The sequence below is a fragment of the Rhodoferax sp. XS2R6 genome (assembly GCF_056521365.1).
The window spans coordinates 1,070,093-1,181,562 of sequence record NZ_JBWMAY010000001.1; the positions used below are offsets into that span (position 1 = coordinate 1,070,093).

General features: G+C 62.7%; 111 protein-coding genes and 1 riboswitch (2 of these 112 running past the window's edge). Of the genes, 47 read left to right on the forward strand and 64 right to left on the reverse strand.

Annotated features, from left to right (window positions below):
• Window positions 1-659: the final stretch of a chaperonin GroEL gene (gene groL / locus AC097A_RS05130; protein ID WP_479620007.1), read on the forward strand. 988 nt of this gene lie to the left of the window's left edge; only the last 659 of its 1,647 coding nucleotides appear in the window; the start codon falls outside the window, past its left edge; its stop codon occupies window positions 657-659.
• 225 nt (window positions 660-884) lie between these two features.
• Here groL and AC097A_RS05135 read toward each other — a convergent pair whose 3' ends face one another.
• From AC097A_RS05135 to tal, 4 genes are all read right to left on the reverse strand, one after another.
• Window positions 885-1,535 carry an HAD family hydrolase gene (locus AC097A_RS05135; RefSeq protein ID WP_479620008.1) on the reverse strand — a complete coding sequence of 217 codons (651 nt, stop codon included), beginning with the start codon at window positions 1,533-1,535 and terminating at the stop codon, window positions 885-887.
• Window positions 1,532-2,782: a winged helix-turn-helix domain-containing protein gene (locus tag AC097A_RS05140; RefSeq protein ID WP_479620009.1), complete on the reverse strand. Its 1,251-nt coding sequence runs from the start codon at window positions 2,780-2,782 to the stop codon at window positions 1,532-1,534. The genes AC097A_RS05135 and AC097A_RS05140 overlap by 4 nt, the downstream gene beginning before the upstream one ends.
• A gap of 141 nt (window positions 2,783-2,923) precedes the next feature.
• Entirely contained in the window at window positions 2,924-4,492 is a 1,569-nt protein-coding gene (pgi, locus tag AC097A_RS05145) for a glucose-6-phosphate isomerase (protein ID WP_479620010.1), read from the reverse strand.
• Window positions 4,493-4,540: 48 nt separating this feature from the next.
• The gene (tal, locus tag AC097A_RS05150; RefSeq protein ID WP_479620011.1) at window positions 4,541-5,488 is read right to left on the reverse strand and encodes a transaldolase; all 948 of its coding nucleotides are present in this window, start codon (window positions 5,486-5,488) and stop codon (window positions 4,541-4,543) included.
• Window positions 5,489-5,630: 142 nt separating this feature from the next.
• On the opposite strand from tal, the gene zwf reads away from it, so the two are divergent.
• Window positions 5,631-7,097: a glucose-6-phosphate dehydrogenase gene (gene zwf / locus AC097A_RS05155; protein ID WP_479620012.1), complete on the forward strand. Its 1,467-nt coding sequence runs from the start codon at window positions 5,631-5,633 to the stop codon at window positions 7,095-7,097.
• Window positions 7,098-7,165: 68 nt separating this feature from the next.
• Window positions 7,166-8,014: a MurR/RpiR family transcriptional regulator gene (locus AC097A_RS05160; protein ID WP_105261266.1), complete on the forward strand. Its 849-nt coding sequence runs from the start codon at window positions 7,166-7,168 to the stop codon at window positions 8,012-8,014.
• A 114-nt stretch (window positions 8,015-8,128) separates the two neighbouring features.
• Here the strand turns inward: AC097A_RS05160 and AC097A_RS05165 are convergent, their stop codons facing one another.
• Entirely contained in the window at window positions 8,129-9,217 is a 1,089-nt protein-coding gene (locus AC097A_RS05165; RefSeq protein WP_479620013.1) for a porin, read from the reverse strand.
• 302 nt (window positions 9,218-9,519) lie between these two features.
• Window positions 9,520-10,461 (reverse strand): porin, encoded by a 942-nt coding sequence (locus AC097A_RS05170; RefSeq protein ID WP_479620014.1) that lies wholly within the window; start codon window positions 10,459-10,461, stop codon window positions 9,520-9,522.
• 241 nt (window positions 10,462-10,702) lie between these two features.
• Here AC097A_RS05170 and coq7 point away from each other — a divergent pair, with 241 nt between their 5' ends.
• Complete coding sequence (coq7, locus tag AC097A_RS05175) at window positions 10,703-11,320, forward strand: 2-polyprenyl-3-methyl-6-methoxy-1,4-benzoquinone monooxygenase (protein WP_479620015.1); 618 nt, start codon at window positions 10,703-10,705, stop codon at window positions 11,318-11,320.
• Between the two features lie 6 nt (window positions 11,321-11,326).
• Here coq7 and AC097A_RS05180 read toward each other — a convergent pair whose 3' ends face one another.
• Entirely contained in the window at window positions 11,327-11,776 is a 450-nt protein-coding gene (locus tag AC097A_RS05180; RefSeq protein WP_105261515.1) for an OsmC family protein, read from the reverse strand.
• Window positions 11,777-11,900: 124 nt separating this feature from the next.
• Between AC097A_RS05180 and ilvA the strand changes: the two genes are divergently transcribed.
• Complete coding sequence (ilvA, locus tag AC097A_RS05185; RefSeq protein ID WP_315493730.1) at window positions 11,901-13,523, forward strand: threonine ammonia-lyase, biosynthetic; 1,623 nt, start codon at window positions 11,901-11,903, stop codon at window positions 13,521-13,523.
• A gap of 39 nt (window positions 13,524-13,562) precedes the next feature.
• Here the strand turns inward: ilvA and AC097A_RS05190 are convergent, their stop codons facing one another.
• A complete protein-coding gene (locus AC097A_RS05190) occupies window positions 13,563-14,024 on the reverse strand; it encodes a type II secretion system protein N (RefSeq protein WP_479620016.1) in 462 nt (153 codons plus the stop codon).
• 73 nt (window positions 14,025-14,097) lie between these two features.
• Here AC097A_RS05190 and gspG point away from each other — a divergent pair, with 73 nt between their 5' ends.
• From gspG to AC097A_RS05240, 10 genes are all read left to right on the forward strand, one after another.
• The gene (gene gspG, locus AC097A_RS05195; RefSeq protein ID WP_479620202.1) at window positions 14,098-14,529 is read left to right on the forward strand and encodes a type II secretion system major pseudopilin GspG; all 432 of its coding nucleotides are present in this window, start codon (window positions 14,098-14,100) and stop codon (window positions 14,527-14,529) included.
• A 19-nt stretch (window positions 14,530-14,548) separates the two neighbouring features.
• Window positions 14,549-14,983: a prepilin-type N-terminal cleavage/methylation domain-containing protein gene (locus AC097A_RS05200; RefSeq protein ID WP_479620017.1), complete on the forward strand. Its 435-nt coding sequence runs from the start codon at window positions 14,549-14,551 to the stop codon at window positions 14,981-14,983.
• Window positions 14,980-15,348, forward strand: coding sequence for a type II secretion system minor pseudopilin GspI (gene gspI / locus AC097A_RS05205; RefSeq protein WP_105261274.1), 369 nt, complete (start codon window positions 14,980-14,982; stop codon window positions 15,346-15,348). The genes AC097A_RS05200 and gspI overlap by 4 nt, the downstream gene beginning before the upstream one ends.
• A 1-nt stretch (window position 15,349) precedes the next feature.
• A complete protein-coding gene (locus AC097A_RS05210) occupies window positions 15,350-16,024 on the forward strand; it encodes a prepilin-type N-terminal cleavage/methylation domain-containing protein (RefSeq protein ID WP_479620018.1) in 675 nt (224 codons plus the stop codon).
• Window positions 16,021-16,974: a type II secretion system minor pseudopilin GspK gene (gspK, locus tag AC097A_RS05215; protein ID WP_479620019.1), complete on the forward strand. Its 954-nt coding sequence runs from the start codon at window positions 16,021-16,023 to the stop codon at window positions 16,972-16,974. Before AC097A_RS05210 ends, gspK begins: the two co-directional genes overlap by 4 nt.
• 46 nt (window positions 16,975-17,020) lie before the next feature.
• Complete coding sequence (gene gspL, locus AC097A_RS05220) at window positions 17,021-18,280, forward strand: type II secretion system protein GspL (protein ID WP_479620020.1); 1,260 nt, start codon at window positions 17,021-17,023, stop codon at window positions 18,278-18,280.
• Window positions 18,281-18,285: 5 nt separating this feature from the next.
• Window positions 18,286-18,774, forward strand: a complete 489-nt coding sequence (gene gspM, locus AC097A_RS05225; protein WP_479620021.1) for a type II secretion system protein GspM — start codon at window positions 18,286-18,288, stop codon at window positions 18,772-18,774.
• Window positions 18,771-19,595, forward strand: a complete 825-nt coding sequence (gspN, locus tag AC097A_RS05230) for a type II secretion system protein N (protein ID WP_479620022.1) — start codon at window positions 18,771-18,773, stop codon at window positions 19,593-19,595. Before gspM ends, gspN begins: the two co-directional genes overlap by 4 nt.
• 81 nt (window positions 19,596-19,676) lie before the next feature.
• On the forward strand, window positions 19,677-21,725 hold the full coding sequence (gspD, locus tag AC097A_RS05235) for a type II secretion system secretin GspD (RefSeq protein ID WP_479620023.1): 2,049 nt from the start codon (window positions 19,677-19,679) through the stop codon (window positions 21,723-21,725).
• A gap of 3 nt (window positions 21,726-21,728) precedes the next feature.
• The gene (locus AC097A_RS05240; protein WP_479620024.1) at window positions 21,729-23,117 is read left to right on the forward strand and encodes a GspE/PulE family protein; all 1,389 of its coding nucleotides are present in this window, start codon (window positions 21,729-21,731) and stop codon (window positions 23,115-23,117) included.
• 12 nt (window positions 23,118-23,129) lie between these two features.
• Here AC097A_RS05240 and AC097A_RS05245 read toward each other — a convergent pair whose 3' ends face one another.
• Window positions 23,130-24,062: a LysR family transcriptional regulator gene (locus AC097A_RS05245; RefSeq protein WP_105261282.1), complete on the reverse strand. Its 933-nt coding sequence runs from the start codon at window positions 24,060-24,062 to the stop codon at window positions 23,130-23,132.
• Between the two features lie 201 nt (window positions 24,063-24,263).
• Here AC097A_RS05245 and AC097A_RS05250 point away from each other — a divergent pair, with 201 nt between their 5' ends.
• A complete protein-coding gene (locus tag AC097A_RS05250) occupies window positions 24,264-24,824 on the forward strand; it encodes a DUF4148 domain-containing protein (RefSeq protein ID WP_315496033.1) in 561 nt (186 codons plus the stop codon).
• 57 nt (window positions 24,825-24,881) lie between these two features.
• Here the strand turns inward: AC097A_RS05250 and AC097A_RS05255 are convergent, their stop codons facing one another.
• The gene (locus AC097A_RS05255) at window positions 24,882-25,850 is read right to left on the reverse strand and encodes a lipase secretion chaperone (protein WP_479620025.1); all 969 of its coding nucleotides are present in this window, start codon (window positions 25,848-25,850) and stop codon (window positions 24,882-24,884) included.
• A gap of 15 nt (window positions 25,851-25,865) precedes the next feature.
• A complete protein-coding gene (locus tag AC097A_RS05260) occupies window positions 25,866-26,798 on the reverse strand; it encodes a lipase family alpha/beta hydrolase (protein WP_479620026.1) in 933 nt (310 codons plus the stop codon).
• A 231-nt stretch (window positions 26,799-27,029) separates the two neighbouring features.
• Between AC097A_RS05260 and gspF the strand changes: the two genes are divergently transcribed.
• The 4 genes from gspF (at window position 27,030) to AC097A_RS05280 (ending at window position 31,298) form a co-directional block, all read left to right on the forward strand.
• Complete coding sequence (gene gspF, locus AC097A_RS05265) at window positions 27,030-28,244, forward strand: type II secretion system inner membrane protein GspF (protein WP_479620027.1); 1,215 nt, start codon at window positions 27,030-27,032, stop codon at window positions 28,242-28,244.
• A gap of 6 nt (window positions 28,245-28,250) precedes the next feature.
• Window positions 28,251-29,144: a 5'-nucleotidase gene (locus AC097A_RS05270; RefSeq protein WP_479620028.1), complete on the forward strand. Its 894-nt coding sequence runs from the start codon at window positions 28,251-28,253 to the stop codon at window positions 29,142-29,144.
• Between the two features lie 77 nt (window positions 29,145-29,221).
• Window positions 29,222-29,437 (forward strand): hypothetical protein, encoded by a 216-nt coding sequence (locus AC097A_RS05275; protein WP_479620029.1) that lies wholly within the window; start codon window positions 29,222-29,224, stop codon window positions 29,435-29,437.
• Between the two features lie 70 nt (window positions 29,438-29,507).
• Entirely contained in the window at window positions 29,508-31,298 is a 1,791-nt protein-coding gene (locus AC097A_RS05280; protein WP_479620030.1) for an ABC transporter ATP-binding protein/permease, read from the forward strand.
• Here the strand turns inward: AC097A_RS05280 and queC are convergent.
• The 4 genes from queC to glmS form a co-directional block, all read right to left on the reverse strand.
• Window positions 31,253-31,993: a 7-cyano-7-deazaguanine synthase QueC gene (gene queC / locus AC097A_RS05285; RefSeq protein WP_479620031.1), complete on the reverse strand. Its 741-nt coding sequence runs from the start codon at window positions 31,991-31,993 to the stop codon at window positions 31,253-31,255. The two genes, AC097A_RS05280 and queC, sit on opposite strands and share 46 nt — an antisense overlap.
• Window positions 31,994-32,049: 56 nt before the next feature.
• Window positions 32,050-32,394, reverse strand: a complete 345-nt coding sequence (locus AC097A_RS05290) for a hypothetical protein (protein WP_105261290.1) — start codon at window positions 32,392-32,394, stop codon at window positions 32,050-32,052.
• Between the two features lie 370 nt (window positions 32,395-32,764).
• Complete coding sequence (locus tag AC097A_RS05295) at window positions 32,765-34,207, reverse strand: DUF4139 domain-containing protein (protein WP_479620032.1); 1,443 nt, start codon at window positions 34,205-34,207, stop codon at window positions 32,765-32,767.
• Window positions 34,208-34,441: 234 nt separating this feature from the next.
• On the reverse strand, window positions 34,442-36,337 hold the full coding sequence (glmS, locus tag AC097A_RS05300) for a glutamine--fructose-6-phosphate transaminase (isomerizing) (RefSeq protein ID WP_479620033.1): 1,896 nt from the start codon (window positions 36,335-36,337) through the stop codon (window positions 34,442-34,444).
• A gap of 136 nt (window positions 36,338-36,473) precedes the next feature.
• On the opposite strand from glmS, the gene AC097A_RS05305 reads away from it, so the two are divergent.
• Complete coding sequence (locus AC097A_RS05305) at window positions 36,474-36,956, forward strand: Lrp/AsnC family transcriptional regulator (RefSeq protein ID WP_479620034.1); 483 nt, start codon at window positions 36,474-36,476, stop codon at window positions 36,954-36,956.
• Here the strand turns inward: AC097A_RS05305 and AC097A_RS05310 are convergent.
• Window positions 36,942-37,898, reverse strand: coding sequence for a LysR family transcriptional regulator (locus AC097A_RS05310; RefSeq protein WP_479620035.1), 957 nt, complete (start codon window positions 37,896-37,898; stop codon window positions 36,942-36,944). The genes AC097A_RS05305 and AC097A_RS05310 overlap by 15 nt on opposite strands.
• Before the next feature lie 205 nt (window positions 37,899-38,103).
• Here AC097A_RS05310 and AC097A_RS05315 point away from each other — a divergent pair, with 205 nt between their 5' ends.
• Window positions 38,104-38,316, forward strand: coding sequence for a hypothetical protein (locus AC097A_RS05315; RefSeq protein WP_105261295.1), 213 nt, complete (start codon window positions 38,104-38,106; stop codon window positions 38,314-38,316).
• A gap of 89 nt (window positions 38,317-38,405) precedes the next feature.
• Here AC097A_RS05315 and AC097A_RS05320 read toward each other — a convergent pair whose 3' ends face one another.
• Window positions 38,406-39,146: a sensor histidine kinase gene (locus AC097A_RS05320; protein ID WP_479620036.1), complete on the reverse strand. Its 741-nt coding sequence runs from the start codon at window positions 39,144-39,146 to the stop codon at window positions 38,406-38,408.
• An 11-nt stretch (window positions 39,147-39,157) separates the two neighbouring features.
• Window positions 39,158-40,606: a bifunctional UDP-N-acetylglucosamine diphosphorylase/glucosamine-1-phosphate N-acetyltransferase GlmU gene (gene glmU / locus AC097A_RS05325; protein ID WP_479620037.1), complete on the reverse strand. Its 1,449-nt coding sequence runs from the start codon at window positions 40,604-40,606 to the stop codon at window positions 39,158-39,160.
• Window positions 40,607-40,693: 87 nt separating this feature from the next.
• Here glmU and AC097A_RS05330 point away from each other — a divergent pair, with 87 nt between their 5' ends.
• Entirely contained in the window at window positions 40,694-41,521 is an 828-nt protein-coding gene (locus AC097A_RS05330; RefSeq protein WP_479620038.1) for a DUF6279 family lipoprotein, read from the forward strand.
• A 14-nt stretch (window positions 41,522-41,535) separates the two neighbouring features.
• Window positions 41,536-41,937, forward strand: coding sequence for a TfoX/Sxy family protein (locus tag AC097A_RS05335; RefSeq protein WP_315493749.1), 402 nt, complete (start codon window positions 41,536-41,538; stop codon window positions 41,935-41,937).
• Between the two features lie 49 nt (window positions 41,938-41,986).
• On the opposite strand, the gene AC097A_RS05340 is transcribed toward AC097A_RS05335, so the two are convergent.
• Entirely contained in the window at window positions 41,987-42,586 is a 600-nt protein-coding gene (locus AC097A_RS05340; protein ID WP_315493750.1) for a 5-formyltetrahydrofolate cyclo-ligase, read from the reverse strand.
• Between the two features lie 9 nt (window positions 42,587-42,595).
• Here AC097A_RS05340 and AC097A_RS05345 point away from each other — a divergent pair, with 9 nt between their 5' ends.
• The 6 genes from AC097A_RS05345 to AC097A_RS05370 all read left to right on the forward strand — a co-directional run bounded on the left by AC097A_RS05345 (window position 42,596) and on the right by AC097A_RS05370 (window position 49,950).
• Window positions 42,596-44,608, forward strand: coding sequence for a lytic transglycosylase domain-containing protein (locus tag AC097A_RS05345; protein WP_479620039.1), 2,013 nt, complete (start codon window positions 42,596-42,598; stop codon window positions 44,606-44,608).
• A gap of 112 nt (window positions 44,609-44,720) precedes the next feature.
• Window positions 44,721-45,404, forward strand: a complete 684-nt coding sequence (locus AC097A_RS05350; RefSeq protein ID WP_105261301.1) for a glutathione S-transferase family protein — start codon at window positions 44,721-44,723, stop codon at window positions 45,402-45,404.
• Window positions 45,405-45,424: 20 nt separating this feature from the next.
• Window positions 45,425-46,726: a multifunctional CCA addition/repair protein gene (locus tag AC097A_RS05355; RefSeq protein WP_479620040.1), complete on the forward strand. Its 1,302-nt coding sequence runs from the start codon at window positions 45,425-45,427 to the stop codon at window positions 46,724-46,726.
• A 48-nt stretch (window positions 46,727-46,774) separates the two neighbouring features.
• On the forward strand, window positions 46,775-47,476 hold the full coding sequence (locus AC097A_RS05360) for a response regulator transcription factor (RefSeq protein ID WP_315478886.1): 702 nt from the start codon (window positions 46,775-46,777) through the stop codon (window positions 47,474-47,476).
• Window positions 47,473-48,849 carry a sensor histidine kinase gene (locus AC097A_RS05365; RefSeq protein ID WP_479620041.1) on the forward strand — a complete coding sequence of 459 codons (1,377 nt, stop codon included), beginning with the start codon at window positions 47,473-47,475 and terminating at the stop codon, window positions 48,847-48,849. Before AC097A_RS05360 ends, AC097A_RS05365 begins: the two co-directional genes overlap by 4 nt.
• Window positions 48,850-49,080: 231 nt before the next feature.
• Window positions 49,081-49,950: a homing endonuclease associated repeat-containing protein gene (locus tag AC097A_RS05370; protein WP_479620042.1), complete on the forward strand. Its 870-nt coding sequence runs from the start codon at window positions 49,081-49,083 to the stop codon at window positions 49,948-49,950.
• Window positions 49,951-50,109: 159 nt separating this feature from the next.
• Here the strand turns inward: AC097A_RS05370 and AC097A_RS05375 are convergent, their stop codons facing one another.
• The 8 genes from AC097A_RS05375 to AC097A_RS05410 form a co-directional block, all read right to left on the reverse strand.
• Window positions 50,110-51,183, reverse strand: a complete 1,074-nt coding sequence (locus AC097A_RS05375) for an ABC transporter ATP-binding protein (RefSeq protein ID WP_479620043.1) — start codon at window positions 51,181-51,183, stop codon at window positions 50,110-50,112.
• Window positions 51,184-51,186: 3 nt separating this feature from the next.
• Window positions 51,187-52,041, reverse strand: coding sequence for a carbohydrate ABC transporter permease (locus tag AC097A_RS05380; protein WP_105261308.1), 855 nt, complete (start codon window positions 52,039-52,041; stop codon window positions 51,187-51,189).
• 31 nt (window positions 52,042-52,072) lie between these two features.
• Window positions 52,073-52,951 (reverse strand): carbohydrate ABC transporter permease, encoded by an 879-nt coding sequence (locus AC097A_RS05385; RefSeq protein ID WP_094477795.1) that lies wholly within the window; start codon window positions 52,949-52,951, stop codon window positions 52,073-52,075.
• Window positions 52,952-52,956: 5 nt separating this feature from the next.
• A complete protein-coding gene (locus AC097A_RS05390; protein ID WP_105261309.1) occupies window positions 52,957-54,219 on the reverse strand; it encodes an ABC transporter substrate-binding protein in 1,263 nt (420 codons plus the stop codon).
• 105 nt (window positions 54,220-54,324) lie between these two features.
• The gene (locus tag AC097A_RS05395; protein ID WP_105261310.1) at window positions 54,325-55,575 is read right to left on the reverse strand and encodes an ABC transporter substrate-binding protein; all 1,251 of its coding nucleotides are present in this window, start codon (window positions 55,573-55,575) and stop codon (window positions 54,325-54,327) included.
• Between the two features lie 168 nt (window positions 55,576-55,743).
• Window positions 55,744-56,727: an ROK family protein gene (locus tag AC097A_RS05400; RefSeq protein WP_479620044.1), complete on the reverse strand. Its 984-nt coding sequence runs from the start codon at window positions 56,725-56,727 to the stop codon at window positions 55,744-55,746.
• Between the two features lie 18 nt (window positions 56,728-56,745).
• Window positions 56,746-57,114, reverse strand: a complete 369-nt coding sequence (locus tag AC097A_RS05405) for a phosphomannose isomerase type II C-terminal cupin domain (protein WP_094477259.1) — start codon at window positions 57,112-57,114, stop codon at window positions 56,746-56,748.
• Window positions 57,115-57,209: 95 nt separating this feature from the next.
• On the reverse strand, window positions 57,210-58,331 hold the full coding sequence (locus tag AC097A_RS05410; protein ID WP_479620045.1) for a class I SAM-dependent methyltransferase: 1,122 nt from the start codon (window positions 58,329-58,331) through the stop codon (window positions 57,210-57,212).
• Window positions 58,332-58,406: 75 nt separating this feature from the next.
• Here AC097A_RS05410 and AC097A_RS05415 point away from each other — a divergent pair, with 75 nt between their 5' ends.
• From AC097A_RS05415 to AC097A_RS05450, 8 genes are all read left to right on the forward strand, one after another.
• A complete protein-coding gene (locus tag AC097A_RS05415) occupies window positions 58,407-59,189 on the forward strand; it encodes an SDR family NAD(P)-dependent oxidoreductase (RefSeq protein WP_479620046.1) in 783 nt (260 codons plus the stop codon).
• Complete coding sequence (locus tag AC097A_RS05420) at window positions 59,186-59,587, forward strand: dihydroneopterin aldolase (protein ID WP_105261315.1); 402 nt, start codon at window positions 59,186-59,188, stop codon at window positions 59,585-59,587. The genes AC097A_RS05415 and AC097A_RS05420 overlap by 4 nt, the downstream gene beginning before the upstream one ends.
• A gap of 7 nt (window positions 59,588-59,594) precedes the next feature.
• Window positions 59,595-59,966, forward strand: a complete 372-nt coding sequence (locus AC097A_RS05425) for a dihydroneopterin aldolase (protein WP_479620047.1) — start codon at window positions 59,595-59,597, stop codon at window positions 59,964-59,966.
• A gap of 26 nt (window positions 59,967-59,992) precedes the next feature.
• Window positions 59,993-60,949: a tRNA 2-thiocytidine(32) synthetase TtcA gene (gene ttcA, locus AC097A_RS05430; RefSeq protein ID WP_479620048.1), complete on the forward strand. Its 957-nt coding sequence runs from the start codon at window positions 59,993-59,995 to the stop codon at window positions 60,947-60,949.
• 10 nt (window positions 60,950-60,959) lie between these two features.
• The gene (locus AC097A_RS05435; protein ID WP_105261316.1) at window positions 60,960-61,556 is read left to right on the forward strand and encodes a DUF4136 domain-containing protein; all 597 of its coding nucleotides are present in this window, start codon (window positions 60,960-60,962) and stop codon (window positions 61,554-61,556) included.
• Window positions 61,557-62,207 (forward strand): histidine phosphatase family protein, encoded by a 651-nt coding sequence (locus AC097A_RS05440; protein WP_479620049.1) that lies wholly within the window; start codon window positions 61,557-61,559, stop codon window positions 62,205-62,207.
• A 14-nt stretch (window positions 62,208-62,221) separates the two neighbouring features.
• On the forward strand, window positions 62,222-62,680 hold the full coding sequence (locus AC097A_RS05445; protein WP_315493768.1) for a hypothetical protein: 459 nt from the start codon (window positions 62,222-62,224) through the stop codon (window positions 62,678-62,680).
• A gap of 70 nt (window positions 62,681-62,750) precedes the next feature.
• On the forward strand, window positions 62,751-64,505 hold the full coding sequence (locus AC097A_RS05450) for a lysoplasmalogenase family protein (protein WP_479620050.1): 1,755 nt from the start codon (window positions 62,751-62,753) through the stop codon (window positions 64,503-64,505).
• Window positions 64,506-64,510: 5 nt separating this feature from the next.
• Here AC097A_RS05450 and ruvB read toward each other — a convergent pair whose 3' ends face one another.
• On the reverse strand, window positions 64,511-65,584 hold the full coding sequence (gene ruvB, locus AC097A_RS05455; protein WP_315493770.1) for a Holliday junction branch migration DNA helicase RuvB: 1,074 nt from the start codon (window positions 65,582-65,584) through the stop codon (window positions 64,511-64,513).
• A gap of 153 nt (window positions 65,585-65,737) precedes the next feature.
• Here ruvB and AC097A_RS05460 point away from each other — a divergent pair, with 153 nt between their 5' ends.
• Window positions 65,738-66,832: a carbonic anhydrase gene (locus tag AC097A_RS05460; RefSeq protein WP_479620051.1), complete on the forward strand. Its 1,095-nt coding sequence runs from the start codon at window positions 65,738-65,740 to the stop codon at window positions 66,830-66,832.
• Between the two features lie 51 nt (window positions 66,833-66,883).
• Here AC097A_RS05460 and ruvA read toward each other — a convergent pair whose 3' ends face one another.
• On the reverse strand, window positions 66,884-67,456 hold the full coding sequence (ruvA, locus tag AC097A_RS05465) for a Holliday junction branch migration protein RuvA (protein ID WP_315848928.1): 573 nt from the start codon (window positions 67,454-67,456) through the stop codon (window positions 66,884-66,886).
• Between the two features lie 109 nt (window positions 67,457-67,565).
• Between ruvA and AC097A_RS05470 the strand changes: the two genes are divergently transcribed.
• On the forward strand, window positions 67,566-68,591 hold the full coding sequence (locus AC097A_RS05470) for a PhoH family protein (protein WP_315478901.1): 1,026 nt from the start codon (window positions 67,566-67,568) through the stop codon (window positions 68,589-68,591).
• Window positions 68,591-69,037: an rRNA maturation RNase YbeY gene (ybeY, locus tag AC097A_RS05475; protein ID WP_479620052.1), complete on the forward strand. Its 447-nt coding sequence runs from the start codon at window positions 68,591-68,593 to the stop codon at window positions 69,035-69,037. Before AC097A_RS05470 ends, ybeY begins: the two co-directional genes overlap by 1 nt.
• A 344-nt stretch (window positions 69,038-69,381) precedes the next feature.
• Here the strand turns inward: ybeY and dtd are convergent, their stop codons facing one another.
• Together dtd and tyrS are read right to left on the reverse strand one after the other, a co-directional pair.
• Window positions 69,382-69,846 carry a D-aminoacyl-tRNA deacylase gene (gene dtd, locus AC097A_RS05480; protein WP_479620053.1) on the reverse strand — a complete coding sequence of 155 codons (465 nt, stop codon included), beginning with the start codon at window positions 69,844-69,846 and terminating at the stop codon, window positions 69,382-69,384.
• An 8-nt stretch (window positions 69,847-69,854) separates the two neighbouring features.
• Window positions 69,855-71,099, reverse strand: a complete 1,245-nt coding sequence (gene tyrS, locus AC097A_RS05485; RefSeq protein ID WP_479620054.1) for a tyrosine--tRNA ligase — start codon at window positions 71,097-71,099, stop codon at window positions 69,855-69,857.
• Window positions 71,100-71,221: 122 nt separating this feature from the next.
• Here tyrS and AC097A_RS05490 point away from each other — a divergent pair, with 122 nt between their 5' ends.
• Together AC097A_RS05490 and AC097A_RS05495 are read left to right on the forward strand one after the other, a co-directional pair.
• On the forward strand, window positions 71,222-72,589 hold the full coding sequence (locus AC097A_RS05490) for a peptidoglycan DD-metalloendopeptidase family protein (protein WP_479620055.1): 1,368 nt from the start codon (window positions 71,222-71,224) through the stop codon (window positions 72,587-72,589).
• A 9-nt stretch (window positions 72,590-72,598) separates the two neighbouring features.
• Window positions 72,599-73,714, forward strand: a complete 1,116-nt coding sequence (locus AC097A_RS05495) for an anhydro-N-acetylmuramic acid kinase (protein ID WP_479620056.1) — start codon at window positions 72,599-72,601, stop codon at window positions 73,712-73,714.
• Between the two features lie 15 nt (window positions 73,715-73,729).
• On the opposite strand, the gene erpA is transcribed toward AC097A_RS05495, so the two are convergent.
• From erpA to AC097A_RS05525, 6 genes are all read right to left on the reverse strand, one after another.
• Window positions 73,730-74,095 carry an iron-sulfur cluster insertion protein ErpA gene (erpA, locus tag AC097A_RS05500; protein WP_087495111.1) on the reverse strand — a complete coding sequence of 122 codons (366 nt, stop codon included), beginning with the start codon at window positions 74,093-74,095 and terminating at the stop codon, window positions 73,730-73,732.
• 61 nt (window positions 74,096-74,156) lie between these two features.
• On the reverse strand, window positions 74,157-74,552 hold the full coding sequence (locus AC097A_RS05505) for a bactofilin family protein (RefSeq protein ID WP_105261328.1): 396 nt from the start codon (window positions 74,550-74,552) through the stop codon (window positions 74,157-74,159).
• An 18-nt stretch (window positions 74,553-74,570) separates the two neighbouring features.
• Window positions 74,571-75,299 carry a DUF6776 family protein gene (locus AC097A_RS05510; protein WP_105261329.1) on the reverse strand — a complete coding sequence of 243 codons (729 nt, stop codon included), beginning with the start codon at window positions 75,297-75,299 and terminating at the stop codon, window positions 74,571-74,573.
• A 90-nt stretch (window positions 75,300-75,389) separates the two neighbouring features.
• Window positions 75,390-75,782 (reverse strand): 30S ribosomal protein S9, encoded by a 393-nt coding sequence (rpsI, locus tag AC097A_RS05515; protein ID WP_105261330.1) that lies wholly within the window; start codon window positions 75,780-75,782, stop codon window positions 75,390-75,392.
• Complete coding sequence (gene rplM, locus AC097A_RS05520; RefSeq protein ID WP_105261331.1) at window positions 75,779-76,249, reverse strand: 50S ribosomal protein L13; 471 nt, start codon at window positions 76,247-76,249, stop codon at window positions 75,779-75,781. Before rplM ends, rpsI begins: the two co-directional genes overlap by 4 nt.
• Window positions 76,250-76,435: 186 nt before the next feature.
• Window positions 76,436-78,097: a serine/threonine protein kinase gene (locus AC097A_RS05525; protein WP_479620057.1), complete on the reverse strand. Its 1,662-nt coding sequence runs from the start codon at window positions 78,095-78,097 to the stop codon at window positions 76,436-76,438.
• 107 nt (window positions 78,098-78,204) lie between these two features.
• Here AC097A_RS05525 and AC097A_RS05530 point away from each other — a divergent pair, with 107 nt between their 5' ends.
• Complete coding sequence (locus tag AC097A_RS05530; RefSeq protein ID WP_315493780.1) at window positions 78,205-79,095, forward strand: 23S rRNA (adenine(2030)-N(6))-methyltransferase RlmJ; 891 nt, start codon at window positions 78,205-78,207, stop codon at window positions 79,093-79,095.
• Between the two features lie 121 nt (window positions 79,096-79,216).
• Here the strand turns inward: AC097A_RS05530 and metF are convergent, their stop codons facing one another.
• The 5 genes from metF to AC097A_RS05555 all read right to left on the reverse strand — a co-directional run bounded on the left by metF (window position 79,217) and on the right by AC097A_RS05555 (window position 84,126).
• On the reverse strand, window positions 79,217-80,065 hold the full coding sequence (gene metF / locus AC097A_RS05535; protein ID WP_479620058.1) for a methylenetetrahydrofolate reductase [NAD(P)H]: 849 nt from the start codon (window positions 80,063-80,065) through the stop codon (window positions 79,217-79,219).
• Between the two features lie 40 nt (window positions 80,066-80,105).
• Window positions 80,106-80,993 carry a TlyA family RNA methyltransferase gene (locus AC097A_RS05540; RefSeq protein WP_479620059.1) on the reverse strand — a complete coding sequence of 296 codons (888 nt, stop codon included), beginning with the start codon at window positions 80,991-80,993 and terminating at the stop codon, window positions 80,106-80,108.
• Between the two features lie 12 nt (window positions 80,994-81,005).
• Window positions 81,006-82,529, reverse strand: a complete 1,524-nt coding sequence (ahcY, locus tag AC097A_RS05545; RefSeq protein ID WP_479620060.1) for an adenosylhomocysteinase — start codon at window positions 82,527-82,529, stop codon at window positions 81,006-81,008.
• Between the two features lie 76 nt (window positions 82,530-82,605).
• Window positions 82,606-82,713: riboswitch (S-adenosyl-L-homocysteine riboswitch) on the reverse strand.
• A 63-nt stretch (window positions 82,714-82,776) separates the two neighbouring features.
• The gene (locus AC097A_RS05550) at window positions 82,777-83,817 is read right to left on the reverse strand and encodes a substrate-binding domain-containing protein (RefSeq protein WP_479620061.1); all 1,041 of its coding nucleotides are present in this window, start codon (window positions 83,815-83,817) and stop codon (window positions 82,777-82,779) included.
• Window positions 83,818-83,847: 30 nt separating this feature from the next.
• A complete protein-coding gene (locus AC097A_RS05555; protein ID WP_105261337.1) occupies window positions 83,848-84,126 on the reverse strand; it encodes a hypothetical protein in 279 nt (92 codons plus the stop codon).
• Window positions 84,127-84,272: 146 nt separating this feature from the next.
• Here AC097A_RS05555 and AC097A_RS05560 point away from each other — a divergent pair, with 146 nt between their 5' ends.
• Complete coding sequence (locus AC097A_RS05560) at window positions 84,273-85,904, forward strand: peptide chain release factor 3 (RefSeq protein ID WP_315478914.1); 1,632 nt, start codon at window positions 84,273-84,275, stop codon at window positions 85,902-85,904.
• 24 nt (window positions 85,905-85,928) lie between these two features.
• On the opposite strand, the gene AC097A_RS05565 is transcribed toward AC097A_RS05560, so the two are convergent.
• Window positions 85,929-86,291 carry a hypothetical protein gene (locus AC097A_RS05565; RefSeq protein ID WP_479620062.1) on the reverse strand — a complete coding sequence of 121 codons (363 nt, stop codon included), beginning with the start codon at window positions 86,289-86,291 and terminating at the stop codon, window positions 85,929-85,931.
• 60 nt (window positions 86,292-86,351) lie between these two features.
• Between AC097A_RS05565 and AC097A_RS05570 the strand changes: the two genes are divergently transcribed.
• Both AC097A_RS05570 and AC097A_RS05575 read left to right on the forward strand, forming a co-directional pair.
• On the forward strand, window positions 86,352-87,185 hold the full coding sequence (locus AC097A_RS05570) for an HAD-IIB family hydrolase (protein ID WP_479620063.1): 834 nt from the start codon (window positions 86,352-86,354) through the stop codon (window positions 87,183-87,185).
• On the forward strand, window positions 87,182-88,375 hold the full coding sequence (locus tag AC097A_RS05575; RefSeq protein ID WP_479620064.1) for an MFS transporter: 1,194 nt from the start codon (window positions 87,182-87,184) through the stop codon (window positions 88,373-88,375). The genes AC097A_RS05570 and AC097A_RS05575 overlap by 4 nt, the downstream gene beginning before the upstream one ends.
• A gap of 21 nt (window positions 88,376-88,396) precedes the next feature.
• Here AC097A_RS05575 and AC097A_RS05580 read toward each other — a convergent pair whose 3' ends face one another.
• The 21 genes from AC097A_RS05580 to AC097A_RS05680 all read right to left on the reverse strand — a co-directional run.
• Window positions 88,397-89,047 (reverse strand): hypothetical protein, encoded by a 651-nt coding sequence (locus AC097A_RS05580; protein WP_479620065.1) that lies wholly within the window; start codon window positions 89,045-89,047, stop codon window positions 88,397-88,399.
• Window positions 89,048-89,095: 48 nt separating this feature from the next.
• Entirely contained in the window at window positions 89,096-90,136 is a 1,041-nt protein-coding gene (locus AC097A_RS05585; RefSeq protein WP_479620066.1) for a histone deacetylase family protein, read from the reverse strand.
• A gap of 71 nt (window positions 90,137-90,207) precedes the next feature.
• Complete coding sequence (gene murA / locus AC097A_RS05590; RefSeq protein WP_479620067.1) at window positions 90,208-91,485, reverse strand: UDP-N-acetylglucosamine 1-carboxyvinyltransferase; 1,278 nt, start codon at window positions 91,483-91,485, stop codon at window positions 90,208-90,210.
• 49 nt (window positions 91,486-91,534) lie between these two features.
• Window positions 91,535-92,224, reverse strand: a complete 690-nt coding sequence (locus tag AC097A_RS05595) for a hypothetical protein (protein WP_479620068.1) — start codon at window positions 92,222-92,224, stop codon at window positions 91,535-91,537.
• Window positions 92,217-92,885, reverse strand: a complete 669-nt coding sequence (locus AC097A_RS05600) for a hypothetical protein (RefSeq protein WP_479620069.1) — start codon at window positions 92,883-92,885, stop codon at window positions 92,217-92,219. The genes AC097A_RS05595 and AC097A_RS05600 overlap by 8 nt, the downstream gene beginning before the upstream one ends.
• Window positions 92,886-93,013: 128 nt before the next feature.
• Window positions 93,014-93,424, reverse strand: a complete 411-nt coding sequence (locus tag AC097A_RS05605) for a PCC domain-containing protein (protein WP_315478923.1) — start codon at window positions 93,422-93,424, stop codon at window positions 93,014-93,016.
• A 69-nt stretch (window positions 93,425-93,493) separates the two neighbouring features.
• Window positions 93,494-94,864, reverse strand: coding sequence for a sensor histidine kinase (locus AC097A_RS05610; RefSeq protein WP_479620070.1), 1,371 nt, complete (start codon window positions 94,862-94,864; stop codon window positions 93,494-93,496).
• Window positions 94,861-95,556 carry a response regulator transcription factor gene (locus AC097A_RS05615; protein ID WP_479620071.1) on the reverse strand — a complete coding sequence of 232 codons (696 nt, stop codon included), beginning with the start codon at window positions 95,554-95,556 and terminating at the stop codon, window positions 94,861-94,863. Before AC097A_RS05615 ends, AC097A_RS05610 begins: the two co-directional genes overlap by 4 nt.
• Window positions 95,557-95,564: 8 nt before the next feature.
• Complete coding sequence (locus AC097A_RS05620; protein WP_105261349.1) at window positions 95,565-95,864, reverse strand: hypothetical protein; 300 nt, start codon at window positions 95,862-95,864, stop codon at window positions 95,565-95,567.
• A 5-nt stretch (window positions 95,865-95,869) separates the two neighbouring features.
• On the reverse strand, window positions 95,870-96,352 hold the full coding sequence (locus AC097A_RS05625; RefSeq protein ID WP_479620072.1) for a Spy/CpxP family protein refolding chaperone: 483 nt from the start codon (window positions 96,350-96,352) through the stop codon (window positions 95,870-95,872).
• A 108-nt stretch (window positions 96,353-96,460) separates the two neighbouring features.
• Window positions 96,461-97,234, reverse strand: coding sequence for a MipA/OmpV family protein (locus AC097A_RS05630; RefSeq protein ID WP_105261351.1), 774 nt, complete (start codon window positions 97,232-97,234; stop codon window positions 96,461-96,463).
• Window positions 97,235-97,335: 101 nt separating this feature from the next.
• Window positions 97,336-98,025: a hypothetical protein gene (locus AC097A_RS05635; protein ID WP_479620073.1), complete on the reverse strand. Its 690-nt coding sequence runs from the start codon at window positions 98,023-98,025 to the stop codon at window positions 97,336-97,338.
• An 82-nt stretch (window positions 98,026-98,107) separates the two neighbouring features.
• Window positions 98,108-104,437, reverse strand: coding sequence for an excinuclease ABC subunit UvrA (gene uvrA / locus AC097A_RS05640; protein WP_479620074.1), 6,330 nt, complete (start codon window positions 104,435-104,437; stop codon window positions 98,108-98,110).
• Window positions 104,438-104,537: 100 nt separating this feature from the next.
• Window positions 104,538-105,020, reverse strand: coding sequence for a hypothetical protein (locus tag AC097A_RS05645; RefSeq protein WP_315478930.1), 483 nt, complete (start codon window positions 105,018-105,020; stop codon window positions 104,538-104,540).
• Between the two features lie 71 nt (window positions 105,021-105,091).
• Window positions 105,092-105,283: a hypothetical protein gene (locus AC097A_RS05650; protein ID WP_105261355.1), complete on the reverse strand. Its 192-nt coding sequence runs from the start codon at window positions 105,281-105,283 to the stop codon at window positions 105,092-105,094.
• A 95-nt stretch (window positions 105,284-105,378) separates the two neighbouring features.
• Complete coding sequence (locus AC097A_RS05655; protein ID WP_479620075.1) at window positions 105,379-107,034, reverse strand: MFS transporter; 1,656 nt, start codon at window positions 107,032-107,034, stop codon at window positions 105,379-105,381.
• 168 nt (window positions 107,035-107,202) lie between these two features.
• Complete coding sequence (locus AC097A_RS05660; RefSeq protein WP_479620076.1) at window positions 107,203-107,859, reverse strand: 2-hydroxychromene-2-carboxylate isomerase; 657 nt, start codon at window positions 107,857-107,859, stop codon at window positions 107,203-107,205.
• A 24-nt stretch (window positions 107,860-107,883) separates the two neighbouring features.
• Window positions 107,884-108,636, reverse strand: coding sequence for a YbaK/EbsC family protein (locus tag AC097A_RS05665; protein WP_479620077.1), 753 nt, complete (start codon window positions 108,634-108,636; stop codon window positions 107,884-107,886).
• Window positions 108,637-108,659: 23 nt separating this feature from the next.
• Window positions 108,660-109,568 (reverse strand): hydroxymethylglutaryl-CoA lyase, encoded by a 909-nt coding sequence (locus tag AC097A_RS05670; RefSeq protein WP_315496057.1) that lies wholly within the window; start codon window positions 109,566-109,568, stop codon window positions 108,660-108,662.
• A gap of 35 nt (window positions 109,569-109,603) precedes the next feature.
• Window positions 109,604-110,533 (reverse strand): 2-hydroxyacid dehydrogenase, encoded by a 930-nt coding sequence (locus AC097A_RS05675; RefSeq protein ID WP_479620078.1) that lies wholly within the window; start codon window positions 110,531-110,533, stop codon window positions 109,604-109,606.
• Window positions 110,534-110,577: 44 nt separating this feature from the next.
• A protein-coding gene (locus AC097A_RS05680) for an acetyl/propionyl/methylcrotonyl-CoA carboxylase subunit alpha (RefSeq protein WP_479620079.1) crosses the window boundary here: on the reverse strand, window positions 110,578-111,470 show its final stretch. Its footprint extends 1,132 nt past the window's final position; 893 of the gene's 2,025 nt are visible here — the last part of the coding sequence; the start codon falls outside the window, past its right edge; it ends in the stop codon at window positions 110,578-110,580.

Below are 111,470 nucleotides of genomic sequence, written 5' to 3' on the forward strand. Positions count from 1 at the left end.
CCATCATCATCGACGGTGCAGGCGCTGCTGCTGACATCGAAGCCCGCGTCAAGCAAGTGCGCGTGCAAATCGAAGAAGCGACGTCTGACTACGACCGTGAAAAGCTGCAAGAGCGCGTGGCCAAGTTGGCTGGCGGTGTTGCCGTGATCAAGGTGGGCGCTGCTACCGAAGTCGAAATGAAAGAAAAGAAAGCCCGTGTTGAAGACGCACTGCACGCGACCCGTGCGGCTGTGGAAGAAGGCATTGTGGCTGGTGGTGGTGTGGCTCTGCTGCGCGCCAAGCAAGCTGCTGGCGCCATCAAGGGTGACAACGCTGACCAAGACGCCGGTATCAAGCTGGTGTTGAAGGCCATCGAAGCCCCCCTGCGCGAGATCGTGTACAACGCCGGTGGCGAAGCGTCTGTGGTGGTGAACGCGGTGTTGGCCGGCAAGGGCAACTACGGCTTCAACGCTGCCAACGACACCTACGGCGACATGATCGAAATGGGTATCCTGGACCCCACCAAGGTGACACGTACTGCATTGCAAAACGCGGCATCCGTGGCATCCCTGATGCTGACCACCGAGTGCATGGTGTCTGAAGCGCCGAAGGAAGAAGCTGCTGGCGGCGGTATGCCTGATATGGGTGGTATGGGCGGCATGGGCGGCATGGGCATGTAATTGCTCCTTGCCTGAGGGCGCATGGCGGCGTTGCAAACGCTTGCCGTACCAGAGGTACTGTCAGCGCGTTTGCGCCTTGCCCTGCACCCTCATGCTGCGTCGATGTGGCGTTATTGCTCTCGACTGCAACCCAACAAAAAAACCCCGCAAGGTTTTGCCTTGCGGGGTTTTTTTACGTCTGGATTACTATGCTTTTAATAGCTGCTTGCGCAATATCTACGGGGGCTAGAGGCCTATCTTGCTTAAACCTGCGGCTTGCAGCGCCTGCGTAACTTGCTGTGCATTTTTGAAGTGAATGCCGTGCCAGCCTTGGGCTTGCGCGGCCTCGATGTTGCCCAGCAGGTCGTCGATGAACACGGTCTTGGCCGGCCCCAGCGCGTAGCGGGTTTGCAGCAGCTGGTAGATGGCGGGCTCGGGTTTGATGAGCAGCACATCGCCAGAGAAGATACCGCCGTCAAAGTCCTGGAGAAAGGCGTGCAGGCGCTCCAACGTGCGCGCGTAAGGCACGGGCATGTTGGACAGGAAATACAAGTTCAGCGGCTCGCCGCCGTTGGCCTGCTGCTGGGCGCGCAGGGCGTGCAGGCGGGTCAGCAGCGCAATGGAATCGGGCATGGGCACCAGGCGCTCACCAATGCCTTCCACCAGCGTGGTCAGCGCCGCGCGGTCCAGCCCCAAGCGGGCCGCGGTGCGGTCAATCACCTCGGGCATGGTCACTGCGCCGCGGTCAAACCCCTGCCAGTCGGCATGGCCAAACACCTCGTGCGCCAGATGGCCCGCCAGTGCGGGCGTGGGCGCGCGGTCGGGAAAACATTCGGTCACCAGATCCACCGGGCGCCAGGTGAACAGCACCGCGCCAAAGTCAAACACCACGTTCATGCGTCAGGTCTTTCGAGTTTCAGATTTTTGAGGGCGCGCCGCAGCGCGGCCGCCAGCTTGGCCGGTTGGGTCTGCGTGATGCGCACCTGCGGCGTGCCGTGCCAGTCCGCACTGCGCTGGATGGCCTGGGCCACATCGGTCAGGTGAGCGTCGGTCCACACCAGGCCGGGCTGGGCATAGAGCGCACGTACTTCAAACACGCCTTCGGCCCGATGCGCCTTGGCGTCCAGCCGGCCAATCAGTGCGCCGCGGCAGAGGATGGGCAGCACAAAGTAGCCGTACACGCGCTTCTCTTCGGGCGTGTAGCACTCCAGCCGGTAGTCAAAGTCAAACAGCACCGAGGCGCGCTCGCGGTCCCACACCACGGGGTCAAACGGCGAGAGCAGCGCGGTGTGCGTGGCCTGCAGCTTGCCGGCGCTGGCCTTTTTCAACAGTGCGGCATGGCTGGCGTGCACATAGCCGGGTGCGTCCCAACCTTCCACGGCCACGCGCTGCACGCTGCCAGCATCCACCAGCGCGTCCAGGTCCACATCCTTGAAGCGCGGCTTGGTGCGGAAGTAGTCGTTCACCCACCGCGCCTGGGTGATGCCCAGCGCGGCGATGGCTCTTTCGATCAGATGGGCGTACAGCGTGGCCTCGCTGGCGTGGGCCACGGCTTGCAGCAACTGCGGCGCCACGCGTTCGCTGAGGTCGTAGACGCGGTGGAAGTTCTCACGCCGCGCAATCATCAGCTCGCCCAGCGCAAACAGGGCTTCCAGCCAACGCTTCTCGTCCTTCCAGCCCCACCAGGGACCGCCCTTGCCCTCGGGCCGCTCAAAGTCGGACGACTTCACAGGGCCGTTGGCACGGACGTGCTCCAGCAGCTTGTCCAGGTGCGGGCGCTGCGCCGCGGCCTGTTTGCGTGCATTGGCAACACCCCAATGCTGGCGGGAATGCCGGTTGTAGGCGCGGTGAACATGCAAGTCATCCATATGCGCAAAGCAGGCCTCGTGCGCCCAGGTTTCAAACACCTTGGCCGCAGCCAGTGTTTCTTCCAGCCATTCACGCGGGTAGTCACCCAGACGCGAATGCAATACGAGGTAGGGGCTGCGCGACACCACATGGATGGTGTCGATCTGCAGCAGCGCCATGCGCTGGATGCAGGCTGCCACATCGGCGCACTTGGCAGCCCGCGTGGGCGGCTGCAGCAGGCCCTGCGCTGCGAGGTGCAGGTTGCGGGCTTGCGCAAGCGAGAGAGAAATGCTCATGGATGCATGGAGCCTAGGCCACTCAACGCCCCGCAGCATGCAGGGGCGCGGTGGCGGGCGATTTCTGCGCGTTTGGCAGTATGAGCCCGCCGCCGTGCGCCTGCGTGCTGTGCGAGTGCCAGACAACGCACAGGCAAAAGGTCAGCTCCGCAGGCGCGCTAGCAAACCGGCGGTGGAACCATCCAACCCAGTGACATCACCGGAAGCCAGGCGCGGCTCAATCTCCTTGGCCAGCACCTTGCCCAGCTCCACACCCCACTGGTCAAAGCTGTTGATGCCCCACAGGCTGCCGCTGACAAACACGCGGTGCTCCTGCAACGCAATCAGCGCGCCCAGCGCGGCCGGGGTCAGGTCGTCCAGCAACAAGAAAGTGCTGGGGCGGTTGCCCGTGAAATGCTTGTGGCCGCCGGCATCGCTCTTGCCCTGCAGCAGGGCCTGGGCTTGCGCCAGCACATTGGCCAGCAACAGCGGCTGGTGGCCCTTGAGGTCATGGCGCGCCTTTTTCACGGCGATGAACTCCATCGGCACCACATCGGTCCCCTGGTGCAGCATCTGGAAGTAGGCGTGCTGGCCGTTGGTGCCGGGCTCGCCCCACAACACGGGCGAGGTGCCAAACGGCAACGCTTCGCCCGAGGCGTCCACACGCTTGCCATTGCTTTCCATCTCCAGCTGCTGCAAATACGCCGGCACACGACGCAGGGCGCTGTGGTACGGCGCAATGCTGCGGCTGGTGAAACCGTGGAAGTTGCGGTACCAGACGTCCAGCAAGCCCAGGCGCACCGGCAGATTGCTCTCCAGCGGCGCAGTGCGGAAGTGCTCGTCCATCGCGTGGGCACCGGCCAAAAATTCGCGGAAGCCCGCTGCGCCAATGGCGATGGCCAAGGGCAGGCCAATGGCCGACCACATGGAGTAACGGCCGCCCACCCAGTCCCAGAAGCCAAAGGTGGTGGTGATCCCAAACGCATTGGCCGCGGGCACATTGGTGGTCAGCGCGGCAAAGTGGCGCGCAATGTCGGTGCCACCCTGCGACTCAAACCAGGCCTTGGCCGAGGAGGCATTGGTCATGGTCTCGATGGTGGTGAAGGTCTTGCTGGCGATCAGGAAGACCGTGCTTTCCACTTTGAGGTGGGGCAACTTGGCGGCCAACTCGTGGCCGTCCACATTGCTCACAAAGTGCAGGCGCTTGCCGGTGGTGGCAAACGCGTCCAACGCCAGCACCGCCATTTGCGGGCCCAGGTCGGAGCCGCCGATGCCTATGTTCACCACATCGGTGATGGCCGCATCAGCACGCACCTTCTCGGCGTAGGCCAGCATGGCGTCCAGCGTGGTGTGCACCTTAGCCTGCTCGCCCGCTACGAAATCCGTAGCTGCTCCCGCATATTTGACGGGGGCTCCGGGTGGATTTCGCAACAGAACGTGCCACACCTCGCGCTGCTCGGTGTTGTTGATCTTCTGGCCGGCGAACATGGCGTCGCGGTGCTCCAGCACGCCGCTTTGGCGCGCTAGGTCGAACAACAGGGCTTCGGTTGCCGCGTCGATGCGGTTCTTCGACAGGTCGGCAAACACATAGGGCGCCTCCTGGCTGAAGCGGCCAAAACGCTGGGCGTCAGCCTTGAAGGCCTCGCGCACATCCAGCGCCTTGCCGGTGGCGTCATAAGCAGCTTGCAGAGCGCCCCAGGCGGGCGTGCGGTCACAACGGGTACGTGTCATAGTCTTTAGTCAGTTGAGGACAGAACTGAAGGTCTGTCCCGCAAAGTATCAAGCCGCCAGCAACAGCTGCTCCAGCTTCACAGCGTCCACGCAGAACGCGCGGATGCCTTCGGCCAGTTTCTCGGTGGCCATGGCGTCGTTGTTCAGCGCCAGGCGGAAGCTGGCTTCGTCGTAGCTGATGGGTTCCAGCGCCAAGTCTTTAGCCGTGTCGGCGTTCAGGGCCTGGGTCAGCGGCGCGTCGGTCGCGGCCAGGATGGCCAGCAGGTCGGGGCTGATGGTCAGCAAGTCGCAACCCGCTAGGGCCGTGATCTGGCCCACGTTGCGGAAGCTGGCACCCATCACCTCGGTTTTGATGCCGAACTTCTTGTAGTAGTTGTAGATCTGCGCCACGGACTTCACGCCGGGGTCGTTGGACAGCGTGTTGTCGGCTTCCACCCAGGCAACACCGGCGTTCTTTTTGTACCAGTCGTAGATACGACCGACAAATGGGGAAATCAGCTGCACCTTGGCCTGGCCGCAGGCCACGGCCTGGCAGAACGCGAACAGCAGGGTCAGGTTGGTGCGGATGCCCTTGCGCTCCAATTGCTCGGCGGCCTTGATGCCTTCCCACGTGGAAGCGACCTTGATCAGCACGCGGTCCGAATGAATGCCTTGCGCCTGGTACAGCTCGATCAAACGCTCGCCACGCGCCACGGTGGCGTTGGTGTCAAAGCTCAGGCGGGCGTCCACTTCGGTAGACACGCGGCCGGGGATGATAGAGAGGATTTCGCAACCAAAACGCACCAGCAGGCGGTCCACGATCTCGTCCATGGGACGGTCGCGGAACTGGTTCACCGTGTCTTTCACCAAGGGGGCGTAATCGGCCTTTTGCACCGCCTTCAGGATCAGCGACGGGTTGGTGGTCGCGTCTTGGGGTTTGAAGGCGTCCAGCTGCTTGAAGTCGCCGGTGTCAGCCACCACGGTGGTGAATTGTTTGAGTGCGTCGAGTTGGTTCATGGAGGGCGCGGGCCAAAGGCCAAGGTTGAAGACTAGGGGTAAACCAGCAACGTGTTGTGGCTTGTCCCCTTGAATTATCAATGAAACAAAGTTACATTACAACGTCATCTTTCATGTAACTCTTAAACGTACCACCTGTCTTATGAGCTTTGATCTAGTCATGTTTGGCGGCACCGGCGATTTGGCCTGGCGCAAGTTGATGCCCGCGTTGTTTCAGGCGTTTCGCCATGGCTCCCTGCCGGAAGGTGGACGCATTATCGGCGTAGGCCGTGACAACCTCAGCCACGAGCAATACCGCGATTTGATCCAGTCCCGCTTCGAAAAAGTGGAGCTGGCCAAGCGCCCCAGTGCCGAAGAGTTTGCCCGCTTTGCGGCCATCCTTGAGTTCCAGCGCATGGACCTGTCCAAGCCCGACGACTACGCGGCCTTGGCCGAAACACTGAACGCACGCAACGCCGACAGCGTGGTGATCTACGTGGCCACCGCGCCCAGCCTGTTCACCAATGTGTGCGAGCAGCTGGCCGCCGCGGGTCTGAACACGCCCAAAACCCGCGTGGTGCTGGAAAAACCACTGGGTCATGACCTGGCCTCGAACCGCGCGATCAACCAAACCGTGCGCCAGTTCTTTGAAGAAAAGCAGATCTTCCGCATCGACCACTACCTGGGCAAGCCCTCGGTACAAAACCTGTTTGCCATGCGCTTCGGCAACGCCTTGTTTGAACCCCTGTGGCGCCGTGAGCATATCGCCAACATCCAGATCACCATCGCGGAAGACCTGGGCGTGGAAAGCCGTGGCGCGTTCTACGAGACCACCGGTGCCTTGCGCGACATGGTGCAAAACCATGCGCTGCAACTGCTGTGCGCAATCGCCATGGAGCCGCCTATCAACTCCCACGCAGATGCCATCCGTGATGAGAAGCTCAAGGTGCTGCGCTCGCTCAAGCCCTGGACATCAGAGACCTTGAAACAGGATGTCGTACGTGGCCAATATTCGGCGGGCACCAGCGGTGGCAACAAGGTACCGGGCTACCGCGAAGAGACCGGCGTGAATCCACAGAGCAATACCGAGACCTTTGTCGCCCTGCGTACCGAGATCGCCAACTGGCGCTGGGCCGGCGTGCCCTTCTACATCCGCACCGGCAAGCGCCTCGCGGGTCGCGATGCGCGCATCGTCATCAACTTCCGTCCGACACCGCACGCGATCTACGACTCCAACGAAGGCGCCGCCAACCGCTTGATCATCAACTTGCAACCCAAAGACGGCCTGGAGCTGCACTTGCTGGCCCAGGGCCAGGACAACCGCCAGTCGCGGACTGCGGCCTCGCAAACACTGGCGCCCGTGCAACTGGACCTGGACTTTGACAAACGATTCGGTTCTGAGCGCGTGGGTGCCTATGAGCGCCTGCTGCTGGATGTGATTGACGGCCGACTGAACCTGTTTGTGCGCAGTGATGAACAAGAAGAGGCCTGGCGCTGGGTTGAACCCATGCTGGAGCATTGGGCTGCAGACACACAGGGCCCGCGTCTCTATGCGGCAGGCACTTGGGGGCCCAGCGCTTCCAGCGCCATGATTGCGCGCGACGGCTTCTGCTGGAGCGAAGAGTCTTGAACTGATGAATTGTGAACAGCAGTGCTGTGGCTTTCCGCCACAGGCTGCTTGCCTGAGGAACTGTGACTATGTTGGACCGAATCAAAGCCTCATTGCCATCGCTAGCCCCCGCCGAACAACGGGTGGGCAAGTTGTGCCTGGCCGACCCCCGGGCGTTTGCCAAGCTGCCTGTCAGTGAACTGGCCGACCGCGCCCATGTGAGCAAACCTACCGTGGTGCGGTTTTGCCGTAGCGTGGGTTACGACGGCCTCTCGGATTTCAAACTGAAGCTGGCAGGCACTGTGAACGAAGGTGTGCCTTTCATCCACCGCAGTGTGGACACGGACGACAAGACGGGCGATGTCATGGTCAAAGTCATCGACAACACGGTGGCCGCCTTCCTCAAATATCGCAACGATGCATCCACGATGGCGATTGAAAAAGCCGTGTTGGCACTGGTAGACGCCTACGGTGCGGGCCGGCAAATCCAGTTCTTTGGTGTCGGTAATTCCGGCATCGTGGCGCAAGACGCGCAACACAAGTTCTTCCGTCTGGGTATCAACACCACCGCATACAGCGACGGCCATATGCAGGTGATGAGTGCCTCCATCCTGGGCCCTGGCGACTGTGTGGTCGTCATCAGCAATTCCGGCCGCACCCGAGACCTCATGGACGCCTGCGACATTGCCCGTAAAAACGGCGCAACCACCATCGTCATCACCGCCAGCGGCTCCCCCCTGGCCAGCGCCGGCCACATCCACCTGAGCGCCGACCACCCCGAAGGCTTCGACCGCTACAGCCCCATGGTCTCACGCCTGCTGCACCTGATGATCATCGACATCCTCGCCACCTGCGTCGCCCTGCGCATTGGCAGCAACAAGCTGCAGCCTTTGCTGCGCGAGATGAAGCATAACTTACGAAATAAACGCTACGCTTGATCCGGAAGCGCTTGTCGTAAGGTAAACGCAGAGTAACCAATAAAAAGCCCCGCTGCATTGCTGCAGCGGGGCTTTTTTCATCACATCAAGCCACTGGCTTACGCCAGCGCTAGATTAGAAGGAATGGGAAATCAACAAGTTGGTTTCGTTGTTGCGATCCTTGCCTACGGCAGATAGCCAATTGGCATAGCTGGCAATCAAGCTGGTACGCTTGCTCAAAGCGTAAGTGGCGGACAAGCCATAACCGTTACGTGTCTGATCCAACTGTCCAGCCGTGAGTGGCAGAGGTCCAGAGAAGGTTTGTGCAATAGTGCCAGCAGAGGTTTCTTGGGCAAAGTTTGCACCCAAAGTCAAGGCTCCCAACGGCACAGACACAGCGATCATAGAATCAGTCAGTGTAGAGCCACCTGTTGTTGTCAACACAGACACGCCACCGCCCAATTTGGCAACGCCAAAATCATAAGAAGCAGCGGTGCGAATCACATCTTTGTAAGAAGTGTTCACATTGTCTGTACGGCCGTCGTACACCAAGTAGTTCACGTTCGCGATCAATGCACCACCTACGTATGTAGCGGAGAGGCTGTTAAGGCGCTGGCCTGTGGTACTTGCGGCACCAGCAGCACCAACACCCAAACCAATACCGACACCAGGTGTAGTGCTGGAGCTTACAGAAGCTTGTTCCAAATGTGCAAAACCGACAAACACTGGACCAAGTTTGGTGTCAAAGCCGACACCTTCTTTCAAACCACGAGAGGGAAACACCTTGTTATCCATGCCCACACCGCCCACGCCAGAGATACCACCCGACAGATAGTCAACAGGCTTGTAAGTTTGCAATGTCAGACGACCTACGGAGGTTGTCAATTTCAAAGAAGAATCGCCGCCCGAGGCAGCGCCACGGGTGAAACCATCAAGGCTCATTTCTGCCGCAACACTCATGCCGCCGCCAAGATCTTCTTTGGCGGTAAATGTCACCAGCGATGTGTCAACGCCAAAGCCAGAGGCTTCACCAACGGCATTGCCACCGCTACCACCAGCCAAGGCCTGCGTAACAGTTTGAATACCTTGTTGCAAAGCAGTACCAGAGTTTGGCGCTGTGTAGCTGGACTTGAAACCATAGGTGTAGTTACCAGTGATAGTCACTTGCGCGAAGGAAGCGCCAGAAGCAGCCAGAACGGCTAAAGCGATGAGTGATTTTTTCATGAAATGTCTCTTCAGTTTGAGTTAGATGGTAAGCAAGCCAAGGTTACGGAAACCCAACCTGCAACTCCTACTTCTTGATTCAGAAGTAGCTTGTATTGAAACAAAAATTCACATTCGCGTCATGTAATTGAGGCGACAAAAAATAGACGACCGTGCTAAAAAGTGCATTTTGTTGTATTAGCACCAACATCACATATCTTTCCACATTGTGGTTTTAAAAACAAAAGACATTAAAAAACCCGCCGTATTGCTACGGCGGGTTTTACTTTAAGAATCTCAAACTGGCTTACGCCAGCGTCAGATTAGAAAGTGTGGGAAACCAACAGTTCTGTCAGGTTTGCACGCTGTGTACCGCCCTCATCCCAGTTGGTGTAAGCACCAACCAAAGATGTACGCTTGCTCAGGGAGTAGACAGCCTTCAAGCCGTAACCAGACTTAGTCACGTCGGTAGCAGCTGCACCAGTGCCATCACGCTTGGAGTTAGCAACGTCGAAGCCCAGTGTCAAAGCACCCAAAGGTGCAGTCACAGCCAAGATGGACTCAGTAGTAGTGCCCTTATTGCGTTGAACTTGCACAACACCAGCGCCCAACTTGAATGCGCCGAAGTCGTAAGAGCCCTTAGCGCGTGCACGGGTCTTTGCATTGTCTGGCTTGACCAAATCTGTATCTTGGTTATCCCAAGAAGTCAAAGCACCAGTCACAGCCAAAGGGCCGGCTGCATAAGAAGCGGTGAAGCTGTTGCTACGCTGATCGTTGTTGCTGGCGGAACCAACACCCAAACCAGCACCAGAAGCGTTTTCAGTGTGCGACAGACCGAAAGTCAAGCCACCGAAGGAGGGCGATGTGTAAGCAACGGAGTCGTTGATGGTGCGAGCACCAAAAACCTTGCCATCGAAGCCAGCAATGCCACCGATCACGGACGACAGGTAGTCAGCGCCCTTGTCGTTAGCCATCTTGATTTTGCCGAAGCCACCTTCCAAGGTCAGGGAGTTGTCGCCGCCGTTAGCAGCACCACGCGTGAAACCGTCCAAAGACATTTCAGCAGAAGCCTTCAGGCCACCGCCCAAATCTTCGGAAGCAGCGAACTTGACGAAGGATGTGTCCACGCCCAAGCCGGACTTTTCAACACCAGTGCTGGAGTTGGATGTGTTCCAACCGTAAGCGTATTCGCCAGTGATCGAAACTTGAGCGAAAGAAGCGCCGGAAGCAGCCAGAACGGCCAAAGCGATGAGGGTCTTTTTCATGTAGAAATACTCCAAGGTTAAACATAGAGCTCCGGACCGATTGTTCGGAACTCCGGGCCAACCTCCTATTCAGGAAGTTGGATGTATTGCACCAGACGGGGGGGCGTTTGGCAAAGGAAAAGCCTGAAATATTAGGGTTCCTACGAGTTACCGTTGTTGGGTTGCAACAAATTGTTTGACTGTCATCCAGCTCACCTTAACGTCATCCCCGGTAGACTCTCCCCATACTGGAAAGCACCCAATGGACGCACTCTTCACCGCTGCAGATACAGCCCTGCGCACCCTGTTTGCACAGCCACATGCCGCCACCCCCTGCCCCACCGTAGCTGAGCATGCAACGCAGCTGACGGACACCGAGAAACGCAAAGCAGCGGGACTGATGCGCGTGAACCACGTGGGTGAAGTCTGCGCACAGGCACTCTATACAGCGCAGGCCCTGGCAACGCCTAACAAGGCGTTGCGCGAGCACTTCACCCAAGCCTGCACAGAAGAAACCGACCATCTGGCCTGGACCGCGCAGCGGCTCAAGGAACTAGGCTCTCGCCCCTCCTTGTTGAACCCCCTGTGGTACGCGGGCGCTTTTGGCCTGGGGCTGCTGGCAGGCCGCATGGGTGACGCTATCAGCCTGGGCTTTGTGGTGGAAACCGAGAAACAGGTGGGCGCCCACCTGCAAAGTCACCTGGAGTTGCTGCCCGAAGGTGACCACGCCTCACGCGCCATCGTGGCGCAAATGCACGATGACGAGTTGCGCCACGCGCATGAAGCAGAAGAAGCCGGTGCCGCAGATTTGCCGCAACCCGTCAAAGACATGATGCGCGCCGCCGCCAAGGTAATGACCACAGTGGCGGAGCGGATCTAGGACTGTTTACGCCTCGACCAGGTCAAACCCGGTCGTAATTTCGGCGGTTTTGCCCAGCATGATGCTGGCAGAACAGTATTTTTCGTGGCTCATGGCAATGGCGCGCTCCACGGCGCTGGCGGGAATGCCTTTGCCAGTCACGGTGAACTGCATGTGGATTTTGGTGAACACTTTGGGATCCACCTCAGCGCGTTCGGCCGTGAGCTTGACGGTGCAGCCCTGCACATCGTGGCGGCCACGCTTCAAAATCAGCACCACGTCATAGGCGGTGCAGCCACCGGTGCCGGCCAGCACGGTTTCCAGCGGGCGGGGCGCCAAGTTTTGGCCGCCGTTTTCGGGCTTGGCCGCATCCGGCGCGCCATCCATCATCAAGGTGTGGCCGCTGCCCGTCTCAGCCACAAAACCCATGCCAGAGCGGGTATTCAAGCCGCCGGTCCAGCTCACTGTGCATTCCATGGTGTTCATCCTTCATTAAATTGCCCCGCGCGGGGCCAAAAATAGTTCGCTACAATGCAATTAAACAGCCCCGCGCGGAGCTGGTTAATTGCGTTTTCGCATATTCATACCGGAGTGTAGCCCCGTGAGTTCTCCCAAACCGACCCCAACCCCCCACCTCACCCCGGCGGACTACCTCAAGAAGATTCTGACCGCCCGCGTGTACGACGTGGCCAGCGAGACAGCCCTGGAACCAGCACGCGCCCTGAGCCGCCGCCTGCACAACACCGTGCTGTTTAAGCGTGAAGACCAGCAACCCGTGCGCAGCTTCAAGCTGCGCGGCGCCTACAACAAGATGGCGCAGATGCCGCCAGAGCAGATTGCGAAAGGTGTGATTTGTGCGTCTGCCGGCAACCATGCCCAGGGCGTGGCCCTGTCGGCCAGCCGCATGGGCGTGCGCGCAGTCATCGTGATGCCAACCACCACACCCCAGCTCAAGGTGGACGCGGTGCGTGGTTTTGGTGGCGAGGTGGTGCTGTTTGGCGAAAGCTACTCCGACGCGTATGGCCACGCCGTGACCTTGCAGGCCAAAGAGGGCCTAACCTTTGTACACCCGTTTGACGACCCGGACGTGATTGCCGGCCAGGGCACAGTGGCCATGGAAATCATGCGCCAAGTGCAGACCCTGGGCGCCGACAAGGCGGCCAAGTCCGGCCACAAAACCGGCAGCAAAACCGGCCCTGGCATTGACGCCGTGTTTGTGGCGATTGGCGGCGGCGGCCTGATCTCGGGAGTGGCCAACTACATCAAGGCCGTGGCGCCAGGCGTCAAGGTCATCGGCGTACAGATGAACGACTCCAACGCCATGATCCAGTCGGTGGGCGCCAAGCAACGCGTGACCTTGCCGGACGTAGGCCTGTTCTCCGACGGCACCGCTGTGAAGCTGGTGGGCGAAGAAACCTTCCGCATTGCCAGCGACCTGGTGGACGATTACGTCACCGTGGACACTGACGCGGTGTGCGCGGCCATCAAGGACATCTTTATCGACACCCGCTCTATCGTGGAGCCCGCGGGCGCCTTGGCGGTGGCGGCCATCAAGCAGTACGTGGCTACCCACAAGACCAAGGGTGAGACCTACGCCGCCATCTTGTGCGGTGCGAATATGAACTTCGACCGGCTGCGTTTTGTGGCCGAGCGGGCCGAAGTGGGTGAAGAACGTGAAGCACTGTTTGCCGTGACCATCCCTGAGGAGCGCGGCAGCTTCAAGCGCTTTTGCGAGTTGATTGGCGAGTTGCCCGGCGGCACGCGCAATGTGACCGAGTTCAACTACCGCATCAGCGATGCGGCCAAGGCCCATGTGTTTGTGGGCCTGAGCACGCAGGGCAAGGGCGAGTCGGCCAAGGTGGCCAAGAACTTCGAGAAACACGGGTTCAAAACCCTGGACCTCACGCACGACGAGCTGGCCAAAGAACACATCCGCCACATGGTGGGCGGCATCTCCAGCCTGGCGCAGGACGAACGCCTGCTGCGTTTTGTGTTCCCAGAGCGACCTGGCGCCCTGATGAAGTTTTTGAGCCTGATGCGCCCGGGCTGGAACATCAGCCTGTTCCACTACCGCAACCAGGGCGCGGACTACGGTCGCATTCTGGTGGGCCTGCAAGTCCCCAAGGCGGACGACCGGGCCTTCGCGCAGTTTCTGGAGACGCTGGGTTACCCCTATGTGGAAGAAACCGACAACCCGGTGTACCGGATGTTTTTACAAAAATGATAGCTGCTCGCGCATATTCCATGCGGGTTAGGGCCTGATTTAACCCTTAACGCGCGGCGGCAGCTCCAATAGCAGCTGGGCACCGCTGCGTTCCAGCGTGGCGCTGCGGCCCTGCACCGCGCGCAGCGTCCAGCCGTCGGCCACGGCAGCGCCCACCGCCACCGGTTTGGCCGCCTTGCCGTCCACCCCAATCAGGGCAGCGCCGCCCGCCTGCTGGCCCACCACCCCCACCAGGACGAAGCGTGCCGACTCGGCCACGGCCAGCGGCGCACCCGCAGCAGCCACACCAAGCCCAGCGCCAGAACCACCCAGCGCACGCGCCACCAGACCGGTGTCCAGCGCCGCCTCGGGCGCTTGCACCGCCACCACGGCCGGGCCGGGGGCCGGGCCAGTGAGCTTGAGCCCCCAATACGCCGCACTGGCCGCCGCAGCGGCCGACAGCAGCAGCGCCGCCAAGCGGGCTGGCCACAGCGATGTACCAAGGGTTACAGACAATGCCATGCGGCGCATTATCATGGAAGCCAAGCCCTCGCACCCTGTGTGCCCCGCCTCCACCCTTTCACCACCACCAGCCATGCGCAACTTGTCACCTTCACGCATCCCCACGCGGGGCTTCACCCTCATCGAGCTGATGGTGGTGCTGGTCATCATCGGCGTGTTGGCTGCGCTCATCGTGCCCAATGTGCTGGACCGTGCCGACGACGCCCGCGTGACCGCCGCTAAAACCGACATTGCCAACCTGGGCCAGGCGCTCAAGCTCTACAAGCTGGACAACCAACGCTACCCCAGCAGCGAACAAGGCCTGCAAGCCCTGGCGACAAAGCCCACGGCAGGGGTGGTGCCACCCAACTGGCGCCCCTATGTGGACAAGCTGCCCAACGACCCCTGGGGACGCCCCTACCTGTACATGAACCCCGGTCTCAAGGGCGAGATTGATGTATTGAGCCTGGGCGCCGATGGCCAGCCCAGTGGCGAAGACAAAAACGCTGACATCGGCAACTGGTAGGGCCACCGCCGCGCACCCTATGCCCCGGCGCGCCACAGGCTTCACCCTGCTCGAACTGCTCGTCGTGGTGGCCATCGTCGCCATCGCCTCGGCCGGTGTCGCGTTCAGCCTGCAGGATGCCTCGCGTACCCGCCTGGACCGCGAGGCCCAGCGCCTGGCCGCCCTGCTGGAGTCTGGCCGCGCCCAGTCCCGCGCCAGCGGTGTGCCCCTGCGCTGGCGCGTGACACCCCAAGGGTTTGTGTTCGATGGATCGGCAGCTGGCGCAGCCGCACTGCCCACCACCTGGCAGCACCCCGAAACCCAGGCCCACAGCAGCGCTCCCGTAGTGCTGGGCCCAGAACCCCTCATTGGCGCCCAACAGGTGCGGCTGTGGTTGCAGGACACGCCCACACGCAGCCTGTGGGTGGCCACCGATGGTCTGCGGCCGTTTGCCGTGCAGAACACCGCGCCATGACCACCCGCCACCGGCCCATGGCGGGCTTCACGCTGGTGGAAGTCCTGGTGGCGCTGGCCATCGTGGCGGTCACCCTGCTGGCCGGCTTGCAAGCCACCTCGTCCCTCACGCGCAACGCCGAGCGCCAGGCCGACCGGCTGCTGGCCCAGCTGTGCGCCGAAAACGCGCTGGCCCAGGTACGCCTATCCCAGCAACTGCCCGATGTGAGTGACAGCACCCGCCCCTGCGAGCAGGCCGGCCGCGTGCTGGAGCTGCGCCTGCTGGTGCAGACCACGCCCAACCCCAACTTCCGCCGCGTGGAGGCACGCTTGGCGCGCGATGGCACGCCGCTGCTGCAACTCAGCACCGTGGTGGGGCGCTTCTGACATGCACGGAATCACACGCGAACGCCATGGACGACAAGCCGGCTTCACCCTGGTGGAGCTGCTGGTGGCGCTGGCGCTGATGGCGCTGATGGCGGGCATGGCCTGGCGCGTGCTGGCCGGCATGCAAACCGCGATGGAGGTGAACCGCCAGCATGCCGATGCCGTGCTCACCCTGGAGGCCGGGCTGGGCCAATGGAGCGCCGACCTGGACGCCCTGGTCGCCCTGCCCCAGACCCGCACGCTGGAATGGGACGGCCGCGCCCTGCGCCTGACGCGCCGCCTGCCCGGCGACGAGGGCGCTGTGGTGGTGTGCTGGACACGCGCCGAGCGCGATGGCGTAGCCCAGTGGCTGCGCTGGCAGTCGGCCCCCGTGGCCACGCGCGAGGCCTGGCTCACCGCCTGGGCCGCGGCCAACGCCTGGGTGCAAGGGGCCGACACCAGCACCCGCACGCGCGAAGTCCGCATCACCGCGCTGCCGCAGTGGCAGCTGTTTTACTACCGCACCGGCGCCTGGAGCAACCCGCTCTCCAGCGCCGGCAGCAGCCCAGGCGGTGAGGCCAACGCCAGCCTGCCCGAAGGCATACGCCTGTTGCTGACGCTGCCCGCCGCCCACGCCCTGCCCGGCACGCTGGTGCGGGACTGGGCCCGCAAACACAGCGCGGGGGCCATGCCATGAAAGCGCAGCGTGGTGCCGCCATCCTCACCGCCATGCTGCTGGTCACGCTGGTGGCCACCCTGAGTGCGGCGGCCCTGTGGCAGCAGTGGCGTGCCATCGAGGTCGAGACGGCCGAACGCGCCAGCGCCCAGTCGCGCTGGCTGTTGCAGGGGGCTGCCGACTGGGCCCGCCTGATCCTGCGCGAAGACGCCCGCAATGCAGCGGTGGACCACCTGGGAGAACCTTGGGCCGTGACCCTGCAAGAGGCACAACTCTCCAGCTTTCTGGGCAACAGCACCGAGGCCCTGGGCGAGAACCTGCAAGGCGCCTACCTCTCGGGGCAAATCACCGACCTGCAGTCCCGCCTCAACGTGCTCAACCTGGTGCAGGACGGCCGCGTACACGCGCCCACCCTGCAGGCCTTTGGGCGCCTGTTTGAAGCCCTGCAACTTCCCCCTGCCGAACTGATGGTGCTGGTGGCGCAGCTGCAGGCGGCACTGGCCGCGCCAGACACCACCAACACCTCTGCGGGCAACCTGCCGCACCCCTTACTACCACGCAGCCCCGAGCAGTTGGCCTGGCTGGGCCTCTCGACCGGCACTGTGGCGCGCCTGCAAACCCATGTGGTGGTTCTGCCCGAGCGCACCCCGGTCAACCTCAATACGGCCTCGGCCCTGGTGCTGCACGCCAGCATCCCGGCGTTGGACCTGGCACTCGCGCAACGCCTGGTGCAAAGCCGGGCACAAAACCACTTTCGATCACTGGCTGATGTGGTGCAGGCATCAGGCATTGCCGAACTGGCCCTGAACGACGGCATGCACAGCGTGGGCTCGCGTTATTTCGATGTGCGCGTGCGCCTGCGGCTGGGCAGCGTGCTGAGCCAGGAACACACCCGCATGCAACGCGAAGGCCTGCTGGTGAGAGCCCTATGGACCACACGGGAGACGCCACAGGGGGCGTCCGTACAATGAAGCGCAACCCAGCCCTCACTGCCTACCCCAGGATGTTTGTATCCCCATGACCCGCCACGCCGTGTTGCTCCCCCTGCTGCAGGACGTGCCTGCAGGCACCAGCGTGCAAGCCGATGGCTTGTGGGAAAGTGTGCGCAGTGCTGACGGCCTGCATGCCAGCGAACACCTGACCCTGCCCGAATTGCCCGTCTTGGCCCACCGGACCAGCACCACAGAAACCATTGCCATCGTGCCGGCAGCAGCCCTGTCATGGCACCGCGTGCAACTGCCCGCCGGCACCTTGCGAGGTGGCTGGCGCAGCAGTGGCGCTGGCCGGCTGCGCAACATCCTCGAAGGTTTGCTAGAAGACCAGCTGCTGGACGAGCCCGCCCAGTTGCATTTCGCCCTGCCGCCCAACGCCAGAGACACCGCGCCAATGTGGGTGGCCGTGTGCCGGCAGCAGTGGCTGCGCAACCATCTGGCAGCACTGGCCCACGCAGGCCACCGCATCCAGGCCATCGTGCCCGAGTGGGCGCCTAGCGACGATGCCAGTGCCCTGTGGTGCACAGGAAATGACCACGATGCCCAATGGGTATGGACCAACAACCAAGGCGTACACCGCCGCCCCTGGAACGGTCACAGCCCGCCCGCCCTGCCCGACGAGGCAACCCAGGGCCCGGTGTGGGCCGAGGCCCCCCTGGCCGCCAACGCAGAACGCAGCCTGCAACGCGAAGTGCAGGTGCAGCCCCGCGCCCAGCGCCTGCTGGACTGTAGCCACAGCCCCTGGAACCTGGCGCAGGGCGAACTGACGCCCAGCCACCCGGGCTGGGGCAGCCTGCGGCAAAGCCTGGTCAACCTGCGGCAGGCCCCGGCCTGGCGCCCGGCGCGCTGGGCGGCCCTGGCCCTGGTGCTGGTGCAACTCTTGGGTGTGCAGGGCTACGCCTGGTGGGCGCAGCAACAGCTGGCCCAGCGCCGCGCGGCACTGCACAGCGTGCTGCAAACCACCTTTCCGGCCACCACCGTGGTGATTGACGCCCCGCTGCAAATGGAGCGTGCAGTGGCCAGCCTGCGCCAGTCGGGCGGCAATGCCGCCCGCGGCGACCTGGAAAGCCTGCTCGCAGCACTCGGCGGATCAGAGAACTTTGAGCCCCTGATGCACACCGGGCCTGCGCAAGCAGCTATGGAATTTGTAGCAGGTGAGCTGCGTATAGATGCGTTACCCCTGAGCCCCGAACCGGTGGAGGCACTGCGCCGCCAACTCGCCGATGTGGGCTACACCCTGCAGGCCGAAGGCAACCGCCTGCGCCTGCGCGCCACCACACCCTGACCACCATGGCCCGCTCTTCATCCCCCCCTGCCGCCGCCACGTGGTGGGCCCAGCGCCCACCGCGCGAACAGCGCCTGCTGCTGGCCGCAGCCCTGTTGTTGGGGGCTGCGCTGCTCTGGACCCAACTGCTGGCACCGGCCTGGCGCATGGTGCGCAACTTTGAAGCCCAGCGCAGCGCGCTGGACACCCAGCTGCAGCGCATGCTGCAGCTGCAGGCCCAAGCGCAACGCCTGCAAGCCCTGCCCGCACTAGACGCCCAGGGCAGCCAGCAAGCGCTGCAACGGGCGGTGACCGAGGTTTTGGGGGCCCAAGGCAGCTTGCAGGTGCAAGGCAATGTGGCCACCGTGACCCTGCGCCAGGCCAGCCCCGAGGCGCTGGCCCAGTGGCTGGCACGCACCCGCACCAGCGCCCGCCTAGTGCCGCACGAAGCCCAGTTGCAACGCAGCCCACAAGGCTGGAGTGGCACCGTGCGCCTATTGTTGGGGCCCACATGACCCGCCGTGCACCCAGGCCAACAGCCACAGCCGCTGCACATGCCCGCGCACCCTGGGTCTGGGCCGCAGTGGGCTCGGTGCTGGGCCTGGCTCTGGTGCTGTGCCTGGCCGCACCCGCGCACTGGCTGGCCTGGGGCCTGGCACAGGCCAGCCAACAACGCGTGCAGCTGCACGATGCCCAGGGCACAGTCTGGCACGGCAGCGCCCAGTTCACCCTGGGCACGGCCGACCCCCAAGCCCCACGCAGCGCCCTGCCTGGCCGCGTGGCCTGGCAGTTGCAGCCAAACTGGCGCGGCCTGCGCCTGGAACTGCAAATGCCCTGTTGCCTGGACGGCAGCTGGGCCTGGACCCTGCAACCCCAGGGTGGCGGCCTGCAGTTCAAAGCCCAGGACCGCAGCCCGCAGCAGGCACTGCGCCTGCCCGCCAACCTGTTGGCAAGCCTGGGCACCCCGTGGAACACCCTGCAGTTGCAGGGCATGCTGGCCCTGTCCACCCAGGCGCTGGTCGTGTCCCTGACCCCCGGGCAGCTGCAACTGCAGGGCCAGCTGCAGCTGCAGGCCCTGGGCCTGTCCACCAGCCTCTCCACCCTGCAGCCCATCGGCAGCTACCAGCTGCGCGTGCAGGGCGGGGCCGAGCCCACGCTGGAATTGCAGACGCTGGAAGGTGCTTTGCAGCTGCAGGGCAGCGGCCGCCTGCAGGCCGGGCGCCTGAAATTTACGGGCTTTGCCAGCGCCGCCGCAGGCCGCGAAGAGGCACTGGCCAATTTGCTCAATATCATTGGACAGCGCGACGGCGCGCGCTCCGTCATCCAAGTGGGTTAACGCATGCCAACCATTCCTGTCACCCGGCCCCCAGGGCGCCCGTCAAATGCTATGCATTTGATAGCTGTTTGCGCACTATTCATGGGCACTACAGGCCTATTTGGCAATAAAACCTGGGCCCAAACCAATACCCCCAAGCGTGCCGAGCCCGTCACCCTGAACTTCAACAACGCCGAAATTGAGGCCGTGGCCCGCACCATGGCCACGGTGACCGGGCGCAATGTGGTGGTGGACCCGCGCGTCAAGGGCACCATGACGCTGGTGACCGACAGCCCGGCCTCGCCGGCACGCGCCTACTACCTGTTCCTAACGACGCTGCGCATGCAGGGCTTTACCGTGGTGCAGGTGGATGGCCTGGACAAAGTAGTGCCCGAGGCCGATGCCAAGCTGCAAGGCACCGCGGTGTCGGTGGACGACAGCAACAAGGGACCGGTGACCACCGGCCAGATCCAGACCCAGATTTTCAAAATCGCGCACGAGAACGCCAGCAACCTGGTGCCCGTGTTGCGTCCGTTGATCACGCCCAACAACGTCATCAACGTGAACCCCGGCAACAACTCGCTGGTGATCACCGACTACGCCGACAACCTGCGCCGCATTGCGCGCATCGTGCAGGCGCTGGATGTGCCCAACGCAACCGACTTGGAGATCATTCCGCTGCAGCACGCCATTGCCTCGGACTTAGCCCAGCTGGCCACACGGTTGCTGGAGACCTCGGGCGGCAGCGCCCCTGGCGGCCAGGCCGATGCCAGTTACAAGACCACCATCCTGGTGGAGCCGCGCTCCAACGCCCTCATCGTGCGGGCGGCCAACCAGGCACGCCTGGCGTTGGCCCGCTCGCTCATCCAGCGGTTGGACCAGCCCAGCGCCAACACCAGCAACGGGGCGGCCGGCAACATCTATGTGGTCTACCTGAAAAACGCCAACGCCACGCAGCTGGCCACCACCCTTCGGGCTGCCATTAGCGCCGACACCCGTGGCAGCAGCACTGCTGCGGCCACACCAGCCGCCGGAGCAACGGCCAACACAGCGGCGGCGGCCCAGCCCAGCACGGGCGGCCAAATTCAGGCTGATCCGACCACCAACTCCCTCATCATCACCGCCAGCGAACCGCAGTACCGCCAACTGCGCGCCGTCATCGACAAGCTCGACGCCCGCCGCGCCCAAGTGTTTGTGGAGAGCCTGATTGCCGAGGTGAGCGCCGACAAGGCGGCCGAGTTTGGTATCCAGTGGCAGGGTGCGCTGGGCAACGCGGGCGACGGAGTGATTGGCCTCCTGGGCACCAACTTTGGCAGCGCAGGCAAAAACATCATCAACCTGGCCACGCAGGGCGCGGCCGGCACCGTATCACCCTCGCGGGGATTTAACCTGGGTGCCGCCACCAAGACCAATGGCGTCTACGTGCTGGGCTTTCTGGCACGTTTTCTGGAAGAGTCGGGCAGTGGCAATGTGCTCTCCACGCCCAACCTGCTCACGCTGGACAACGAGGAGGCCAAGATCGTGATCGGCCAGAACGTGCCCTTTGTGACCGGGCAGTTCACCAACACCGGTGCCAGCACAGGCACGGTCAACCCCTTCCAGACCATTGAGCGCAAGGATGTGGGCCTGACGCTCAAGGTTAAGCCGCAGATCAGCGAGAACGGCACCGTCAAGCTGACCATCTTCCAGGAAGTGTCCAGCGTACTGGCGTCCACCGCCAACGCCACCAATGGGCCCACCACCAACAAGCGCACCATCGAGTCGAATGTGCTGGTGGAAGACGGTGCCGTGGTGGTGCTGGGCGGCCTGCTGCAAGACGAATTTGCGGGCAACCAGGAGAAGGTGCCCGGCCTGGGCGACGTGCCGTTTTTTGGCAACCTATTCAAGAGCGAGGCCCGCAGCCGCAAGAAGACCAACCTGATGGTGTTTCTGCGGCCCGTGGTGGTGCGTGACGCGGCCGCCACCCAGTCGCTGTCCAACGACCGCTACGAACAAATGCGCAGTGGCCAACAGGCTGGCCAGCCAGCCCCCAGCAGCCTGGTGCCCATCAACGAGGCGCCCGTATTGCCTGCCTTGCCGCCAGCCCCTGCGCGCCCGGCCAGCCCGCCCGCTGCGGCCCCTGCTGCAGCCACGGTACCGGCCGCGCAGTAAGCCATGCGTTACCCCCTGCCCTACGCCTTTGCGCGCAGCCAGCAGCTCTTGCTGGAAGACAACGGCCAGGCCCTGACACTGTGGGTGCATGCCTCCACGCCGCCCTCCGCCGTTGGTGAAGTGATGCGCAAACACAGCGTGCAGAGCGTGCAAACGCAGGAGGCCACCACCCTCACGCAGCGCATCAGCGTGGCCTACGCCCAGGGCGAGTCGAGCGCTGCCACGGTGATGAACGAGGTGCAGGGCGAGGCCGACTTCAGCCGCATGATGCAAGAGCTGCCTGCGGTGGAAGACCTGCTGGAAACCGCGGACGACGCGCCCATCATCCGCATGCTCAATGCGTTGCTGACGCAGGCGGCGCGCGATGGCGCCAGCGACATCCACATCGAACCCTATGAGCGCCACAGCAGTGTGCGTTTTCGGGTGGATGGCACGCTGCGTGAAGTGGTGCAGGCGCACCGCGCACTGCATGCAGCGCTGATCTCGCGCCTCAAGATCATGGCCGACCTGGACATTTCGGAGAAGCGCCTGCCGCAAGACGGGCGCATCAGCCTGCGCATTGGCACACGTGCCGTAGACGTGCGTGTGAGCACCCTGCCCAGTGCACATGGCGAACGTGCGGTGCTGCGTCTCCTGGACAAGAGCCAAGACCAGCGCAGCCTGGAGTCGGTGGGCATGCAGGGCACGGTGCTGCAGCGTTTTGAAGACCTCATCGCGCAGCCACACGGCATCATCCTGGTGACCGGGCCCACAGGCTCGGGCAAGACCACCACGCTCTACGCATCGCTCTCCAAGCTGGACGCGGCGCGCCAGAACATCATGACGGTGGAAGACCCGATCGAATACGAGCTGCCCGGCGTGGGCCAGACCCAGGTCAACCCCAAGATCGACCTCAGCTTTGCCAAAGCCCTGCGCGCCATCCTGCGCCAGGACCCGGACGTGATCATGATTGGCGAGATCCGCGACTTCGAGACCGCGCAAATCGCCATCCAGGCCTCGCTGACCGGCCACCTGGTGCTGGCCACACTGCACACCAACGATGCGGCCAGCGCGGTCACACGCCTGATCGACATGGGCGTGGAGCCATTTCTGCTGAGCTCGTCGCTACGCGGTGTGCTGGCCCAGCGCCTAGTGCGCAAGCTGTGCACACGCTGCAGCGGCAAGGGCTGCGAAGCCTGCGCCCACACCGGCTACACCGGGCGCACGGGGGTGTTCGAACTGTTGCGCGTGACCGATGCGATTGCCGAGCTGGTGCACCACAACGCATCCGAGGCGGAGATCCGCACGGCCGGCCTGGCGGATGGCATGGTGGCGCTGCGTGACGACGGTGAACGCCTGGTGCACAGCGGCTTGACCAGCCGTGAAGAGCTGGTGCGGGTGGTGCGGGACTAGGGCCCACCCGCCCTAGCAGTGCGTGCAGGCGCGCATGGCTGCGTCGGACTGCATGCGGGTTTGCTCGGTCAGGTACTCCAGAAAGACGCGCGTGCGCTCCGGGATGAACTTGCGGCTGGGCAAGGCCGCATACAGCGTGAGGCGTCCCGCAATCCAGGGCGACAAAACACGCACCAGAGCACCCCGGTTCAGCAAGGGCGCCACCAGGTCCACCGCCGCAGAGGTAATGCCAGCCCCATCAATCGCAGCTTTGAGCAGGGTGTCTGTGTGGTTGGCCCAGAGTTTGGGTTTGACCTCGAAGTCGCTCGGCGCGTCGTTCTGCTCTGCGTTCAACAAACGCCATTGGCCAAACACCGCGCTCGGTGTTTTGAGCCGCAAGGTGTCGTGCTGCAGCAGCTCGGTGGGGTCTTTGGGGGCGCCCTTGCGTTTCAAATAGTCTGGCGACGCCACCAGCACCGCCTGCGTGGTGGACACCTTGCGGGCAATCACGTCACCATCAAAAAAACCTTCGGTAGGCAGCAGCGTGACGTCGTAGTCCTCAATCTGTGGTTCGCGGAACGACTCCACATCGATGTTCAGTGTGATGTGCGGGTATTCGGTGCCAAAACCTGCCAGCAGCGGCGCCAGCACATGTGTGGCCAACACCGGCGGCGCCAACACGCGCAGTTCACCGCTCAGGCCATGCGTCTGGGAGCTGGCCACTTCGTGTGCCTCGTCAATGTCTTGCAGGATGGCGCGCACCCTGCCCAGGTAGGTCTCGCCAGCCGGACTCAGGGACACGCGGCGTGTCGTGCGGTGCAAGAGACGCGTGCCCAGGTAGTCCTCCAGATCCGCAATTTGCCGTGTCACACCGGCCGAGGACATGTCAAGCGCGCGTGCCGCTGCCGCAAATCCCCCTTCGTCAATCACCTTCTGGAATACCCGCATTGACGTCAATCGATCCATGGAGTTCTTTCTTCGCAAATCAAGGTCTGGATTATTTCAAACCACGTAATGCACCACTGCTTGACGAGGTATTTTTTAAATGCACAGCTTTCTCTAAAGTCCAGCCCATCGATGAGACGAACCTGAAACGCCCCCTCGATACCGTTTACAGGACGCTGTGTCCTGCGAACGGAATCAATCATCTAGAGAAGGATTTGAATCATGAAATACGCAACCGCATCTATCGCTTTGGCCGTCGCCGCTTTGGTCACTGGCCACGCCCAAGCCGCCGACACTGGCAAGACCCGTGAACAAGTGCGCGCCGAGTTGGCCGAAGCACAACGCACTGGCGACATCGTGGCCAGCAAGGACATGGGCACCGACGAATTCGCATCCGGCGCAGGCCGCAAGCTCAACGAGCTGAACCCCGCCGCTTACCCTGCAAAACCCGCAGTAGCAGGCAAGACCCGTGAACAAGTCCGCGCCGAATTGGCCGAAGCCCAGCGCACCGGCGACATCGCTGCCAGCAAGGACATGGGCACCGACGAATTCGCCTCCGGTGTGGGCCGCAAGCTCAATGAGTTGAACCCTGCTGCCTACCCTGCAAAACCCGCAGTAGCAGGCAAGACCCGTGAACAAGTCCGCGCCGAATTGGCCGAAGCCCAACGCACCGGCGACATCGTGGCTGGCAAAGATGTGGGTACAGACGAGTACGCGTCCGGTGCAGGCCGCAAGCTCAACGAACTGTTCCCCAACCTCTACCCCGCCACACGTACCAACTAAGCGCCAAGCGCTTCCTCTCAGCCTCCACAGCCTTGCCGCTGTGGAGGCTTTTTTATGTCAGGGTTCGTAGGCCACCAGCCGTTTGCGCTCCAGCTCCGAGAACTGGTCTTGCTGGAGGCGTGCCAAAGCCGCCGTGCGCTCTGACTCCGGGGCATCCGCCAGCGTCTTGAGTACCTGTGTGCGTTCAGCCACATACCGGTCAATACGTCCCTTCCAGGCCAACTCCTCGCGGTCCACCTCGGCCAAGCGCGCAGCCGCAGAAGCGTCCAGCGCCTGAGCCCGCAGGCGATACACATCGTCCTCGCTGCCGCCTTGTGCACGCAAGGTACGTGTTTTATCTTCCAGATGAATCAGGGCACGTGGCGCCTCGCGGTCTGCGCGCAAGGCGGGTGGCATGGCGGCATCCACCGCGGCCAGTTGCGCTTTTTTCTGTGTCGCATCCAACGCCGGGTTGTTGGCAATCTCCAGGCGTGCCAGTGCATCCACGTCGGCAGCATCTTCCAAGCCAAACATGGCGTGTTCTTCCTCGGCATTAAAAAAGCGGGAGCGCAGGGCCTGCATGCCTTCAAAACGTTGACGCAGGCTGTGTGGTCCCGCAGCTTGCTTGGCAAACTGCTGCTCCAGCGCAAACAACTCGCGTTTGAAATCCATATACCGAAACAACAAACGCTTGGCCGCTTCGGCCTGCTCGGGCGCCAGGGTTCTGTCCAGCTCGCTGCGGATCTGCTGCGCAATCGCCTCCACCGGCAACTCGCCCACCGTGCTCAGGTAATAGTCAAACAAACGGCGCAAGGCGCCATAGGCCAGGCCACCACTGCCCGCATCGGGCAGGGCGTTGAGGCCGCGCAGACTGGCAGCACCATCCGGCACCGTGCCCTGCAGGGACGCAGCAGCAAGGGCAGAGGCATGTTCACCTGGCGCAGGCAACAGAACCACCGCCTCGGGCGTGGATGACCAGGTCCACCAGCCCAAGGCTGCCGCTACCACCACACCGCCCAGCAGGCTCACACCCGCCGGGCTTCGCATCGATGGCAGCAAGGCTTAGAGACCCGCGTTCTTCAGGCGGTTGGCCTGCTGGCGAAACAGCGTGACCGGGCTGGTCTCAAACAGGTTGGTCAAGCCCACGGTCTGGTTCACTTCGTCCAGGTGGTTGATCGCATAGTCATCACGAATCACCTTGCCCAGACGCGAAGAACAGCTGCTCACCAGACCATCGTTTTTAGCCCCCAAGAAGGCCAGCGAGGTCAGTGCCAGCGCGGGGTCGGCAATGTCCAGCAGGTTGGTGTAGGGCTTGGCGCCACTCCAGGAGTAATAGGCCACACCGTTGACGCTGTAGGCGCCCTCGCCGCACGCACTGGTGGGCACACCCTGTGGATGGGCGGTATTGAACTTTTTGCTGCCTGCAGTGCTGAGCGACTGCGCCGCGGCCAACGAGTTCTGGGTGAGACCACCACCACCCGACAGGAAGTTGATGATGGTGCCCAGGCCGTTGGTGATGGACACCAGCACCGTGTTGCTGAACGTTCCTGCGGGTGCCACGCCCAGCAGCACATCGGCCACCGTGGAGCCTTTGTTGACCCCGCCGATGGAGGTGACCGAGGCCACCAGATCGGGCCGTACGGATGCCACATACCGTGTGGTCGGCCCGCCATGGCTGTGGCCCATCAGGTTCACTTTGCTGGCACCCGTGGCTGCCAAGATCTGCTTCACCTGGGTTAGCAGCTGTTCGCCGCGTACCTCGGTGCTGTTGGCGGCGGCCACTTGCACCACATAGACCTTGGCGCCGTCTGCGCGCAGGGCCGATGGGATGCCATAGAAGTATTCCACGGGGCCAATGTTGTCAAAGCCAAACAGGCCGTGCACCAGCACGATGGGGTACTTGGTCTGGGTGTAGCCGGCAGCAGACGCTGCGGCGGGGAAAAGGCCGATGGCCAGCGCGCACGCCGCCAGCCAGCCCGTCACGATTCTCTTCATGCTTGTCTCCTCGGGACCTCTCAGGGTCGATGGTGTTGAAGGGATGTCAAGGTGGATAACCGGTGCGACCTCTGGGGTGGGGGCGCTGTCGCGGGCGAGCTGCGGCCCACGGTTTGTGTCGGTGGGTGAAACTCAAAATAGCACGGTCGTGCTTTTAATGAAGCTTAAAGCCCCCCGTGTTTCTTGTCATGGTGGAAAACCCGCGCACCCTGCTGCCGCTACCATTGCGCCATGCCTGCCTACACGTACTCAGCCCTGGATGCCGACGGTAAAACCCGCAGCGGCGTGCTGGAAGCCGATGCGCCGCGCGCCGCGCGCAGCCAGCTGCGCCAGCAGCAACTGGTGCCCCTGAGCGTGCAGGAACTCAGCACCGCTCCCACTCCCGGCGGCCCGGTGCGCCGCGGTGGCCGGGCCTTCAGCAACACCCAGCGCGCCGTGTGGACACGCCAGCTCGCCGGGCTGGTGTCGGCCGGGCTGCCGCTGGAGCGCGCACTGAGCTCGCTAACCGAAGAGGCCGAGACCCCCGCCCAGCGTGATGTGGTGGCCACCATCCGCGCGGAGGTCAATGGCGGCACCACCCTGGGTGCGGCGCTGGCGCAGCACCCACGTGAGTTCTCCGAAATTTATGTGGGCGTGATCAGCGCAGGCGAACACAGCGGCCAGCTAGGCCTGGTGCTGGAGCGCCTGGCCGATGAGCTGGAAGAGCAACACGCCCTGCAGTCCAAATTGCTGGGTGCCGCCCTCTACCCGGCGGTGGTGAGCGTGGTGGCACTGGCCATCGTGCTGTTTTTGCTGGCCTATGTGGTGCCGCAGGTGGCCGGGGTGTTTGCCGGCTCCAAACAGGCGCTGCCCCTGATCACACGCATCATGCTGGGCATCAGCGCGGCAGTACGTTCGTATGGATGGGCGGCCCTTATTGCTATTGTTTTAGTAGCTGCTGGCGCACGTCTGGCATGGTCTGGAGCCTCATTTCGCTTAAAAGTGGACGCGGCCTGGCTGCGCCTGCCGATTCTGGGCCGCTTGGCCCGGGGCTACAACGCTGCGCGTTTTGCCAGCACGCTGGCCATGTTGGCAGCCGCGGGGGTGCCCATCCTCAAGGCACTGCAGGCGGCGGCAGAAACCCTGTCCAACCGCGCCATGCGTGCCGATGCCTTGCAGGCACTAACCCTGGTGCGTGAGGGCGCGCCGCTAGCAAGCGCATTGGCGCACGAGAAACGTTTTCCACCGCTCTTGGCCATGTTCGCCCGCTTGGGCGAACAAACCGGGCGCCTGCCCCACATGCTGGACCGCGCCGCCCTGCAGTTGCGCAACGACGTGCAACGCCGTGCCCTGCAACTGGCCACGCTGCTGGAGCCGCTGCTGATCGTGGCCATGGGCGTGGTGGTCATGCTGATCGTGCTGGCGGTGCTCATGCCGATCATCCAATTGAATCAATTAGTGAAGTAACAACCCATGGCACTCACCCTCGACGGCAAACTGGTCGTCGCCATCTCCAGCCGCGCACTCTTTGATTTTGAAGAAGAGAACCAGATCTTCGAGCAGGGCGACGACCGCGCCTACATGCAGCTGCAGCGCGACCGGCTGGACATTCCGGCCAAGCCCGGTGTGGCGTTTTCCCTGGTGCAAAAGCTGCTGTCCTTCAACGATGCGCACACCCAGCGGGTGGAGGTGGTCATCCTCTCGCGCAACGACCCGGTCAGCGGCCTGCGCGTGATGCGCAGCGCAGCGCACTACGCGTTGCCCATCATCCGCTGCTCGTTCACCCGCGGCGAGGCGCCCTGGCGCTACCTCAGGCCGCTGCACGCCAACCTGTTTTTGAGCACCCACCTGAGTGATGTGCGCGCGGCCCTGGCGGCTGGTGTGCCTGCGGCGCAGGTGTACCCACACAGCGCACACGCCAGCAACGCCCACCCCGCGGAGGTGCGCATTGCCTTCGACGGCGACGCGGTGTTGTTCAGCGACGAAGCCGAGCAGGTGTACCAAAGTGGTGGCCTCTCAGCGTTTCAAAAACACGAGACGGACAAGGTGGCCCTGCCCCTGCCCGATGGCCCCTTCAAGCCCCTGCTGGTGGCGCTGCACCGCATGCAGCAGGCGGCCATTCCGCACATGCGCATACGCACCTCACTCGTCACCGCGCGCAGCGCGCCGGCTCACGAGCGGGCCATCCGCACGCTGATGGACTGGAACATCGAGGTGGACGAGGCCATGTTCCTGGGCGGGCTGGACAAAGGTGAATTCCTGCGCGAGTTCGAGCCCGACTTCTTCTTTGACGACCAGACCGGCCACATCGAATCGGCCGCACGCCATGTACCTGCTGGCCACGTGGCCAGCGGCGTGCGCAACTGAGCTAACGGCGCGAAAAGCTTTGGTAAACCAATGTAAAACTGGCTGACAAGGCCAGGGCGCGTGCCTAAGCTAGGCGCATGATGTCTTGGTTCAAGTCTGCCCGTGTTCCCTCAGCCGCTGTCGCAGAAGGTATTCGCACGGTCGAACAGTTGCAGCACAGTCCTCCCCTCTCCGCCAACGCGCAGATGTGGCGCCGCCTGGCCCGTGATGGATACGACCGCACCGCAGAGCAGGTGCGTGCCTCGCAACCCGCACCCCTGCAGAGCGACATCGACACCCCCTCCCACCGCTAGGCTTGCAGCCGCTACCATGGCCCCTTCGCAGGGCGCTTGGCCGCTGCCATTTCAAACAAGGATGACGGACATGGCTTTTGTGGCAACGGCGGGCGACAAGCTCCGCGCGTTTGGGCAGTTTGCACGCCGCGTGTGGGCGCTGACCCAACCCTACTTTCACTCCGAGGACAAATGGAAGGCACGCGGCATGCTGGCCGCCATCGTGGCGCTGAACCTGGGCATGGTCTACATGGCCGTCTTGTTCAACGAATGGTACAAACTGTTCTACGACGCGTTGCAGGAGAAAAATGCTGGCGTGTTCTGGACTCAACTGGGCCGCTTTGTCTATCTGGCTTTTGGCTCCATCATCATTGCGGTCTACAAGTTTTACCTGACCCAGCTGCTGGAGATGCGCTGGCGCGCCTGGATGACTGCGCACTACCTGCAGCGCTGGCTCAGCGGCCAGGCCTTCTATCGGCTGGAGCTGGCCCGCTTTACCCATACGGCCCACAGCGATGCCAACCCCGACAACCCGGACCAGCGCATCCAGGAAGACATCAACCAGTTCACCAGCTACACCATTTCGCTCACCATGGGCCTGCTCAACGCCGTGGTCACGCTGGCCAGTTTTATTGGCATCTTGTGGAGCCTGTCGGGTGGTTTTGCCTTCAACGTGGCAGGCAACGATTACAACATTCCCGGTTTCATGGTCTGGATGGCGGTGCTGTACTGCGCCGCGGGCAGCATCATCACCCACTACATTGGCCGCAAGCAGATTCCGCTGAACTTTGCACAACAGCGCGTGGAAGCCGACTTTCGTCACACCATGATCCGGGTGCGTGAGTACAGCGAATCGATTGCACTGGACCGTGGTGAGACCGCGGCAAACCAGCAACTAGGCCAGCGCTTTGGCAAGGTCCTGGAAAACTATCTCGCACTCATCAAGGCACAGAAGAGCCTGATCTGGTTCACCAGCTTCTTTGGCCAGGCAGCCACGATATTTCCGTTTGTGGTGGCGGCGCCGCGTTTTTTCAGCGGCGCCATCCAGTTGGGCGAGCTGATGCAAATCTCCAGCGCCTTTGACAAGGTGCAAGGCGCACTGAGCTGGTTTGTCGACAACTACAGCAGCCTGGCCACCTGGCGCGCCACCACCGACCGCCTAACCAGTTTTGAAGCATCATTTAAGGCCCTAGCCCCGGTATTGATTGCGCAAGCAGCTCCTAAAACAATAGCAAAATCCGATACCCTAAGCGGTGCAGATGTGTCCGTGGCCCTGCCCAATGGCACGGTGCTGCTGGCCTCCACCCAACTGCAGGCGCAGCCCGGCGACCGCATCCTGCTGCAAGGCCCCTCGGGCAGCGGCAAGTCCAGCCTGTTCCGCACACTGGCGGGCATCTGGCCGTTTGCCAGCGGCGCGGTGCACCTGCCCACGGACGCCATGTTCATCCCGCAGCGGCCTTACTTTCCCAACGGCCCGCTGCGCGAAGCCCTGGCCTACCCACAGGCGCCTACAACCTATACCGACGCCCAGCTGCAGCAGGCGCTGCGCGATGCCCTGCTGCCCGGGCTGGTGGACGATCTGGACCGGGTGGATGCCTGGAGCCAAAAACTCTCAGGCGGCGAACAACAACGCCTGGCGATTGCGCGTGTGTTGCTCAAACAACCGCAATGGATTTTTGCGGACGAGGCCACCAGTGCGCTGGACGAAGCGGCAGAACACACGCTGTACCAGCGTCTGAGCGACCTGGTGGCGCAACGCGGCGGCGGCTTGGTGTCCATTGCCCACCGCCCGGCCGTGGCGGCCTTCCACAGCCGCCAGTGGGTGCTCACGCCCCGTCAGGGCGCGGGGGCCTTGTTCACCTTGTCCGAAAACCGCGCATAGCCTTTGGCCCGCAACTCGCAGGCCGGGCACGTGCCGCAGCCATAACCCCAGGCCTGGCGATGCGTGCGGTCGCCCAAGTAGCAGGTGTGGGTGTGCTCCACCACCAGGTCCACCAGCGCCTCGCCGCCACCGGGCTCGCCGGACTGCTCGCCCAAGGCGTAGGCCAGCTCCCAGGTCTGGGCCTTGTCGATCCACATCAGCGGGGTTTCGATGAGGAAACGTTTGTCCATGCCCAGCGACAGCGCCAGTTGCAGCGCCTTCATGGTGTCGTCACGGCAATCGGGGTAGCCCGAAAAATCAGTCTCGCACACGCCGGTCACGATGACCTGTAGCCCGCGCCGGTAGGCCAGAGCGGCGGCCAGTGTCATAAAAAGCAGGTTGCGCCCTGGCACAAAGGTGTTGGGCAGGCCATTGGCCTCCATTTGGAACGCGGTGTCGCGCGTGAGTGAGGTCTCGCTCACTTCGCCCAGCACGGCCAGGTCCAGCAGGTGGTCCTCGCCCAGCTTGGTGGCCCACTGTGGAAAACGGGTGCGAATTTCGCGCAGCACATTCAGGCGGGCCTCCAACTCCACGCTGTGGCGCTGGCGGTAGTCAAAGGCAATGGTTTCGACACGCTCGTAGCGTGCCAGAGCGTGGGCCAGGCAGGTGGTGGAGTCCTGGCCACCAGAGAAAAGGACGAGTGCGGTGGTGTGCATGGCCGCCATGGTAGAGCAAGGCGGAAGACCCGTGGCTGGGCCCGGCGGTGCCGGGCTCAGATGTTTTCGGTCTTTTTGATCTTGCTGGGCGCGTAGACCAGCACTTCTTTGGCGAGCTGACCCGGCACTTCGGCAGGGGTCAGGGGTTGCGGTGGCGTGAGCTGGATCTTGACCTGCTCAATCTGGATGGCGCTGGCACTGGCGGTCCACATGGTTTTCAGGTGGTCCAGCAGCACTTGCGAAATCGGCTTGGGCGGTGGGTCTTCCACTTTTTCCGGTTCTGGGCGATGGATCGTCCAGTCTTTAGGTGCCGTAGCCGCCTCTGCGCCGCGCTCCGTAGGGTCTGGCACCACGACGCGGGGCGCCTGGCCTTCCGGACTCTTGAGTGCAGGGTTCACCATGTCGATGACTCCTGGGGAGGACTCGACCGACGGGCTGGCGCTCGCGACAGGGTTGACCGGAGCAACTGGGATAACCCTATGTGCCCCAGACGAAGCCAAATCTGCGCCGGTGGGGCGCACATTTGGGTTTCGATCAATGGATGGCAGTTGCATTTTGGGTAGGCCTTGCGGCCCCTCCGGTTACTTTTAGGAGTTGACGTACGTTTCTTAACGGCAGATTTAGGGGCTTATTTAGGCCTATTTTTAAAATTTCTCAAAAAAATGGATGAAACCGGTCGCCCAAAATGCAAAAAAGGCACCAAAGCGGTGCAAACCGCCAGGGTGCCCTGGGCCCCAAGCCCGAAAAATCCGCCCGCAGCGCGGGCTCGGGTCAGTAGCGCACCAGAGCCCGGTAGGTCAGCACCGTGCTGCCTTCGGCAGGCACCGTGATCTTCCAGACGGCGGTATTGGCAGCCCCCTTGGTGTGGGTGTGGCTGGCGCTCAAAATCTGCCAGTCGCCCGGCACGGGCTCCTGCACGGTCACGGTCACAGCCTCTTTTTTGGCGTTTTTCAGCACCAGTTGGTAGGCACTTTCAAACACATAGTTGTACTTGCCGGTACCGCTGAGCTTTTTAAAGTCCGTCTGCTTTTTGTCCGCCGTCACGTCAAATGCGTCGCCCAGCTTGAGGCGCACTTTTTCGTTCTTGGGTGTGTGGTCAATACGGTCTTCGCCAATGAACTGGGCATTGCCCGCGCTGTCCTTCTTGTACACGCGCACCACACCCTTGGGCAGGGGCATGCCCAGGCGGGCGCTGTCCTTGTTGTCAAACTCCACGAACACGGCCACCTTCATCTTCTGGCCCAGATCGCCGGCCGCGCCCTGGTAGTAGTAGTCATTGCCCTGCAGCAGCAGCTCTTTGCGCGCCGGCACGCCACTGGCCGACATCAGGGCGACCTGCTTGGTCTGGTTCTCGGCAATGGTGGTGGGGCGGTCCAGGGTGTAGAGGTGGTATTCGAACAGCGTTTCTTCGGCCATGCGCGATTCGGCCTTGGCCGCCATGGGGGCGGCCATCATCACAGGTCGGCCGCGCTGCAGTTCGGGCTGCACCTGGTTCACATCGCCCGCCACCAGTTGCAGCTTGGCATTGCGGTAGGTGGCGCCGCTGGTGTTGGTGAGAGTGACCCAGCCCGACATGTCGAGTTTGTCATCGGCCGCATTCAGCTCCACCACGTAGTCGGCCTTCCAGCCCAGGCCGGAGGTCAGGTAACTCAGCTCCACGTCCTGCTGGGCCGCGCCCTTGTTGTCCAGCGCCATCACCAGCGTGGGGCGGTCGCGCAGGTTGGCGGGCACATCCCCAAACACCAGGCGGCCGGGAATGCCGGTTTCGATGCGCTGGCCGATCTTGAGCACCACCCCGTTGTTGGCCGACAGCACCGTCGCCACCTCGGTGGTTTCCACACCGGTGGCGGGGTTGGTACGCACCACGTTCACGGTCTGGCCCACGTACTTTTCCAGCATCTTCTGCGGCGTGAGCAAATCGAAATCAAAGTTCTGCTCCAGCACGCTAAAGGCGCCCGGCGCACTCACGCTGCGCAGCAGTGCTGTCTCGGGGCGCAGGCGGGCACTCACGTCCCGAAACGCCAGCGCCAGCTTGCCGCCGCCGAGCGACACCCGGCGCTGGTCTTTCACCAGGGCCAGGTTGTCGTTGTAAATGGTGACGGCCACCTCTTGCTGGTCGGCCAACGTGCTGCGTTGCTCAGTGGACTGGGCCACAGCAGACTGGGCCAGCACGGTGAGCGCGGCCAGGGCAAAAGGAGCGGAAATAGAGCGCATGGAGAAGCTTTCTGCAAAAGGGTAGACAGCAGGCGCACCCCAAGTGCACCTGCGGCAGGGCCTGTGCAGCATAGCCGCCCGTGCCCCGCCCCCACGCAACGCCCGGGAACACCACGGCGCCGACCTTGTTGCAGAGTGTTACGCGCGGGTACCGTGCAGCAACTTCAATTGCTATATATTTGATAGCTGCTTGCGCAATATCCATAAGGGCCAGAGGCACTTTTTACCTAAAAATCACTCCACCGTCACACTCTTGGCCAGGTTGCGCGGCTTGTCGACATCCGTACCCCTGGCGCAAGCCGTGTGGTACGCCAGCAGCTGCAAAGGCACCACGTGCAGCAGCGGCGACAACTCACCGTAGTGCTCGGGCATACGAATCACGTGCAGGCCTTCGCCGCTGTCGATGCGGGTATCGGCATCGGCCAGCACATAGAGCACACCACCGCGCGCGCGCACCTCGTGCAGGTTGCTCTTGAGCTTTTCCAGCAGCGCGTCGTTGGGCGCCACGGTCACCACCGGCATCTCACTCGTCACCAGCGCCAACGGGCCATGTTTGAGCTCACCGGCGGCATAGGCCTCTGCGTGGATGTAGGTAATTTCCTTGAGCTTGAGCGCACCTTCCATGGCAATCGGGAAGTGCAGGCCGCGGCCCAGGAAGAGTGCGTTTTCTTTCTTCGCAAAGTCATCGGCCCAGGCCATGATTTGCGGCTCCAGCGCCAGCACGGCTTGCAGCGCGGCGGGCAGGTGGCGCATGGCCTTGAGGTGGCGTGCTTCGTCCGCATCCGTCAAGCGGCCCTTGGCCTGCGCCAGGCACAGGGTCAGCAGGAACAGCCCCGCCAACTGGGTGGTGAAGGCCTTGGTAGATGCCACACCGATTTCCACACCCGCACGGGTAACGTAAGCCAGGCTGCACTCGCGCACCATGGCGCTGGTGGCCACGTTGCAGATGGTCAGCGTGTGTTGCATGCCCAGACTTTGCGCGTGGCGCAGCGCGGCCAGCGTGTCGGCCGTCTCGCCGCTTTGGGTGATGGTGACCACCAGGGTGTTGGGGTTGGGCACCGATTCGCGGTAGCGGTACTCACTGGCCACCTCCACCTGGCAGGGTACTTTGGCAATGCTCTCGATCCAGTACTTGGCCGCGCAACCGCTGTAGTAGCTGGTGCCACAGGCCAGAATGAGCACGCTGTCGATCTGCTTGAACACACGCGCCGCATTGGCGCCGGGGGCGTGGTTGCCCTGCTGGTCAAACAGCTCGGGCACGATGCCCTCCACGCCTTCCAATGTGTCGGCAATGGCGCGCGGCTGCTCGAAGATTTCCTTCTGCATGTAGTGGCGATACGGGCCCAGCTCGGCCGCGCCGCTGTGCGCGTGTACGGTTTTCACCGGGCGTTGGGCGGGGGCCACGGCCTTATGGGCCTTGTCGATCAGCCAGTACTTGCCCAGCTGCACGTCCACTACATCGCCCTCCTCCAGGTACACGATCTGGTCGGTCACGCCGGCCAAGGCCATGGCGTCGCTGGCCAGGAAATGCTCCTGCCCGTCTTTGCCCACGCCCAGAATCAGTGGCGAGCCGGCGCGCGCGCCAATCAGGCGGTGCGGCTCGTCCTTGCAGAACACGGCAATGGCGTAAGCACCGTGCAGCTGCAGCACGGTGGCCTTCACGGCTTCAAACAAATCACCGTCGTACAGGCTGTCAATCAGGTGGGCGATGACCTCGGTGTCCGTCTGGCTGTGGAACACATAGCCCTTGGCCTTGAGGGCGGCGCGCAACTCATCATGGTTTTCGATGATGCCGTTGTGCACCAGGGCCACACGGCCGGGCTTGCTATCGGCATCGGCACCGGGGCCATGGCTGAAGTGGGGGTGGGCGTTGTGCACCAGGGGGGCGCCGTGGGTGGCCCAGCGCGTGTGGGCAATACCCAGCGTGCCTTGCACCTGACCGGAGGCCACTTGTTCGATCAGCTCCGACACCCGCGAGGTGCTGCGTGCGCGGCGCAAGCCAGGCTGGCTATCCTGCGCGTACACCGCCACACCGCAGGAGTCATAACCCCGGTACTCCAGGCGCTCCAGGCCTTGCACCAGCACAGGAACAATGTTGCGGGTCGATACCGCGCCGACGATGCCACACATAAACAGTCTCCAAATCAGTGAATGGGCTGGATGGTAGGCAGAACATCAAAAAATATCTGATTAATTTTTTTAATTTTTTGGACTTTTATTTCACAAATCCATTGAAGTGGTTTTTTATTCCATATATAAACAATATATGGAATCAATCACACTCGATGCCGTGGACTTGCAACTGCTGGCCGCCTTGCAGCGTGATGCCAGCCTGAGCAACCAGGCGCTGGCCGAGCTGGCCCACACCACACCCCCCACCTGCCTGCGCCGCGTCAAACGCTTGCGTGATGCGGGCTTGATCGAAAAACAGATCACCTTGCTCAACCCGGAGCGCCTGGCCGCCACACTGGGCCACGGGCTCACGGCGATTGTGGAAATCACGCTGGACCGGCAGGACGCCGAGGCGCTGGAGCGCTTTGAGGCCCGTGTGGCCGACGAAGCCGCCGTGCAGCAGTGTTACCGCGTGTCACCTGGACCGGACTTTTGCCTGGTAGTGCACACGCGGGACATGCCGGGTTACCAGGCGCTCACCCAGCGCTTGTTCACGGCCGACGCCAATGTGCGCAATGTCAAAGCCTTTTTCAGCATCAAGCGCAGCAAGTTTGGGGCAGAACTAGCGCTGGCCTAAGACCGGGCCGCAGCCGGCGCCACAAGCCTCCATCGCGCTGGCCAGCTGCAAGCGGGTTTGCTCCGACAAATAGTCCAAAAACACACGCGTGCGCCGGGGCAGAAACTGCCGGCTCGGCAGGGCGGCGTACAAAAACAGCTGGCCTTTGACCCACGGCGGAATCACGCGCACCAGCTCGCCACTGGCCAGAAAGGGCGCGACCAACTCCACCGTGGTCGGGGCAATACCGGCGCCATCCAGGGTGGCGCGGATCAGCGTCTCGATGTGGTTGGACCAGAGCACAGGCGTCACCGGCACATCCACAAACTCTTCCAGATTTTCGGAATTCTTGAAGCGCCACAGGCGTGTGCCCAAACTGCCGCCCTTCATGCCCAGGCAGTCGTGTTCCGACAGATCCTCGGGGCGTCGCGGCGTGCCCTTGCGCTTCAAGTACTCCGGCGAGGCCACAAACACCGCCTCGGTAGTCAAAATTTTCCGGGCCACCACATCGCCGTCGTAGGCCTCGTCGGCCGTGAACAGGGTCACATCGTGGCCGTCGATAGGCGGCTCGACAAAGGACTCCACGTTCACATGCAACACGATCTTGGGGTACTGCGCCCGAAAGCCCGCCACCAGCGGAGCCAGCACATAGGTCGCCAGCACCGGCGTGGCCAGCACATGCAGCTCACCCGCCAGCTCCTGCGTGTGCAGGTTGGCCAAGGCATCGGCCTCGTCAATGTCCTGCAGAATCGCCCGCACCCGGGACAGGTAAGATTCCCCCGCCTCGCTCAGCGACACGCGCCGGGTGGAGCGGTGCAACAGCCGCGTGCCCAGATGCTCCTCCAGGTCGGCCACCAGGCGCGTCACCACGGCGGGCGACATGTCCATGGCCCGGGCGGCCGCAGCAAAGCCCCCCTCGTCGATCACCCGTTGAAAAACACGCATTGAAAGAAGTCGGTCCATGGGGGCACTCTAAGACGATATCAAGCCGCCATTATTGCCAAAACAGAAACAGACATGTGCGACGCACGCTGTTTATCTTCTTAATCAGAAATTTTACAGTTCATCCCATCGACGAGACGCATGAATTAAACGCCCCATCGATGCTGTTCAGACGGTGTGATGCCCGCCAGAGCGGATTCTTCTAAACATTGAAAGGAACTTCATCATGAACAAGACATCTTTTGCCGCAATCGCTATAGCTTTGACTTCCGTGTTGGCTGGCCAAGCCATGGCCGCTGACCAAGCGACTGACGCCAAGACTGGCCAACAAGTGGCTGCTGCGCCCGCCGCCAAGGCAAGCGCCAAGCCCGTGGCTGAGACCCAAGGCAAAACATCGGCAGACGCATTTGCCGAACTCGACAAAATCAAGAAGTGGTAAGCACCGCCACTGCAGCCATGCAGTGACCTGAGCACCCCGCAAGGCCCGGCATGTCCGGGCTTTTTTGTGGGCGCTTCGGGGGCGGGGGCCTAACGGCGCTCCTGGGGAATCGACAGGGTGACCAAACAGCCCCTTGGCTGGGCAGCTGCCAACTGGAGCTCCCCGCCCAAACGCTGCGCGGCTTTGGCGGCCACGGCCAGCCCCACGCCCAGACCGGGGAATGCGCTGGCCACATGCAGCCGCCCAAACATGCGCAAGGCCTGCTCTGGCTGTGTGGCCGCAAAACCTGCGCCGTTGTCCTGCACTTCCAGAACCCAGCCTGCTGCCGCTTGCCGGGCGCGCACCCAGACACGGGCATCCGCCTCGGGCAGCCGCGACGTAAATTTCCAGGCGTTGTTCAACACCGCGCACAAGACCACACGCAGCAGGGCGGCATCTGCCGTCACATTGGCATCGGATACATCCACCTCCAGCGCCAGCGGGCGCGGTGCATGGCTTTGCGCCAGCTCCGCGGCAACCTCGTCCACCAGCGCCCGCAGGGCCACTGGCCCGGGCGCCAAGGGCACGCTTCCTACGTGCGATAGCTCGCGCAGTCCATCCAGCATGGCGCCCAGGTGTTTGGCAGAGCCGGAGATTGTGGCCAAAAAACCCTGCACCTCGGCAGAGAGCTGCGGCCCGGCGTCTTCTTCCACCAACTGGGCAAAAGACACGATATGGCGCAGCGGTGCACGCAAGTCATGCGACACCGCAGAGGTGAAGTCCTGCATCTCGCGCCGCACGGCCGCGAGTTCGGCTTCGAGTTCGGCTATGCGTGCGTGAGGGTCCGACATAACACTTGGAATCAGGCCTTGGGCTGTTTGGCAGGCCGCGCCCAGTTGGCAATGCTTACCTGTTTGCCCCGCGCCACGCTCAGGGCACCGGGTTCGGTGTTTTTGGTGATGGTGGAGCCACCGCCCACCGTGCCACCGGCACCAATGGTGACTGGCGCCACCAGCACGCAGTTGCTGCCCACATGCACATCGGCCTCAATCACCGTGCGGTGTTTGTTGGCACCGTCGTAGTTGGCAGTAATGCTGCCCGCGCCGTAGTTGACACGCTCACCCACGATGGCGTCACCCAGATAGGCCAGGTGGTTGGCCTTGGCGCCCTTGGCCAGCGTGGAGTTTTTCACTTCCACAAAGTTGCCGATGTGCACCTCGGCCCCGAGCTTGGCCCCCGGCCGCAGACGGGCAAACGGGCCAATGAGGGCACCAGCGCCCACGGTCACGCCGAGCTTCTCTCCGTCGATATGGGTGAACGGATGGATGACGGCGCCCGCCTCAATCACCGCGTTAGCAATCACGCAGTGCGCGCCAATCGACACGCCCTCACCCAGGCTCACCTGGCCTTGGAAGATGCAGTTGATGTCAATGCTCACGTCGTGCGCACAGAGCAGGTCGCCGCGCACGTCGATGCGCGCCGGATCCGCCAGGCGCACGCCCTCTTCCATCAGGCGGTGGGCCTGGCGCAGTTGGTAAGCACGCTCCAGCTCGGCCAGTTGCACCGGGCTGTTGACGCCAGCCACCTGCACCGCGTCGTTTATCTTGTGCGCCACCACCTCCACCCCATCGGCCACCGCGAACTTCACGATGTCGGTCAGATAGAACTCCTTCTGCGCATTCTGGTTGTCCAACCGCGCCAGCCAGCGCTTGAGCTGGGTGGCGGGCACGGCCATGATGCCGCTGTAAATCTCGGTGATTTGTTGCTGTGCGGCGGACGCATCTTTGTGCTCCACGATGGCTTGCACGGCATCCCCCGCGCGCACGATGCGGCCATAACCCGTGGGGTCACGTTGTTCCAGCGTCAGCAGCGCCAGCTTGTCGCCCGCGCAGGCGGTGATCAGGTGGAACAGGGTGTCGGGCTGGGTCAGCGGCACATCGCCCGACAGGACCACCACCACGCCGTCGTCGGCCAGCGCGGGCACTGCTTGCTGCACCGCATGGCCGGTGCCCAGCTGCGGCTCCTGGCGCACAAAATTCAGGTCAAAATCGGCTGCAGCCCCCGTATTCATTGCGCAAGATGCTTCTACTTCGATAGCACCGTGGCCGGTGATCACCACCACCTTGCGTGCCAGCAACTGGGCCGCTGTGTCCAGCACATGCTGTAGCAGCGGGCGCCCGGCCAGCGTGTGCAAGACCTTGGGGGTTTTGCTCTTCATACGCGTGCCTTTGCCCGCCGCCATAATGACCACGTCCACCACTGGCCGCTGGCCCGAAGCCCCTTGAACCTGAAAACTAGACGTCACGTGCATGCCCTCGCGCAAATTTCTGACAAATGGGTTGGGCCGCAACGCTGGTGGGCCAGCGCAGGCCGTTGGTGCGCCATTATCGGGCTGCTCATGGGCCTGCTGAGCCTGAGCGGTTGCAGCGCCGTGCGACTGGCGTACAACAACGCGCCCGACTTTGGCTACTGGTGGCTGGACGGCTACTTTGACTTTGACGGCCCCCAGAGCCTGCGCCTGCGCGAAGACCTTAAGACCCTGCAGGCCTGGCACCGCAAGGACGAACTGCCCCAGCTGGCCGAGACCCTGAAAAACCTGCACACCGCGGCTCCGCAGGATGTGACACCTGCCCAGGTCTGCCAGCTCAGCCACTTTCTCGAAGAACGGGTGCAAACCACGCTGGACCGAGCCGCCCCTACCGCCATCGCCCTGGGCCCCACGCTCAGCACCGCCCAGCTGGACCACCTGGCCCGCGCGCTGGACAAACGCAACCGTGAATGGCGCGAGGAATGGCTGGACGGCACACCCGCCGAACGCACCGAGCGACGCCTGAAAAAACTGGTGGAGCGTGCCGAGGGCTTCTACGGTCGCCTGAACGAGGCCCAGCTCAAGCTACTGCAGTCGCAACTGGACGACTCGGCCTTTGACGCCAGCCTGCAGTACCGCGAAGTGCTGCGCCGCCAACAAGACACCTTGCAAACCCTGCGCGCGTTGCGCAACAGCAGTCCCAGTGACATCCATGTGCAGGCCGAGGTGCGCGCTCTGGTAGCGCGCAGCCTGCAGTCGCCCGACCCGACTTTTCGCCAGTACACCGAACGTGTGCGCGAACAGGCCTGCCAGGCCATTGCCACCTTCCACAACCGCACCTCCGGCCCGCAACGGCAGCGCTTGCAGGACACCCTGAAAGGCTACGAGGGCGACGCCCGCGCCCTCATGCGCCCCTGACGCCCCACACCACCATGGACAAAAGTTTTGCCGACTACAGCTGCGAACTGCTGCAAAGCGCAGGCCCCTGCGTGGCCAGGCGCATGTTTGGCGGCTGGGGCATCAGCGTGGACGGCATGACGATTGCCATCCTGGCCAATCTGGGAGGCGGCGACACGCTCTGGCTCAAAGCCAACGCCGACACACAAGCCGTATTTGAAGCCGCCGGCTGCCAGCGTTTTACCTATGAGGCGGCGGGTACCACACGTGGCCTCAACTACTACAGCGCCCCGGCCGACGCCATGGAGTCACCGGCCTTGATGCAACCCTGGGCACGGCTGGCGCTGGAGGCCGCCCTGCTGGCCCGCAACAAACCAGTGGCAAAAAGAACCCCACGTAAACGCAACCCGCCGCCGGGCCGCCCCAAGGCGGGTTAGCCCCCTCGGGGGGCAGCGACCCGCGTAGCGGCGGAGCGTGGGGGCCACGCTAAATTGGCCAAACAATCCCGTGGTCGTTGAGGATGGCGTCTAGTGGCATGTCGTGTGGCTCGGGTTCAAAGTCGTCCACAAAGTCGGTGCCAAAGCCCAGCCCCACGGTGAAGGGTTTGGGGTTCAGGCTGCCCAGCATGCGGTCGTAAAAACCGCCGCCATACCCCAAGCGGTAGCCGCCCGCGCTGTAACCCACGCAGGGCACAAACAGCAGGGTGGGCATGATCAGTTCGGTGTCTTTGGGTTTGGGAATGCCGTAGGCGTCTTCTTCCATGGGGCAACCGGGGTACCAGGCATGGAAGGTCATGGTTTTGTGTTCGCGGTTGACCACCGGCAGGCCAATGCGGCGCGGCTGCGGCTGGTCGATCAGCTCGCCGTCTTCTTTCCAGCGGTGCAGCGCGGGCAGCGGGTCAAACTCGCCCTTGATGGGCCAGTAGGCGCCAATCACCGCGTCCGGGCGGCCCACCAGCCAGATACGCATCACACGCTGCAGAAGTTCTGCGCGCTGTAGGCGATCCGGCAGGTTCAGGCGTTGTTCGAGTAGCGCCTTGCGAAGGGCTTTCTTTTGCGCGGCTTTGCTTTCGTCCGAGTTGTCCATAATCCCCACATGCAGTTTTCAGCCATTCTGACATCCCTGGCCCTCGCGGGCTGTGCGATGTCCACCTTCGCCGCACCAGCACTCGCCCAGGGGCGTGATGCGGCGCGCGAATCCGCCCGTTCCGACGACACCATTCTCGACATGGCACAGGCCTACAAACAGCGCGACCGCAAACGCCTCGCGGCCCTGCTGCCGCAGGTCCGCAGCCACCCACTGGAACCCTGGGCCGCCTACTGGGAGTTGTCGGCCCGGCTGGACGACGCCAGCAACACCGACATCCAGGACTTCTTGTACCGCTACAGCGGCACCTACCAAGAAGACCGCCTGCGCGCGGAATGGCTGCAGCAACTGGGCCGACGCGGCGACTGGACCAGCTTCCAGCGCGAGCTACCCGGCTACCGCATGAACGACGAGCGCGCCATCCGCTGTTACAGCCTGCAGGCCAGCTACAGCACCCAGGGCACCGATGTGGCCAGCGCCGTGCAAGACGCCTGGCTGCCACTCAAAGACGCCGACGAAGCCTGCGCTGGCGCGGCGGGCCAGTTGCTCAAGGACAAAAAACTCCCCTCGCACACAGCCTGGCTACGCGCCCGCCTGGGCATGGAAAACGACCGCCTGCGCGTGGCCACCCAGGCTGTGGGCCTGTTGGATGCCGATTGGGTCAAAACCGTCAACACCATTTACCTCAACCCCGGCAAATACCTCAACGACAAACTCACCGCACTGCGCCCGCAAACGCGTGAACTGGTGTCGCTGGCGCTGATCCGCCAGGCCTACCTGGAGCCGCTGGAGGCAGCCACCGAAGTGGAAAAGCTGCGCTGGAAAGCCCAGCTCACGCAGGAAGAACGCAGCTGGATCTGGGGTGTGATCGGCAAACGTGCGGCACAAAAACTCTCTGACGACGCGGTGGGCTACTTTGCCAAGGGCCAGTTCCAGCACATGCACGAAGACCACCTGGTCTGGGCCGCCCGCGCCGCCCTGCGGGCCGGGCGCTGGAATGTGGTGCAAGACGCCATCACCGCCATGCCGGATGCGCTGCGCAATGACCCCACCTGGGTCTACTGGCGCGCCCGCGCCCAGTTGCAGCGTGCCAGTACCGACGTTGCACGGGCCGAGGCCACGCGCGCGCTGGAAGGCATTGCCGGCATCAAGGGCTTTTACGAAATGCTGGCCCTGGAAGACCTGGGCCAGAAGGTAAACGCCCCGGCCAAACCCCAGCCCCTGACGCCCGAAGAAAAAGACCACGCCCGCACCAACCCGGGCCTGATGCGCGCGCTGTATGCGGTGCAGCTGGGCCTGCGGACCGAGGGCGTGCGCGAGTGGAACTACACCACTAACCTGCACAGCAAGGGCGGCATGGACGACCGCGGCCTGCTGGCCGCCGCCGACCTGGCCTGCAAAGCCGAGGTGTGGGACCGCTGCATCAACACCAGCGAACGCACCAAGGGTGTGATCGACCTGGAGCAACGCTTCCCCATGCCCTTCAAGGCTGCGGTGCTGGCGCGTACCCAAACCATTGGTCTGGAACCCGCCTATGTGTACGGCCTGATCCGCCAGGAAAGCCGCTTCATCATGGATGCCAAATCGGTGGTGGGGGCCGCGGGCCTCATGCAGGTCATGCCGGCTACTGCGCGCTGGACAGCCAAGAAGATTGGCCTGACAGACTTCCAAGCGCACCAGATTACCGACCGCGACACCAACATCGCCATCGGCACCGGTTACCTCAAGCTGGTGTTGGACAGTTTTGGCGGCTCCATGCCCATGGCCGCCGCCGCCTACAACGCCGGCCCGGGCCGCCCGCGCCTGTGGCGGGGCCAAACCGGCAGCCCCACGGTAGAGGCCGCCATCTGGGCCGAAAACGTGCCGTTTTCCGAGACGCGCGACTATGTGAAAAAAGTGCTGGCCAACACCACGCTGTACGCCGCACTCATCACCGGCCAGCCGCAGTCGCTCAAGGCCCGCCTGGGCGCCGTGGGGCCGCGCGACGCCAGCACGCCCGAAGCCGGGCTTGAGCTGCCCTGAGCCAGGACCGCCTTGGTGCAGCAGTGGCAAGCATCAATGGCGGCCACGTTTGTCATCAATCGGCAGCCCCCCGGGGCGGTAGGATGAAGGCCGTTTCACGCACAGGTGCCCCATGCTCAAGCTCTACATCGGCAACAAAAACTACTCCTCGTGGTCCATGCGTCCCTGGGTGCTGCTCAAGCAAGCGGGTATTGACTTCGAGGAAGTCATGGTTCGCTTCGACTCGTTTGACAGCAGCTCGAAGTTCAAGGCCACGCTGGGCCCGCTGACGCCGACCGGCAAAGTGCCGCTGCTGGTGGACGGTGACCTGGCCGTGTGGGACACCCTGGCGATTGCCGAATACGTGGCAGAGCAGTTCTCCAGCACGCCGCTGTGGCCACACGACAAAGCCGCGCGTGCCCGTGCCCGCAGTGTGTGCGCCGAGATGCATTCCGGCTTTACCGCCCTGCGTGGCAACTGCCCCATGAACATCGAAGCCGATCTGGCGACCACTGGCGCCCTGATCTGGCGCGACAAACCGGCCGTGCGGGCCGATGTGGCGCGCCTGGTCGCCATGTGGGAAGGCCTGCTGGACCAGCATGGCGGCCCCCTGCTGTTTGGCAGCTTCAGCGTGGCCGACGCCTACTTCGCCCCGGTCTGCACCCGGCTCAAGACCTACGCCCTGCCCCTGCCGCCCAAAGCCGCCGCCTACGTGGCCCATGTGCTGGCCCTGCCCGGCGTGCAAGCCTGGGTGAACGACGCCCTGGCTGAAAAAGATTTTCTGGACTTTGAAGAACCCTACCGCTTGAAGCGCTGAACCCGCGCCACGCCAGCCCCATGCCCACTCCCCCACCCGCCCTGACCATTCCCGGCAAGACCTACCTGGTCGGCGGCGCTGTGCGCGACGCCCTGCTGGGCCTGCCCGTGCAGGACCGCGACTGGGTGGTGGTGGGCGCAACGCCACAGGCCATGCTGGACGCCGGCTTCACCGCCGTGGGTCGGGACTTTCCGGTTTTTTTGCATCCGCAGACGCACGAGGAATACGCGCTGGCCCGCACCGAGCGCAAGACGGCGCCCGGCTACCGCGGCTTTGCCGTGCATGCCGAGCCCGGCGTAACGCTGGAAGAAGACCTGGCGCGGCGCGACCTTACTATCAATTCAATAGCTGCTCGCGCAATATCCACGGTGGCTAGAGGCCAATTTGACCTAAATTCCGTGGTCGACCCCTACGGTGGCCGGGCCGACATCGCCCAGCGCGTGCTGCGCCATGTGACGCCAGCGTTCCGCGAAGACCCGGTGCGCATCCTGCGGCTGGCGCGGTTTGCCGCCCGCTTTACCGACTTCACGGTAGCGCCCGAAACCACCGCGCTGATGCAGACTATGGTGGCCGAGGGCGAGGTGGACCACCTGGTGCCCGAACGTGTGTGGCAAGAGCTGGCCAAGGGTTTGATGGAAGCCCGGCCCTCCCGCATGTTTGAAGTGCTGCGCAACTGCGGCGCACTGGTGCGCTTGCTGCCAGAGCTGGACCGGCTGTGGGGCGTGCCCCAAAGCCCTGAACACCACCCCGAGGTGGACACCGGCGTCCACGTGATGCTGGTGCTGGACCGCGCCGCCCAGCTGGGTGCGCCGCTGGCGGTGCGTTTTGCCTGCCTGGGCCATGATCTGGGCAAAGGCACCACGCCAGCCGACGTATTGCCGCGCCACATTGGCCACGAGGAGCGCAGCGTGCGCCTGCTCAAAACCGTGTGCCAGCGCCTGCGCGTGCCCACCGACTGCGCCGAGCTGGCCGAGGTAGTGGCACGTGAACACGGCAACATCCACCGCAGTGGCTCGCTCAATGCCGCCGCCCTGCTGCGCCTGCTGGAACGCTGCGACGCCCTGCGCAAACCGCAGCGCTTTGCCCAGGCCCTGCAAGCCTGCCAGTGCGACGCCCAAGGCCGGCTGGGCCTGACAGACACGCCCTACCCGCAGGCTGCGCGGCTGGGTCACGCGCTCGACCTGGCGCTGGCAGTCGCTACAGATTCCATAGCTGCTCGCGCAATATCCATGGGCGCTACAGGCCCAAAGATAGGTCAATTTATCCAGACGGCGCGCGCGCAGGCGATTGCCTCGGGCCTGGCCGAGACGCCCCAGACCTGAGGGTTGTTCCGCTCGGCCCGACCAGGCCTGCCTTGGTATGCTCAGCCCATGGCCCATTTACTGATTGTTGAAGACGACGAATTGCTGCGCGACGGCCTCTGCGCGCAGCTGGTGCATGCGGGCCACAGCGTGAGCAGCGCCAGCGACGGTGCGCAGGCCCAAAGCCTGCTGGAGAGCACCCGCTTTGACGGCGTGGTGCTGGACCTGGGCCTGCCCGTGGTGGACGGCATCCAGGTGCTGCAATGGATACGCCAGCGGCTCACCGCCTTGCCCGTGCTCATTCTGACCGCCCGTGACGGTGTGGACGACCGGGTGCAAGGCCTCAACGCTGGGGCCGACGACTACCTCACCAAACCCTTCAACATGGCCGAACTGCTGGCGCGCCTGCAGGCCATGCTGCGCCGCTCGCGCCTGCCCGCCTTTGGTGGTTCGCTGGAGGTGCAAAGCAGCTCCAGCAAAAACCTGCGCCTGGACCCGGTGCTGCCGCTGGCCTGGCTGGGCGAAGAGCCCATGGACCTGACCCAGCGCGAGTGGTCCCTGCTCTCGCTGCTGGTCAACAACATGGGCCAAGTGGTGGGCCGGGAAGATGTGCTGGCCGTGTGGCAAACCCAGCCGCAAGACGGCGCTGCGGTGGGCTCCAACGCGCTGGAGGTGTATGTGCACCGCCTGCGCCGCAAGCTCACCGACAGCGGCCTCAACATCCGCAATGTGCGCGGCCTGGGCTATATGCTAGAAACCGAAAGCACATGAGCGCACCGGCCCGCTTCTCGCTCAAGCGGCAACTGCTGGTGTGGCTGCTGCTGCCGCAGCTGGTGTTGTGGCTCATGGGTGGGGTGCTGGCGTTTCGCGTGGCGCTCACCTATGCCGAAAAGACGATTGACCAATCGCTGACCCAGTCGGTGCGCTCGCTGGCGCGCCAGGTCAAGCCCATGGGCTCGGGCCTGCTGGTGGACTTTCCACGCGCCGCACGCGACATCATTGAACAGGACCCCGAGGACCGCGTGGCCTACATGGTGTCCTCGCCTCCCGGCAGCTTTTTGCTGGGCAACACCAAAATCCCGGGCATGACGCCGGACCTGCATGTCCCCAGCAACGAACCTCTGCTGTACGAAGTGGTGCTGGACGGTAAACCTATGCGCGTGGCCTCCATGGACCTGAGTTTTGGCGACGGCTTTACCGACCAGCGCATGCGGGTGCAGGTGGCCAAGAGCCTGGTGGTGCAGCAGCGCATTGCGCGTGAGCTGGTGCGCGACGTGTTGTTCCCGCTGCTGATTCTGGGCGCTGTGCTCAGCGTGCTGGTGTACGAGGGCATACGCCGCGGCCTGGCGCCGCTGGAGCGCCTGGAGGCCCAGCTGGCGCACCGCGCCACGGCATCGCTCTCCCCCATCGAAATGACACAGGCGCCCGAAGAGGTGCACTCGCTGGCCAATGCGCTGAACCAGCTGCTGACCACGCTGCGCCGCAGCCTGAGCCAGGAAAAACGTTTTCTGAACGACGCCGCCCACCAACTGCGCACGCCCTTGGCCGGCCTCATCAGCCAGACCGAGCTGGCCATGCAAGAAACCGAGCCCGAAGCCCTGCGCCAGCGCTTGGCCAAGGTACACACCGGCGCGCAGCGCAGCGCCCACCTGGTGCACCAGCTGTTGTCATTGGCACGCACCGAGGCCGAGGTAGTGCTGCACCCCGTGGACGTGGCCACCCTGGCCCGCGAAGTGGCACGCGAGTGGACGCCGCGTGCCGTGGCTGCGGGCGTGGACTTGGGCTACGAGGGGGAAGACACGCTGATGGTGCCCGGCGACAAGCTGCTGCTGCGCGAAGGTCTGAGCAACCTCATCGACAACGCCCTGCGTTACGCGGGCAAAGGTGCCAACGTGACGCTGCGCACCGAGGTGCGCGACGGCCGCTGCATTCTGGAAGTAGAAGACACCGGACCAGGCTTATCGGCCGAGCACCTGGAGCGCGTGTTTGAACGCTTCTGGCGTGCCAGCGAATTGCCGGGCGGCTGCGGCCTGGGCCTGTCCATCGTGGCGGAGATTGCGCAGCGGCATCGCGGTACGGCCAGCGCGCGGACTACGCTGCCGCATGGGTTGACGATCAGTTTGCAGTTGCCGTTGCAGGGGTAGTTCCGGGCCGCTTTGCGGCGGAAGCCGAGGTACGCAGATTCACCCAAGTGAGGGATATTAAAGTTCGAGCACAACCATCAAAATCAGAGATGGCCGATAGTAAGGTTAGTCCCGATTTTTGAAAAAGCATCGTGCTCAGGCTGGATTTAGGCAAATCTCATTTGCTTTGTCCAACTGCTCCCTAGAGCCCGCAATTTTTTTGCGGAACAACCTACGTTAGACAGATAAAACATGCACTTCGAACTTGACCACCTAGAGTCCTACGACGATGAGTCTCTATTAAGTGAACTACGCAGAGTAGCCGAGTTAGTGGATTCGCCCACTCTTTCAATCGAGCAGTTCTCGGAATTTGGCAAGGTTCATGGATCAACGTTGCTAAAACGTTTCGGAGGCTGGAGGCGCTCTTTGGAAGCTGCTGGGCTATCCGAGCGCATTGATGGCAGCAAGATTCCCAAAAACAAAGAAGAAATCATTGCTGCAATTACGGCAGTAGCAACCAAACTTGGCAAAAATACGATAACGCTTGAAGAATTCAGTGCGCATTCGGGCATGACCGGTGGCCCAGTTAGACGACTCTTCGGCACATGGAAAGACGCCTTAACTGCTTGTAACTTGGATCAGTCTCCTCTGGGCAAACGTTACACCGACGAGCAGTGTTTTGAGAATTTGCTTGAGTTATGGGTTCACTATGGTCGCCCACCACAACACGGAGAAATGAACCTTGGACCATCGCGGGTCGGCTCGAAAGCGTATGTTCGTCGATGGGGAACATGGCGGAAGGCACTCCAAGCATTTGTGCACCGCGTGAACAACAATGAGCCTGCGCCACCGGTGCAGCAGCCAGAAGTCCAAAATACTGTGTCGGACGAGGCCCCCCAAAATCGAGGCCCCAGAGAAATTCCATTAGCGCTGCGCTACTACGTATTGAGGCGCGACAGCTTTCGATGTGTTGCGTGTGGGGCCTCTCCAGCGATCACGGCAGGCATAGTTTTACACATTGATCACATTCATCCATGGTCACGCGGTGGCGCTACTGTCGCAGACAACCTTCGTACGCTTTGCCAACCCTGCAATCTTGGCAAAGGGGCATCGCCGGCGTGACAAAATTTCACACCCCGCAATCAAAGACTACCCGTAAGCGCCTCATCCCTACGCTATTGCATTAGCGATTGCAATGTAAGCAATCAGTCAATTGAAGCAACGAAAAAGCCGGACTACCCTATTCGGGCAGCCCGGCTTTTTCGTTGAAGGCTGAAAGTATTAGATGTCCAAACGCACACCCGTCGCAGTGTTAAACCAGTTGGTATTCGCAGGGCTCACGCGCAAGCCCACTTGGTCGCCAGCCTTCCATTGGGCGCTGGGCGCGGTGCGCACAGTCACGTCGCCAGCGGCGGTTTTGACCACCACGTAGGTGTCTGCACCGGTAGGTTCAACCACCATCACTTCACCGCGCCAAGAGGCGTCGGCCAGCAGTTCGATGTGCTCGGGGCGCACGCCCAGGGTGGCGTCGCCGTTGGCGGGAGTAGCCAAGTCCAGAGTGCTGCCGTTGAAGCTGAAGCGGCCTTGGGCACCGGATGTTTCCACATGGCCCTTGATCAGGTTCATGGTGGGCGAACCGATGAAGGTGGCCACATAGGTGTTGGCCGGGCGGTTGTAGATGTCGTCGGGCGTGCCGATCTGTTGCAGGATGCCGTCCTTCATCACCGCGATGCGGCTGCCCAGGGTCATGGCTTCGATCTGGTCGTGCGTCACATAGACGCTGGTGATGCCGCTGACCTGGTGCAGGCGCTTGATTTCGGCACGCATTTCGACGCGCAGCTTGGCGTCCAGATTGGAGAGCGGTTCGTCAAACAAGAAGAGCTGGGGGTCACGGGCCAACGCACGGCCCATGGCAACGCGCTGGCGCTGGCCGCCGGACAGTTGTGCGGGGCGGCGGTCCAGCAGGTGTTCGATTTGCAGCATGGCGGCCACTTCGGCGATACGCTTCTTGCGCTGTTCCAAAGGCACCTTGCGCATTTCCAATGCGAAGCCGATGTTGTCGGCCACGCTCATGGTGGGGTAGAGCGCGTAGCTCTGGAACACCATAGCAATGTCGCGCTGCGCGGGGGCCACGCCCACCACGTTTTTGCCAGCAATGCGCAGTTCGCCTTCAGACGGTTCTTCCAGGCCGGCAATGATGTTGAGCAGCGTGGACTTGCCGCAGCCGGAGGGGCCGACCAGGATCAGAAACTCGCCGGGGGCGACGTCAATTTCGATTTTCTTGAGGACTTCAACGGCTTTTTCGCCCTTGCCGAAAACTTTGCGGATGCCTGCGATTTGGAGAGAAGCTGCCATTTTTTATCCTTTCACCGCGCCGGCGGTGAGACCTTTCACAAAATATTGACCTGCGAGTACATAAACCAGCATGGTGGGGAGACCGGCAATCACGGCCGCGGCCATGTCGACGTTGTAGCTTTTGACGCTGCTGGAGGTGTTGGCCATGTTGTTCAGGCCCACGGTGATGGGCTTGCTGTCGGCGCCGCTGAAGGCGACGCCAAACAGGAAGTCGTTCCAGATGTTGGTGAATTGCCAGATCAGGGTCACCATCAAGATCGGGGTGGACATGGGCACCACGATGCGGAAGAAGATGCGCCAGAAGCCTGCACCGTCAATACGCGCCGCATTCACCAGCTCTTTGGGAATGGCGGTGTAGTAGTTGCGGAAGAACAGCGTGGTACCGGCCAAACCTGCAATGCAGTGCACCATCACCAGACCACCGAGCGAGCTGGACAGGCCCAGGAAACCGAGCACCTGGCTCATGGGCAACAGCACCACCTGGAAGGGCATGAACACGCCAAACAACATGAAACCGAACAGCACTTCACTGCCCTTGAACTTCCACATGCTCAGCACGTAGCCGTTGATGGCACCCCAGGCGGTGGAGATGATCACGGCCGGCACGGCCATGATGACGGAGTTGACAAAATAGGGCTGCAGGCCGCGGCAGTCGACCCCGGTACAGGCGGAGGACCAGGCCAGCTTCCAGGATTCGAAGTTCAGGCCATGCGGCAGGCTCAGCAGGTTGCCCGAGCGGATTTGCTCGGCGTCCTTGAAGGACGTGGCCAGCATCACATAGAGCGGTGCCAGGAAGAAGAAGGCGGCGATCAGCAGAACGCCGTAGATCAGGATGCGGGGGAGGTTTTTGGACAACATAAGTTTGCGATCGTGGTGTGACGGTCGTGAATTAACGGTCGTGCGGCTTGGAGCGCAATTCGCTGTACAGATAGGGCACGACGAGGGCGGCCACAAAGGCCAGCATCATGGTCGCGCTGGCGGCGCCCAGACCAATCTGGCCACGGGTGAAGCTCATGGTGTACATGAAGGTGGCGGGCACGTCCGACGAGAAGCCCGGGCCGCCGGAGGTCAGCGCCATGACCAAGTCAAAACTCTTGATGGACAGGTGCGACAGCACCAGCACAGTGGAGAACACCACGGGGCGCAGGATGGGCAAAATGATGCGCCAGTAGATGCGGGGGAGTGATGCGCCGTCGATCTGAGCGGCTTTGATGATGCTGTCGTCAATGCCGCGCAGACCGGCCAGCGACAAGGCCATGGCAAACCCGGCGGACTGCCAGATACCGGCAATCACCACGCAGTAGATGGCAGTGTCGGATTGCACCAGCCAGTCAAAGCTGAAACTGGCCCAGCCGAGGTCGTGCATGAGTTTTTCCAGCCCCAGGCTGGGGTTCAAAATCCATTTCCAGGCGGTGCCGGTCACGATGAACGAAAGCGCCATGGGGTACAGGTACACCGTGCGCAGCACGCCTTCGAAGCGGATTTTTTGGTCCAGAAAAATCGCCAGACCCATGCCCAAAATCATGGAGCCGCCCACGTACAACACGCTGAACAAGCCCAGGTTCTTGAGCGCCACGTACCAGCGGTCCATTTCCCACAGGCGCACGTACTGTTCCAGCCCGACAAATTCTTCGTAGTTGGGCAGCATGCGCGAGCCGGTGACGGAGAGCACGCCGTTCCAGATCATGAAGCCATAGATGAAGGCGAAGCCGAGCACAAAGCCCGGGGCGATCACCAGCTTGGGTAGGATGTTTTCAAGGGTTTTCATAAGCTTTATTTCTGTTTGGGGGCGCTTACCGCCAACAGCTTGGACAGAGTTTCGGCCACTGTCAATTTATCGTTGTTCCAGAACTCGGACACCACAGTCCGCATGGTGGCCTGCTGCGACGAGGACAGCGCCATGCCGTGGGCCACCGAGGGCACCAGCGTGCCGCTGGCAGACGTGGCTACAAAGTCTTTGCTGGAGGTTTTGGCACATTCGTCAAACTTGTCCATGGGCATGCCCAGGCGCACGGGGATGGAGCCCTTGCGCAGGTTGAACTTCTCTTGGAAGTCCTTGCCCATGAGCAGGTAGGCCAGGTAGCCCTGGGCCTTTTGTGCTTCCCAGCCCTTGAGCTGGAACATGGCAAACGAGTCCACGTTGAAGGTGTAGGCCTTGTCGGTCCCCGGCGCGGCCGAGCAGGTGAAGTCTTTGCCAGGGGTTTGGCCGGCGGCCAAAAACTCACCTTTGGCCCAGTCGCCCATGAACTGGAAACCGGCCTTGCCGTTGATCACCATTTCAGTGGTCACGTTCCAGTCGCGCCCCAGCGACTTGTCGTCGGTGTACGCCTTGATGCGGCGAAACACTTCCAGGGATTTCTTCATTTCGTCGCTGTTCAAGGCCGCGCGGTCCAGCTTGACCAGGGCCTTGTCGTAAAACGCGGGGCCACCCACGCCCAGCACCACGGATTCAAACACCGTGAAGTCTTGCCAGTCCTGGCCACCATGGGCCACGGCCACAAAGCCGGCTGCCTTGATCTTGTCGGCAGCGGCAAAAAATTCGTCGTAGGTTTTGGGCAGCGCTGCAACGCCGGCCTTCTTCAGCACGGCCGAGTTGGCCCACAGCCAGTTCACGCGGTGCACGTTCACGGGCACCGCCACGTAACGGCCTTTGTATTTCATCTGGTCTGCCACCACCTTGGGCAAGACCTCGTCCCAGCGCTCAAACGAGGCCATCGCATCCAGGCTGGTCAGCACATTAAGTTCAGCCCACTCCTGAATCGCGGGTCCCTTGATGTTGGCCGCTGCGGGCGCATTGCCCACCAGCACACGCTGCTTGAGCACCGCCATGGCGTTTTGTCCGCCACCACCAGTGACCGTGAAATCACGCCAAGTGTGGCCACGCTGGGCCATCATGCCCTTGAGCTCAACGACCGACTTGGCTTCGCCGCCCGACGTCCAGTAGTGGAGCACCTCCACCTCGCCAGCCCACAGGCTCGCACCAGCACACAAGGCCGCACCGGCCCACAGGCAACGCAAAGAGGATTGGAATGACATGGGGATGCAATCTTGGAGAGACGGCCAAATCTGAAACAGCCCCACCCCCGTGGAGGGATGGGGCGTCTGCTTGGCTAGACACTGGCGCTTGCGCGCCAGCACGACTTACTTGGTAGCAGCAGCTTTGGCGATGTTCTTCACACCGTCAGCCACCGAGATCTTGTCGTCGTTCCAGAACTGGGACACGGCGTCCTTGATCGCGCCTTCGGCAGCTGGCTTGATCGCCATGCCGTGGGCCACGGAAGGCACCAGACCACCGGACTTGGCGGTGTCCACGAAGTCCTTGGCGGACGTCTTGGCGCAGTCGTCAAACTTGTCCATCTTCATGTTCAAACGCACAGGGATGGAACCCTTGTTCAAGTTGAACACTTCCTGGAACTCGGTGCCCATGATGGAAGCAGCCAGATCGCCTTGGGCCTTTTGGGCACCAGCGTCCTTGAGCTTGTACATGGCGAACGAGTCCACGTTGAAGGTGTAAGCCTTGTCGGTGCCAGGAGCAGCAGCGCAGATGTAGTCCTTGCCAGGCACCTTGCCAGCGGCAGAGAACTCGCCCTTGGCCCAGTCACCCATGAACTGGAACGCAGCCTTCTCTTGGATCACCATCGCAGTCGCCAGGTTCCAGTCGCGGCCAGGAGCGGCAGCGTCGGTGTAACCCTTGACCTTGCGGAAGGTTTCCAAAACCTTGGTCATGGTGGCGCTGGTCAACGCTTTTTGGTCCAGCTTGATCAGGGCTTCGTTGTAGAACTTGGTACCACCCACGCCCAGAGCCACAGACTCAAAGGTGGTGAAGTCTTGCCAGTTCTGGCCACCGTGTGCCACGGGGATCAGGCCAGCCTTTTTGACTTTTTCAGCAGCAGCAAAAAATTCGTCCCAAGTTTTGGGAGTGCCGGTCACGCCAGCCTTCTTCAGCACGGCGGAGTTGGCCCACATCCAGTTCACGCGGTGCACGTTCACGGGGGCAGCCACGTAGTTGCCCTTGTACTTCATCACGTCAGCCACGACCTTGGGCAGCAGCTCATCCCACTTTTCGGCCTTGGCCGTAGTGTCCAAGTTGGCCAACACGCCTTCGGCAGCCCATTCCTGGATGGCGGGGCCCTTGATTTGGGCAGCAGCAGGAGGATTGCCGCTCACCACACGGCTCTTCAGCACGGTGGCAGCGTTGTCGCCAGCACCACCAGCCACGGCAAAGTCTTTCCAGACGTGGCCCTTGGCTTGCATGATCTTCTTCAGCTCAGCAACCGATTTGGCTTCGCCGCCGGATGTCCAGTAGTGCAGGACTTCCACTTCACCAGCCACAGCGGCCGAACCAGCAACCACGAGTGCCACAGCGGTGGCGAGTTTAGAAAGCTTCAACATCTTGTCTCCAAAAAAGTTTTGTCTTCGTGACCCCTTGTGGGGCCCAAAGCAACGTTGAATTCGGACCAGCACCATGCCAATTCGAATTAATTAATTTTTCATTAATTTTCAACATTGAACTACTAGGAGTTTCCCTAGGGCGACTTAAATCAATTAAATTGATCAAAATCAGGGCACCACAAGGGCCAAGGCGGCGTAGTCGCCCACCTGCTCGCCCAGGCCAGCGGGCATGATCTCCACGCCCTGGGTCAGCGCCGGCAGCTTGCCCTGCAGGTAGGCCTGCAGCTTGGGTAGCAAGTAGTCGCGGTTGTGCCAGAACACACTGCCGCCCACACTAATGCGCTGCAAATCCAGCGTCGCCACCATGTTGAAGAGGGTACGCCCCATCACATCACAAAGACCATCCACAATGGCCACGGCACCCGCATCACCTGCGCGAGCAGCTATGAAAAGCGTAGCAGCGTCGGCAAAACCGTCTTTGCCAAAACGGCGCGGAATGGCGTTACCCGCCACCAGCCCCTCCACATCGCCCACCAAGCCGCAGCCGCACAGGGCGTCATCGTTGGTGCTCACAAAGGTGTGGCCCGCGTGCCCTGCGTTGCCGTTTTTGCCACGCAGAATGTGGCCGTCCACGCACAGGCCCATGCCAATGCCGGTGCTCCAGGTCACGTAGGCACAGTTGTCTTGTCCCTGCAGGGCGCCCCAGCGGCGCTCCGCCTCCAACGCTCCCACGCCATCGTTTTCCACCCGCACATTCGGGAAAACCGCCTTCAGCGGGGCTTCCAGCAGGGCCGTGGTCCAGTCATTGGGCAGGCCACGGGCCTTGCCGGCCAAACCGCCGCAAATGTTGGGGCCAGCCAGCTCGACCATGCCCTGGTTGATGACAAACGGGCCGCAGGTGGCCACACCCACCGCAGAAATGTCGGCCACCGCAATGCCGGCCAAAGCACAGCTCTCGCCAATCATGCGGATGATTTGCTGCGCCAACGCGTCGTTGTTACCCACCTTGGCTGTGGGTTCCGATACTTTGCCGCGCACGCCTTGGGCGTCGGCCATGTTCACGGCCACTTTGGTGCCGCCAATGTCCACACAGGCCACCGGTGGGCAGCCCGCGGGCAGTTGAACAAAAGGAGTTGAAGTTGTCGTTGCCATGGTGCTTGGGTTCCTCAATTACTGGCGGCCGTAGTCGTCTTGCAGGCGCACGATGTCATCTTCGCCCAGGTAGGCGCCAAACTGCACCTCCACAATTTCCACCGGCTCGGTGGTCAGGTTGGCCAAGCGGTGCACCTGCCCCACGGCGATGTCGCAGTGCTGGCCCTGTGTCAGGTCAAACACCTTGTCATCCAGCGTGATGCGGGCGGTGCCCTGGGTCACCACCCAGTGTTCTGCGCGCTGGTGGTGCTTTTGCAAGCTCAGCTGCTGGCCTGGCAGTACGCCGATGCGTTTGATCTTGTTGCCCGCCACCTCCGACACGGTCTCGTACCAGCCCCAGGGGCGGAGCGTGCGTTCAATGGTCTCTGTGCGGTGGGTGGTCGTCATGATTAAACATTCCTTAAAACTCGCGGCCGATACTAACTTGCAAGCCCCCCTGGCTGTTACAGCGTCGTTACCACCCCGGTTCGCTTGCGCCCTTTTTACAGGCGGTGGGTCCGGTCGCCGCGTGCAAAGCCCAGCAAGGGTGCGTCAACGCCACGCCCCAGCGCAATGACCTTGAAAAACTCGCCCATTTCGTGCTCCAGAATCAGCTTTTGCGCCGCCACGCGCTCCGGTAGCGGCGCATCTTGCATGGCCTCCACCAAGCCGCAGTTGATCAGGAAGTGGGCCTGGCTGGTGTAGCCCAGCACGTCCAGCCCGGCGTCCTGCGCGGCCAAGGCGATGCCGGTGAAATTGACGTGAGCGGTGATGTCTTTCAGGCCCACGGCCTGCAGCGGGTCCGGGTCGCTGCGGTGCGCCTGGTGGCACATCACCGTGCCCATATGGCGCTGTGCATGGTAGTACTCACTCTCAGGGAACCCATAGTCCAGCAACAGGGCAGCACCCAGTTCCAGGCGGTCGGCCAGGGTGCGCACAAAGGCCTCGCCCTGGGGGTGGATCTCCGTGAGGTAGTCGTGTTCGCCTTCAATCTCGACCGGTGGTCGCAGTGCCGTAGGCCGGTCGCTCCACTGCAAAACGCCCTGCTCCACCACCACACCACGCTCAAACCAGACGCCACTTTTGCGCACCAGCAGTTGCACCGGCATGGCATCCAACACCTCATTGCCCACCACCACGCCGCGCAACTGGGCCGGCAGCTCGCTCACCCAGCGCACCTTGTCGGCATGGGCCACCAGCGTCTGTGCCTGCCGCGCCTTGAGCGAATCCGACAAATCCACAATCGTGTAACTGCGCACCTGGTCGCCCAGGGCCTCCAGCAGTTGCAGGGCCAGGGCGCCGGTGCCCGCGCCAAATTCCCACACCTCATCCGTACCAGTCGCCTCCAGCACTTGCGCCACCTGGCGGGCCAGCGCCTGACCAAACAGCGGTGTCATTTCCGGCGCCGTAACAAAGTCGCTGCCAGCCCCGGTCACGCCCTCGGCACTGCGCAGGCCTTGAGGCATCTGGCCGAATTTGGACAGGCCATTGGCGTAATAACCTAGGCCCGGTGTGTAGAGGGCCTGGCCCATAAACGCGTCAAAACCCTGCCAACCCCCTGCCTTTTCGGTGGCATCCGCGATAATTCGGGTCAGGCTGGCCGGAATGCTTTCGGCAGTGAACATGAACAACGGTCTCGTGTTTGGTAAAGCCAAGGATTATCTTGCCCCCTCACCCCCACTCTGCTCAAGGACTATTTGGTGCTTAAACGCGTACTCGTCACCGGTGGCGCCCATCGCCTGGGTGCGCTGCTGTGCGCCCAGTTTGCGCAGGCGGGGTGGGAAGTATGGTGCCACTACCAGCGCAGTGCCGAGGCGGCCGAGGCGCTGTGCGCCAAGCTGCGCGCCCAGGGCTACACCGCCCATGCCATCCAGGCCGACCTGGGCCAGGAAGACAGCCGCCGCGCCATGGTGCAAAAAATTGCTGCCCAATCCGGCCCACTGCATTGCCTGGTGAACAATGCCTCCAGCTTTGAGCCCGACAGCGGGCAGGCCATGGATGTGGACGGCGCGCGCCAGCAAATCGAGGTGAATCTGTTGGCGCCCTTGTCGCTGTCCAGCCTGATGGCGCAAACCGATACCAGTGAGCCATCGGGCGCGCGCAGCATCATCCACGTGCTGGACCAAAAGGTGTTCAACCTGAACCCCGATTATTTTTCTTACACCGTGACCAAACTGGCGCTGGAACGAGCCGTGGCCCTGCAAGCGCAGGCGCTGGCGCCAGCCATCCGCGTCTGCGGCGTGGCTCCGGGGTTGATGTTTTTGAGCGGCCCGCAAACCCAGGACAACTTCGACCAGGCCGCCCGGGTGAACCTGCAGCGCACGCCGCTGGACCCCGCCCAGGTGGCTGCTACCTGCGTGTTCCTGGCACAAAACCCCGCCATCAACGGTGTGACCATTGCCGTGGACAACGGACAACACCTGGTGCCTTTGGCGCGCGACGTGATGTTCATGGTGCCCGCCGCCAACGGAGCCGCGCCATGAGCGACCGTATGTTTGAAACCCTGGCCGTGGAGTGCCGCCGCCTGTTCCTGCGTGACCACGTGGTGCCGGTGCAGATTGGCGCGCATGACTTTGAGAAGGGCGTGACCCAGCGCCTGGTGTTCAACGTAGAGTTGTTTGTGCCCTATGCCAGCACCACACCCAAGGCCGACAAGCTGGCCGAAGTGGTGGACTACGACTTTGTGCGCGAAGTCATCGCCGCACGCATTGCCCAAGGCCACGTGGAATTGCAGGAAACCCTGTGCGACGATTTGGCCGCCCGGTTGCTGGCCCATCCGCAGGTGCGCGCCGTGCGCCTGTCCACCCAAAAGCCCGACGTGTACCCCGACTGTGCGGGCGTGGGCGTTGAAGTATTTCGCATGAAAGGCGCCAATGCGTGAAGAGAGCATGAAGGCCAACACCGGTCACCAAACCCTGACCCTCACGGGCCTGCGTTTCGACGCGAACCTGGGCATTCTGGAATCGGAAAAAACCGCGCCCCAGCCGATCCAGGTGGACGCCGAACTGAGCCTGGGCACCCAGCCCCTGCTGCCACACGACGATGACATCAACCATGTGCTGGACTACCGCAAGGTGCGCCAAATCATCATTGCCGAATGCACGGCTGAACATGTGAACCTGCTGGAAACGCTGATTGGCAAACTCGCACACCGCCTGATGCAACTGCCCGGCGTGCTGGGCGTGCGGGTCAAGATTGCAAAGCTAGAAATTTTTGAAGATTGTGAAGTGGCCATCCGTATGGAGACGGGCCAGTGGTAAGCGCACAAGGCGCAATGGAGAAAACTATGAGTGCAGTGTGGGTAGAAGATGAAGCCGCAGAGGCCGCACATGCGGCGTCCAACCGGGACAAAGAGCTGAAGATCGAGCGCGAAACGCACAAGCTGGAAAAACGCCTGTGCCGCCAGGTCGGCCAGGCCATCATGGACTTCAACATGATCGAGGAAGGCGACCGTGTGATGGTCTGTATGTCCGGCGGCAAGGACAGCTACGGCATGCTGGACATCCTGCTGAAGATGCAGCAGCGCGCGCCCATCGACTTCAAGATTGTGGCCGTGAATCTGGACCAGAAGCAGCCCGGCTTCCCCGACCACATCCTGCCCGAGTACCTGGCCAAGCTGGGTGTGGAGTTCCATATCGAGACGCAGGACACCTACTCCATCGTCAAGAAGAACATTCCCGAAGGCAAGACCATGTGCAGCCTGTGCAGCCGCCTGCGCCGGGGCATTCTGTACAACGTGGCGCGCAAGCTCAAGTGCAACAAACTCGCGCTGGGCCACCACCGCGACGACATGCTGCAAACGTTTTTCTTGAACATGTTCTTTGGCGGCAAGCTCAAGGGCATGCCGCCCAAGCTGACCAGCGACAACGGCGAGTTTGTGGTGATCCGCCCGCTGGCCTATGTGGCCGAAAAGGATCTGATCCGCTGGGCCGCGCACCGTGCATTCCCCATCATCCCCTGCTCACTGTGCGGTAGCCAGACCAATCTGCAGCGCGTGCAGATTGGCAATATGCTGCGCGACTGGGAAAAGCAGTACCCGGGCCGTGCCGAGACCATGTTCACAGCGCTGCAGAACGTGGTGCCTTCGCACCTGATGGACCACACCAAGCACGACTTCAAGGCCATCCGCCCCACCGGTCTGGAAGACGAGAACGGTGACAAGGCCTTTGACGAGGAAGAGTTCCCGGCCCCCGCACTGCCCAGCCTGAGCGGCTTGCCAGGCGTGCAAGTGGTCACGCTCTAAGGAGCCACACATGGCGCACTCCACCTGGCTGCAACGCACCCTGCTCCTGCTGGCGGCGGTGGCCCTCACGGGCTGTTCGCTGCCGCGCATGATCGACAGCGATGTGCAGAGTTTTGTGGGTAATGCACCGGCTCTCACGGGCGCGAGCTACCGGTTCGAGCGCTTGCCCTCGCAAGCGGACAGCTCCGACCAAGACCAGATCGAAGCGCTGGCCCAAGAGGCGCTGGACCACATCGGCCTGCAGCGCAATGACAGCGCAGCTCGCTACCTGGTGCAGGTAAATGTGTCGGTGGACGGCATGCGTAACCCGCACTACCGCCCGCCGCGCCCCAAGCTGGTGGTGGGTGCCAATGGGCTGGTGTACGAAGAGTGGCCGTGGACCATGAACGTGGAGACACCTTGGTTCCGCCACCGCACCCAGCTGCTGCTGCGCGACAGCGGCACCGGTCAGCTCGCGTACGAGACAGCGGCCGTGTTCGAAGGCCCCTGGCGCGACACGCTAAACCTGCTGCCCCCCATGCTGGAGGCCGCGCTCAAGGACTATCCCCTTCCGACCAAGCGCCGGGTGGTGGTGGAGCTGCCTGCAGCAGGCCGGGACACACGCTGAATGGCGGCCACCCGCATCATTGCCGTACGCCACGGCGAAACCGCCTGGAACGTGGACACCCGCATCCAGGGCCAGCTCGACATCGGCCTCAACAACCGCGGCCTCTGGCAGGCGCAGCGCGTGGGACTGGCGCTGGCCGATGAAGCCATTGACCACATCTACAGCAGCGACCTGTCGCGCGCCCACACCACCGCCCAGGCCATTGCCCAGCACAGCAGCACCCCTGGCGCACGCACGGTGCGCCTGCACACCGGCCTGCGGGAACGTGGCTTTGGCACGTTTGAAGGCCAGACCTGGGCCGCCATTGCCGAGCAGTGGCCCGAAGAGTCGCGCCGCTGGAAAACACGTGACCCGCACTTTGCACCGCCAGGTGGCGAAACACCCACACAGCTGTTAGCCCGCGTCTCGCGCACCGTGAACGAGATTGCCGCCCAGCACCTGGGCGAACACATCGTGCTGGTGGCGCATGGTGGCGTGATGGACATGCTGTACCGCTTGGCCACGCAGCAAGAGCTGCACGCCCCGCGCACCTGGGAGCTGGGCAATGCTGCCATCAACCGCCTGCTCTGGACGCCCGACGCCCTGACCCTGGTGGGCTGGGCCGACACCGGCCACCTGGACGAAAGCACGCTGGACGAATCCAGCACCTGACACGGAGTACCGGCATGGGCCACTACTGGGTGCACGCAGCCTCTGTCCCGTGGCAGGATCAGCTGCTCTACATAGGGCTTATCCTGGCCGTGATCGTGCTGCTGTTCCTGGTGTTCTGGTGGCGCAAACGCGCGCGTCGGCCCGCGCAGGGCGACTTCGCGGCACTGGCCAGCCAGGCCAATGTGGCCGAAGCCCTGGCCGCCCAAAACCGCAGTCCGCTGGCCGATGCGGCCGAAGCCTGGCAGCAGACCCAGGACACGGTGGAGCATCTCAAGTCAGGGGTGGAGCGCGGGCTGGCCCTGGTGTGGGCGGTACTTTCGGGCCTGCTGTGCCTGATCAGCGTCACCGCCGTGTTGAGCTTCGCCTGGGACTACCCCGACATCGCCTGGGGCACGCTCGCCTTTTATGCAGTGCTGGGTGCTGTCTGCGCCTGGTTTACGCGCACGCAGTGGCGCGACTTCCGGCAAAACTAGAAGCGCCGCTCTACAGCGCCCTAGGGTTGTCCCGCTCGGCACCAAGCGCTTGCTCGGCAAAAATGCCGGCATGAGCAAAGTCATCGTATTCGCCACCCCCGTTTTCCTGCTGCTGATCGCCCTGGAGTTCTTTTGGAGCCGCCGCGCCACCGCCCGCGTGCCCAGTACACAGGCCTACCGGCTCAACGACGCGATCAATAGCATCAGCCTGGGCATCCTGAGCCAGGTGGGTGGTGTGCTCACCAAGGTGCTGAGCGTGGGCATTTACACCGCGGTGTTTGGCGCAGTGGCCCTGTTCCCGGATCTGGAGTTCTGGAAAACCTGGTACGGCGTGGTGCTGGCCCTGGTGTTTTACGACTTTTGTTATTACTGGCTGCACCGCGCCGGCCACGTGGTGGCGCTGTTTTGGGCGGCCCATGTGGTGCACCACCAGAGCCAACACTACAACCTCTCCACCGCCCTGCGCCAGACCAGCAGCGGCGCCTTGTTCGGCTGGGTCTTTTACCTGCCGATGGCGGTGGCAGGTGTGCCGCCGCTGATCTTCGGCATCGTGGCCCTGATCGACCTGCTCTACCAGTTCTGGGTGCACACCGAGCAGGTGGGCAAGCTGGGCTGGTTTGACCGCGTGTTCTGCTCGCCCAGCAACCACCGCGTGCACCACGCGGTGAACGACCCGTACATCGACAAAAACTACGGCGGTATTCTGGTGCTGTGGGACCGCATGTTTGGCACCTTTACCGAAGAGAAGGAGCCCTGCGTCTATGGCACGCGCGGCCCACTCAACAGCTGGGACCCGCTGTGGGCCAATGCCGACGTCTACTGGGGCCTGGCCAAGGACAGCTGGGCCACCCGCCGCTGGAGCGACAAGTTGCGCGTGTGGTTCAAACCACCGGGCTGGCAGCCTGCGGACTTGGCTGCCGCCTACCCCAAGCCCGCCTTCCAGCTAGAACAGGTGCAGACCTTCAACCCGGTGCTGAGTACAGGCCAGCAGTGGTTTGCCGGCTTGCAGTTTGTGGTGTTGCTGGGCGCCGTAGCGGGCTATTTGTGGGTGGCAGACGGTTTGAGTTTTGCCCACGCAGCGGTGGGCTGCGTGGCCCTGTCGGCTGGGGTGTGGGCGCTGGGCCGCTACCTGCAACACACCCTGAGCGCCCTGGAGGTGCTGATGGTGGAAGCTGCGGCCCTGGCCACACTGGGCGCCATGGAGTTGCTGCCCTACTACCTGCTGACCAAGCCCTTGGTCATGATCATCGCTATGGTTTTTGTAGCTGCTTGCGCAGCATCCATGAGGTCTAGAGGCCAATTTGATACAAAATCCGTGGCACTGCTGCTGGCTGCCTTGCTGTTTTCGCTGGGTGGGGATGTGTTCCTCATGCTGCCGGGCGACTACTTCATCCCCGGTCTGGCGTCGTTTTTGGTGGCCCACCTGTTCTACATCGCCTTGTTCCGCCAGGGCGTGGGCTGGTTTGTGCAGCGCAAGGTGCTGTGGGGCCTGCTGGCCTTTGGCGCACTGATGGTTGCGGTGCTGTGGGGCAGCCTGGGCGACCCGGTGCTCAAGGGCGCCGTGGGCGCCTATGTCACCGTCATCTGCCTCATGGCTGCGCAGGCCTGGTCACGGGCCAACGTGCAGGGCGATGCGGCATCGCGCTGGGTAGCGGTGGGGGCCTGTGTGTTCATGCTCAGCGACTCGCTGATTGCCATCAACAAGTTCCTCACCCCCGTACCCCTGGCCCCGTTCTGGATTTTGCTGACCTACTACGCCGCGCAGTTGCTGATCGTGCACCACGTGCTGGCGCGCCTGCACCAGGCCCCGGCTACGCGGGGGTAGCGCCCTCAGTCGCCCAACAGGTCCACCGCCGGACCGGCGGGCGCCGTCACCCCCAGGTGGCGGTAAGCGGCCAGCGTGGCAATGCGCCCGCGCGGTGTGCGCTGCAGATAGCCTTGCTGAATCAGGTAGGGCTCGATCACATCCTCGATGGTTTCGCGCTCTTCGCCAATGCTGGCGGCAATGTTGTCCAGCCCTACCGGGCCACCGTCAAAGCGGTGGATCACGGCCTCCAGCAGTTTGCGGTCCATCAGGTCCAGGCCTTGCGGGTCCACGTCCAGCATGGCGAGTGCGCGGTTGGCCATGTCCAGCGTGATGGTGCCGCTGCCCTTGACTTCGGCGTAGTCGCGCACGCGGCGCAACAGGCGGTTGGCAATACGCGGGGTGCCGCGCGAACGGCGGGCGATCTCGAAGCCGCCATCTTCATCCATCGGCACGCCCAGTAGCCCTGCGCTGCGCTTGACGATGCGGGCCAACTCTTCGTTGGTATAAAACTCCAGCCGCGCCACGATGCCAAAACGGTCACGCAGCGGGTTGGTCAGCATGCCGGCGCGCGTGGTGGCGCCTACCAGCGTGAAGGGCTGCAAGTCCAGCTTGATGGAGCGCGCTGCAGGGCCCTCGCCGATCATGATGTCGATCTTGTAGTCCTCCAGGGCGGGATACAAGATTTCTTCCACCACGGCCGAGAGGCGGTGGATTTCGTCAATGAACAGAACGTCGTTCTTTTCCAGGTTGGTCAGCAGCGCAGCCAGGTCCTTGGGTTTTTCGAGCACGGGGCCGCTGGTTTGGCGCAGGTTCACACCCAGCTCGTGGGCAATGATGTGGGACAGCGTGGTCTTGCCCAGGCCGGGCGGGCCAAACAGCAACACGTGGTCCAGCGCCTCACCACGTTTTTGTGCCGCACCAATGAAAATCTCCAGCTGCTCACGCACCTTGGTCTGACCCACGTACTCGTCCAACAGCTTGGGGCGCAGTGCACGCTCAATCGCTTCTTCGCTGCTCGAAGTAGGGGCGGCAGACACCACCCGGCTGGTGCCAGCGGGCAAGGGGGGGACAGCAAAATCGTCGGTCTGGATGCTCACGCAAAGGGCCTGTAGGTTGCAAAATGGGCGAAACGTGGGGTGGGCTGCCACTATAGCCTGCGATGGCCGCAGCTCAAGAAGCGGGCCACAACTGCCGATACAAAAGCCAAGCCCCCCATTCCCGTCCGTGCACGTCTGAAAGGCCACGCCCCCATGCTCTTCCGCCCACCAGCCTTGCACCGCCGCCTGGCACGGCGTACACCCCGTTCGCCCGCCCTTCTTTGCGCCCTGCTGCTGTTGACCGGTCTGGCCAACGCAAACGACCCGCCCCCAGCGCCCAAAAGTGGGGTCAAAAAACCAACAGCCGACATCACGGCCACCAGTGCCTCCAGCCCCAAAGAAGTGGGCGACCAGCTGCGTGAGGCGCTGGGTACTGCGGTGCCAGGTAAGAAGAAACTCACCATCGTGGTCAGCGGCAAAGCGGCGGGCAACGGCACACCGGCGCCCGTGAGCACCAAGAGCACACACACCACCAGTGCCCAAGCCCGCGCCGCCGCCCTGGTGGGCCACGGCCAGACCGTACAGATGGCACCGGCTGCGCATGCGGCGGACGCCCATGGTGGCGACGTGCACTGGTCGTACGAGGGCGAAGCCGGCCCGCAGGCCTGGGGCAAGCTCAAACCCGACTTCAACGTCTGCGCCCTGGGCAAACGCCAGTCTCCTATCAACATCGAAGACGGCAACACCTTGCAGGGACCGGCCGAACCGGTGAAGTTCAACTATGTACCCAGCAATGGCACGGTGATCAACAACGGCCACACCATCCAGGTGGATGTGCAGGGCGAAAACAGCATCACTGTGCGGGGCGCACGCTACCGGCTGTTGCAGTTCCACTTCCATTCACCGTCCGAGGAACAAATCAACGGGCAGCGTGCCGCCATGGTGGCGCACCTGGTGCACAAGAGCGACGAGGGCCAGCTGGCGGTGGTGGCCGTACTGCTGCAGCCCGGCGAGGCCAACCCCATGGTGGACAAGGTGTGGACCTATATGCCGCTGGACGCAGGCGACCGCGTGCGCATGCCGCGCGAGTTGCTCAACCTCAACGAACTGCTGCCGGCCGACCAGCGCTACTACCAGTTCATGGGCTCGCTGACCACGCCGCCCTGTTCCGAGGGCGTGTTGTGGATGGTGCTCAAACAGCCCACCTCACTGAGCCGCAGCCAGCTCAAACTCTTCACCCAGCTCTACCCCAACAATGCGCGCCCGGTGCAAGCCCTGAACGGCCGCCCGGTGCGTGAGGCACAGTGATTTGCTATAAATTCAGTAGCTTCTTGCGCAATATCCACGGGCGCTAGAGGCCTATTTTGCCAATGCCTTGAGGGCCAGCTTGATACCGTCGCTCACGCCCACATCCTTGGGCAGCGCCTTGAGGGCGGCGGCGGCTTCCTTGTCGCTGTAGCCCAGGGCCAGCAGCGCTTGCAAGATGTCGTTCTGCGCATCGCTGGCGCCGCCCAGCGGTGCGCCCATGTCGGCGCCCAGCTTGCCCTTGAGTTCCAGCAGCAGGCGTTCGGCGGTCTTCTTGCCAATGCCCGGCACCTTGACCAAGCGCCCGGCCTCTTGCAGCGTCACCGCCTGGGCCAGGTCGCCCACGTCCATGCCCGACAGCACCGACAGCGCCGTACGCGGGCCCACACCCGAGATCTTGATGAGTTCACGGAAGGCCTCGCGCTCTTTGGCGGAGCCAAAACCGTAGAGGATTTGCGCATCCTCGCGCACCACAAAGTGGGTCAGCAGGCTCACCTTCTGGCCTTCGGCCGGCAGGTTGTAGAAGGTGCTCATGGGCACCTGCACCTCGTAACCCACACCGCCACAGTCCACGATGACCTGGGGGGGATTTTTGTCGCTGAGGATGCCTGTGAGTTTGCCGATCATGGTCTTTTGCCTGGGGTTGTCGCGGGAGGTGTGGCCTGGCGGCCGAACATTGGGGACAATGCAGGGTAACGCCAGCCTTGGCGCCCCTTAGCCCTGCCGGATTATCAGCTTGATTCTCAAACACACCTTCACCCCGCTGAACAACAGCCGCCTCTCGCACCTGTGTGGCCCGACCGACGAACACCTGCGCACCATCGAGCGCGAACTGGAGGTGCGCATTGCCCACCGCCACGAGCAGTTCAAGGTGGAAGGCGCCAAAGCCCAAGCCCAGCGTGCCATGGAGATGCTGCAGGCACTGTACGAGATTGCCGGCCGCCCGATTGCCGCCTCCACCGTGCAGCTCATGCTCAGTGGCGACGGTGGTGCGGACGCAGATGGCCCCACGCTGTCCACCCGCCGCGCCGACCTCAAACCGCGCAGCCAGAACCAGGCCGTGTACCTGGACAACATCGCCGAGTTCGACATCACCTTTGGCATTGGCCCCGCGGGTACCGGCAAGACCTACCTCGCCGTGGCGGCTGCCGTGGACGCGCTACAGCGCAGCGCGGTACAGCGCATCGTGCTGACGCGCCCTGCCGTGGAAGCCGGTGAGCGCCTGGGCTTTTTGCCCGGTGACTTGAACCAGAAGGTGGACCCCTACCTGCGCCCGCTGTATGACGCGCTGTACGACCTGATGGGTTACGACCAAGTGCACAAGGCCTTCGAGCGCCAGCAGCTGGAAATTGCGCCGCTGGCCTTTATGCGCGGGCGCACGCTGAACAACGCGTTTGTGATCCTGGACGAGGCGCAGAACACCACGCCCGAGCAGATGAAGATGTTTTTGACGCGCGTGGGCTTTGGCACCAAGACCGTCATCACGGGCGACGTGAGCCAGATTGACCTGCCCAAGACCCAGCTCAGCGGCCTGGTGGACGCCGAGCGCATCCTGCGCCGCACGCCCGGCATTGCCATCACCCGCCTCACCAGCGCCGACATCGTGCGCCACCCGTTGGTGGCCCGCATTGTGGATGCCTACGACGCTGCGCGCCTGGAAGACTTGCCGCGCATTGCCATCCCCGAACCCGAGGTAGAACTGCCCCGTGTGGGCCTGCCCAAAACCCGCTCCCCCAAAACCACGACCACCAAGGCCCGTTGATGCTGCCCGAACTCTCTCTCTCCCTGCAATTTGGCAAGATCAAAGACGCCGACAAGCACCGCGCTGCACTCAAGCGCCACAAGGTGATCCGCTGGATCCGCAACACGCTGGAGGTAGACGGTGAAATCACGGTGCGCATCGTCGATGCCGAAGAAGGCCAGACGCTGAACCGCGAGTACCGCCAGAAGGACTACGCCACCAATGTGCTGACCTTTGACTACACACAAGACCCCGTGGTGACCGCGGATCTGGTGCTGTGCGCGCCGGTGATCGCGAAGGAAGCCAAGGAGCAGAAGAAGACGCTGGAAGAGCACTACGCCCACATGATCGTCCACGGCACCTTGCACGCGCAGGGCTGGGACCATGAGTTGGACGAAGACGCGGAAGTGATGGAGCTGCGTGAGACGGAGATCATGGCGCGCTTGGGATTTAAGAACCCTTACTGAGTTTTTTTTTGGTGTGCGCTTCGGAGCAGTGGGGCCGCACATTTTGCTGCGTGTCCCCGGCCCCTGCGGGGCCTCCTCCTTTACCTACGCAAAATGCACGACCCCACTGCTCCTGCGAGTGTCCGGGACCTTGCTGCATAAACACAGTTTTGGTATTCCGACGCGCCCAGCGAGGGGATGGGGTCTGCGTTTTGCGTAGGTAGAGGAGGAGCCCGCGCAGCGGGCGGGGGACACGGAGCAAAACGCAGACCCCATCCCCTCGCGTGCAAATTCCAAAGAATTACAGGCTTTTCAGCCCCTAGCCAACGCGAATACTGCGCAAGCAGCTACTAAATCAATAGCAATCAGATAACAGGCACCACCCGCATCGGAATGGTGACAGGCCCATCATTGACCAGCTCCACCTGCATGTCCGCCGCAAAAATGCCGGTCTGCACGATGGGGTGCGCCAAACGCGACTGAGCGACAAAGTAGTCGTAGAGTCGCCGCCCGTCCTCGGGTGCAGCAGCCCCCTTGAAACTGGGCCGGTTGCCGCCTGAGGTGTCGGCCGCCAAGGTGAACTGGCTCACGATGAGCAGGCCACCATGCAGCCCCACACCGTCCAGGTCCTGCACACTGCGGTTCATCTTGCCATCTGCATCGCTGAAGATGCGCAGCTTGAGCAGTTTGGCCAGCAGCTTGTCGCCCTGCGATTCAGTGTCACCCTGCTCGGCACAGACCAACACCAAGAGGCCCTGGTCGATCTTGCCGACCACGGCACCGCCCACCGTCACCTGGGCGCGACGCACCCGCTGCACCAGTGCCAGCATCGCGCGATTTAGGCGAGTGTCACGCGGGCGAACTTGCGCTTGCCCACCTGCAGCACGTAGGTGCCCGCGCCCAGCTTCAAGCCCTTGTCGCTCACCACATTGCTGTCAATGCGCACGCCGCCGCCGTCAATCAGCCGATTGCCCTCGCCGCTCGACGCGGCCAGGCCGGCCGACTTGAGCAGCGCGCCAATCCCCAGCGCCGCGCCGCCCTCGCCCAGGGGTAGGCTGATTTCGTCGATTTGGTCCGGCACGCCGCCTTTGCTGCGGTTGATGAAGTCCTGCTCGGCCGCATCCGCCGCCGCCGCACTGTGGAAGCGTGCGGTGATTTCCTTGGCCAGCGCGACCTTGGCGTCCTTGGGGTTGCGACCACCTTCCACTTCGGCCTTCAGCGCAGCGATGGCGGCCTCGGACTGGAAGCTGAGCAGCGTGTACCACTTCCACATCAGCACGTCCGAGATGGACAACACCTTGGCGAACATGGTGTTGGCGTCCTCGCTGATGCCGATGTAGTTATTCTTGCTCTTGGACATCTTCTCGACGCCGTCCAGGCCTTCGAGCAGCGGCATGGTCAAGATACATTGCGGCTCCTGGCCGTATTCGGCCTGCAGCGTGCGGCCCATCAGCAGGTTGAACTTCTGGTCGGTACCGCCCAGCTCCAGGTCACTCTTGAGCGCCACCGAGTCATAGCCCTGCATTAGCGGGTACAAGAACTCGTGCACGGCAATCGGCGTGCCGGCCTTGAAGCGATCATGGAAATCGTTGCGTTCCATCATGCGCGCCACGGTGTAGCGGCTGGCCAGCTGGATCATGCCGCGCGCACCCAGCGGGTCGCTCCATTCGCTGTTGTAGCGCAGCTCGGTTTTGGTGGGGTCCAGGATCTTGTCAGCCTGGGCGCGGTAGGTTTCGGCGTTGACCTTGATTTGCTCGGCGGTCAGCGGCGGGCGCGTGCTGTTGCGGCCAGATGGGTCGCCAATCATGCTGGTGAAATCACCGATCAGGAAGATCACCGTATGGCCCAGATCTTGCAATTGCCGCATCTTGTTCAGCACCACGGTATGGCCGATATGAATGTCAGGCGCGGTGGGATCCAGCCCCAGCTTGATACGCAAGGGGGTGCCGGTGGCCTCCGACTTGGCGAGCTTTTTCACCCACTCGTCTTGCGGCAGCAGTTCTTCCACGCCACGCAGGGTCACGGCCAGGGCTTCGCGGACACGATCGCTTACAACTATTTGGGGGCTTAAGGCTTGATTCATAAGGGTTTTTTCTTGTTGCCGGGGGGTATGCGACCGCTATACTGCGGGCTCTCTCCTGCAACGTGTTCGTTGCCAGCGGCTGGATTTTAGTCGTGCCGCCCCATCCACCGGAGTCCCAGATTTTGAAACACGGATTGATCCAAGCCGTTGAGACCTGTCTTGCCTTCGCACGCGACCTGACAGAACGCCACCCCAAACGCATCACCGCCATCGTTGCCGCCCTGTTGGTGGGCGGTACCGGCGCCACTTTTGCGGTCGCCAACCTGGCGCCCGATGCGGCCGACCTGCCTGTGCGCACCGTGGTCGAATCCATCCCTCTGCAAACCAGCGAATCCAACGAGACGCTGACCGCATTTCCTGCCATTCCGCTGTACCGGTCCGAGGTCACGCGCTCTACCGACACTGCCGATAGCCTGCTCAAGCGCCTGGGTGTGTTTGATGCGGCCGCGGCGGCGTTCCTGCGTTCGAATACCCAGGTGCAGCAGGTGCTGCTGGGCCGTGCAGGCCGCAATGTCACCGCAGAAGTAGACAGCCAGCAGTCGCTATTGGGCCTGACCGCCCGCTGGAGCCCGCTGGACGACGGCACCTTCAAGCGCCTGAGCATCCGCAAAAACGGCACGGGTTTCACGGCCCAATTGGAAACCCTGCCCCTGGTCGCCTCCACCCGCTTGGGCGGCGGCACCATCCAGACCTCCTTGTTTGCTGCCACCGACGACGCCCGTCTGCCCGATGCCATTGGCGTGCAACTGGCCGAAATTTTCTCGGGCGATATCGACTTCCACCGCGCACTGCGCAAAGGTGACCATTTCTCGGTCGTCTACGAAACCTTGGAAGGCGACGGCGAACCTTTGCGTTCCGGCCGCGTGTTGAGTGCCGAGTTTGTCAACGCCGGCAAGGCGCACCAGGCCATGTGGTTCCGCGAGCCCGCAGCCTCTGGCACCGCTCCCAAAGGCGGTTATTACACGCTGGAAGGGGACAGCCTGCGCCGTGCATTCCTGGCATCACCCATGGAGTTTTCGCGCGTGAGCAGCGGCTTCAAAATGCGCTTCCATCCCATTCTGCAAACTTGGCGCGCCCACCTGGGCGTGGACTATGCCGCCACCACCGGCACGCCGGTCCGCACGGTGGCCGATGGCGTCGTGGATTTTGCGGGCGTACAAAACGGCTTTGGCAATGTCGTGATGGTGAAACACCGCAACAACCAGACCACCGTCTACGCCCACCTGAGCCGCATTGGCGTCAAAAAAGGCCAGAACGTGAGCCAGGGACAGAACATTGGTGCAGTGGGCTCCACGGGCTGGGCCACCGGGCCACATCTGCATTTTGAATTCCGCGTCAACGGCGTGCACCACGACCCACTGACCATTGCACGCCAAAGCGAGTCGGTCCCCGTCACCGCATCCGCTAAGCCCCTGTTCGACCGGGCAGCGGCCAAAGTCCGCGCCCAACTCACTGCAGCAGCCCAGGTCAGCCTGGCCAGCGCGGAGTAAAACCACCCAGTGTCTGAGCTGTACATCGGGCTGATGTCCGGCACGTCGCTGGACGGCGTGGATGGCGTACTGGCCGACTTTGCCAACGGACACATGCGTGTGCTGCACCACAGCAACGCCCCATTCCCCCCAGATTTGCGCGCAGAACTGTTGGCGCTGAACCGTGACGGCCCCAACGAGCTGCACCGTTCCGCCTTGGCCGGCAACGCCTTGGTACGAAGTTACTCCGGTGTGGTGCAGGCCTTGCTGGCACACACGCTCACCCCCGCCCATGCGGTACGCGCCATCGGTGCCCACGGACAAACCGTGCGCCACCGCCCCCAGGAGTTCGACGGCACCGGCTACACCCTTCAACTCAACCAGCCGGCCTTGCTTGCCGAGTTGTGCGGCATTGACGTGGTGGCCGACTTCCGCAGCCGGGATGTCGCCGCAGGTGGCCAGGGTGCTCCGCTGGTACCGCCTTTTCACCAGGCTTTTTTTGGGCGCCCCGACGCAACACAGGCGGTGTTGAATATTGGCGGCATTTCCAATATCACCGTGTTGGACCCGGCATCCGACACCCCGGTTCTGGGTTTTGACTGCGGGCCAGGCAACGCGCTGATGGACGGCTGGTGCCACACCCACACCGGTCAGGCATTTGACGACGCCGGACACTGGGCCGCCAGTGGCAAGGTCGACCCGGGCTTGCTGGCCACCCTGCTTTGTGAACCTTTCTTTGCCAAACCGCCGCCCAAAAGCACGGGACGGGACTTGTTCAACACCGATTGGCTAGCCCACCACCTGCGTGGTTTTGAAAATTTGCAGGCCCAGGATGTGCAAGCCACCCTGACGGAGCTGACCGCCCAATCTTGCGCACAGGCCCTGCGCACCACCGCACCGGCTTGCCGCACACTGGTGGTCTGTGGCGGCGGCGCCCTGAACACCCATTTGATGCAGCGCCTGACACACCATCTGCCGGGCTGCCAAGTACTGTCGTCACAAGCCAGGGGCCTGCCGCCCTTGCAGGTGGAGGCTACGGCCTTTGCCTGGCTGGCGCGCCAAACCTGCCTGCGCCAGACCGCGAGCCTGCCAAAAGTAACGGGCGCCCAAGGCGCCCGCATGCTCGGTGCAATCTACCCTGCATAAGCAGGGCTGCAACACTCAGGTCGAAAACGAGGAACCGCAACCACAGGTCGTTGTGGCATTAGGGTTCTTGATCACGAACTGTGCACCCTGCAGGTCTTCCTTGTAGTCGATCTCGGCGCCCACCAGGTACTGGTAACTCATGGCGTCGATCAACAGGGAAACCCCATTTTTGGTCATGGTGGTGTCGTCTTCATTGGTGATTTCATCAAAGGTGAAACCATACTGAAAGCCGGAGCAACCGCCCCCCTGCACAAACACGCGTAACTTCAGGTCGGGGTTGCCTTCTTCCGCAATCAGGTCTGCCACCTTGGCAGCTGCGCTGTCGGTGAACAGGATGGGGGCGGGCATTTCGGTTTGGATGTTTTCAGCAACGGCGCTCATGGCGTACTCCGGTCTCAATCAAGATGGGGCAAATAGTACAGGAATCCGCTCGGGAATTCTTTTACTGGTTATTTGCCGCTAGTTTCAGTGTGGGTTTTTCTTCATTGTCCAGCATCGGGCGCAACTGGCCGGCGATCAGGGCACCTTGGTGCATCTCCAGGGCCGCGTACTCCACGTCGCCCTCAATGCGGGCTTTCGGCTGCAACTCCAGCATGTGACGCGCATGGATGGGGCCCTTCACGGTGCCATTAACAATGATGTGGTCCGCGGTGATTTCGCCTGTAATACTGGCGGAATCGGAGATGACAAGAATGCTGGCACCGCCATCGCTGGCCAGCACATTGCCAATGATGGCGCCATCCACACGCAGACCCTCCGAGAAGGCCACATTACCCTCTATCTGGGTACCTTCTGCAATCAGGCTTTTGATCGGGGGCTGTTTCTTCTTATTGAACATGGTGAACCTCTGTAAACACTACAGCTTGATGGTCTGGGTCGCGCGAACGACCGAACCCTCAAGAACCCGTGCCGAGACACTTTTGACAAGCACCTGAGGAGGAAGCGCCAACTCGCCCTCCATGCGTCCGTACTGCTTGACCTTGATGGGCATGGCGCCATCGGGCAAGGTTGCGGTCCAGGGTTTGCCATTCACCGTGCCCACAAAAGTTATTTCCAAACGACCATTGAACTCTTGCGTGTTGCGACCCGGCTGCATCACCAGCGTTTGCCATTTTAGCGTTGACGGGGCAATCAATTCTGCTTGTAAACCGCGAATCGCTAGACCTTCCACGGCCCCCGCAGGAATCAGTTTCTCAAAGAACCCTAAATCGTCGCGCAGCAGGCGGTTGTCCGCCTCCAGCTGCTTGACCTGCGCCAGCAGTTTTTCATGCGAAGCTTTTTCGGCCGTTACCAGGGTATCGGCCGTATTGGCCACCGACTGCGCCTCGTCGCGCTCGGCCTTGACGGCAGCCAACTCACCCCGCAGTGCGGTGACCTCGGTCCGCAACTGCATCAATTCTTCTTTGGAGCCCTTTTCCAGGCCTGCAATGTCTTTGCCAAACTCAAATGCCCACAAACCGATGGCCGCGCAAAACCCCAACACGATGGCCAGTACCGCCCAGCGAAACGGCCAGGGCAAAGCGCTGCGCACCGCCATGCGGGGCGCACTGATGGTGAGGCGGCGACGGAGTAGGCGGAATCTCATGGAGGGCGAAGTCTAGCAGCCCGCAAAACAAAAGCCGCCAGGATTTGCACCCTGGCGGCTTTTGCAATTGCAACGATTCGTTGCTGGCGATTAACGCTTGGAGAACTGCTTGCGACGGCGAGCGCCGTGGAAGCCGACCTTCTTACGTTCGACTTCACGTGCATCACGTGTCACGAAGCCAGCCTGGCTCAAGACGGGCTTGAGGGTAGCGTCGTAGTCGATCAAAGCGCGGGTAATGCCGTGGCGAGTTGCACCAGCCTGGCCGGACTCGCCGCCGCCTGCAACGTTGACCATGATGTCAAACGTTTCAGCGTGGTTCGTCAACAGCAGGGGCTGCTTGCAAATCATGATGGAAGTTGCACGACCGAAAAAGTTTTCGATGGCCTTGCCGTTCACCACGATTTGGCCGGAGCCTTTTTTCAGAAACACGCGGGCGACGCTGGATTTGCGACGGCCGGTGCCATTGTTCCATTCACCGATCATTTGGCGGCCTCACGTTTCACTGCTGCGGGAGAAATACCGGGAATGTCCAGAACCTTGGGCTGCTGGGCTGTGTGGGGGTGTTCAGCACCGCCGTAGACCTTGAGCTTCTTGATCATGGCGTAACCCAGAGGACCCTTGGGCAACATGCCCTTGACGGCTTTTTCCAAAGCGCGGCCAGGGAACTTGGCTTGCATGTCGCGGAAGTTGATGGCAGAGATGCCACCGGGGTAGCCGGAGTGGCTGTAGTACACCTTGTCAATGGGCTTGGCACCAGAGACACGCAATTGGGATGCGTTGATGATGACAATGAAGTCACCGGTATCGACGTGAGGCGTGTAAATGGCCTTGTGTTTGCCGCGCAAACGGAGAGCAACTTCGCTGGCTACTCGTCCGAGGACCTTGTCGGTCGCGTCAATCACAAACCACTCGTGCACGACCTCAGCGGGTTTTGCGCTGAAAGTAGACATGAGATTTCTCTTTAAAAGAAGGGGTTTGCAGGGCTCTTTTCCACGGTCGGCGTTCCTCTGATGGGAATCTCTTAGGTGGGGTTTGCCGGGGCGCTAGGCGCTTCTGGCAACTTCGCCGCGGAACCACTAAAGCGCTGCGAAGCCCTCGATTATACAAAAAGTGCTGGGAAATCCAAATTTCCTGTGTCAGGGGCTCTGCGCCTTGTTGTTTTGGCTCTCCCAGCGCTTGCGGTCAGCAATGCACACAGGCAGCTGCGCGTACTCTGACTTTTGGCACTCCTGGTAGACGCACATGCTGCGAGTCCACACACTGGCATTCAAGCAAAGCTCAACCGGAGCCACGGGGGCAACAGGGGTCGACACGGGCCCTGCGGCGGGTTTTGCCTCTGCGCGGGAAGGCCTGATCGGCACGGCCGGCACAGGCTTTTCCAGCGCAGATGGAGGCACTTTCGGGACCACCGGCTTAGGGACGGCCGGGGCCGGACTGACTACCGGGGCGCTGGCTGCGACCAGCGCGGCGTCCTCCACCAGGACCGGCGCACGGGTCGCCACGGCGGGCGGCGCCTGCTCCAAGGTGGCCGAGGGCTTGCGCAAGGCCATGTAAGCGCTAACCAGCAGCAAAACTACAACGACAACAAACACCCCCCAGCCCACCCAGCGGGCGGAGGCTGAAGGCCGGTTTTTGCGTTCGGCGGAAGCGCGTTTGCGAGGCGATGCACGGCTGGCCTTGCTATCGCGCCCTTCCCCGCGGCTGCGCTTGGCCCCCAGAGACTGGGTGCGCGGCTGCGGGGCTGGTTGGGTGGTCAACAAGGCCGTGGTGTGCGTGACGACTGGCGGCACGTCAGTTTCCAGCGTCACGCCCGTGCCCAGGGCCTCCCGCCAATCAAAGCGTGCCATGTCCGAGGGCGACAACAGCTGCATTTCCTCGGCAAACGCGTCCACACTTTGCGGGCGGTGGTCGGGCTCTATAGCCAGCGCATGGGCAACAGCACGCACAAATTCGGGCGCATAGGCCTGACCAAAGTGCGTTTGTGCGGTCTGCGCGACTTGGGCAAAGGGTGGCATGCGGTCGCGCACCACCCGAAAGGTAGCCGGCAAGGGTGACTCATTGCAAACACAGCCATGCACCACCGCGGCCAGGGCGTACAAGTCGGTCCAGGGTCCCTCCCGCAGGTCGGGCGCATCGGCATATTGCTCGATCGGGGCGTAATTGACCTTCAGAATGGCTGTATGTTTGTGGCTACTGTCAAGAATGGCACGCCGGGCCGCGCCCAGGTCCAGCAACACCGGTGGCCCCACATCCTGCAAGAAAATATTGTCGGGAGACACATCACGGTGCAGCATCGCGTTGTCATGCAGAACCCGCAGCGCCTCCAGCACCGACCACAGCACCTGGCGCAGCCAAGCCTCAGGCGGCGGGCCACTCATGCGGCGCCTAGCCTCCTTGAGCGTGACGCCCTCGTAGAGAGGCATGGCCATGTAGGCGGTGTTATTGGCCTCCCAGAAACGGTATACCTTGACCAGCGAGGGGTGCTCAAAACGCGCCAGCAAGCGCGCCTCGTCGATAAAAGACTGCAGGCCGCTCTGAAAGGGCTGGTCGTCGGCAGTAGAGCGGGCCGTGAGCGCCAGGCTGGCATCACGCCCAACCAGCGCCGATGGCATGTACTCTTTGATAGCCACAGGCCGGTGCAGGGTGTGGTCATACCCTCGGTACACCATGCCAAATCCGCCTACGCCCAACAGTGACTGAACTTCAAATTCGCCCAGCATGGCACCAGACGGCAACGCGTCTACATGCCCCAAAGGAGGCACGGCAGACGTATTGGGCGGGGATGTACTTTCACGCATTCTGTAACTGTGTAGAGATCGCGGCACGAAGCCTTGCGGAACTTGCGGGCCCCTGTGTCCAACGAATACGCCTGTAGCGTGGGTGCCCTGCGTGGGTATCATAGGGGATGTTCAGTTACCGCCACGCCTTTCACGCCGGCAACCATGCCGACGTCCTTAAACACACCGTCCTGCTGGCAGTGCTGCGCCATATGACGCAGAAAGACACCGCCTTGAATGTGTTCGACACACATGCAGGTGCGGGCCTGTACCGCCTGGACGGTGATTACGCCAAAACTAGTGAAGAAGCTGCCGAAGGCTTTTTGAAACTGGTAGCCACCAAGCCCAAACAACCATTTGCCCCCGCCTTGCAAGACTATGTGGACATGGTGGCCGGCTTCAACAGCACCGACCACTGGAGCGTCTACCCCGGCTCTCCCTTCATCATCCAGAGCCTGCTGCGCGAGCGTGACAAGCTCAAACTCTACGAGCTGCACCCCACCGACACCAAAACCCTGACTGCCAACGTGGCCCAGCTGGAAGCGGGCCGCCAAGTGGCCATCTTGCGCGAAGACGGGTTTGAAGGGCTCAAGAAGTTTCTGCCGCCACCATCACGCCGTGCGTTGGTGCTGTGCGACCCCAGCTACGAAGTGAAAAACGACTACGGCCGTGTGCTCGACATGGTGGCGGACGCGCTGCTGCGTTTTGCCACCGGCACTTACGCAGTCTGGTACCCGATCATTCCGCGACCCGAAGCACACGACCTGCCCAAACGCCTGAAAACCATGGCCAACAAGGCCGGCAAGTCCTGGCTGCATGCCACGCTGACGGTCAAGTCCAGCAAGCTGACCCAGGACGCGCAGGGTGAAGTGGTACGCCCTGGTCTGCCAGCCAGTGGCATGTTCCTGATCAACCCGCCCCACACACTGAAGGCCCAACTCAAGGATGCCTTGCCCCAGATGGTGGAACTACTGGGACAAGACAGCAACGCAGCCTTTACGCTGGATTCTGCGGGTTAGGGCAATTAAAGCAAACTCCGACACACGACTTGAGCCGATGGGGTGTGTTGTCGGGCGGCGATTTCTGCGCGCCCGGCAGTATGAGCCGCCCGGCAATACGCCCCAGCGGCGTACGCAAATCTCAGCTGGCTGACAGCCCTAGGTTTGCGCACAGCGCCAAGGTGGCCGCGCTCTGGTTCATCGTGTAAAAGTGCAACGCAGGCGCCCCACCGGCACGCAGTTGTTCACACAAGTCGGTGACCACTTCCAGCCCAAAGGCCTTGATGGACGCCACATCGTCGCCATAACTTTGCAGGCGCAGGCGAATCCAGCGCGGGATCTCGGCACCGGAGGCGTCCGAGAAGCGCATCAGCTGCGTGGAGCTGGTGATCGGCATGATGCCGGGCACCACCGGCACCTCCAGCCCCAGCGCATCCACCTCTTCCACAAAGCGGAAGTAGGCGTCAGAGTTGTAGAAATACTGGGTGATCGCCGAGTTGGCGCCAGCTTTGACCTTGGCGGCAAAGGCCTGCAGGTCATGGGCCGGCGACTTGGCCTGCGGATGCACTTCGGGGTAGGCCGCCACTTCAATGTGGAAGTCGTCACCGGTCTCGCCCCGGATAAAGGCTACGAGGTCACTGGCGTAGTGGAACTCGCCGCCCGCGCCATAACCGCTGGGCAGGTCACCACGCAGGGCCACTAGGCGCTTCACGCCCATGGCCTTGAGTGTGGCCAGTTGGGCACGCACGGTGTCTTTGGTGGCGCCAATGCACGAGAAGTGCGAGGCCGCGCTCACGCCTTCGGCCAGGATCTCACGCACCGCGTTGAAGGTGCCCTCTTGCGTAGATCCACCCGCACCAAAGGTGACCGAGCAGAACTCGGGTTGGAGCGTGTAGAGCTGCTGGCGCACACCACGCAGCTTTTCCGCGCCTTCGGGCGTTTTCGGAGGGAAGAATTCCAGGCTCAGGGGAATTCGGTCGTTGGTCAACATCAGCATCTCCGTCTCACCCGCCCCGCGGGCGGGGATGTGTTCAGCCCGCCTTGCGGGCGCAAATGAAAAATTCGCGGTTGCCATCGCCACCCTCAATGGGCGAGTCGAACCACGCGGTGACCGTCAGGTCCAGTTCGGCACAGGCCTCGCGCAGGCGCTGCTCGACGATGGCGTACATGGCCGGGTCTTTGACAATGCCACCCTTGCCCACCTGGCCAGGCTGCAGTTCAAACTGCGGCTTCACCAGGGTCAGCAGGGTGCCACCCTCGCGCAACAAAGGCACGGCCGCGGGCAGTACCAAGGTTTGCGAGATGAAGGACAGGTCGGCCACCAGCAGGTCAAACGGTGGCGCGAATTCTGGCGGCAAGGTGGCCAGCTCGGCCTCCTCGCGGCTGTCGTCGGAGCCGTCAAACCCTTCGAAGGTTGGGCCGTCTTCTTCTACATCAAATTGGCCTTCAGCCCCCGTACTGTCTGCGTAAGCAGCTATCAAATCTGCAGCAGACAGGGTGCGGGCATTGACACTCTCCACGCACAGAACACGCGCATCCTCGCGCAGGCTGGGGTGCAACTGGGCACTGCCCACATCCACCCCCACCACTGCAGCGGCGCCGGCTTGCAGCAGGCAGTCGGTGAAACCACCGGTGCTCTGCCCCACGTCCAGGCAACGCAGGCCCTCCACTGACAGGCCCACGTGTTTGAGGGCTGCCTCCAGCTTCAGGCCACCCCGCGACACATAACGTGCCTCGGAGTCGTCCAGCAGCTCGATGGCAGCGTCCTCGGGCACGTCGTCGCCATTTTTGACCACGCGTTTCCAGACCTGCCCGCCCACTTCCATCTTTTGCCATTGCACGCCATCGGCGATCAGGCGTTGGGCCTGCGAGCGGGTGCTGGCCAGCCCGCGCTGTACCAGCAGTTGGTCTATACGCATGGAATCCTTGGCTTAGTAGCGGTAAGTGTCTTTTTTGTACGGGCCGGCTTTGGAGACGCCGATGTACGAAGCTTGCTCGTCGGTCAGCTCGGTCAGCATGGCGCCCACCTTCTTCAGGTGCAAACGGGCCACTTTTTCGTCCAGGTGCTTGGGCAGCACGTAGACCTTGCCAACCTTGTATTCCTTGGGCTTGGTGAACAGTTCGATCTGGGCGATCGTCTGGTTCGCAAAGCTGGACGACATCACGAAGCTGGGGTGGCCGGTGCCGCAACCCAGGTTCACCAGACGGCCCTTGGCCAGCAGGATGATGCGCTTGGCGGGCTTCTTGCCCTTGGCGGGGAAGATCACGTGGTCCACTTGGGGCTTGATCTCTTCCCACTTCAGCTTTTCCAGCGAAGCGACGTCGATTTCATTGTCAAAGTGACCGATGTTGGACACGATGGCCTGGTCCTTCATGGCCTCCATGTGCTTGTAGTTGATGACGTTTTTGTTGCCGGTGGTGGTCACGAAAATATCGGCCTTGTCGGCGGCGTATTCCATGGTCACGACCTTGTAACCTTCCATCGCGGCCTGCAGGGCGTTGATGGGGTCGATCTCGGTCACCCACACTTGGGCAGACAGCGCGCGCAGGGCCTGGGCGGAGCCCTTGCCCACGTCGCCGTAACCCGCCACCACAGCCACCTTGCCGGCGATCATCACGTCGGTAGCGCGCTTGATGCCGTCCACCAGGGATTCGCGGCAGCCGTACAGGTTGTCGAACTTGCTCTTGGTCACCGAGTCGTTCACGTTGATGGCGCGCAGGGCCAGCGTACCCTTGGCGGACATTTCTTCCAGGCGCATCACGCCGGTGGTGGTTTCTTCGGTCACGCCCATGATGTTCTTCAGGCGGCGGCTGTACCAGGTGGGGTCCACTTTCAGCTTGGCCTTGATGCTGTTGAACAGGCAAATTTCTTCGTGGCTGCCGGGTTTGGCCAGCACCTTGATGTCCTTCTCGGCGCGGGCGCCCAGGTGCATCAGCAAGGTGGCATCACCACCGTCGTCTAGGATCATGTTGGGGCCTTCAGCCGCGGTGCCCTTCTTGCCGTTGAATTCAAAAATGCGGTGGGTGTAATCCCAGTAGTCTTCCAGCGTCTCACCCTTGACGGCAAACACCGGCGTGCCGGTGGCGGCAATCGCGGCGGCGGCGTGGTCTTGTGTGGAGAAGATGTTGCACGAAGCCCAACGCACATCGGCGCCCAGGGACTTCAGCGTTTCAATCAGCACACCGGTCTGGATGGTCATGTGCAGCGAGCCGGTGATACGCGCGCCCTTCAGGGGCTGGGCCTTGGCGAATTCTTCGCGGATGGCCATTAGGCCGGGCATTTCGGTCTCGGCGATGGTCAGCTCTTTGCGGCCCCAGGCAGCCAGGCTGATATCGGCGATCTTGAAGTCTTCGGCCTTCGCCGCAGCGGCAGGTGCCGCCGATTTGGTCACAGCCTTGGTGACAGCAGGTTTGGCAACGGGCTTGGCAGCCTTGACGGATTTAGCAGCGCTCATGGTTCACTCCAAAAGTTCATGTGAATAAGCACTGGCGGGCGGGGATTTGAGAAGCCAAACTCACCGCACACAAACCAGTGGGTGAGCGCCGTTGGGGGGCACAGTGCAGGGCGCACCGTGTTTTCCGAGCCTCACTTGCTGTGCCGCGACGGGCACCGGGCAAGCTGCAACGCTCCTCGGAAGTGGGCGATTTTAGCGCTTTGCGGATTGCCGCAGTACCCCGCTGGGACAAAGCGCCAAGAAATTTTCAGGCAATGGGCACAGAACCCGTGCTGCTGCCCAGCTGCAAGGCGGGCAAGCGCAGCCGCTGGTAGGGCCCATCTTGCGGCGCGCGCAGCACCTGCATCACCATCTCGGCTAGGGCCATACCCGTGGTCTGCGGGGTGGGCTGGGTCACGGTGGTCACGTCCAGCCCGGTGAGCAGGGTGTCCTGCGGGATGTCGCCATGCACCACCACCGAAATGTCTTGCCCCACGCGCATGCCGGCGTCGATGAGCCCCCGGATCAGGCCCACGCCCCCCAGGTTGTTGTCCACGAGCACCGCGGTCGGCCGCGGCGAGAGGGCCAGCACCTTGGCCACGGCTTGCAGGCCGCTGCGCCGGTCATTCACCCCACCAATACAGTAATCCGCTGGGCAAGCCACACCCGCCGCGCCCAGCGCAGTCATAAAACCCCGGTGGCGCTGGAAGGCAAAGTTCAGCGCCAGCGGCGCATGCACATAGGCAATACGCGTGTGACCCAGCGCCAGCAAATGCTCCACCGCCAGGCGGCTGCCCATGTCGTTGTCAAAGTCCAGCCAGGAGTAGTCTGCACACTCGGCGGTGCGGCCGTAGCCAACAAAGGGGTAGCCCTTGTCCCGCAGGTAGTCGATGCGCGGGTCCTGCACACGTGTGTTGGGCACGATGACCGCGTCCACCCGCCCACCACGGAACAGGCGCTCGTAGATTTCCAGCTCGGTTTCGTTCTTGGCGACAGCCAGCAGCAGATCCAGGTGATCGCGCTCCAGGCGTTCGCCCAGGCCATCAGCCATGTCCAGAAACTGCGGGTTGCCCAGGTTCTCCACCGCAGCGGAATACACAATGCCTACCGCATCGGTGTTGCCACGCACCAGGCGGCGTGCACCGGCATCGGGCCGATAGCCCAGCGCGGTGGCCATGTCCTGCACGCGCTGACGGGTCTGCTCGTTCACATCGGTGTAGCCATTCAAGGCGCGGCTGACCGTGGAAGTGGACAGGCCCAAGGCCTGCGCCAGTTGCTTGATATTCGTTGTGCCACCGCTTTTTTGCATGGCGGGAGTGTAGATGCCTACGTGGCCCGTTCAAAAGCAGCGCCCTGCAGCACGTTTGCGGCGCAAGCGGTGTGCCAACCACGCGGCCCCGCAGGATGCGCCCAGGAGGCCCAGCGCCACCAGGGCGTACCCGGCAACGGCCTGTTCATGCAACACCACATCGCCGTCCAGATAGCTGCCCGTTTCGCTGTACGGGAGCTGTGCCCGCATGCAGGCCAGCCAGGCCACGGCAAGGCCGCCCGCGGCGCCAAGGGCGGCAAGCCCCCACAGCAGCGATTGCAGCAGCGTGCACCCCAGTGATCTGCGCATGTCCCGTCTCCTCGGTTGGTGAACACCCCCTCAGGCTTCCCAGGGCCACGGGCGGTGCCTGCGGATCTTGCCAGATCCCCACCTTGGCGCATCGGCCCTAAAATCCACCCCTTTGCCCCAGCCGCTGCTTGCAGCCCTCCCCCTTCATGACTTTTCTCGCCGAGACGCGCCGTCGCCGCACGTTCGCCATCATTTCCCACCCGGACGCCGGTAAAACCACGCTGACCGAAAAGCTGCTGCTGTTCTCGGGTGCGATCCAGATCGCCGGTTCGGTGAAGGCGCGCAAGGCCAGCCGCCACGCCACGTCCGACTGGATGGAGATTGAAAAGCAACGCGGCATTTCGGTCGCCTCGTCCGTCATGCAAATGGCCTACCGCGACCATGTGGTGAACCTGCTGGACACGCCCGGCCACAAAGACTTCTCGGAAGATACCTACCGCGTGCTGACCGCCGTGGACTCGGCGCTGATGGTGATTGACGCGGCCAACGGCGTGGAAGCGCAGACCCGCCGGCTGATCGAGGTGTGCCGCCAACGCGATACGCCCATCATCACCTTTGTGAACAAAATGGACCGCGAAGTGCGCGAGCCGCTGGACATCCTGGACGAGATTGAACGTGAACTGGGCATGCCTTGCGTGCCCATGACCTGGCCCGTGGGCCAGGGCAAGCTGTTTGGCGGCATCATCAATTTGCGCACCCAGGCCATGACGGTGTTTGAGTCGGGCAGCGAGCGCCGCCCGCAAGACTTTGACGCCGTGCCCCTGAACGACGCCGATTCGCTGGCCCAACGTTTTGGCCACGAGTGGACCACGGCCATGGAAAGCATGGAGCTGGCCACCGGCGCCTCCCCAGCCTGGGACCTGGAGGCCTTCTTGGCTGGCAAACAAACCCCCGTGTTCTTTGGCTCCGGCGTGAACAACTTTGGCGTGATGGAAGTGCTGGACGCCCTGGTGGACCTGGCACCCAGCCCGCAGAGCCGCACCAGCACCACACTGGTGAACCGCCAGCCCGTGGTGAAAGAGGTGCAACCTGAAGACGAAGCCTTTAGCGGCGTGGTGTTCAAGGTGCAGGCCAATATGGACGCCAACCACCGCGACCGCATCGCCTTTGTGCGCATGGCCAGCGGCAAATACACGCCCGGCATGAAGCTCAAGGTGATGCGCACCGCCAAGGAACTGCGCCCCACCTCAGTGGTGACCTTCATGAGTCAGCGCCGTGAGGCGGTGGAAGAGGCCTACGCGGGTGACATCGTGGGCTTTACCACCCACGGCGGCGTGCAGCTGGGCGACACGATTACCGACGGCAGCGTGAACCTGATGTACACCGGCCTGCCCTTCTTTGCGCCCGAAATGTTCATGACCGTGGTGCTGAAAAACCCGCTGCGCACCAAACAACTACAACAGGGCCTGGCCCAGTTAGGTGAGGAAGGTGCCATCCAGGTGTTCCGCCCCGAGATGGGCGGCAACATGCTGTTGGGCGCTGTGGGTCAACTGCAGTTTGAAGTGGTGCAGCACCGCCTCAAGGCCGAGTACGACGCCGACATTCGCCTGGAAGGCAGCCAGTACACCGGCGCACGCTGGATCACGGCTGACACGCCGGCCGAGCTGCGCGAGTTTGTCTATGCCTACCCCCAGCGCATGGCCAAGGACGCAGCCGACACCCTGGCCTACCTGTGCACCAGCCCCTACGACGTGCGCCTGGCGCAGGAGCGCTTTCCCAAGATCCACTTCCACCCGCTACGCGAACACGCGGGCCTGGCGCTGCAAAGCGCGGGCTAAGCCACTGGCCAGCGCCCGCGCCGGCTAGGGGGTGTACTGCCAACCGTTGGGGTTGGTGTCGGCCTGGTGGCACAGCGCCAGGCCGAGCTCGGTGACCGAGCCGCTGAAGCAGACAAAGATGGCCTGGTGGGAGGCCCACTGGCGGTTGCAATGCTTCTGGAAGTTGGTTTTGAGCCGGCCCTTGCGGTGCTCGGCCCACATCTGCAGCACCGAGGGGTTCTTGGCCTCGGCCTTGTACTCCAGCACCATGGCATGCCAGTCTTCGATGAGCCCATCAATCTTGCTGGCGGCACGCTGGCAGGTAAAGGCTTGGTCGCCGCGCGTCTGCGCGGCAGCGCCCCCGGCCAGCAGCCACAATGACAACCCCATGATGACCCAACGCTGCATGACCAACTCCCGGACAATGGCGCCTTTGCGCGCAAAAGCCGCAGCATACCGAACCGCCACATGCAAGCCCTGACCCACTGGCCCGAAGATACCCGCCGCAACCTGGTGGGAGTATTCACTGACATTGACGACACGCTGACCACCGACGGCGCCATCACTGCGGACGCACTGCAGGCGCTGGCCGACCTCAAGGCTGCGGGATTGATCGTGATTCCTATCACCGGGCGGCCCATCGGCTGGTGCGAACCCTTTATGGCCGGCACCCAGGGCCCCGCTTGGCCCGTGGATGCCATGGTGGCGGAAAATGGGGCGGTGGCGTTTGTGCATCAAAAAGACCTGCACCCCCCGTCGAATCTGCGCGAGCCGCTATCAAAACTATATCAACAGGATGCAGTCACGCGCACCGCCAACCAGGCCCACATGCAGGCCATTGCCGCGCAGGTGATGGCCGAAGTGCCTGGCGTGCAACTGAGCCGCGACAGCGCCGGGCGCGAAACCGACCTGGCGTTTGACTACGCCGAATTCGCCCGTCTGTCGCCCGACACGGTGCAGCAGGTGCTGGCCGTGCTGCAACGCGCGGGCATGCAGACCACGGTAAGCAGCATCCACATCCACGGCTGTTTTGGCAACTTCAACAAGTGGCAGGGCGCCTGCTGGATAACACGCGAACTGCTGGGGCGTGACTTGTCCGCTGAACTGGACCGCTGGGTGTTTGTAGGCGACTCGGGCAACGACCAGGCCATGTTTGAACACTTCACCCACAGCGTGGGCGTGGCCAACATCGCGCGTTTTGTGCCGCAGTTGGCCCACCTGCCGCGTTATGTGGCCGCGGCCGAGCGCGGCGCTGGTTTTGCCGAAGTGGCGCGGGCGATTTTGCAGGGGCGCGGCCTATGACTCAGGCGCAGGTTCGTCGCGCGTCGACAGGCTCCACCAAAGGCCTGCTCAGCGTGTTTGGCTCCACGTTGTTCCAACTGTCGGGCGTGTTCATGCTCTCGCCGCTGATGCTGGTGCTACTGAAAGAGCGCGAGGTGTCCACCACCGTGGCGGGCCTGTTTGCGGCCACCACCTGGCTGGGCATTTTTATCGTCACCCCATTTGCCTCTGCGCTCACCAAACGCTGGGGCCAGCGTACCACCATGTGGTTTGCGTCGGCCGCGCCGCTGCTGGCGGCCATTGGCTTTTTGACCACCGACGCGCTGTGGCTGTGGTTTGCGTTGGAGCTGCTGGCAGGTGTGTCCGGTGGGCTGCGCTGGGTGCTGGCCGAAGCGTTTATTGCCGAGTTCTCCCCTTCCGACCGGCTGGGCCGTTACATCGGCATCTACGCCACCATGGTGGGTGCCACCTTCATCATCGGGCCCACCTTGCTGGCCTGGGTGGGGTCCGGCGGCCACGCGGCGCTGGGGCTGGTCATTGCCCTGCTCTGCATCGGTCTGGCGTGGACCGCGCTGATTCCCGTGGTGCCGCCCCATGCCGAATCGGCCCACGCGCGCGTCGGACTGGCAGGCCTGTGGCAGGCGGTACGCAGCCATCCCATCATCATGTTGGCTGGATTTATTGGTGGCTTTTTTGAGCTGGGTCTGGCCTCCATCCTGCCGCTGTATGGCCTGGCTATCGGCTTGGGCGCGGCGGCCGCAGCGCTGTTGATCTCGGTCAGTGGCCTGGGCAGCACGCTGATTGCCATTCCGGTGGGTATGGTGGCCGATCGTTTCACCGACAAGGTTCGCGGGCGACGCACGCTCATGGTGATGTGTGTGGCCATCGCACTGCTGGCTGCCTGCGGGCTGCCGCTGGTGGCACAGCTGCAGTGGCTGGCGTGGCCCATCGTTTTTGTATTAGGCGCGGCGGGCAGCAGCCTCTATACGCTCAGCATGACGGACATTGGCGCACGCGAGCAAGGCATCACACTGGTGAACAGCACCGCGGTGCTGGTGCTGAACTACACGCTGGGCGGGTTGGTGGCGTCGGCCTTGTCCGGCGCGCTCATCGACTGGTCGCCCAGTACGGGATTTCCGTTGGTGTTGATTGCGGTAGCAGCTATCGGTTTGGTAGCCCTTTTGCGCACCCGGCGCAGCGGCACGTTTTAACGACCGACGCGCCACCGGGCACTATTTGCTGGACTTTTTGGGGGCAGGTTTGCGCGCTGTGGCGGCCTTCTTGGTCGCCGTCTTCGCGCCCGTTTTGGCAGCTTGTTTGCCAGCAAGCTTCTTCTTGGCTTTGGCCGATTTGCGGACGGCGACCTTCTTGGGAGCGGCCGATTTGGGCGGTATCAGGTCTTCCACCGACATGCCCGCGCTTTGTGCCATCGCCCCCCAGCTCACGCCCTGGGCGCGCTGCGGCAGCACGCCGGGCAGCGCCTTGGGGCCGTTGACCGTGTCCAAGGTGCCTCCATGCAAAGCGGCCTGGATTTGCGCGCCACTTGGCTGGGTCACACCTTCTTGCGCCAGGGTGGCTTGCGCCAGCTTGAGCGCCAGCCGCGTTTCGCCATACCCCAGCGCCCCGGTGGCGGGCACTCCGCTGGCCGCGCCAATGGGGTCGAGCGCCTGGCCGCTTTGCAGGCTCTGCACCAACCTCTCGGTGTCCTGCGGGCTGCCCACCCAAGGGGCGAACTCGGTGACCAGGCGTTCGGTATAGCCGTCGTCGGCATTGACCAGCGCGGGCATTGCAGCGCAGGCCACCAGGGTGCCCAGCAGACCGGCCAACAACCAGCGACGGAGCCCGGCACTCAGGTGCGCCGGTAGCGTAGAAATTCGGATCATGGAATGGGAGCTTAGTCGCACCCGGCCAAGCCGGTGCGGGGGAAATTGTTAAGCGGCGGTAAAACCCTGCAGCACATTCACAGCGTTGATGCCCACTTCTTCCACCGCATACCCCCCCTCAAAAACAAAGGCCGTGGGCAGGCCAGCACGCGCCAGGCGTTCGCCCACGCGCAGGTAATCGTCACTCTTGAGCGTGAAGCCCGAGATCGGGTCGCCCTCAAACGTGTCCATGCCCAGCGAGACCACCAGCGCCTCGGCACCAAACTTGGCGATAGCCGCCAGCGAAGTGTCCAGCGCCTGCGCCCAGGTGGCGTAGTTGGTGCCACGTGGCAGCGGCAGGTTCAGGTTGGCACCCAGCCCCGCGCCCTGCCCGGTTTCGTCGGCATGGCCCAGGTAGAAGGGGTACTCGGTGCGCGGGTCGCCGTGCAGGCTGGCAAAGAACACATCGGGCCGGTCATAAAAGATGGCCTGCGTGCCGTTGCCGTGGTGGTAGTCCACATCGAGCACAGCCACCTTCTGCATGCCTGCGTTGCGCAGATGCTGTGCAGCCAGCGCGGCGTTATTCAGGAAGCAGTAACCACCAAAAAAGTCTGCGCCCGCGTGGTGGCCCGGTGGACGGCTCAGCGCAAACGCGGCACGGTCGCCGTCCAGCAGCGCCTGCGCCGCACTCAGCGCGCAATGGGCACCCGCACGCGCCGCCACCCAGGTGCCGCTGGTGAAGGGCGAACCCGCGTCGTAGGAATACAGGCCCACCTTGGCCGAGAAATTCTCGGGCTCGATGTCGGTGCGGAAAGTGCGCGTGGGCCAGACCGAAGGCAAGATGTCCTTGTCGGCGTTGGCCGGGTCCAGCGCCACCCACTGGTCCCAGGCCGTGGCCAGAAAGTTCAGGTAGCGCGGGCTGTGGATGGCGGTGAGTGCGCTGTCGTCAAACGCCTGCGGGTTTACCACCGTGCCCAGTTGGCAGCGATTCAGCTCAGCCAGCACATGGTCGGCGCGCGCCGGCACTTCAAAACACGGCACCAGCGCACCGCGGAACATTTCGACCTTGCCCTGGTGCTGGGCGTGCAGGTGGTTGTAGAAGGTTTTCATGGTTTAGGCATTAAACAGGGATCTATCCCATATGGATATTGCGCAAGCTGCTACGTTTTATATAGCAAACTTCAGGCCTTTTGGGTGATGCGGGCACCCAACGCCAACAGCTTTTCGTCCAGCTTTTCGTAGCCGCGCTGGATCATGTTGGCATTTTGCAGCGTGGACTTGCCGCTGGCGCACAGGGCCGCGCCCAGCAGCGCCATGCCAGCACGGATGTCGGGAGAAGGCAGCGTGGTGCCGCGCAGCTTGCTGCGCCCGCTGATGACCACGCGGTGCGGGTCGCACACCACGGCGGCGGCGCCCATGGCGATGAGTTTGTCGACAAAGTACAGGCGCGACTCAAACATCTTCTCAAAAAACAGCACATTGCCCTCCACCTGCGTGGCCAGCGTGATCATGCAGCTCATCTGGTCGGTGGCGAACTGCGGCCAGGGGCCGTCGCCAATCACCGGCATGGCACCGTCGAACTCGCGCGTCACACGCAGGCTCTGGTTGCCGGAGAGGAAGATGTGTTTGTCGTGCAGATCGATCTTCACGCCCAGGGTTTCGAACACGCGGTGGCACATGCCGTAAGCGTGTTTGTCAGTCCCCTCCACCGTGATCTCGCCGCCGGTGGCCGCAGCCAGCGCCAGGTAGGACGCGGCCTCGATGTGGTCATGGCACACGGTGTAGCTGGTGCCGCGCAGCGACTCCACGCCGTCCACGCTGAGCTGGTTGGTGCCGATGCCGGTGATCTTGGCGCCCATGGCGTTGAGCAGGTGCGCCAGATCTTGCACATGCGGCTCGCAGGCCGCGTTGCGGATCAGCGTGTGGCCACGGCTCACGGCGGCGGCCATGAGGATGTGTTCAGTGCCGGTGACGGAAGGCTCGTCGAAGAACAGCTCCGCGCCCGTGAGCGCACCGGGCACTTCAAAGTCGTACGTGCCATCAATCGCCACCTTGGCGCCCAGCTTCTGCAGGCCATAGAAGTGCGTGTCCAGCCGGCGGCGGCCAATCACGTCGCCCCCGGGCGGGTGCAGGCGCGCCTTGCCAGTGCGGTGCAGCAGGCCCGCCACACAGAGGATAGAGGTGCGCACCTTGTTGCACAGCACCTGGCCGATCTCGTTGGTACGCACGCTGGCCACATGGATGCTCACGCGCTCCCCGCTGCGCTCCACCTTGCCACCAATCTCGACGATCACGTCCAGCATGTGGCGCACGTCAATGATGTCAGGCACGTTGTCCAGCACCACCTCTTGGTCGGTCAGGATGCAGGCCGCAATCATGGGCAGGATGGCGTTCTTGTTGCCAGAGGCGCGGATGGTGCCCCGCAGGGGCACGCCGCCTTCAATTTCGAATGTGGACATGGATTAGGAGATATGTGATTGATTAGATGGAATGCGTTGTTCGCTCGGCTTAAACGGCCAAGCCAGCGGCAATGTTCATAAACCGCTGCAGCACCAAGCCGGTGCGAGCACTCTGCGAAACGATGCCGGGCAATACGTTGGTGAAATCAGGATGCTTCAAAAGCTCACGAAAGGTAGATGCTACAAAACTCCGCACATCGGCTGGCGCAGATTTCAACTCGTCCGTCAATTCATCGCGACCGTCGACGACAGAAATAACGTCCTCCAGATCATGGCTCAAGTAGACGTCATTGTTCCCCCGGTCTTTAAAAGCCTCCAGCTTGGTCGCCATAAAGTACGGCGCCGAGAGATGCCGCAGTTGCAAGCCGGACGGCAAGGTCGCGGTGGTCGCCGCTTCAAACCCGGGCTTGTACCAGCGGTTGGCAAAACCAAGCACCTTCTCGTCCAGTGGCACCAAGTCCAGTTGCATGCCGTTCCAGTACCACCGGAATGGCGGCGTGTTGTCGGCCATGGTTTGCTTGAAGCCCAAGGCCATCAGTTGCCAGGCAAGTGCGTGGTACCCCACCAGTGAGGCCACTTCCACGATGGCGTCCACATCCTCGGTGGCCCGTGCATCCGCAACGATCGGCTGGGTTATCAGCAGCCCAGTTGCGCAGCCACCAACAAACACCACCTTTTCACGCAACGCGCCCATCGCATTTGCAATGGATGCGAGCAACTCAATGTTTGGGTTAGCCATACACGGGCCTCTCTGCGGGCTTGGGCCCGTCGGGATAAATCAACAGCGGCAGCCGCTTGAGGGCCATGCCCCGCTCGCGGGCACGGCCTACGCGCAATGCATCAAACAAGGCCAGCATTTCGTAGAGCTTGGCATCTTGTGTCGCTGCAAAAGGCACGCTGGGATGCAAAGGCTCCAGTCCCTGCCCACGTACCGAACCATTGGGGTGTGGCCACACCCAATCGTCAGAACCCGGGGCAAACACCCCTGAAAACGCCGGCGCGCTGTGGCTGGTGGGCACGCCCACTGAAACGGGCAACCTGTCGGCGGGAAACGCATACTTGGCCCCGTGCACGGCGAACTCGGCCAAGTTGCGGCTATGTACCCGGGCCGGGTTATCCGCGCTGCCCGCGCTGTCATCAGAAGCCGCTTTGGCCCGACGGGGCCTTGCCTGAACGCGATAAACCGCAGCAGCCTCTTGTACGCCTGCTGCGGCCTCCGGCGGCGGAATCAGCAAAGCAGCATCGACCAACAACCCCGCCTGCAGCCCCCGCTTGATACAGGCATGTGCCTCAGACACGCTAACGCCCAACTCCAGCGCCAGCCGCGCATACGTCCAGCGCTGCTCACCCCAAGCCACCAGCTTGAGGGCAACCAGGAAATCTTGGGGTTTGAGCTGCATTTACATTCAATATTCGTGAATCGCGAATATTGAATGTAAATGAATTACCAAGTGAAGGCAAGTTGTGGGTCAAATTAACCTCTAGCCTCGGCAGTATCTGCGCAAGCAGCTATCAAAAATGGAGCGATTCAGCTTCGCGACCGAATCACCAGCTCGTCATACCCGGTGTGTGCGTCCGGTTCGCGGGTGAATTGCCAGTCGGGCAATAGGGCCAGCAGCACCTCGGCGGTGGTGAGCACAATGCAGCCCGGCGCCACATGCCCGCCGAGCACCTGCCCCGTGGCGGTGGAAATGGCCATGTGCATGTGAGAGGCGGTCTTGTCACCGTTCACCGCCACCGTGCCCGACAAGGTGAGGATTTCCATGCTCTCCATCAGTCGCGTGGGCTGCTCTGCACCCGCGAGACGGATACCCGCCGTGGACAGGCTGCCGATGCCGGACAACACAAAGGCGGCGCGGCAGTTTTGGCTTTGGACCGCGGCCTCTAGTGCCGCGCGCAGGTCTTGGCCGGGGGTGAGGCGGATAGGGAAGGTTTTCATGGATTCCATGTTAAATCAGCCTCTAGCCAACGCAGATATTGCGCAAGCAGCTATATAAAACATAGCAAATCAGACCTTGTGCGCTGGCAAAACCACCACAATTTCCAGCCCCGGCCGCGCATTGCGCACGGCGAAGCTGCCGCCATGCGCCTGGGCGACCAGGCGGCACAGGTAGAGGCCCAGGCCGACGCCGCCGCCTTCGCGGGTACGGGCGGCGTCGGGGCGGAAGAAGGGCTGGCCCAGGTTGGGGAGCTGGTCCTCGGCCACGCCGGGGCCGAAGTCGCGCACGGCAATTTGCAGCGCGCCGTCTGCCAGCGGCTGCACCTCAACGCGCGGCGCGGCACTGGCGCCGCTGCTGTGGCGCAAGGCGTTGTCCAGCAGGTTGCGCACCAGCAGGCGCATGCGGGTGGGGTCCAGCGGCAGCGGGGGCAAGGCGGCGGGTAGTGCGGTGTCGATGTGAGAGACACCCGCACCATCGGGCTGGGCATGCGCACTCTGCAGCTCGCACACCACATCGCACACCAGCGCGGGCAGGTCCACCGGCTCGCGGTGCAGGGCGGCATGCGGGCTGGCCAGGCGTTCGCTCTCCAGCAGGTCGGTCACCAGGTCGCGCATCAGGGCCAGGTCGCGCAACAGGGCTTCGCGGTTGGGTTGCAGTTCGGTGGTTTCGGGCAGCAGTTCAGTGTTGAGGCGCGCGCGGGTGAGCGGGCTGCGCAACTCGTGGCTGATGGCCAGCAAGAGGGTGCGCTTGGCTTCCAGCATTTGGTGGATGTCAGCGCCCATGGTGTTGATGGTGGCGGCCAGCTCGCCCAGTTCGTCGGGCCGGTGGGCGTGGCGCACCGGGATGTTTTGGGCAAAGTTGCCCGCGCCAAAGCGCAGCGCGCCAGCACGAATGTCGTCCAGCGGGCGCAGCATGCGGCGCACCCACTTGTAGGCCACCCAGGTCAGCAGCAGCAAGGTGGCCAGAGTGACCCAGCCGATGAAGCGGGGCTTTTGGTTCCAGGCTTCCACACTGATTCCAAACTGGACGCGGTGTCCATCGGCCGTGGTGCGCTGGAAAAATTTGTATTCATCCCTGGGGCCGTGGTCGTCGTACATCCAGTCGCGCTCGGGCTCCTGCGGGTGGCTGCGCCAGTTGAGTTGCGGGCCGCTGATGCGGATGCTCAGGGGCAGGCGCTCGGTCAAGGCCAAGGCCCGCTCGGTGCTGGGTGGACTGCCAATATCGGCGGCCAGGCGATCCACGTAATCGGTGAGCAGGGGTTTGGCCACGGCGCGCCAACTGGCCCCAATGGCAGCCTGCATGCCAAAGGTAAAAGCGGCCGCCATGGTGAGCGCCAACACCACAAACAGGGCTACCAACTTCACGCGCAGCGAGTGCCCCAGCGCGTGTTTGGCACGGCGGTGCGCCATGACACAAAACTTGAGGCCCTGGAATTTCATGCGGCGCTGCTGGCCAGCGCCAGGGTGTAGCCTGCGTTGCGCAGGGTCTTGATGCAGTCCAGCGGCTCCAGCTTTTTGCGCAGGCGGCTCACCACAATGTCCACCGCGCGGGTGTAGAGCTCGGCCTCATGACCGCGCAGCTGATTGAGGATGTCGTCGCGGCTGAACACCTTGCCGGGCGCACGCGCCAGCAGCAAGAGTAAATCGAACTCGGTGCTGGTGAGGTCTACCGCCTCGCCCAGGCACAGCACGGTGCGTGTGGTGGCGTTAACCTGCAGGCCGTCAAACAGCAGTGTGTTGGCATCCGGCAGCACGGGCTTGGCAACCACGGGCACGCGGCGGCGCAGCACGGTTTGCACGCGAGCCACCAGCTCACGGGGCTCGAAGGGTTTGGGCACGTAGTCGTCTGCCCCCAGCTCCAGCCCCACCACGCGGTCCATCACCTCGCCCCGCGCGGTGAGCATGACGATGGGGATGTCGCTGTCTTTGCGGATGGCGCGGCACAGCGCAAAACCATCCATCTCGGGCAGCATCACGTCCAAGATGGCGGCGTCGATGCCCCCCTGTTGCAGGCGCGCCAGCCCCTCACTGGGGCGCAAGGCGCACTCCAGCGCCATGTCAAAGCGCGCAAAGTACGCGGCCAGCGGGCCACCGAGTTGGGTGTCGTCGTCAATCAGCAGGATGCGGTGCATAAAGAGAGCTAGTGGGCGGCCTGCGCATTGTCCCACCGGCTGCGGTGGCGCAGGATCAGGGTGCGCAGGCGCTGCCGCTCGGCCTCGGGCAAACGGTCAAACTGGTCGGCCGCCTGCCGCACGGCCTGCAACACCTGCGGCACGTAGCCGGGGCGGCGCTCCAGCAGGCTGTGGGCGTGCTCCCGGTCAAAGCGTGGGCCCCACACCAGTGCCATGAGTTCGGCATGGGGCTCCTCGTAGCCTTCAAACACAACGGGACCATAAGCGCGCAGCGGCGCGGCGATGGCGTTCAAAGCTGCCGTGGCCATGGCGCTTACCCGCGGCTGAACCAGTGACCACGACCGTCCATGTAATCGCGTACCTTTTGCTGCTGCACCGGGTTCAGGCTATTGTAGAAGTCGGCCAGCGCGGCAATGACTTCGGGGCTCTTGGCCTGCAGGGCGGTGGTTTTTTCGTTGATAAGGGCCTGGGCACGTACAGCGTCAAACTTCTCGCCAGCCACCAGGGCCTGCATTTCGACACGGGGATTCTTGGTCTGGCCGATGAGCGCGGTGCGCTGCTCAAACAACTTGTCGCCCAGCACGCTCAGGCGCTTTTTCTGGTCCGTGTTCAAGTCCAGCTTGCTGGCGGCCTTGTCCACCATCTTGTCGCGCTTCTGGGCGTATTGTTCGGCGCTCATGTTGGCGCCGTATTCGTGGCGGTTGCCTGCGCAGGCGCTTAGCCCCCCCACCAGCACGGTGGCGGTCAGGGCCCCAAGCAAAGTGCGTTTCAGGCTGATGCGGGAGAAGTGTGTCATGGCGGTCTTTCGTGTCCCACAGGACGGGTTGAACATGACCGCAATGGTGCCGCGGGGGGCCTGACACAGGGTGTCAGGGCGGTATCGCTTTGTTTCGGTTTATGTCGCTCAGAAGGCGTAGTTCAGGGCCAGCAGGGCCGTGTTGGCGCTGGTCTTGCGCACCATGGGGCCGTCCTTGGCATCGCCCAGCAACTGGGTATGGCGCAGCCCGCCCGTCAGTGACCACTGTGGGCTGATCAGGTAGGTGAGCGAGACCCGTGCACTCACATCACGCAGACCGGCTGACGGGGTGTACACCGCGTAGCCGCTGGCCTGCGCCTGCTTGGCCGTGACGCCAAAGTAGGACTGCAGGTAGTCGGCATTGGCATAGGTGGCCGTCAGTTCGCTACCCAGGCGCCAGCTCGCCCCCAGGGCTTGGCCGTATTCCAGCCCCAGGTCCCAGAGCGCACCCTTGCTGTCTACGCCGGAGCCCGCACGCAGGCTGGTCTTGACGGCCAAGCCATTACCCAGGGCATAGCGGGCAAAGCCGCCCAACTCCGCACTGGCATCCACATTGCCCAAGCCCCGCAGTGCTGTGCTGCGCCCTTCCTCACGCCCCATGTCATAACCCAGCTTGAGGCCGTACTGCAGGTTGTCCCCCGACTTCCACTGGCGCCCCACACCGTTGACTCCGGCAAACCAGCCGTTGGCCCAGGTGTAGTCCAGCGTGGGCAGCACCAGGGTGCGCGTTTCGTCGGAGCCCTGGTATTCATAGCCGCCGAGCGCGACCAGACCGACACGCCCACCGTCTTTGGGCGCCTGTTGGGCATGGGCGGCACCCATGCAAGCAGCGCTGGCCGCAGCCAACGCAGAAAGGGACAGGGCAGATACACGGAAGTACATCGCAGAAACCTTTTGAAAAAAGTGAAACGCCGATGGTGGGGGTGCTACCGCCCCACCGGGTGTCAGACCCGTTTCGCTTTGTTTCGGTTTATGTCACGGGCTTACTTTTTACCGCCCCCGCCACCGCCAGAGTTGCCCCCACCCTGGCCAGACCGGCCCGAAGCACTTGCCCCGCTGTGGTGCGCGTGTTCACTCTTCTGGGACTGCTCGGCCTTGCTCGTGTGGGCAGACTGTTTGGCACCAGCATTGGATTTGTCTGTTTTGCTAGCACTGACCACTGAGCCCAGCTTCACCCCCACCGACTGGGCAATCTGCCCCCAGCCACTGCCCTCTTGCCGCTGCGTCAGCACGCCCGCCACACTGGTGGTGGAGGTACTGGACGTGATGACACCACCGTTAAGCGCCGCACTGAGCTGCGCAGGCGTCGGATTGGTGATGCCCTGCTGCGCCAGGGACGCCTTGGCCAAGGACAGGGCAATACCCACCTCCCCCACACCCAGCTTGCTAGTGGCCGGGGTGAACGTGCTGGGGGTACCACTACCCGTGCCACTGAGCGTGACAGACGAACCCGTATTCAACCCCTGCACCAAAGACTTCGCATTTTCCTTGGAACCCGCCCATGGGGTGTATTGGGCAATCAGCTTGCTCAGTGCGCTGCTGTCTGCTGCGGGTTTGGTGGCGGACGTTGTGGCGGTGCTGGTAGTCTGCGCCCCCACGGTAACGGCGGCCAGCGCGCCGCAAGCCACGGCCAGCAAGGCCCACTGTTTGAGTACTTTGGGTGTGTGCGTCATGAGGACTCCTTCTTTGTGTTCCAACGAAAACCAGTTTAGGCAGGCCCGCACGGTTCGTCCAGCACCCAAGTGTTACGCCCTGTCACCGCGCCAGCACTGCCCCCAGCGCCTTGCCCGTGTGGGTGCCCAAGGCCACCACCGCTTCGGGCGTCGTGGCAGCCACCACACGGCCACCACCGTTGCCACCGTCCGGGCCCAGGTCGATGACCCAGTCGGCTTCGGCAATCACGTCCAGGTCGTGCTCAATGACGACCACACTGTGGCCACCATTGACCAAGCGGTGCAGCACGTGGATGAGTTTTTCCACATCGGCCATGTGCAGGCCCACGGTGGGCTCATCCAGCACGTAGAGTGTGTGCGGCACCTTGTTGCCGCGCTTGCCCACGTCATCGCGCACCTTACTGAGCTCTGTGACCAGCTTGATGCGCTGCGCCTCGCCACCGCTCAGCGTGGGTGAGGGTTGGCCCAGCGTGAGGTAGCCCAGGCCCACGTCCTTGAGCAGTTGCAGCGGATGCGCGATGACAGGCATGGCAGCGAAGAAGTCCACCGCTTCGTCCACTTCCATCTGCAGCACATCACCAATGTTTTTGCCACGCCAGGTGACGGCCAGTGTCTCGGGATTGAAGCGCGCGCCCTTGCAGGTTTCGCACAGCACTTTCACATCCGGCAGGAAGCTCATGCCGATGGTGCGTATGCCCTGCCCTTCGCACGATGGGCAGCGGCCTTCGCCGGTGTTGAAGCTGAAGCGGTTGGACGCATAACCGCGCGCCTTGGCCTCCAGCGTATCGGCAAACAGTTTGCGAATGGTGTCCCAGAAACCGATGTAGGTGGCGGGGCAGCTGCGCGGCGTTTTGCCAATGGGGGTTTGGTCCACTTCGAGCACGCGGTCCACGGACTCGAAACCTTCCACACCTTCGCAGCCGGTCCACTGGATTTTTTCGCCCGCGTCCAGTGCATCACGGCCTGCCTTGGTGCTGCGTTTTTGCACGGCCACCTGCACGTTGGTAAGCAACACGTCGCGCGCCAGCGTGGACTTGCCGGAGCCGCTGACGCCGGTGATGGCGACCAGGCGTTTCAACGGCACGTGGGCGGTGACGGTTTGCAGGTTGTGCAGGTTGGCGCCGTTGACGGTGAGCCAGTCTATTTTTGGTTTATGCGTTAGTGCTGGGCCCGCAGCGGGTAGCCCTGGGGCGGGCTCCTCGTCGCGTAGCTCAATGTCGTCACCCACCCCAGGGCTACCCGCTGCTGCGACGGACATTTGGGCGGTGCGACGGTCTGCCAACGCGGCGTATTCGGCGGCTACTTTCGTTCGCTCTGCCAATTCGATGTTTGCCGTCTCGCTGGCGCTCACTTGTGCTGCAGCGACCGCGGCCTTTGCAGCTTTCGCACTGAGTTTCTTACCCGGCTTGGCGCCAACTCCCGCGGCGGAAGTCGTTTCGCCGGGTGACGATTTCGTGGTCCCGTATGAGGAACCCGGCGCATCGGCTTCCGCCGCGTCGAGCACCAAGGTCTCCGCATAAGACACCATCCCGCGCCGCGCCGCCAAAGGGTGCTTCATCGCATGCAACAAATAACGCCCAGTCTGCGACTCGGGAGCGTTCTGCACGTCCTCAATCGACCCCTGCGCCACCAACCGCCCACCGCGCTTGCCTGCGCTGGGGCCAATGTCGATGATGTGGTCCGCATGGCGAATCGTGTCCTCGTCATGCTCCACCACCACCAGCGTGTTGCCCTTGTCGCTCAAGCTCTGCAAAGCATCCAGCAAGATCTTGTTGTCGCGGGCATGCAAGCCAATGGTGGGTTCGTCGAGCACGTAGCACACACCTTGCAAATTGCTGCCCAGCTGCGCGGCCAAACGGATGCGCTGTGCCTCTCCACCCGACAGCGTGGGCGCGCCCCGGTCCAACGTCAGATAGCCCAGCCCCACCTCTTCCAGAAACTCCAGACGGCTCTTGATTTCGGGCACCAGGTCGCGCGCGATATCGCCTTCGCGCGTGGTCATGCCGCCCGCCACTTGCAGCGTCTGCACCCACTTGCGCACATCGGTCACGCTCAGGCGCGCAATGTCGGTGATACCGACGTTAGCGAACTTCACGTTGCGCGCGGTGGCGTTCAGGCGCGTACCGCTGCAGGTCGGGCAAGTCGCGTCATGCAGGTCTTCAATGTCGGCCTCGGCAAAGGTCTGCTCACGGCCCTTGTTGTCATCGTCCTTCACGGAGTCGTCAAACACCTTGCGCTGCTCTTTGGTCAGCGCCACACCCGTGCCCACGCAGTCTGGACACCAGCCATGCTTGCTGTTGTAGGAGAACAGACGCGGATCCAGCTCGGCATACGAGGTGGAACATACCGGGCAGGCACGCTTGGTGGAAAACACCTGTACCTTGCCAATGCCCGCTGCCGGCGTACCGGCCAGCATGGCCTCGCGCAGCCCGTCAATCTCGCTCAGCACATACACCACACCCTTACCATGCGTGAGCGCATCAGCCAGCGCCTGGCGCAGCGCGAGTTCATTGGATGGCGTCACGTCCAAGCTCGCCACCGGCAGCTCGATGTTGTGTTCCTTGAATCGGTCAATGCGCGGAAAGCTGGTGGTCGGCAGAAAGTTGCCATCCACACGCAGATGCGTAAAGCCCCGCGGCCGCGCCCAGTCCGCCAGCTCGGTGTAAACGCCCTTGCGCCCCTGCACCAGCGGCGCCAACAGGCCAATGTGTTGGCCGCGGTAGTTCTTCAGTAACTGCGCCGCAATGCTGTCTGCCGATTGCGGCTCCACCGCCGCACCGTCCTTGTAGCAATGCTGCGTGCCCAGCTTCACGTACAGCAAGCGTAAGAAGTGCCAGACCTCGGTGGTCGTGCCCACCGTGGACTTGCGTCCACCACGCGACAGCCGCTGCTCAATCGCCACTGTAGGCGGAATGCCATACACCGCATCCACCTCGGGTCGCCCGGCCGGTTGCACGATGGAGCGCGCGTAAGCGTTCAACGACTCCAGGTAACGACGCTGGCCTTCGTTGAACAGGATGTCAAACGCCAACGTGGATTTTCCCGAACCGGACACCCCAGTCACCACACTGAACTTGCCGCGCGGAATATCCACGGACAAAGATTTGAGGTTGTGTTCCTTCGCATTCACGATACGAATGGAATTCGATGCGTCAGCGAGCAACGCGCCGGAGGTGGATGGGCTTGCGCCTTGGGCCGATTTTGCAATCGCGGAGCGAGTGTATGAGGCACTGGGCGCAAGCCCGTCCGCCGCAGCAAGCGCCAGATAAGCAGGCCGGTCTTCCTGCACCTCATGCACCACCCCCATAGCCGCCGCATAGTCCCGCAACGCCTGCCCCGTGTGCGATGTGGCATGCAACATCACATCCTCCGGCGTGCCATGAGCCACCACTTCACCACCGGCATCCCCACCCTCAGGCCCCAAATCAATCAACCAATCGGACGCCCGAATCACATCCAGGTTGTGCTCAATCACCACCAACGAGTGACCGGCGTCCAGCAGCTTGCGCAACGCACGCATCAGCTTGGCAATGTCGTCAAAGTGCAGACCGGTGGTGGGCTCATCCAGCATGAACAGCGACCCACGCTTGGCCAAAAACTGCGCACTCGCGCTCTTGCCCTTGGCAGCCTCCGCCAAAAAGCCCGCCAGCTTGAGGCGCTGTGCCTCACCGCCCGACAGCGTAGGCACGGGTTGCCCCAGCTTCACATACTCCAGCCCCACATCCACAATGGGCTGCAACACACGGATCACATCGCGGTCCGCGCTGAACAGGTCGGCCGCTTCGCTCACCGTCAGGTCCAGCACATCCGCCACGTTCACAAGGCGGCCCTTGCGCTCAATGGTGACTTCCAGAATCTCGGGCCGGTAACGCTTGCCATCGCAGTCCGGGCAACGCAGGTACACGTCGCTCAGGAACTGCATCTCCACATGCTCAAAGCCCGAGCCGCCGCAGGTGGGGCAGCGGCCATCGCCGCTGTTGAAGCTGAACTTGCTGGCCGTGTAGCTGCGCTCCTTGGACAGGGCGGCGCCCGCAAACAACTCGCGGATCGCATCCCATGCACCCACATAACTCACGGGGTTGGAGCGTGCCGTCTTGCCAATGGGCGACTGGTCCACAAACACCACCTCGCTGAGCTGCTCTGCACCCAGCAGGCGCGTATGCGCGCCCGGTGTCTCGGTAGCCTTGCCAAAGTGGCGAAGCAGCGCGGGCGCCAGCACATCCTGAATCAGCGTGGACTTGCCCGAGCCTGAAACCCCGGTCACGCAGACCAGGCGTTGCAAGGGAATCTCCACCGACACGTTTTTCAGGTTGTGCTCGGTCACGCCTTCCAGAATCAGGCGCAGCGTGTTGGGCGCCACCATGCGCTTGAAGCCCATGCCCACCTGCTTGCGGCCACCCAGGTAGGCGCCGGTCATGGTGTCGGCGCTCTTCAGGGCTTCGGTCGTGCCGTCAAACACAATCTGCCCGCCCTTCTCGCCCGGGCCGGGGCCCATGTCGATCATGCGGTCCGCGGCCAGCATCACGGCCGGGTCGTGCTCCACCACCACCAGCGTGTTGCCCGCATCGCGCAGGCGCTGCATGGCCACGATGATGCGATTCATGTCGCGCGGGTGCAGGCCAATGCTGGGCTCATCGAGCACAAACAGGGTGTTGACCAGCGAGGTGCCAAGCGCGGTGGTGAGGTTGATACGCTGCACCTCGCCACCCGACAACGTGCGGCTCTGGCGGTCCAGCGTAAGGTAGCCAATGCCCACGTCGCACAGGTATTTGAGGCGCGTCCCCACCTCTTCGAACAGCAACTTCAGCGTCTTCTGCTCGGCCTCGGAGGCGGTGTTTTTCTCCGGCGGGGCTGAAGGCAGGGAAGCGCCGGGCGCCTCACGCATTTGCTGCGCAACTGCAATGTCGGCACCCGACGCTTCCCTGCCCTCAGCCTGGCTGGGGGCGGCAGCAACATCCAACTGCAACTGCAGCGAATCAAAAAACCGCTTCAACTTGTCCAGCGACATCAGCATCATGTCGTGCAAACACAAGCCCGGTAGCGCCTCCAATTGATCACGTGTCCACTTCACACCTTGCGGCATGAAACGTTTGGACGGAGGCAACACGGCATCGGCTTGTTCCTTCGTTCCAATGCGCCACAGCAGGCTCTCGGTCTTCAGCCGCGCTCCGCCACAGGTGCCACACGGCGTGTAGCTGCGGTATTTGGACAAGAGCACACGGATGTGCATCTTGTAGGCCTTGCTCTCCAGGTACTCAAAGAAACGGTCCACGCCAAACCAGTGCTGGTTCCACTTGCCATTCCAGTTGGGCGAGCCCTTGTAGACCCAGTTCTTCTGTTCCTCGGTCAGCTTGTACCAAGGCGTGTCGCGCGGAACGCCAGCGGCCTCGGCGTGGCGCATCAGGTCGTCCTGGCACTCTTGCCAGGCGGGGGTCTGCATGGGTTTGACCGCACCGGCGCGCAGAGTCAGCTTGTCATTGGGAATCACCAGCCCATAGTCCACTCCGACCACGCGGCCAAAGCCGCGGCAGGCCTCGCAGGCGCCCACGGCAGAGTTGAAGCTGAACATGGACGCAATCGGGTCCGTGTAGCGCAGATCACTCTGCGGGCAATGCAGGCCGGTGGAGAAGCGCCACAGCGTGGGCGCGACATTTGCTACAGTTTCAGGAGCTGCTTGCGCAGTATCCACGGGCGATAGAGCCTCATTTAGCACATAAACGTTGAGGCGACCGCTGCCACGTTTCAAGGCTACTTCGATGGCTTCCAGCACGCGGGCCTTCTCCACACCGTCGATGCGGAACCGGTCTGCCACCACGTCGAGCACCTTGCGGGGGCCGCTGACCGTGGCCACCTCACGCTCCGCTTGCACCCGCGTGAAACCACTGGCGCTGAGCCACTGGGTCACTTCGTCCTGTGTGGTACTCGCTGGCAACTCCACAGGAAAAGTTAAGACCAAACGCGGTCCCAAAGCTTCGGCCGCGCGACGCACTAGCTCGGCATAAATTGTCTCAGGGGTGTCGTGCTGCACCGGCAGCGCGGTGTCCTTGTCGAACAAATTACCCGCACGGGAAAACAGCAGCTTCAGGTGGTCGTTGAGCTCCGTCATCGTGCCCACGGTGGAGCGGCTGGAGCGCACGGGGTTGGTCTGGTCGATGGCGATGGCCGGGGGCACGCCCTCCACCTTGTCCACGGCGGGTTTGTCCATGCGGTCCAGAAACTGGCGCGCGTAGGCGCTAAAGGTTTCCACGTAGCGGCGCTGGCCTTCGGCGTACAGCGTGTCAAACACCAGGCTGGACTTGCCCGAGCCGCTGGGCCCGGTCACCACGGTCAGTTCGCCGGTGCGAATATCCAGGTCAAGGTTCTTGAGGTTGTGTTGCCGCGCTCCGCGAATGCGGATGGTTCCCTGGGACATAAGTGAATGCTCTTCTGGAGGAGGAGAGACATTCTAGGCAGCCCCATGGCCGAAACTGAGGCGTGAGGGCAATTTTGCGCCGGGCCGCGGCGCGAGGAGGCTAGCCTTTAAGGGCGCGCTCCAATTCCCGGGCCACTTTGCTGCCAACGGCTTCCTGGATCTTGGGCAACAGGATCAGCAAATCGTCAAACCCGGCGGCAGCTTCCACCGACAGGTTCAGGCGAAAGCCACGCAAACCCAAGCTGGCAGTTAGCTTGGTGGCAATAGGTTTGGCATCGGCATACCGCTCTTGGGGCGTGCGGTTACTGGGGGGTTGGGCGGCATCCTCAGCCTGCTGCACAGCCTCTGCCGAGGCCACAGGGCCAGGCACAGCTGCAGAGCCGGCAACCAAGGCCAAGAAGCCCTGCTCCACCATGTGATCTACATCCTCTGCCGTCACCCCCATGCCGCCCGTGGCGGCCAGGACCTGGTCTAGCGTCTTGTTACCGTCGAACAAGATGAAGGTGGACCGCTGGCGTGCAGAAAAGAGCGGCGAGCGTTCTTTGAACGCCTGCTGCCCTGCTTCTGTTTTGATGTATTTCATGCGGGCATTTTAGGGCGAGCACCCTGCCCTGGCAGCGTTTTCATGCTGCCTGCAACATCACGTTAACCCTACTATTTGGCTTCACTGGCCGCTGCGGCAGGCGCAGGTGCGGCAACGGGGGCCGATGCAGCCGCCGCAGGCGCCTCGGTGTGCAGGGCTTCTGCGCCATGCTTTTCACCACCCATGTCGATGTCACCGCCCTTGCTCAAGATAAACAGCGCCAAACCTGCAAATACGGCAAAACCCACAGCAATTTTCCACATACCACTTCTTTCAAAAAAAAGGCCCCCACAAGGAGAGCCTGGAAATTGCCCCGACCAACTTGGCCGGGGCGTTAACTCAAATTGACTCGACTCGCTTAGTCGTTGGCGTAGATGTCCACGTCCTTGGTTTCCTTGACGAACAAGCCGCCAATCACCACGGTCGCAGCCGCAATGATGATGGGGTACCACAGGCCGTTGTACATGTTGCCGGTCTGGGCCACGATGGCGAAAGCCGTAGTGGGCAGCAAGCCGCCGAACCAACCGTTACCAATGTGGTAAGGCAAGCTCATGGAGGTGTAACGGATGCGGGTCGGGAACATTTCCACCAGCATGGCTGCAATAGGACCGTACACCATGGTCACCAGAATCACCAGGTAGGTGAGGATGATGACAACCTTGACCTTGTCGAACTTGGCCATGTCAGCCTTGGCAGGGTAGCCAGCGGTCTTCAGTGCTTCGTTCAGGTTCTTGTTGAACTCGGCAGCCTTGGCAGCGCCTTCTTCCTTGGTCAAACCCTTGGAGGTGTAACCGGTGATGACGGTAGCGCCCACAGCAATGCTTGCAGGAGTGCCAGCAGCAGCCACAGCATTGTCATAACTCACCGAACGGCTGGCCAAACCTTGCTTGGCGATATCGCACGAGCTGGTGAACTTCACGGTACCAGTGGGGTTGAACTGGAACGAGCACTCGGCTGGATCCGCAGTCACCACCACCTTGTTGGCAGCTTGTGCAGCAGCCAGGTCAGGGTTGGCAGCTTTAGTCAGCGCTTCGAACACGGGGAAGTAGGTCAACGCAGCCAACAAGCAGCCAGCCAAGATGATGGGCTTGCGGCCAATCTTGTCAGACAGCGAGCCGAACAAGATGAAGAACGGTGTGCCGATGATCAGGGAGATAGCCACCATGATGTTGGCGGTTGCACCGTCCACCTTGAGCGCTTGCGTCAGGAAGAACAGGGCATAGAACTGGCCGGAGTACCAAACTACGGCTTGACCAGCGGTCAAACCGACCAGGGCCAAGATCACGATCTTCAGGTTTTTCCACTGGCCGAAGGATTCGGACAAAGGAGCCTTGGAGGTCTTGCCTTCCGCCTTCATCTTGGCGAAAGCGGGCGACTCGTTCATGCTCAAACGGATGTAAACCGACACGGCCAACAACAGAATGGACACGATGAACGGCACGCGCCAGCCCCAATCGGCAAACGCAGCTTCACCAATGATGGTGCGGGTACCCAGAATCACCATCAAGGACAGGAACAAGCCCAAAGTGGCTGTGGTCTGAATCCAGGAGGTGTAGGCACCACGCTTGCCGTGGGGAGCATGCTCCGCCACGTAGGTAGCAGCGCCGCCGTACTCACCACCCAGTGCCAAGCCTTGCAGCAAACGCAGGATGATCAAGATGACGGGAGCCGCCACACCAATGGAGGCGTAGGTAGGCAAGATACCCACGATGAACGTGGACAAACCCATGATCAGAATGGTCACCAGGAAGGTGTACTTGCGACCGATCATGTCGCCCAGACGGCCGAAGAAAATGGCACCGAAGGGACGCACGATGAAACCTGCAGCAAACGCCAGCAAGGCAAAGATGAAGGCGGAGCCTTCGTCCAGACCGCTGAAGAACTGCTTGGCAATGATGGCTGCCAAAGAACCGTACAGGTAGAAGTCGTACCACTCAAAAACGGTGCCGAGTGAGGAAGCGAAGATAACTTTCTTCTCTTCCGCAGACATCGGCCGTGGGGCTGCTGTTGCCATAGTGTGTGTCTCCAATCGTTGTAGCACCTCCGACATGGAGGTTGACCGTATTCTTGGAGGGGGCACTGACCCTGCTCTGACACGAAACCAACGCTGGCTTGCGCGAAACTGACTCGCCTCTGACGGTTTAAGGTCTAACCCTTAAACGCCATTTCACATGACGACAACTCAGGCTGAGCGCAAGGGTATACCCGATGGCCAGCCTTGCACGCGGTTCCAGCGCGTGTCAGCGTCGCTGCCTACCAAGCTGGCGTCGCCCTCCAGGTAGGCGCGCAGCATGGGCAGCGCATCCAGCCCCCAAAACACTTTGCCATCCACCTCGAAACTGGGCACACCAAACACCTCACGCGCAATCGCCTCCTCGGCATGGGTTTTGAGTTGGGCCTTCACGGCATCGCTACCCGGGTCTTGCACGGGCGCTAGGTCTTGGGCAACTGTGGCCAGGCGTTGTGCATCACCCGCATCGGCCCCGCCCACCCACACGTGGCGGAACAGGGTTTCACAGACATAACGGTTGGGCTGGCCCTGCGCATCGGTGGCCACGGCTAGGCGCAACAAGCCCAGCGGGTTGAAGGGGTGCACCGCCGGAAAGTCCAGCGCCACACCGTTGCGCTGGGCCAGCCACTGCACATGGCGGTAAATCCAATGGCGCTTGGGCGGCACCTCGGCCGGGCCCAGCACCGCGTTGTGTTTGAGCAGGCCACCCAGAAACACAGGCTTGTAGTGCACTTGGTAGCTCAGGCCCTGCAGTGCGCGTGGCAGTTCTTCAAACGCCAGGTAGGCGTAGGGCGAGATGAAGTCCAGGTAGAAGGTGATCTGGTGCATGGCGGGCCTCGGACGGCAGAAGGTTCAGGCAAAGGCCTCGGGGTGGGTTTCGCGCAGGCGCTGCGTGATGTGGCCCCACATCACTGTCTTGCCCGCATCGTCGCTACGGCCCCATTCGCGGATCTCGTCGATGGTGCGGAAGCAGCCCTCGCACAGTCCACTACCGGTGTTCATGCGGCAGACATTGACACAAGGACTAGGCACGTTTTCGGCCACAGCGCCCACAGATAATGCGCGAGCAGCTAGCATTTTCATAGCATTTTGACGCACCAGCAGGTCCAGCTCGCTCTCGGCGTCCGGCGCCTCCACCACGTCCGCCACCGGTGCGCCGGTGAGCGCCACCAAGTGCTGCGGGTGCAGCTTGAACACCCCATGCGGGTGGCCGGCTGCCGCCCACACCTCGTCAAAACGAAACAGCTCCTGGTCAATCAGCGTGACACCCGGCATGGCATGCGCCACCGGGCTCACCCCACCGATGCTGAAGCCGGTGCGCTCTTTCACGAAGGCTGCATTGGCCCGGCCCAACGGCCCTACCAGCGCCGCCACCTTGGCCTCGTCCACACGGCGATCGCCGGAGGTGACGACCAGCACCGCCACACCGTCCTCAATGCGCTTGAAGATGATGCTCTTGGCAATCTGGCCCACGGCCACGCCCAGCGCATCGGCGGCCTGCTGCGCGGTGCGCGCAGCGCCGTCCAGCATCACCGGGCCATGGGGGTGATTTTTCTCTTGCAGCACAGCCGCAACGCGCTGCACGCCTTCAGGTAACTCAGTCAATTCAGCTCCACACATCGTGTTGTTTATCCCAGTCGCTTGGTCAGTAGCGCATTGGCCGCGCGGGAATGCGGCTTGCGCTGCAGGAAGTCGCTGATGAACTTGCCCGCGTCGATGAGCTTGTCCAGGTCAATGCCGGTCTCGATACCCATACCGTGCAGCAGGTAGACCACGTCCTCTGTCGCCACATTGCCCGTGGCGCCCTTGGCATACGGGCAGCCGCCCAGGCCGGCCGACGAGGTGTCGTAATGCCAGATGCCCATCTCCAGGCAGGCCAGCGTGTTGGCCAGTGCCATGCCATAGGTGTCGTGGAAGTGGCCCGACACTTCGTCCACGCTGTAGTACTGCAGCGTGGCGTCCAGCGCGCGCTGCACCTTGAGCGGCGTGCCCACGCCAATGGTGTCGGCCACGCCCACATGCTCTACGCCAATGTCCTTCATGAGTCGCGCCACCAGCGCCACACGTTCGGGCGCAATCTCCCCCTCATACGGGCAGCCCACGGCACACGAGATGGCGCCGCGCACCGCAATGCCCGCTGCCTTGGCCGCCTGCGCCACGGGGCGGAAGCGCTCAATGCTTTCTTCAATCGAGCAGTTGATGTTCTTCTGGCTGAAGGCCTCGCTGGCCGCGCCAAACACCACGATCTCGTCGGGCTTGGACAGCACCGCCGCCTCGTAGCCCTTCATGTTGGGCGTCAGCACCGAGTAGCGCACGCCGGGCTTGCGCTGGATGCCCGCCATCACCTCGGCGTTGTCGGCCATCTGCGGCACCCACTTGGGGCTGACAAAGCTGGTGACCTCAATCTCCTTGAGGCCCGCGTCCTGCAGGCGGTGCACCAGTTCCACCTTGACGGCGGCCGGTACAGGCTCCTTTTCGTTCTGCAGGCCGTCGCGCGGGCCCACATCGATGATTTTGACTTTGCTGGGAATGGCCATGGTGTGTCTTTCGTCTTGTTTCGGCGCCTTGCGGCTCAGTAGCCGCGCGCCGCATCCACGCGGCCCGCGACGGCGTCACCGCGCTGCAGCGCGCCAATCTTGCTGGCGATCTGCGCAATGCTTTCGCTGCGCAGCGTGCGGGCGGAGGTATGGGGGGTCACGGTGATCTTGGGGTGGTTCCAGAAGGCATGGCCTTGCGGCAGTGGCTCCACGCGGAACACATCCAGCGTGGCACCGGCCAGGTGGCCGTTGGCTATGGCGGCCAGCAGATCGGCATCCACCACATGGGCGCCACGCGCCACGTTGATGACATAACCACCCAGACGGATCTTGGCCAGGCGCTGGGCATTCAGCAGGTTTTCAGTGTCGGGGGTAAGCGGCAGCAGGCACACCACAAAACGGCTAGCCGCCAAAAAGGCGTCCAACTGGTCTTCGCCCGCAAAGCTCTGGATGCCGGGCACGGCCTTGGGCGAACGGCTCCAGCCATTCACGGGAAAGTCGAACTGCGCCACCGCCTTGGCCACACGCTCGCCCAGCACCCCCAGACCCAGCACGCCCACGGGATAGTCCACGCGGCTGCGCGGCTTGCGGAAGGACCACTTGCCCTGGCCCATGTCGGCCTCGTACCCATCGAGTTCACGGAAGTGGCGAATGATGGCGTGGCACACGTACTCCGCCATCTGCACCGACATGCCTGCATCGTCCAGGCGGATCACGGGCACGCCTTTCGGCAGGTTCAGCTTCATGAGCGCATCCACGCCCGCGCCAGTGTTGAAGATGGCTTTCAGGCCAGCCTGCTCGTCCAGCAGTTGCTGAGGCGGTTTCCACACCACGGCGAAATCTGCCTGCGGCGCGCCGGGCTCCCACAGGGTGACCGAGGCACCGGGCAAGGCCGCTTGCAGGCCGGGAATCCAGGAGGCCGCATCCATGTCGGCCGAGTAGTAGGTAACGTTCAAAGAAGGCATGGGGGGATTTTCGCCGCTTTGCAAAGCCCCTCCGTGGCCCCGGCTCAGGCGGCCACGTCCAGGCGCAGCAGTTCGGCCCCCTCGGTCACCTGGTCGCCGGGCGCAAACAGCAGTTCGGCCACGGTGCCGTCAGCCGGCGCGGCAATGGTGTGCTCCATCTTCATGGCTTCCATCACGGCCAGCGCCTGGCCCTTGGTCACCGCGTCACCCGCCTTCACGGCAAACGACACCACCTTGCCCGGCATGGGCGCCGTCAGGCGGCCACCCTCGGCATGGGTTTCTCCGGCATGGGCCAGCGCGTCAATTGCTACGATTTGTATAGCACCTTGCGCAGTGAATACGTGGTCTACATCGCCATTTCGATAAATATTGGCCACGACACGCTGCGCTCCCAGCTGCAGGTCCAATGCGCCATGGGCGTCTACAGCCCATTGCAACGGCAGGGTTTGCCCCGCCACGGCCAGTGTGTAGCTGCCGCGCACCGTGGTCAGCACCGCGGTGTGGGACTGTCCGGCGTATTCCATTGCAAACCCACGCACCGAGGGGCCATGCGAGCGCCAGCCGTCGCGCTGCGCCCAGGGGTCACGCCAGCCCGCCGCATCGGTCTGCGCGCCGTGGTCCCGTTCGGACTGCAGCGTGTGCGCGACCAGGGCGGCGGCGGCCAGCGGCAGGCCCAGCTTGTCCTGGTGAAAGAGTGCCGCGGCTTCGCGCGGAATCAGCGCCGTGTCCAGATTCGCCTGGGCAAACGACGCGCTGGTGGTCACATGGCGCAAAAACTGCACATTGGTCGCCAGCCCCACGATATGGGTTTGCGCCAGCGCCGCATCCATGCGCGCCAAAGCTTCCTCACGTGTGGAGCCGTGCACGATGAGCTTGGCCACCATGGAGTCGTAGAAGGGGCTGATGGTGTCGCCCTGGCGCACACCGGAATCCACGC

Bases quoted from the DNA above. Each gene is read 5' to 3' on its own strand.
- AC097A_RS05600 (WP_479620069.1), bottom strand. From the start codon at position 92,885: ATGCAGCTCAAACCCCAAGATTTCCTGGTTGCCCTCAAGCTGGTGGCT.
- AC097A_RS05595 (WP_479620068.1), bottom strand. From the start codon at position 92,224: ATGGCTAACCCAAACATTGAGTTGCTCGCATCCATTGCAAATGCGATG.
- AC097A_RS05565 (WP_479620062.1), bottom strand. From the start codon at position 86,291: ATGCAGCGTTGGGTCATCATGGGGTTGTCATTGTGGCTGCTGGCCGGG.
- AC097A_RS05140 (WP_479620009.1), bottom strand. From the start codon at position 2,782: ATGAGCATTTCTCTCTCGCTTGCGCAAGCCCGCAACCTGCACCTCGCA.
- AC097A_RS05270 (WP_479620028.1), top strand. From the start codon at position 28,251: ATGGCACTCACCCTCGACGGCAAACTGGTCGTCGCCATCTCCAGCCGC.
- AC097A_RS05290 (WP_105261290.1), bottom strand. From the start codon at position 32,394: ATGGTGAACCCTGCACTCAAGAGTCCGGAAGGCCAGGCGCCCCGCGTC.
- rpsI (WP_105261330.1), bottom strand. From the start codon at position 75,782: ATGATCGGTGAATGGAACAATGGCACCGGCCGTCGCAAATCCAGCGTC.
- AC097A_RS05585 (WP_479620066.1), bottom strand. From the start codon at position 90,136: ATGAAAACCTTCTACAACCACCTGCACGCCCAGCACCAGGGCAAGGTC.
- AC097A_RS05630 (WP_105261351.1), bottom strand. From the start codon at position 97,234: ATGTACTTCCGTGTATCTGCCCTGTCCCTTTCTGCGTTGGCTGCGGCC.
- AC097A_RS05445 (WP_315493768.1), top strand. From the start codon at position 62,222: ATGGGCCACTACTGGGTGCACGCAGCCTCTGTCCCGTGGCAGGATCAG.
- pgi (WP_479620010.1), bottom strand. From the start codon at position 4,492: ATGACACGTACCCGTTGTGACCGCACGCCCGCCTGGGGCGCTCTGCAA.
- AC097A_RS05450 (WP_479620050.1), top strand. From the start codon at position 62,751: ATGAGCAAAGTCATCGTATTCGCCACCCCCGTTTTCCTGCTGCTGATC.
- tyrS (WP_479620054.1), bottom strand. From the start codon at position 71,099: ATGAATCAAGCCTTAAGCCCCCAAATAGTTGTAAGCGATCGTGTCCGC.
- glmS (WP_479620033.1), bottom strand. From the start codon at position 36,337: ATGTGTGGCATCGTCGGCGCGGTATCGACCCGCAACATTGTTCCTGTG.
- AC097A_RS05425 (WP_479620047.1), top strand. From the start codon at position 59,595: ATGAAGGCCAACACCGGTCACCAAACCCTGACCCTCACGGGCCTGCGT.
- AC097A_RS05165 (WP_479620013.1), bottom strand. From the start codon at position 9,217: ATGAAAAAATCACTCATCGCTTTAGCCGTTCTGGCTGCTTCTGGCGCT.
- tal (WP_479620011.1), bottom strand. From the start codon at position 5,488: ATGAACCAACTCGACGCACTCAAACAATTCACCACCGTGGTGGCTGAC.
- AC097A_RS05310 (WP_479620035.1), bottom strand. From the start codon at position 37,898: ATGGACCGACTTCTTTCAATGCGTGTTTTTCAACGGGTGATCGACGAG.
- AC097A_RS05390 (WP_105261309.1), bottom strand. From the start codon at position 54,219: ATGTCATTCCAATCCTCTTTGCGTTGCCTGTGGGCCGGTGCGGCCTTG.
- AC097A_RS05365 (WP_479620041.1), top strand. From the start codon at position 47,473: ATGAGCGCACCGGCCCGCTTCTCGCTCAAGCGGCAACTGCTGGTGTGG.
- AC097A_RS05460 (WP_479620051.1), top strand. From the start codon at position 65,738: ATGCTCTTCCGCCCACCAGCCTTGCACCGCCGCCTGGCACGGCGTACA.
- gspK (WP_479620019.1), top strand. From the start codon at position 16,021: ATGAAAGCGCAGCGTGGTGCCGCCATCCTCACCGCCATGCTGCTGGTC.
- AC097A_RS05655 (WP_479620075.1), bottom strand. From the start codon at position 107,034: ATGGCAACAGCAGCCCCACGGCCGATGTCTGCGGAAGAGAAGAAAGTT.
- AC097A_RS05305 (WP_479620034.1), top strand. From the start codon at position 36,474: ATGGAATCAATCACACTCGATGCCGTGGACTTGCAACTGCTGGCCGCC.
- AC097A_RS05295 (WP_479620032.1), bottom strand. From the start codon at position 34,207: ATGCGCTCTATTTCCGCTCCTTTTGCCCTGGCCGCGCTCACCGTGCTG.
- AC097A_RS05250 (WP_315496033.1), top strand. From the start codon at position 24,264: ATGAAATACGCAACCGCATCTATCGCTTTGGCCGTCGCCGCTTTGGTC.
- ahcY (WP_479620060.1), bottom strand. From the start codon at position 82,529: ATGAGCGCTGCTAAATCCGTCAAGGCTGCCAAGCCCGTTGCCAAACCT.
- queC (WP_479620031.1), bottom strand. From the start codon at position 31,993: ATGCACACCACCGCACTCGTCCTTTTCTCTGGTGGCCAGGACTCCACC.
- AC097A_RS05650 (WP_105261355.1), bottom strand. From the start codon at position 105,283: ATGTGGAAAATTGCTGTGGGTTTTGCCGTATTTGCAGGTTTGGCGCTG.
- AC097A_RS05525 (WP_479620057.1), bottom strand. From the start codon at position 78,097: ATGCGTGAAAGTACATCCCCGCCCAATACGTCTGCCGTGCCTCCTTTG.
- AC097A_RS05340 (WP_315493750.1), bottom strand. From the start codon at position 42,586: ATGGACAACTCGGACGAAAGCAAAGCCGCGCAAAAGAAAGCCCTTCGC.
- AC097A_RS05345 (WP_479620039.1), top strand. From the start codon at position 42,596: ATGCAGTTTTCAGCCATTCTGACATCCCTGGCCCTCGCGGGCTGTGCG.
- AC097A_RS05625 (WP_479620072.1), bottom strand. From the start codon at position 96,352: ATGACACACTTCTCCCGCATCAGCCTGAAACGCACTTTGCTTGGGGCC.
- AC097A_RS05170 (WP_479620014.1), bottom strand. From the start codon at position 10,461: ATGAAAAAGACCCTCATCGCTTTGGCCGTTCTGGCTGCTTCCGGCGCT.
- AC097A_RS05160 (WP_105261266.1), top strand. From the start codon at position 7,166: ATGTTGGACCGAATCAAAGCCTCATTGCCATCGCTAGCCCCCGCCGAA.
- glmU (WP_479620037.1), bottom strand. From the start codon at position 40,606: ATGCACGTGACGTCTAGTTTTCAGGTTCAAGGGGCTTCGGGCCAGCGG.
- AC097A_RS05605 (WP_315478923.1), bottom strand. From the start codon at position 93,424: ATGAAAACCTTCCCTATCCGCCTCACCCCCGGCCAAGACCTGCGCGCG.
- erpA (WP_087495111.1), bottom strand. From the start codon at position 74,095: ATGAGCGCCGTTGCTGAAAACATCCAAACCGAAATGCCCGCCCCCATC.
- gspI (WP_105261274.1), top strand. From the start codon at position 14,980: ATGACCACCCGCCACCGGCCCATGGCGGGCTTCACGCTGGTGGAAGTC.
- AC097A_RS05410 (WP_479620045.1), bottom strand. From the start codon at position 58,331: ATGTTCACTGCCGAAAGCATTCCGGCCAGCCTGACCCGAATTATCGCG.
- ttcA (WP_479620048.1), top strand. From the start codon at position 59,993: ATGAGTGCAGTGTGGGTAGAAGATGAAGCCGCAGAGGCCGCACATGCG.
- AC097A_RS05675 (WP_479620078.1), bottom strand. From the start codon at position 110,533: ATGCCTTCTTTGAACGTTACCTACTACTCGGCCGACATGGATGCGGCC.
- AC097A_RS05350 (WP_105261301.1), top strand. From the start codon at position 44,721: ATGCTCAAGCTCTACATCGGCAACAAAAACTACTCCTCGTGGTCCATG.
- AC097A_RS05440 (WP_479620049.1), top strand. From the start codon at position 61,557: ATGGCGGCCACCCGCATCATTGCCGTACGCCACGGCGAAACCGCCTGG.
- AC097A_RS05355 (WP_479620040.1), top strand. From the start codon at position 45,425: ATGCCCACTCCCCCACCCGCCCTGACCATTCCCGGCAAGACCTACCTG.
- AC097A_RS05190 (WP_479620016.1), bottom strand. From the start codon at position 14,024: ATGGCATTGTCTGTAACCCTTGGTACATCGCTGTGGCCAGCCCGCTTG.
- AC097A_RS05330 (WP_479620038.1), top strand. From the start codon at position 40,694: ATGGGCCTGCTGAGCCTGAGCGGTTGCAGCGCCGTGCGACTGGCGTAC.
- AC097A_RS05420 (WP_105261315.1), top strand. From the start codon at position 59,186: ATGAGCGACCGTATGTTTGAAACCCTGGCCGTGGAGTGCCGCCGCCTG.
- AC097A_RS05245 (WP_105261282.1), bottom strand. From the start codon at position 24,062: ATGGATCGATTGACGTCAATGCGGGTATTCCAGAAGGTGATTGACGAA.
- AC097A_RS05395 (WP_105261310.1), bottom strand. From the start codon at position 55,575: ATGTTGAAGCTTTCTAAACTCGCCACCGCTGTGGCACTCGTGGTTGCT.
- rplM (WP_105261331.1), bottom strand. From the start codon at position 76,249: ATGTCTACTTTCAGCGCAAAACCCGCTGAGGTCGTGCACGAGTGGTTT.
- gspL (WP_479620020.1), top strand. From the start codon at position 17,021: ATGACCCGCCACGCCGTGTTGCTCCCCCTGCTGCAGGACGTGCCTGCA.
- AC097A_RS05280 (WP_479620030.1), top strand. From the start codon at position 29,508: ATGGCTTTTGTGGCAACGGCGGGCGACAAGCTCCGCGCGTTTGGGCAG.
- AC097A_RS05135 (WP_479620008.1), bottom strand. From the start codon at position 1,535: ATGAACGTGGTGTTTGACTTTGGCGCGGTGCTGTTCACCTGGCGCCCG.
- AC097A_RS05275 (WP_479620029.1), top strand. From the start codon at position 29,222: ATGATGTCTTGGTTCAAGTCTGCCCGTGTTCCCTCAGCCGCTGTCGCA.
- AC097A_RS05255 (WP_479620025.1), bottom strand. From the start codon at position 25,850: ATGCGAAGCCCGGCGGGTGTGAGCCTGCTGGGCGGTGTGGTGGTAGCG.
- AC097A_RS05645 (WP_315478930.1), bottom strand. From the start codon at position 105,020: ATGAAATACATCAAAACAGAAGCAGGGCAGCAGGCGTTCAAAGAACGC.
- ybeY (WP_479620052.1), top strand. From the start codon at position 68,591: ATGCTGCCCGAACTCTCTCTCTCCCTGCAATTTGGCAAGATCAAAGAC.
- AC097A_RS05615 (WP_479620071.1), bottom strand. From the start codon at position 95,556: ATGCACCGCATCCTGCTGATTGACGACGACACCCAACTCGGTGGCCCG.
- coq7 (WP_479620015.1), top strand. From the start codon at position 10,703: ATGGACGCACTCTTCACCGCTGCAGATACAGCCCTGCGCACCCTGTTT.
- AC097A_RS05530 (WP_315493780.1), top strand. From the start codon at position 78,205: ATGTTCAGTTACCGCCACGCCTTTCACGCCGGCAACCATGCCGACGTC.
- AC097A_RS05660 (WP_479620076.1), bottom strand. From the start codon at position 107,859: ATGCACCAGATCACCTTCTACCTGGACTTCATCTCGCCCTACGCCTAC.
- uvrA (WP_479620074.1), bottom strand. From the start codon at position 104,437: ATGTCCCAGGGAACCATCCGCATTCGCGGAGCGCGGCAACACAACCTC.
- AC097A_RS05670 (WP_315496057.1), bottom strand. From the start codon at position 109,568: ATGGCCATTCCCAGCAAAGTCAAAATCATCGATGTGGGCCCGCGCGAC.
- AC097A_RS05375 (WP_479620043.1), bottom strand. From the start codon at position 51,183: ATGGCAGCTTCTCTCCAAATCGCAGGCATCCGCAAAGTTTTCGGCAAG.
- AC097A_RS05435 (WP_105261316.1), top strand. From the start codon at position 60,960: ATGGCGCACTCCACCTGGCTGCAACGCACCCTGCTCCTGCTGGCGGCG.
- AC097A_RS05240 (WP_479620024.1), top strand. From the start codon at position 21,729: ATGCGTTACCCCCTGCCCTACGCCTTTGCGCGCAGCCAGCAGCTCTTG.
- gspN (WP_479620022.1), top strand. From the start codon at position 18,771: ATGACCCGCCGTGCACCCAGGCCAACAGCCACAGCCGCTGCACATGCC.
- dtd (WP_479620053.1), bottom strand. From the start codon at position 69,846: ATGCTGGCACTGGTGCAGCGGGTGCGTCGCGCCCAGGTGACGGTGGGC.
- AC097A_RS05385 (WP_094477795.1), bottom strand. From the start codon at position 52,951: ATGAAAACCCTTGAAAACATCCTACCCAAGCTGGTGATCGCCCCGGGC.
- AC097A_RS05620 (WP_105261349.1), bottom strand. From the start codon at position 95,864: ATGGCCACGGCAGCTTTGAACGCCATCGCCGCGCCGCTGCGCGCTTAT.
- metF (WP_479620058.1), bottom strand. From the start codon at position 80,065: ATGTTGACCAACGACCGAATTCCCCTGAGCCTGGAATTCTTCCCTCCG.
- gspD (WP_479620023.1), top strand. From the start codon at position 19,677: ATGGGCACTACAGGCCTATTTGGCAATAAAACCTGGGCCCAAACCAAT.
- AC097A_RS05540 (WP_479620059.1), bottom strand. From the start codon at position 80,993: ATGCGTATAGACCAACTGCTGGTACAGCGCGGGCTGGCCAGCACCCGC.
- AC097A_RS05570 (WP_479620063.1), top strand. From the start codon at position 86,352: ATGCAAGCCCTGACCCACTGGCCCGAAGATACCCGCCGCAACCTGGTG.
- AC097A_RS05335 (WP_315493749.1), top strand. From the start codon at position 41,536: ATGGACAAAAGTTTTGCCGACTACAGCTGCGAACTGCTGCAAAGCGCA.
- AC097A_RS05610 (WP_479620070.1), bottom strand. From the start codon at position 94,864: ATGAAATTCCAGGGCCTCAAGTTTTGTGTCATGGCGCACCGCCGTGCC.
- AC097A_RS05550 (WP_479620061.1), bottom strand. From the start codon at position 83,817: ATGCAAAAAAGCGGTGGCACAACGAATATCAAGCAACTGGCGCAGGCC.
- AC097A_RS05180 (WP_105261515.1), bottom strand. From the start codon at position 11,776: ATGGAATGCACAGTGAGCTGGACCGGCGGCTTGAATACCCGCTCTGGC.
- AC097A_RS05635 (WP_479620073.1), bottom strand. From the start codon at position 98,025: ATGACGCACACACCCAAAGTACTCAAACAGTGGGCCTTGCTGGCCGTG.
- AC097A_RS05320 (WP_479620036.1), bottom strand. From the start codon at position 39,146: ATGTCGGACCCTCACGCACGCATAGCCGAACTCGAAGCCGAACTCGCG.
- AC097A_RS05370 (WP_479620042.1), top strand. From the start codon at position 49,081: ATGCACTTCGAACTTGACCACCTAGAGTCCTACGACGATGAGTCTCTA.
- AC097A_RS05360 (WP_315478886.1), top strand. From the start codon at position 46,775: ATGGCCCATTTACTGATTGTTGAAGACGACGAATTGCTGCGCGACGGC.
- AC097A_RS05210 (WP_479620018.1), top strand. From the start codon at position 15,350: ATGCACGGAATCACACGCGAACGCCATGGACGACAAGCCGGCTTCACC.
- AC097A_RS05505 (WP_105261328.1), bottom strand. From the start codon at position 74,552: ATGTTCAATAAGAAGAAACAGCCCCCGATCAAAAGCCTGATTGCAGAA.
- AC097A_RS05510 (WP_105261329.1), bottom strand. From the start codon at position 75,299: ATGAGATTCCGCCTACTCCGTCGCCGCCTCACCATCAGTGCGCCCCGC.
- ruvA (WP_315848928.1), bottom strand. From the start codon at position 67,456: ATGATCGGCAAACTCACAGGCATCCTCAGCGACAAAAATCCCCCCCAG.
- AC097A_RS05580 (WP_479620065.1), bottom strand. From the start codon at position 89,047: ATGATCCGAATTTCTACGCTACCGGCGCACCTGAGTGCCGGGCTCCGT.
- AC097A_RS05405 (WP_094477259.1), bottom strand. From the start codon at position 57,114: ATGACGACCACCCACCGCACAGAGACCATTGAACGCACGCTCCGCCCC.
- AC097A_RS05380 (WP_105261308.1), bottom strand. From the start codon at position 52,041: ATGTTGTCCAAAAACCTCCCCCGCATCCTGATCTACGGCGTTCTGCTG.
- gspF (WP_479620027.1), top strand. From the start codon at position 27,030: ATGCCTGCCTACACGTACTCAGCCCTGGATGCCGACGGTAAAACCCGC.
- murA (WP_479620067.1), bottom strand. From the start codon at position 91,485: ATGTCCACATTCGAAATTGAAGGCGGCGTGCCCCTGCGGGGCACCATC.
- AC097A_RS05555 (WP_105261337.1), bottom strand. From the start codon at position 84,126: ATGCGCAGATCACTGGGGTGCACGCTGCTGCAATCGCTGCTGTGGGGG.
- gspM (WP_479620021.1), top strand. From the start codon at position 18,286: ATGGCCCGCTCTTCATCCCCCCCTGCCGCCGCCACGTGGTGGGCCCAG.
- AC097A_RS05560 (WP_315478914.1), top strand. From the start codon at position 84,273: ATGACTTTTCTCGCCGAGACGCGCCGTCGCCGCACGTTCGCCATCATT.
- zwf (WP_479620012.1), top strand. From the start codon at position 5,631: ATGAGCTTTGATCTAGTCATGTTTGGCGGCACCGGCGATTTGGCCTGG.
- AC097A_RS05315 (WP_105261295.1), top strand. From the start codon at position 38,104: ATGAACAAGACATCTTTTGCCGCAATCGCTATAGCTTTGACTTCCGTG.
- AC097A_RS05575 (WP_479620064.1), top strand. From the start codon at position 87,182: ATGACTCAGGCGCAGGTTCGTCGCGCGTCGACAGGCTCCACCAAAGGC.
- gspG (WP_479620202.1), top strand. From the start codon at position 14,098: ATGCGCAACTTGTCACCTTCACGCATCCCCACGCGGGGCTTCACCCTC.
- AC097A_RS05400 (WP_479620044.1), bottom strand. From the start codon at position 56,727: ATGGCAACGACAACTTCAACTCCTTTTGTTCAACTGCCCGCGGGCTGC.
- AC097A_RS05200 (WP_479620017.1), top strand. From the start codon at position 14,549: ATGCCCCGGCGCGCCACAGGCTTCACCCTGCTCGAACTGCTCGTCGTG.
- AC097A_RS05260 (WP_479620026.1), bottom strand. From the start codon at position 26,798: ATGAAGAGAATCGTGACGGGCTGGCTGGCGGCGTGCGCGCTGGCCATC.